The following is a 115,343-nucleotide window of genomic DNA, read 5'->3' on the forward strand; positions in this document are numbered from 1 at the left end:
TAGATAACGCAAGTAAAGACTCTACATGTAAAATCGTAAAAGAAACCAGACCAAACGCCATATTAATTCAAAATGATAGTAATATCGGCTTTGGCTGTGCAAATAATGTAGCTTTGGAAAAAATAGATACCGAATTTGCTCTACTTTTAAACCCCGATGCTATCTTGGAAAAAGATTCTATACAAAAACTGGTGCAGGCCGCAGAAAAATATGAGGAAGCCGCTATAATAGCACCTAATCTTTACAATGATGACGGTAGCCTTCAGCAAAGTTACAAAACCGCTTTTTATGTACGTGAAGAAACGAAGGCAAAATATATAGCTCCGTCCGGCGATTTATGTGCCGAATGTTTATCGGGTGCGGTTATGCTCCTTAGAATGAAGCATTTTAAGAAAATAGGATTTTTTGACCCGAAAATATTTTTATTCTATGAAGATGACGATTTATGCTTAAAGGCTATGAATGCCGGATATAGCCTTGTGTTAACACCCGATTCGGAAGTAACCCACATTATGGGAGCTTCAACCCCAAAATCCAACAAAATAATATTCTTTAAGAACAAGCATATGCTGTGGTCAAGGTTATATCTGGAGGAAAAATATTTTAATAAAGGACGGGCAAAATATGTGGCTTTTTGCTATTTATATTTTTATTTAGCAAAGTTTTTCTTAAAATTCTGTTCTTTTCAGTTCACAAGGTCTATGAAATCACTAGGCAGTTTAACAGGTTGCCTGTATTATCTTTTCGGTATTAAACCATAACTATTAAGGAGAAAATTATGTCTGCCGTTGCAAAAAAACTAGAAGAATTAAATATTATTATCCCTGAGGCTGCAAAACCTGCGGCTAACTATGTTCCGTACACAATAAGCGGAAATCAGATAATCATTTCAGGGCAGATACCATTTGTTAACGGCTCGGTTGAAGGTCAGGTCGGCAAACTTGGTGATAATTTTTCAATCGAACAGGGAAAAGCAGTAGCAAAAGTTTGTGCTATAAACATAATTTCCCAGCTTAAAGATGCGTCAAATGGCGATTTAAGCAAGGTAAAGTGCGTAAGGCTTGGCGTTTTTGTTAACTCCACCCCTGACTTTACGGAACACCCTGCCGTTGCGAACGGTGCATCGGATTTAATAGCCCAAGTATTCGGCAATAACGGCAAACACGCAAGAGCCGCCGTCGGAGTTTCAAGCCTGCCCTTTGGCGTAGCGGTTGAAGTTGAAGCTACTTTTGAGTTTATATAGTATTTTTACAATTACCATTCGCCGGCTTAGACCGGCGAATCTATTACTTTGAGTATGATATAAATTAAAAGTTGTCTTAAATTTATATTTATCTAATACGCCGGAATCAGTAAAAAGTAAGGTCTTTACTTTTTTAGATACAATGTGATAGGTTGCAAACAGCCTAATTTTTTATGGAGTTAATACGTGGCTAAACATACAATGAAACCATCAGTACTAATCGTAGAAGATGAAGATTCCATACTTGCCCTGCTTGAGTATAATCTGGAAAAAGAAGGTTATAAAGTACGGCACACCGCAGACGGCGAAGAAGCATTGATAATGATAGAAGAAAGTATGCCTGACTTGGTATTGCTTGATTGGATGCTTCCGGGTCTTTCGGGGATTGAAATATGCAGAAGGATTCGTAGTAACAGCAGAACAAAAAAGCTCCCTATAATAATGCTTTCGGCAAGAGGTGAAGAAGCTGACAAAATTGACGGTCTTGACGAAGGTGTTGATGATTACTTGGTAAAACCGTTTTCACCAAAAGAGCTAATCGCAAGAATAAACGCTGTTTTACGCAGAATACGACCGGCTTTTTCAAACGAAGCCCTTGAATATGGCGATGTAAAAATGGATATGACTACCCGTCAGGTGTTTTTCAAAGGAAAAGAAGTAAAGCTAGGACCTATTGAATATAGGCTATTACAAGCTTTAATGGAACACCCTAACAGGGTGCTTTCAAGGGAACAGGTTATCAGGAGAGTATGGGGATATGCCGACGATGTTGAACCACGCACTGTTGACGTGCATGTAAACCGACTTAGGAACGGTCTTGGTATGCTAAAAGATAAAGGCACGATTATAAAAACAATACGTGCTTCGGGTTATTGCATCAGGAACGTAGATGCATTAGAACCTTCAGAAGTTATGGACTCTGAAATAAAAGATTTGATAGGTGACTTTAACTCGAACGAAGAAAAAAAGTAGAGCCTTAGCTACCGCCCAGAAAAGTTGTCGGAGGAACATAAGCGTGGTTCAATTCATTAGCCACCGCCTCATTTGTTACCCTTCCACGACATAGGTTCATACCTTTTCTAAAGTTCGGATTATCTTTCAATGCAGACCTGTAACCGTTATTAGCCAAATCAACTATATACGGCAAAGTGGCACTCTCCAAAGATTTGGTTGCGGTTCTGGCGGCGGCACTAGGCATATTAGTAACACAATAATGTACGACACCATTAACTACAAAAGTAGGTGCATCATGAGTGGTCGGGCGGCTGGTTTCAAAGCACCCCCCCTGATCAATTGAAACATCAACCACAACAGAACCTTTTTGCATTTTTTCAATCAGACCGGCGGAAACTATTTTCGGTGCAGTAGCACCCGGTACTAAAACAGCACCGACGACAAGGTCGGATTTAACAAGATATTCCTCAACTGCATCAACAGTGGCATAAATACTTTTTATGTTTCTTGCCTGCAACCGCCATTCCAATTCACGTACTCTTTCTACCGAACGCTCTAAAATTGTAACATTAGCACCCATGCCTCCGGCTATTATAGCAGCATTAGTACCGACAACACCACCGCCTATAATCGTTACCTCGGCAGCTTCTACACCCGGAACGCCTGATAATAAAACACCTCTGCCGCCGTTACCTCTTTGCAAAAAATATGCACCCACCTGAATTGAAACACGCCCTGCAACTTCGCTCATGGGAGCGAGCAGCGGAAGATTACCCATTTTATCAGTCACCGTCTCATACGCTATGGCTATACAGCCTGAGTTTATCAGTGCCTCGGCAATCTTAGGCTCTGCCGCCAAATGGAGGTAGCAAAATAATATCTGACCCTCACTTAGCATCTGGCATTCTTCGGGCTGCGGCTCCTTCACCTTAACTATCATGTCGGAACGCTCAAATATTTCTTCTACGTTCTCAATCACTAAAGCACCGGCTTCCTGATATTGTATATCCTCAAATCCGATACCGTCACCTGCACCTTTTTGCACCATAACCTGATGACCGTGATAATTTAGCTCACGCACACCACGCGGAGAGATACTAACTCTGTATTCATGGTTCTTTATCTCTTTTGGAACGCCGATAAGCATAAAAACTCCTAAATCTAAATGATATATAAAAAATATATCGCATCTTTATTAATACATAGTAAATACACTAAGCAGAACTACAATTCTTAGTACGATTTTTTTGCATTGCAATATCTTTTTTCAGCTCTTTTTTCTCAAAACGCCTTAAAAGAAGCAGCATAAGCAGCCCCGGAACAGCAATTACAGTGCTTAAGATAAAGAAGTTAATCCAGCCGATGCTATCTACAAACCAGCCTGATGAGGCTGAAAGCCATGTTCTTCCCACCGATGCAAGAGAGCTAAATAACGCATACTGAGTCGCAGTGTAGCGTTTGTTACACAATGACGATATATATGCCACAAAGGCAGTTGTTCCCATGCCTCCGCTTAAGTTCTCAATAGCAATAACTGCCGCCAGAACCTCAATATTGTAGCCAACCTTTGCCTGCAACAAAAACATAAGGTTTGATAGCATCTGCAAAATACCACAAACCCACAGGCTTTTTATCATTCCCCATTTATTTACCAGAACACCGCCGATAAATGCCCCTGCCATAACTGCAATAAAACCGAATGTTTTAACTACGCTTGCTATCTCTACCTTACTAAAACCGATTTCTACCAAGAAAGGGTTGGTCATAACTCCGGCAAAAGCATCACCGAGTTTGTATAATACTATGAATAATAATATAATTTTCCACCCTTCCTTAGTAGTAAAATCTTCAAAAGGACCTTTAAAGAAAACTTTATGAACCCAGTAACTAGAAATCAAAAAAACAAATTGTAAAAAAACACTTGAAATAAATGAAGTAAAATAACCATATTTTTGCCTAAATAATGCCACTAAAACGGCGTATATGATTATATTAATTATGCTGACAATTATTCTTGATTGCTTTTTGTAGTAATAATATGGCTCACTAAAAAGTCTATGGCTAAATATAGTATATAATATAAGGCACAAATCAACTTTAGGAGGCTTACTACCTTGTGGTTCACCTGTCATCATAACAGTTAAAAAGCCTATCCCTATCAATGAAGCCATTGCGGCATATGCCATAAACCACCCCATGTAGTGTGCTATGAATAATGCCCCTGCACTTGATATCAACATGCCTATCCGATAACCGAACACTATCATTGCCGCCCCAGCACCCTGCTGTTTTTCTTCTAATATCTCAACACGATAAGCGTCAATTACAATATCTTGTGAGGCAGAGGAAACAGCAACTATGAAAGCACATAATGCCGTCAGCCACGCATTTTCCGAAGGGTTAGTAAGCCCAAGGGCTATAAGCGAGGCTGCAAGGCAAGCTTGCGTGAACACCATCCACCCCCTTCTTCTGCCTAGAAAACGGGTCAAAAACGGTATAGGCATCTGGTCAACCAGCGGAGACCACATAAACTTTATAGCGTAAGGAGTGGTTATAGCTGCGAATAATCCGATAGCGGTTTTAGATACCCCCTCCTCTGCCAACCATATTGACAAAGTAGACAAAACCAAAGCCAAAGGCAAACCGCTTGATATCCCAAGAAAGAATACCGCCAATACTTTTGGATTGGTATATAATCCTATCGTAGGATATTTTTTTAACATAACTTATGCAGCTTCCTTTATCAGTTCTGAAAGTTTGGATTCCGGTCTTGCACCCACCTGCTGAATAATCTCACTTGCGGCAAGATTAGCCAACTTACCGCATTGCTCGAAATTATATCCATGCGTATATCCGTATAAGAAACCACTGGCGTATAAATCCCCTGCCCCTGTTGTATCAACAACTTTTAAGCCTCTTGCGGGTTCTATTTTCTCTATATTGTTACCATGTATTACTATTGAGCCTTTAGCCCCCAGTGTAATCGCCACAATATCGGCATAATCTTTGATTTTTTTAACACATTCATCAAAATTATCGGTTTTAAAAAGACATTTTACTTCTGCCTCATTGGCAAATAAAATATCGACACCTTCTTTTATCAGAGCTAAAAACTCATCTTTGTGACGTTCAACGCAAAATGAGTCTGAAAGTGATAAAGCCACCTTTCTGTTATGTTTTCTTGCTATATCGACAGCACATCTCATAGCTTCCTTAGCGTTGGGTTCGTCCCAAAGATATCCTTCAAGGTAAGTTACCTTCCCTGCCGCTATAATTTCCTCACTGATATCATTTTTTGTTATTTCCTTAGTTGCCCCCAAAAAAGTGGACATTGTACGCTCTGCATCAGGTGTAATCGCAATAAGGCACTTTGCCGTTGCAGCACCTTTGGTAGAAGGCAACGTATCATAATACACACCGATAGAACGCAAATCATGCCTGAAAATCGCTCCCAGCTCATCATCTTTTACCTTACCGATAAACGCCGCACTGCCTCCGAATGAGGCTATGCCTGCAAGGGTGTTTGCCGCAGAACCGCCTGACTTTTCAACGGCAGGCGGCATATCGTCATATAACGTAAAAGCTTCCGTTTCATCTATCAATGCCATAGATGCCTTTGTAAGACCGTGTTTCTTTATAAAATCATCATCTACTTTTGCCAGAATATCAACAATGGCATTACCCACACCGACAACATCATACTTAATCATTACTTACCCCTGTTATGTTTATGTCACCCTGAATCCGTTTCAGGAGGTTTTTATATAATACACGAAGTATCGTATTTTAACTTTTCAAGAGTTACAATTGTCATCCCCGACTTGTTCGGGGATCTATATAAATTAAAATGAGATCCCCCTATAATTTTCTACGAAAATTCACAGGGATGACAGCATTGTTGAAAAGTTAATTTACTATACTGAAACAAATTCAGCATTACTCTTGGTTAAGAAATAACGTAAAAAACACAGAGGGTATAGTATTAATTTTTATAAAAGCTCAAAATGCACCAAATCCAAGAAATTTTCATCACCGCTATTCCAATTCATGTTCCAATCCCCTCCCCAACGGATTTTAACATTTTTACTATGGGCTATGCCGAATATAATCCCCGCTAAAAGCCTAAACCTTCCAAAATCGCTCCAATCAATGGGACAAGGTGCTATGTCAACAGCTTGAGAGGGGAATTTATTATGTTTACTATTTGGAAATTCTAATTTAGTTTTTCCTTGTATGAGAAGGTTATTTTGTTCTTCCTCGTCACGCTTTCCGCAAAGAACGGTAAAATCATATATTTTAATAGCTTCATGACAAATTTCTTGTAGACGGGCATCGCACGTTTCAAGCTTCTGTAATGAGTGTTTCGAGAAAAAAGGCATAAAACCTCCATTTACATTTTATTACTTTTTAAGCATTTCCTTCAAAGACTCCCAAAAAATATAAAGTACGGTAGGTATAGTTACCGTAATTAGCGAAGCCTTGATTTTTTGAGTAACCATTTCCGCCCCCTTTCGCATTTTTCTGATATAAATAAAATCAGCCTGCATTTCCTGAGGGCTATGTACCGATATACCGAGTCCGTTTAATGTTTCATGTACGGCTTCACGGACTATTTTTTTAATTTCCATTTCATTTTTAGTCATGTGCTTTTCCTCAATTAAAAAGTGGTACGGCATCTTTAAAGCAGCAAAATTTAACTACATCTTCAGGCGTTTGTTCGGACGGGTTCAGTTCATCAGGCACTATTCCCGCAACCTGCAATGCTTTTGTAACTAATTCAGAGCAAAATAATGACGCAAAATCAGGCTCGTTTTCTATACCTGTAATCATATCAAACAAATCCGCACCGGCTCCTATTGCCTGAAAAAAATCATAAGGAGTTCTTTCGTAGTGTTTCTTTCTAAGCCATGCCTGCATTTTATTCTTTTCAAAATTACTAAGCTCACTTTTTAAAGGAACCCACCATGCTTTTCCTTCATATGTTTCAAGCCTCCTTGAAAGGAAGTGTATCTGCACGCCTTTAATTATCTCATTGTGAACTGCATCAGGTGTATTTTTCAAAGAGGTCGATTCAATAAGCATAACTGCATGCCCTATCCCCCCTTGCATATTGGCATCAAGAATAATACCGACATGCGAAAACTCACTTCCGGTTTTCCATTTTATTATCTGTGACACCCTCCCCTTACCTGAAAAAGCTATAACGTCACCTGTTTTCATATTATTACGGTATTTTTGATACATAATCTTCTCCTTATGATATTGTAATTCCCCATTTATTCGATAAATAACTCTGCATTAGTGCAATATTCGCCGTGCTTAATGACTCGTCAAAAACCAGAATTTCAGCTATTTGACCGTCAAGGAAAAAGCTGCTTCCTGCAAAAGAGCCTATATATCCGGCATCTACGCCATTTTCGTCCGCACCAAAACTATTGGTAGATTCGGTCGAGTTGTTGTATGATATTGCTTGCGTTGTACCGCTTCTTCTCCCCATTAAGATACCGTAAGACGTATCGGCTATAGAGGTTTGGGAGATACCGCCGCCTGAACCGCTTCTGCTTTGGTAATAAATTGCACCCGCAGTTACAGGATATCTGATATCCGTTCTGGTTATGCCGGATTCGGATAATCCCAATATAACCTGCAAAGAGCTGTCATTATCGGTTTTACATACCGCAAATAAGGTGTTGGCTCCGTTAGATATGCTATATAATCCAGACGGTAACGCAAAAGTGTTAGCACTACCGTCAAAATCAAGTACCGCACGGCTATTTAGCTGATTATCAGTCCATGTAGGTCGTGCCGTGCTACTTGCTGACAGGTCATTACCGTTTAAACTCTTATCGCTCCATGTGCTAACAAGATTAGAACCGTCTTTTGTAATGGTTGTTATATCCGATGCGTCATACCATGCCTGTAATGAAGAAATATGATCGGGTGAAAAAAGACCGGACGCACCGTTCATCGCTTTAAAGTTCATCATGAGAAATTTACTCCACTTAAAAATCCATACCATATAGTGCCGCCGTCTACCGTTAAGAACGTCAAAACATCAACGGCATTTGCAGCAGTTGAAAGGGTTGGACTGACACCATTTGACCATTTTACGGAAGAAGGAAATGCAAAGGTTCTGCCACCTGTTGCATCTTGCTTTAAGATAAGTGTAAAAGAACCGCCGCTTCCGCTTGTAGGGGGGTTATTAAAATTGGTTACGGTAACATTTTCGGTCAAGGTGACTTCAAAAACATTCCCGTTTTCTAAATCTAATGTTAAAGTACCCGAAGATGAGCTAGGTGAAGTCTTGGTTTCACTGTAGTCTTTTAATTTCGCTCGGATAATCTCATTATCATTACAAGTGACATCACCTGAAAAATTAATATCCTGTTTGAAATCAATATTCCCGGATGAGTTTGTAACAACATATGACTGAAACCAAGCAGAACCATCGGCAGATACCTTTAATTGATAATGGTCATCTCCGATAAGTCCGAACTCAGCCCTGCCTGAAAAGCCGTTCTGAAACAGGTGTGAAGCCGTATCGCCCGATGCATTCTTATTTATCTTTACCTGAGAGTCAGTACCGTTATGGTTAAATAATACCGCCGAACTATTTACAGAAAGCTTATTGGTAGCATCAGATACCGTATTAACTCCTATTTGCGAAAGGCTATCTATTTTATTCTGGTTAACGAAGTTCGTGCCGTTATACTGCAAAACATCATTTGCGGTAACGGTCGTGATAGCTACGTCCGACAAATCGTCTAAAGAGTTAACAATAGAACTAACCCAAGCCGTGCCGTCCCAAGTGTACGATATATCCTCATCATTCACCCATAACGACATACCCTCATTAGGGCTTATAAATTTCCATGTGGTTTGGTAATATGCAATATCATCGGCATTTGATGCCCAATCGTCAGTAGGCGAGCTACCGACTATATAAAGGTCTCCGTCACTTGGCGACATGGGAGGAGTGTTTAGTCCTCTATCAATAGCTCCCGTGTTTAAAATAGCGTCTATAGTAGATATAGCGGCGTTTACGGTAACTTCCTTTTGCGCCTGATTAGACGCAACCAAAGGAATTGCGAGATTGGTAGTATTTGCCATTAGAAACTTCTCCTTGATTTGTTGGTTTTTGATTGTAATGCTGAATTTTTTCAGCAGATTTTTTAGATTAAATTAAGTGCATTAGCCTAAACGCATAAAAACTTGTTAATATGAACAAAATATGTTATAAAACAGCCACGCTATTTGAGAGGTGATATGGTACGAAACGCACAAATAATAAGGCATAAAACCAGTGCGGTTAACATCGGAGGTATTACCGTCGGAGGTAATAACCCTGTTGTTGTGCAATCAATGACCAACACCGATACCGCAGATATTGAATCAACTACCGAGCAGATTATTGAGCTTGCTAATGCAGGCTCTGAAATAATACGGATTACGGTTAATAATGATGAATCGGCAAAAGCAGTTCCACACATTAAAGAAAATCTGTTAAAAGCAGGCGTTAACGTCCCGTTGGTAGGCTGTTTCCATTATAACGGTCACTATTTACTGGAAACATACCCCGAATGTGCGAAAGCCTTGTCAAAATACCGTATCAACCCCGGAAATGTAGGCTTCGGTAACAAACATGACATTCAGTTTGAATCAATGATACAAACCGCCATAAAATACGATAAACCTGTCAGAATCGGCGTTAACTGGGGCAGTCTTGACAAGAATATCTCAAAAAAATTGATGGACGAAAACGCAAAGCTACCCAATCCCAAAGGCTCAGATGAGGTATTGAGGGAGGCATTAATATTATCGGCTATACAATCTGCCCAAAAAGCCGAAAAAATCGGGTTAAGTAAGAATAAAATAGTTATTTCATGTAAAGTCAGCAAGGTTCAGGATCTTATAAGTGTTTATACGGAGCTTGCAAACCGCTGTGATTACGCACTCCATTTAGGATTAACGGAAGCCGGAATAGGCTCTAAAGGCATTGTAGCCTCAACAGCGGCACTTTCCGTCTTATTGCAACAGGGCATAGGTGACACTATCCGTATATCCCTGACCCCAAAACCTTCCGAATCAAGGACTTCCGAGGTAATTGTAGCACAAGAGATACTCCAGACTATGGGGCTACGCTCGTTTACACCTCAGGTTACGTCTTGTCCCGGCTGTGGTAGAACAACAAGCAGCGTCTTTCAAAGCCTTGCCGATGAAATACAATCATACTTGCGCCAATCAATGCCGTTCTGGAAAGAACAATATACAGGCGTTGAAAATATGAATGTAGCAGTAATGGGTTGTATAGTTAACGGTCCGGGTGAAAGTAAACATGCCGATATAGGAATTAGTTTACCCGGAACAGGCGAAGAACCCTCTGCCCCTGTTTTTGTAAACGGCACAAAATTCACTACGCTAAAAGGCAAAAATATCGCTGAAGAATTCAAACAAATCGTAACAAATTACGTGCAACGACAATACGGCAAAAAAGATGCGGCATAAAAAAACACGTTGTAATTTTTTTGATTATTTGTAATTTCTATGATATAATATAAAATGTTAATTAATAAAAAAAATACTAAAATGATAAGATATTTTACCGCTTTCTTAATTTGTTTTTTTATAATACTCCCTTCGAATGATATTGAAGCCAAAGACAAAGTTAGCGGCAAAGAAATAGTTAACGAAGGATTTGATAACGCAAGCGAAATCTATGACCGAATGTCCCCCGAACAAAAAGAAGATGTATATAATAAAGCCATGTCAATGATGGACGAACTAAAAGAAATGAGTCCTGAAGAGATTCAAGAATTAAAGCGGCAACTTATTGATATACAAAATTCGATTGATCTAGATAGTATCAATGTTGAAGATATCGACACAAAGCAGGAATTGGATTTACAAAAAGTACAAAGTGAAATAAAAAAATACAATAAACAAAAGTAAAAAAGGGAAGTTTGATGAAAAAGATTATTTTAGTTATTGTTTTTGCAATTTTAGCATTACCTGTCGAGTCTTTTGCCAAGAACGAAAACAATGATAATGATATATTAAACCCGTTATCTCCTGAAAAGGTTGATAGAGTTCTTGATACAGTAGCTGAAGAGGCAAAAAAAAATGCACCTGGGGTAAAAGAATATTACGATCAATATATGGTTTCGCTAAAACGCTTTGCAAACGAAATGGCTGATGCGTTTAAAGACTTCTTTTAAAAAACAACACTAAATAACTCCTTCTCCGCTTGTTCCCCTGCCTAATATATGTGACATCTGATATATCCTAACATTAATTGAAGATTGAGCCGAACCAAAATCGGTTGTTTGTTCCGCAGCACTATAGCTTGCCGTAGCTGATGTCAAACCTGATATTGTCCTAACTACACTTCCTCCGTTCATTATATCGACTTCATAAGCTTCCTGTAGCTGTCCTAACGGCACATCTACATTATCCCTCCAGCCACCGTTAACACGGGTTCTTCTTATCCATGTTATAGTAAGATTTCCGCTTGCGTCCCTTGCCCCTTTTATATGCACGGGGGAGAAAGGCTTTAATGAATTAGCATTATATGTAAAAGAAACGCTACTTGTATCGGCTAGGCTTTTTCCTACGCTAACCGCCTTATATAAACGTGATAAACCTATAAATTCACTTGATAATGATTCTTTTGCAAGATTATTGTCTAGCAGTACGAATTCCTCACCCTCGCTATGCTCTGAGGTTGCCCACTGCGTCCCCAATCTTCCCCTTAATAAACCGCTAAGTATATATTTCCCCGTACTTACAAGACCTACATTCTTAAACTGTATAATTTCAGAGCCGACTTTTGCGAGGTTAGCACCATTTAATACGGCAAGTTCAGATGTTCCCGACAATTCTCCGTTACCTGTTATACTTACCGTGACGGTATTTTTTTCGTCAAAATAATCGGTAATTCCGTCAGGAAGTGAGGTTGTTGTAACCCCTATTACAGCAGCAGCGGGAAAACTTGCCACAAGCTGATAATTAGCCCCGTCATCGTCAGAACGGTATAAAACGGCTCCTTTCCAACCGCTTTCTAAACCCGTTACCGCATATCTTATGGTTCCGGCATCTTCATCATCGGTAGGGAATGCAGGAAGGTCAAGCAATGATAATACCGTATCACCCGTATCATTTACAACATCTAAACCACCGGTAATGTCCCCCGGACGACTATAAAAATCATAGGCAGAAATATCTTCGGCAACCGCAGATGCTTTCATCATACCGGGGTCGCCGAACTGTGTATTTATTATCCGCATCACATGGTTTTGGTTGTTTATCTGAATATTGATGATATCCGTAGGTTCTAAAGAAGCGTATCTGATAGGCAGTACGAAACTATATAAAGTCCTGCCTACCCAGCTATTATAAAGGCTGACATCGGCTATTACCTGTGCGTCCTGATCGCTCATAATTATCGGCAGGTTAATAGTTTCAGTACCTACGGCGTTAGTGACCTGACGCTCCGAATGCTGATTACCTATTTGATGGTTAGCATGTTCATTTATATAATTCACATCTATTTTTTTAGGTAATTCCAACTCCTGAATACGCTCAATAGAGAGAGTGTCACCGTTATTTACACCTGATATCAAGTTACTTTCACCGATAGTTTCGGTCGTAAGCCCTCCACGTGATACAAATTTGATAAGACCGTCAGATTCCACTGCATCAAAAAAATATGCCGCCCTAAGGCTGTCTATGGCAATTCTGGCATTAGTCTGACCGTTCAGTATAAACCCCCTTACCAGATTATTCAGGCGTGTAACGTCAATTTGCGATTCGCTAAGCCCTGTTCTTTTACATAGGTCGGAGACTATAGCACCAAGACCGGATAAGCCCAGCTTTCCTGTTACCCAGTGACCGGTTCTCCAAAGCCCTCCGTCAGCCCATATATTGGTAAGGTCGGGCCAATATGGATAAGGGCGTGCGTCCCATGTCCATAAAAACAGCTTTTCTATCATAGCAGAGCCGTTCCACTCTTCCAAAGTAGCTTTTATAGCGTTCCTTTGTGACCTAAAATCAACTTTCCCTTTTGAATAATACGGATAGGCACTCTCCGAACTGTCAGGGTCGATAAACACATTAGGCTGATTTGAAGCACCGTCTACCGATGGAAAACCAAACTCGGTGAACCATATCTTCTTCATTTGCGATGTCCATGCGGTAGTGGACATATCGGGATTAGTATGCGTATTATTCCACCACCACGCTATATTTTTCCATGCATATTCCTGTGATAACGCTGTTTGGGTAGTCCGTTCCTCATCGCTATAATACCAGTCATAGCCCTCACCTGATGTCCAGCCTTCTTGCAGCTCTTCTTGAGTAAAGCCGGTCAAAGGTTCAGGTTCATCGGTAAGAGGAAAATAAGCGTCAATGCCTACGAAATCTATGTCTGAAGATGCCCATAAAGGGTCAAGGTTATACCAGCCGTTTTCCTCATGGTGATATTCGCTCCAGTCTGCCGCATACGTAACCTTAACACCCGCTCCCACAGTTGATTTAACATTAGATGCAAGGCTTACCAACTCATCAACGGCAGGGAATGAATTATCAACGTCCTGTACCGATGTAAGCCCTATCATTTCCGAGCCTATCACAAATGCGTCAACATCATCTTTAACCAGTGCCGCATAATGGTTTACAAATGCGTTATAACCGTTTGTTTTAGTGAAGAAACTAGCTACATCTGCCGCACTGCCCGTTACCCTTCCCCGCCAAGGCTTGTTTTCCACGTCCATAAAGAACATCGGGTAGAACATAACATTATAGCCTCTGCTTTTTATTTCCCGAATATATCTAAGCAAGCTTGCATCTGACGGAGTACCGCCATATCTTGGAGTGTCGTTTATCAGTGTTATCTGCCTTGCCGTACTTCTGGTATAGCCGCCCACGCCCCACGAATCAGGCTCGGTAATAGCTCCCGTCTGATATTCCACACCGGGCTGTATTACACAAGTTCCTGCATCAAGATTATCCCCGAACCATGTAACTACAACCGCCACCCATTCAAGGTTAGGGCAGATGCCTTCTAGCCGGTCTAGTGAAACTAATGCATCACTCTTACCGTCTCTGTTATTTTGATTTATTCTGCTTCTATTACCTTGCTGAACCCACTGGCTGCCTATCAGCTCTCCGGGAATTTTACTTTGTACCGTATCATCATAAACAAATTCACCCGCTCCGGGTATTACACAAATATTTTTTATCAAATCCTCAACCGGAGTTTCTCCTGATGCCGTATTTAAGGCACTTTTTCTAACCTCAAATGTAAAGTTAGGTATCCTGTTGCCGAAGTCTGCCAATGGAATATTCTCCAGAACTATATAAGCTAATCCTCTATATGCAGGAGTGCTGCCCATACCTTCAATGCTTTCTATCAGGCTGTCCGGGTCTTGTGTTTGAGTGCCTTTATACAGTCTGTAAACGCCATCATTAGGGTTGATAGCTTTAGAATCCGCCCACACTCTTATTAACTCGTCTATTTCCCCTTCGCAGATAGCTATGGCAAGAGTGACCGAATATGTAAATGTAGTCGAAGTTGTGCTTACTTTACCGCTACCTCCGCCTTTTCCTCCGCCCGTACTACTGGTTGATGTGATAACATTTTCTTGTATGGGTTGTGACCATATTATATTACCCGCAACTCTGGCTGTTCCATAAATAATAGGTATCATTTGTCCATATGCAGAGCTTTGCACGGAAAGATTTTCAAGTCTTGGGCCGGTTTTGTTGATATATTTGGTATTATCTACGCCAAATAGCTTTTCATCAATAGCATTACCGACAAAACGCCCGATTGTAGCACCTATGTCACCTGACTTTTGAGCTACAATCGGATTACCGCCACTAGCCTTAGCCCCTGCAAATTGCCCGCCTAACCTTCCGGCAGCTTCAAATACAACTGTTGCCATAATTATCACCTTTTTGCTTGATTTTTATGAATAATTCTATAAGTAAACTTAAAGTTTAATAATTTTAAGGAAAAATATAATGTTAAAAAAGTCCATTTCACTTGTTACAGTCGCATCATTCGCACTTAGCGGCTGTGCCAGTATTATTAGTAAATCCAACTATCCGGTTAGTATTACTAGTTCTCCATCTGAAGCTAAATTTACTGTTACCGATCAAAAAGGCATAGTTGTGCATAAGGGCGAAACACCATCGACTATCACACTAAAATCAGGAAGCGGCTTTTTTAAAGGAGCGGACTACACTATTAAGATGGTTACGAGCCTAGTAGTGCATACATAACTCCATCAATTGACGGTTGGTATGTAGCTAATATTCTTTTTGGAGGATTAATCGGACTTTTGATAGTAGACCCACTTACGGGAGCTATGTATAAATTACCTGATGTAACCAACTCTAACCTTGAAGAAGCTTCAAAAACATCAATGAATCTTGACAAAAAAGAAATGAGAGTTGTTTCTATAAATGAACTAACGAACGAAGAAAAATCTAGGTTAATTCGTATTAACTAATAGTTTCCCCCCTATTTAAATTAAAATAGGGGGAATAACTATCTACCGATTATACGATATCTTTCATTCTTAAAGTCCACCACTATGTCCATTGTATTAAGGACTTTTTGCTCAAGCCTAACATCGACCGCTTCATTGTTTTGATTATAAATAACAGATGAACGAAATTCTCGTCCCTTAAAGGTGTTTATACCATGTTCTATCGGGGTTCCCACAAGCTCCCATAAACCTACGGTAATAACATTCATAACAACGTGTCCGCCGGCTCTAAGCAAACTTCCCTCATCGCCATATTCTTTAAACATATATACCGCCAGCTCGTTTCCATCACTCAGAACTGAAGTTTTAATGGGATTTCCTCTAACGCTCTCAATTGAATGTCTTTTTAACTTTACTACAGATGATTTATATGAACTTAACTCAATTTTAGTAGTGTTTATCCTATCCACACCGGTTGCCATAATAACCGAACATGACTGCAAGAATAAAACCGTTAAAATATACAAAATATGCTTTAAAAAAGTAGCAAAACTTATTGTGGCGTTAATTTTTTTACTCCTCTACCGCAGGTCGGCTTTCCGATATCCAAGGCGGAATATCACCTAAGGGTTTTATTTCTTCGACATCCACAACTTCCGCACTATCTTCAATTTCATTATTATAATTTGCTCGCCCCATATTACCCACCTTACTAACGGTTGAATGCCTCAAGTTAAGCCAGTTTGGAACCCATTTTGATTTTTTAAGTTTACTGTCTTTATAATGCTTCCACTTGCTATCTTCAGACAAGTTCCAAGGGATATTATACTCTTCGCTTTTTGCTTTTAACCAATCGATTCCGCCTTTAATATCAACCGTATCAGACATATCAGACAGCCCCTCCCCCACTTCTTGGGCTATCTGTCCCGTCCCTACAAGGGCTATAGTTCCGGTGTCAACCGCACCTTTTGATACTGCGGCTGTTTTATCAAAAGTATAGCCGACTCCTGTTTTGGTGAACTCCACATAAGTTTCAACATCTAAAGCCTTTTTAGCTACATCTATACTTTTCTCATATAGTTCTTTACGCTTTTCTTCTCGTGCATTCTTTTTTATACGCCTAATCTCTTTACGCTTTTCATCTTTGATTCTGTCTTCTTCTTCTTCAATAAAATCCCTATTTCCCTCAATTTCTCTATCATATGCCCAAGCTACCATTTGCTCTTTAGACTCCCACTTCTCAGGCTCCATCCAAACAATTATTTCCTCAGGATATTTTGTTGAAATATTACCGGTAGGGTCAAGCACAAAGCTGGAAGCTTCCTTTATAGCCGTCGGTATAAGCCTAGGCATTTTCACAGGAAACTGGTCGTATATACCTACAGAAACACGCTCACCGTCTATTGTAAGCAATTCTTCTTTCGTTTCACGCACTGTCATAGTTGTAGTTTTATGCCCTTTTTTCTTACAGACAACATGTAACGGCGAATGTCCGTCTTCAACAGGTACACTGGAAGGGGTTTTTCTTACACTCCAAGAACGCCCTCTGGCATCGGTTATGCTGCATTTAGCCCCTTCGGCATATGGAGTTTTGACTAATATAGTCTGGGTTCTGGCAAGCTTGGCAGCTTCAAACGCAGCACATCCGGCAACTAGAAATAGAACAATAATAAGCAAAAAAAATCTACGCATGCAACCTTTTTACAATCTATTATTTAAAAGTAAAAGTAATAATTTTACAATAACGTATAAAAAAAAGCCCTATCATATATAATAGGGCTTTTTACAATCCTAAGTAAAAAGATTTATTATTCGTCCCAAGGCTTTTTCTCTTCAGACTGTGTAAGATCTATTTCTACAATAGTTTCATATTTTTGTGCAGAGCCGCTAAAACCGTCTACCAGATAACCGATCGGTGCGGCAGGTCCTAAAGCCAGATTTCCGTAATTAGCTCCCGCAAGTTTTTCTTCTATTTGACCGACACCTTTTTCATAGCCTTCTTTGTGGCAAATGACCGTTATAGGTCCGTCCCCTCTTTTTACCAGAGCAGTGCCGGGAGTTTCCTCCACATACCAAACCCTGCCCGCACTATCGGTAAGGCTACAACTTGCCCCCTCAATGCCCGGAGTTAATACTGTTACGTTTTGACGACCTCCCGATACAACTGATGCACAGCCGGAAAGTACTGAAAGAATAAGAATAGAATATAGAATTTTCATAATTAAATACCTTTTATATCTCCTAAAGTTCCTACCTGAACTTTTCATACTTTATCATATTTTAAACCTGTGGTCAAGTTTTTGTTATGTTTTTCAATCTAAAAAAGCAAATGCCGTAACAATCCTGTTTTTCCAGTATTCATCAAGCCTATGCTCCACTACTCCCCTTGCCTGCATATAGCAATGTATCAGATTTATATATTTTTTTTCTTTTACTACAAATCCAACATGCTGAGGTTCCTTGTCAAATTTAAACATTAATATATCACCTGATTTTACATCTGCCGTATCTATTTCTTTTAAATATTTTTGAAAGGATAGCTTCAACCTGTCATTATCGGGAACTTTTGCATATTCCCTTTTGTCGTAATTATAATAGCTAATTCCGTTATGCGTTATCCCGACAGCCTCAGCAACACCAAGGATAAGACCTATACAGTCTACTCCCCCTTTATCATTAGATGATTTTTTTACCCTTCCCTGATGATGAAAACGCGTACCTATCCAGCTTCTAGCCTCAACGACTATATCATTGCGGTTAACCATAACCACCTCAAAGATAAATAAAAAAAGTTGAATAGTTTTCTTTTTACTAAAAAAACTACTCTCCCCTTGAGGGAGAGTTAAAAACACGAAGTGTTTTTGCGAGGGGTAAAAACTCGCAAGTGTTTGTTATACATGCATGTGTCACCACCCTCCCCATATACGGGAGAGGGGACAAAAAAACTCCAATTTGCAGAGATTCCTATATTTTCAAAAAGATTATTGTTTCCTTGAACGTGACGGACGTCTGCTATGTTTCTTACGTCCTATAGAATCGAACAAGCTAGATAGAGCTACTGAAAAGAAAGCTATTAACGCAAGATAAACCGCAACATGCTCATGACCGTTCGTTGCTAGATAAACACATGAAAGGATTACGGAAAGTAATAGAACAAAGCCGAAAAGCTGACCTATTCGTAGGCTTTTTTTGTAGAATCTCAGATATTCTTCTTCCCAGTCATGCCTTCTGTCCTGCTCGACTTCCGCCATTTCCAATATGCGGTCGGCAGCTCCTTCAGTTGCATATTCATATTCCTGCAAGATCGTAGGGGAAGGCAGAATAGACGCTTGGACAACAACATTACTATTAGAATTTGCAGCAGGTCTAACATTACCGTTATTATAACGGCGATTATTTCTTCTATTTTTGTTTTTAGAACTGCCTGAGTGTACTTTACGCATCGCCATCGCCATTTTTTTCTTCCGGTTTATAATTTTTAATTGCAAGGCTTATATCCTTTGCCACCCTTCTCCAGTCATCTTCCGTCACTTTCTGTGAAGAAACCAGCGGATAAGATGATTTTTTAGCACAGCCAAAAGAAAGCACCGAACCTAAACCTGCAAAAAATCCGCTCCAAACAAACATAAGACCTAAATAATTTAAAAAAATCCTTCTTAACCTGCAACTTATAATATGTTACAAAAAAAGGCAATTATTTTTTATTAATTATTCTTTGTACCGGCCGTCTCAAGCATTTTGTCAATACCTGGTACATGCGGTTCCCCTCTAAAATTAGCGGCATTGCTAAACTTTGAGATGCATGTGTTTAAGTTTTTATCGCATCCTGCTATTAAACTATAAGTGTCACTTACTACTATAGTGTAAGGTAACGGCAGGACAAGAGTTATTATTTTGTCTCTAAATTCTTTGACTTCCATTGAAAGACCGTTATTTAACCCGCTTGTAAACGTTATTTTACCGAAATCGAAATATGCATCATCTTCAGCTCTTGTCGAATCTGAAAATATCTGATTATTTGTCGCCGATGTTACACTACCTGTCACGGTATAACCGGTTAAATTAACTCCGCAACGCAAGTCACCAAGCTCCGCACGGCATGATGGCGAGTAAAGCTGACCGATTCCTTGCGTTAAGCTTTGCATCAGCCCCCTAACCTCTATTGCGAACCTATTCTTACTGAATTTCATTTCGCCTAGCCAGCCGGTTCTAAGATTTATATCTCCCTGAGTTAAGTCATTATAATTTACCATGAACACTTCTATTTGTGCATAATCATATAATCCGGCTTTTATATCTTCTTCTTTTATTGCAAAGCTATCTATCACCCCTTCGATATCCATATTATCTACGGCAAGTTCGGAATTATTTGCGACCGCTGAAGGAGTAAAGCCGCTTGAGGCAAGGTATGTCACGCTATTATATATTATATTTTCATTATGGTCTGTAAAGCCCATAATAGTACCGTCTCTTCTGCTAAGCTTCCAGCAGGTAGCCAGCGTCATTACTTCAGAAGAAATATGTGAAGCCAGATTACTTGATATAATTTTCATTTTTCACCTCTTTATCATATCCTGATTTCAACAATGGGAATATTGTTCCAGCTATTTACCCCATAGCTATCCAGCGATGCAGACAGGCGGTCGGTATCAAACCTTACAGGCACATCAAACTCAAAATCTGCGGTAACCACTTCATCTTGCACAGGGGGAGTAGTAAAAGTTACTATCCCCGTAGTGCTATCGACACTAACACCCGACATCTGCTCAACATCATCTATATAAACATTTACAGTACCTAAAACCGGTTTTTTAATACTCCTCGTTATTGTAGCAGGTGAACTTACATATTGCTTTACCAGTTGGAACTGTGTTGTAGAATCGTCCCCAATTCCTATTTGCTGCCCGGTGATATTGTAATCGCTCCAGTCTTTAAACCTGAAGCCATACGCCCTTCCCTGCCTTGCTCTAAAGAACGCTATAAGGCTATCTAACTGCCCTTGCGTCTTGATACCGTGGCTTACATTATAAACGGCTCTTGCGTCCGACCAGTTTACATTCCGTTGCTCATAGCCGCTATGGGTTATAATAACATCGGTTGAAAACTCCGGTCCTCCTGATGAGCCGTATGATATATCCGAAGGGAATTGTATTTCATGAAACCCCGACATAATTTCTCTCCTATAAAAATAAAAACGGAATGTCACCCTGAACTTGTTTCAGGGTCTATTTAAAGTAAAATGAGATGCTGAAATAAATTCAGCATGACAAAAACAAATAATTACAAAGATTCAACCATTAAGCGTGCAATTCCTAATAAAAAAAGCCCCCGAATGGAGGCTTAGAGCTATTTTGCAAATTGTTACCGATTATACACTTTCAACACAATATTCACTAACCATATTACAGACCTGATTTGCATGTATTTTCACTATTTTATGCAAATATTTAGCGAATTTATCTATACATTGCTCACCCTGACAATTATATATTTTTCCGATTTCTTCTTCAAAATGCATAAGGATATAGTCTTTATCCTGTTCAAAAAGAATTCTTATATAATAAAGGCTTTCTGCTACAGCGTCTATGTAAGGGTCTTTTTTAGACATAGCCTGTTGTTTTATTACGCTATAAATCTGCTTTACATATTCATGCGGTTCGAATAGCGGATTAGTTGCTTGAGAAAAAAGTATCTTCACATCATGGGGATAATTACCGTAAACATTTATGATATTAGCAAAACTGGCTGTAAGTGCCTCTACCGGATACTGCAATGTTTCCTGAGGAAAATCCGCATTACTGTAGTGATTAACGATATTTTCGCACCATTTATGCGAGTCGTAGAATCCTATTGGTATGATACATTCATTAGACTCTTTCATTACTTTTCCTTACCTAGTTGATATTTACCTAATGTTATCTTGTTCTATCCGGTTCATCAGGTGAGTTATTTTGTATCCCTTTTTTGTCCTGACCTTCTTCTCGTGTTGCACCCTTTAAATTCTCTGTTATTGCTTGTTGTATCTTCGGTTTAAACTGAACAACATTTGCTCTTTCCGAACTTTTAGCCTTCATAACATCTTGTTCTATTATTTTATTATCATTAATCGGTCTGTCGGGGCTTGGCTGCTGCAACATAGCAACATCTTTACCGCCGAATTGTATAGGATTTTTCACACGTACATCTGCACCTTTAGCTTGAATTTTTTCGCTTTTTTCAATTATATTATCCGGCGTTTCTTTGGTTACTGCTGACATATCTTTCTCCCCCGATTATTATATCATGAGTAACATTATATTACAAACAACCTTAATTTTTTATTAAAATCGAAAATTAATTACTCAGTCCTGCCGGCTATTATTTTCCTGAACTGATTAACATGAATTTTGGTAATATCGCTAATTACTTCCGCAAGTTCTTCATAGCCCGCTTCCATTACTTCTTCGGGGAACTTGTTATTATAAAAGCTGCGGTCTTTTTGGAACAAAAGCCTTATATTCAGCAGCCCGTCGGCATATTTGACTAATAGCGGTCTATTTTCTTTTATACCAGCGTCATATAATACATTATAAACTTTTTCTTGATATTCTTCAGGCTCAAATAGGGGATCAATTGTTTGTCCGAGTGCTTTATATACGATTTCAGGAAAATCCCCGTATATTTCCACCACATCATACATTGATTCTGTGAGCAAAGATATCGGCAGCTGCATTACTTCAACAGCCAGCCTGCCCTGTTTCTCGCCATAATGGCTTATAATGCTATCAAGCCACCCGTCTTTTTTATAGTACCCCTGAGGAAAAGGTATTTTTAATATATCTACCACGTTTTCACAAAAATTGTTATTAACATAATAAATAATAATACACGATTAATATCAGAATATCAATTTACTTAATGAAAGTTATTGTGCAGTGATCTTTTACTTATCCCCTCTCCCTTTCATATTAGAACAGCTTACATTATTACACAGCACTCCGCCTGATTATTTTGCACTTGCCGTCTTGCATTTTCTGCTTGTGCAAATCCGGTCGGTTGCCTTACAGGCTCTTGTTCTCTATCTCTGTTTGGTCTTTCGATGGGGATTTGTTTTGCTTGTTGATAAATTTCTTTTAACATGGTTTTAGGGGCTATAGCCATACCCTGCAAATCAGGCATTTCTGCCCCGATGAAAAATAGATCTCTTATCTTATCTGTGTCAGTTACACCTCTTTGCTCAATAGTATCTGTCAGCATTCTGTTAAGCTTAGGTAAGCATTGCTCTGAATTACCAAGCTCACCACCAGCTTTTTTAATTTGAACGGCAGCATCAATTTGTTCTTGAAAAACCGCAAAACTGAGAGGGGTGTATCCTTTATTATCTTTAGCATTTAAATTAGCACCTTGTGTAGCTAATGCGTTTATTGCGTCAGCACTGTTAACCATCGCCGCCTCATGCAGGGGAGTGGTTCCCTCAAGTTTTTCACCGTTATTTAAAGTTACAGTCCTGCCTATATTTAAATTAGCACCTTGTGTAGCTAATGCGTTTATTGCGTCAATTTTGTTATTTTTTGCCGCCTCATGCAGGGGAGTGGTTCCCTCAATTTTTTTGCAGTTATTTTCAGTTTTAGTAATACCAGCATGTAAATTGGCACCTTGTGCAGCTAATGCATTTATTGCGTCAGCACTGTTATTCATTGCCGCCCCATGCAGGGGAGTAATTCCTTCAATTTTTTCGCCTTTACTAAAAATAGTCTCACCTATGTTTAAATTAGCACCTTGTGCAGCTAATGCGTTTATTGCGTTAACCTTATTATTTTGTGCTGCCTCATGCAGAGGAGTAGTTCCCTCACGTTTTTCGCCGTTAATGAAAGTTGCAGTCCTGCCGGCATGTAAATTAGCACCTTGTGCAGCTAATGCGTTTATTGCGTCAGCACTGTTATGAATTGCTGCCAAATGCAGGGGAGTGATTCCCTCAAACTTTGTGCCGTCATTTCTAGTTCTAGTACTGCCCACATGTAAATTAGCCCCGTTTTTTAATAACAATTCTATTGCCTCAGCATTATTATTTCTGGCAGCCCCATGCAAAGGCGTTAAATCAGATTCTGAATAAGTTTCATAATCACGATAAAAACGCTTATTTACATTCACGCCACTTTTTAAAAAGCCCTTAATTCCCTCAAGGTCATTATTTTCAGCGGCTTCATATAAATCTTTTGATTTTGGTTTGTCTTTTTTTGCCGGCAACATAACAGGAGGCTCTAGCGGAACTTGCAGATTCTGATTTGCGGCAGGTTTTGCCGAAATCTCATCTTCTGCCGGAGGTGCTGATGCAAATTCAACACCAAACGCTCTTTGTATAGGCTCATTTCTCCTCGCAAGCTCGGCTTCGTGTGCTTTTAACTTTCCTGTGCTATTAATATATTTATTGATAACAGCTCTTATTTCCGAAGGGTTCACATTATTCATTCTGAATTTCTCGGCAGGATTTTCATCTGTATATATATCCCTTAAGGCTTTTACCGATTCAAATATATTATTTGACTTCATCTCACTTTGCAGCTCTTTAGTCTCATACGCCTGCCTGTCAGATACGGCTTTAAACGCCGCCATAGACAAGCCCTTACTGCCCGAATTAACAGCAATGTCATCAACCCACGCATCAATAGAATTTTCAACAACTGACGACTGATATAATGTTATATCTTGATATGTATTTGCCCTGCTTGGCAATTGATTTTGTCTTTGCATATATAAACTTTCTTAATAAATTTCATTCTTTTAATTTTATATAAATATATTTTTTTAAGAAGTCAAATTTTTATAAAAAGACTCGGCATTCCTCACTAAGTATAGATAAGTCATAGTTTGAAGAAGAGTTTTTCTAAATTTGCAAAGAAAACGTTCTCTTCTGCTAGGGTTTAATGTCACCCCGTTTTTATAACGGGGTGACAAAACAAAAACTAAAATCTATACTTAGTTAGGAATGCCAAAGACTCGGGAGTGTTCATTATAGATAGATTTTGTCATGCTGAATTTATTTCAGCATCTCATTCTACTTTAAAAAGACCCTGAAACAAGTTCAGGGTGACAAATCAACCATTAAACGTACAATTTCGTTATTAAAAATTAGAAATACTATAGTTTTACGTCATTACCCGAATTTTGTGTAACAAAATTATAGGGTAATCCTGTTCAAATTGCCGCAGATTCCTCTATAATTTACATACGCATTTCAGGAAACGACATGATATATATTTATAGAATACCGCAAAGCCAATTAAATATTGACGAAGTGGTTAAGAAATTTTTCGACTCCCACTATCCGACGACTTATTAACAAAAGTTGGGGCTGATCCTTGTTTTTTGTTTGATATACCTTTACCCACCTCCTTTTCTCGAGCCACTGCCTTAACACTAGCAGTTTCTTCACTCAGGTTACCGTTTGTCTCACGAGGAACTTTAGCGGTTCCTTCTACTTTTTGAGTTTTGCCAGCCTCTTCAACTTTATTAGCTTCATTTTCTAACCGTTTTTGAGAAACTTTTTCATTTATTTTGCCTCTAGTTTCTTCATCAAATCCCGACATATCATATATATTCTTAAGCACATCTTCAGGGGTATTAGCCATAATAGCTATAATTGCAGGATCTTGACTCCGCACTCTGTCTATAACATCCTGATTACCTTTTTCCACCATTTGCAAAAGCTTAGACGGAGTTGTAACTTCACTACCACTTCCACCTACAGAAAACGGAGGACTACCTGTTGGAGCATCGCTTTTAAATCCAAATCCGTCCCCTCCAGTATTTTTTCCGGCATTCTCATGTTCACGGAAAACACCATCTCCTCCCGAATCATACTCAAGCTTATTCTTGTTTTTACCCCTCGCCTTATTATACAAGCTTCTGGCAGCTTTCCCGGTGGCACCGGCAGCAGATGTCGCACCTTTTCCTACGGTATAAGCACCTTTCCCTACAGCTTTTCCCGTTGCTACAACATTATCTTTTGCAGCTCCGGCAGCTTTGCCCAAAGACTCTGCGGTTTTACCGGCTGATTTAGCTGCACCTTCTATAGCACCTCCTGCAACTTCGGCAGCCCCCAAGACACCACTAAGACCTTGAAAACTTCCCTTTGCAAGAAATCCTGCTGCCGCAAGGGTAAGCGGTATTCCCAGCGGCGGAATAAGAGCCGCTAGCAAAAGCGTAGAAACACCAATCCCTAAATTAATTCCCGAACTACCAAGATTTTGTGCAACATCGGTAGCATCCGGTTTTCCTGCCTTTTCCAGTTGCTCCTGTCCTTTCTTAGCATTAGCTTTTTTTAACAAAAGACTCTCAATATCCGCCTCTTCTTTTGCAATAAGTTTTTGTGACTGTAATTTTGCAAGCCTTTCTGCATCAGAATCAACCGTAACAGGAGCGGCGACCTTAGCGGCAGTCGGTGCCTTCGAACCACCCAAAAAGCCACCTGACAAACCCTCAGCAGGTTTGTCCTTAGCTATTATCGAATCATTTTTTATCCACATACCAAGCTCTCCTAGAACTAAAACTTATATTTATTATTGACCGCCTTCCGACCACTGCTTCATCTTGTTTTGCATTTGTTCGGTTGCTTTTCTTGCCTCGGCAGCTTCGGGCGAATTATCATTTTCAAACTCGTTATAAACAACTATATAATCCTTATACACTTGTGAATTATTAACCTCTCTTGATGCCTTGGCTACGGTTATATAATAATCCTTTCTTGCAGCATATTTAGGGTCTTGTGCCACTCCTTCGAGGTATTGTGCGTATTTTTCCAGCCCCTGTGTGGGGTCATCTTTCATCATCTCGCCCATATACCGAGCCAATATAACCCTTTCTTTTTCAGGAACTTCAGGGTCGCCGATTATTTCCATTAATCCCATCATCTCATCTGACATTGCCATTTCCTGTGATGCATTAAGCATTTTTACACCGCTTTCACACAGAGCCATTTTTTCCTGCATGTTTTTAACTTCCGCCTCAATATCATCACTATGTTTGGCCATATTTTCTACGATTGACATAATATTAGTACCCCGTTATTAGAATTTTCATTAAGAGATTAACATAACTATATTAACATTATATTACAAGTTACTCTTAAACCGAAGTGAAAAAAACACATTCCAAGAATGTGGTATTATACAATATCACGCCCCGTTTGTAAAGTTAATATAACCGTCGCTTTCAAGAACAACTGCAAAATCTTCTTGCGTTCCAAGCCGTCCCTTTCTTTCATAACTTGATACTACAAAGGCACATGAAATATAATCCCCGTTACCGAAATGCAGTTCATAATTATTGCTAGAACCTGAAAACGCATACCCACGCATCAACTCTTCTGATGAACTGTCTGTAAAATAACCGTTTCCCTTGACAACAAGGCTTTTTACACCGGTTTGACCGTTAATTTTACGATATTGACCGGATATAAGGTTATTTGCTTCAATTATTTTATTATTTAATATAAAGTCGGTATTAATCATGCCACCAATTTCAGTAAAAACTTCAGTCGGGGTTGCTCCGTTTCCAACTTTTAAAATAACATCATCGCCTTTTTGAGCCGTCATAAGTTCCTCTTTGTATTAATCTTCTTGCACTAAAAAATCAAAAACTATATTGCCTTTCCATGTTAAGCCGTCAGTCATTAGTTCGGAATTACTAAAAACATACCTGCCGCTTATCATGGTGCAGCCTGTCATTGCTAGTGTAGCTCCGTCTAAAACCTGCTTTATCTGTGCTAATATATCATTGGTTTCTTTATTCCCCCGTTCCATTGAATAGGTTTCTAAAGCTAAACGGGCTTTTATTCCGGTAGTTGTTTTTGTAGACCGGTCAACCGCCTCCGATATATTAATCTTTATATACGGATATGATGTACCCTGCACAACATGGCTATAAACACCGTTAACAATACCGGATATCGTAACATCGTTATCTAAAGCCGTATAAACCGCTTTTTGTAATTCCCATAAACAATCGACCGTCATACCGTAACTCCCTCCTCAGCGAATATCTGCAACATTTCATTTCTTTCATTCACATTAATAACGCTTCTGATATTAAAAACACGGCTATCGAACAAAACTCTCATATCCGTAGTAACTCCGCTTATGTAGCGTATGGTTATCCTGTAGGAGCGTGTATTTTTTAACTGTCCTGAAAAGGTCTTTTCCGCACCTAAATTGCGACCGCCCGATTTAGATATATCCTCAATTTTAGCCCAAACAGACATAAAATCAGTCCAGCCGATGGTATTTCCCCCTGCGTTATCCGCAGTTAACACTTGGCTTTGGAATGTAATTACGTGCCTCATTTGCGATGCTATATCACCATTATTTTTTGTCATATTTCCCCCCTAAATACTTAGCAATTTATAAGGTGTGTAAAGGGTTTGTGATTGTGGAGGAATAACATTTGCTCCGGCTCTGCCGTCATATATTGCAAGTATGTGTGAGAGCATTCCCTGTTTAATAGGGTTAGGCACATCGGAGGCTAAATCCCCATAACCTGCAACATATATTATCTCGACTCTATGGCTTACGACATTAGCATCAAAAATAAGCTTATGATTTCCGGCACTTAAATAATACGCATTTGTACTTATAACCGATGTTGCCTCGTCCCTTTGCACTGCGGTTACCGATGTAATTGACTGTACAGGTCCCATAGCAAGCTTAACAACTGAAGGACAGTATTTATCATAGGAAATTTTCCGGCTTTGGCTAATCAGTGACACTTTCAAGAATTTCTCAGTTGCCTGTCTTACCGCAATTATAAGATTAGTTATTAAAGCATCATCATCGCTTGTATTCACCTTCAAATAAGTCTTTACTTCCGTTAGGGTAAGGGGTTCTATTGCCGGAGCCGTATGCAGCTCCAATACCGGTTTATTACTCATGTTATTCTCCGAAATTATATGATTATTGACTAACTTTTTCAGCGTATCCCGCTGCAAAAAACGTTCTGGCAAGATTTTCCCTTACCCTGTAAACAGTACCGGCATAAAACTGCTTTACTACAAAGCCGTCTTCAGTACCCTTTCGTGTTTGAAGCATTCTTATCAAGACCATGCGAATAACCTCCTGATTATTAGCCGTTACGGCTCTGACTTTTAGCAAGAGCCTTAGCCATATCTAAAAAGCGTTGTGCCGATGACGGATTGAAATCTCTTGAAGGACTTGCCGAGCTATTGTTTGTATTTGTTATATTCGGCAATATCGCATCAGCCAGAATTGAGCCGAATATAGTTCCGTTGAAATCTTTATTTATGATATCCTGAAATTCATTTGAAGAATTTTTTAATATGTCCTGACTTTTACTCATTACCGCTTTGGATAGTATATTTTTCAATCCTTCCAAATCATTTGTTAATATTTTATCAAAATCTTTTAGCAATTGCTCCTTTACTTCATTTCCGATTTCTTCAAACTGCTTTTTTATTTCATTAGCAAATTCATCAATCTTATTTTCTACGATTGTCCTATTTGCGGACATAGCATACCTCATCTAAAATATTAAAAATATAAAATAAACTATTTAATTTAATAAACATTACTTAACCAACCCTTGGGTTGAAAAAACCATTTAGACTGTGCCAAAATGGAATTTTTTAGTGACACATGTTATTTTTTGTGATACATTAGTTACATGTAGATTGAAAATTAGTATGGGGATTATTGGAATGTACGAAAACATTCAAGACAGTAATAATATATTCAGATTTACTCAAAAAAGCTACAATGAGGCTTTATCTCTTTTAGTATATTCACGTGATTATTTTAATACTAGGGGCAGAGTTGACAAGCTCAACCTATCGAGCGAAGACAGCATTTTATACACTATAGCAATGTCAAAGATTACTACACAGCTTACCGGAGTTCTTAGCTGGCTTTTAATGTGCAAAGCTATTGAAAGCGGCGAAATAAAAATGCAGGAACTAAGCAAGCGGGATTTTTGTATTCCGGGTAATGACTCAAGCTTTGAAATTGACGATTTAAACTTTTTTCATTTAAACAGCACGATAAAAGAACTCTTGAAAAAGAGCAACAACATGTATCAAAGAATAAAACGCCTTGAAAAATCTTTCCATACAATGATGGACGAAGAAGTGGAACTTGTTCACTAAAGGCGTTAAACGAAAAAGGTAGAGGCATAATACATCCCCTAACCAAAAAAGCCTCTACCTTTATATTAATACAGCCCTCTATCCCTTAATTTATCAGTAATAAAATCAAAAATATATCCCAAACCGAGATATCCGCCTCCTTGAATATCGTCCGCTTCGTCTAATTTTATTTTATGCACCTCCAAATCTGCCATAGATACCGCTTTGGCTTCTTTTAATATCTTTTCCAGATTAATGGTTTTTTTATGCTCACTATCTATTTTATTTAATGTTTCCTGTTCGGTCGGACAGAATTTTCCGTCCTTATGAAAAAGTACACGAGTTAAGTTTATCAGATATGCTCTATCTCTTACTTCGGTGATTTGCTTATATACGGAATCAAAATCTTTGTTTTGCGTTTCTATATCTTGTTTTAGTATTTCCTTTTGCTCATCGGTCAATAACTCATACCTGTGAATACCGTCTAGGAACTCTTTTTCCTGTTGTGAAAAATGCCCGTCGATATTTGCCATTATTATCAAGCCTCGCCACACCGCAAACTTACTGTCACTGATATTATCCATATATAACGTCCGTTTTATAAAATAAATATAATTTATACTTATTCTATAAAGACATTCAACCTATAAATGAAGGGAGAAGCAAATAATGCCCCCCCTTCATAAAACACCACTACATTACAGGCATATCACCTGCATCAGATTTTACTGAAACGGCAGAAATAGTACCGCCGCTTGTAGTGCTTGCTGAAACTATAGACAGCCTTACATATCGTTTATTTCCGATATATCCGATCTTTTTTACCGCATTATCCTCGGTAGCTATAAATGCGGCATCAGCCTCAGTGCCAAGAAGGTCAGCATCGCCAACAGCCGTAGCATCACTTAAATTTGACTCATCGCCTTCTTGTATCAAGGGGGTGTAAGTTCCATCGGTTAATGTTCCCGACTGGATAACAAACTCAATAGAACCGAAGCCCTGCATATCTATTATATTACCGTTTGTAGTAGTATCCGAAGAAATGGCTGAAGTATTAAATGCCGTTTCCGCTTTTATATTATTATGTAAATCTCTCATGAGAATCTCCGTTTTTTAATTAATTTCTCAATAGCCCCCTCTCCCTATGGGAGAGGGTTGGGGTGATGGTAAGAGTAAGGGCTTGTTTAATAAATTCGCCAAAAAACTAAGAACCCAACTTCATCAACTTGATAGCCTCGAAATTGACTACATCACCGCCCACACGTTTTGTAGAGTAAAACTTTACAAACGGTTTATCGGTGAACGGGTCACGCAAGACACGTACTCCGCTACGGTCAACTATCTGATAGGCAGCTTTAAAATCCCCCACGGCAATTGATAGGCTGTCTGCGGCAGGCACAGGCATATCCGCAGCCTGATGCACAGGAACGCCCATTAGTGTATCAGGTGCGCCGACTGCCAATCCCGGGTTCCACAAATACTGATTAGTAGTATCTTTTAACTGGCGGACATCTTCAACCGTAGCCCTGTTCATCAAAAATGATGCGTTAACGGCATAATCCTCTTTTAAAGAGTAATATAGCTCGATGATTTTATCAGCAGTTACAGCACCACTTGAGCCTGAAGCTACCTGTTCAATTTCTCCCCATTGTGTGCCGTTGCTATAAGTAAGGATACCTCTTGGTTTGCCCACGCCGTCACCGCTTATAAAAGCCGTATTTTCCTTTTTGGCAAATATCGCAGATATCTTTTCGGCAAGCCATGCTTCGATATTTATAGCCGAATCGTCGATTAGTTTCTGGGTTGCTTTTGGCTGTGCGTAAAGCTCATGGACGGGAATTGATTTTTTAGCCAATGTCGGAGTATCGGTATCAGATACCGCCCCTGATTCGGTAGTCCAACCGGCAACAGCCTCCGACTTGTCTTCTAAAATTTCCAGTGAATCGCTTGAGATAACTTCAACACCGGCTATTTTTCTCATTGGCGAAGTTTCAAATACGGTTTTTATTATCATATCTGAAATTTGCGGTGAAACCAGATAACCGCCATCAGGATCAGACGCAACCGAAAGTGCTTTTGTCTCCAGATTGCACAAGTCACCCTCAACACCTTTTCTAAGATAGTTACAAAAAGCGTTTTTATGGGCAAGGGATATCTCGTCCGTAAATCTCGCACCCTCAACACTACCGTAAGCAGGTCTGTTAAAAGCGGCTTCCATTCTGGACACCCTTTCCTTATATTCATCTAACTTACCGCTTATGCGGGAAAGATGCTGTTCTGTCAACGGGTCGCTTGAACCTTTATTTTCAATTTCTTTCAAACGACGGTCATTAACTTTTTTAAATTGTTCCCATGCAGAACCCAATTGGTCAACACGAGCTTTTACTTCGGTTATAGACATATAACTCTCCTTTTGATTTTTTTAAATAATTATTGAAATAAGCCCGCATCCCACGGGAGAATTGATTATTAAAACAACGCCTCGATAGCCCTATCAATAGAAGCCTCAAGTGATTTAATTTCCTCAGCCCTAAACCCATATAACGCAAGTTCCTTAGCCTCCGAGCGTGAATATCCGCTTTGCCTCAGGAACTTCTCATACTCTCTTAATGTAGAAGCAGTTGCGGATTTTACAGAGGTGATAGTAGCGTTTTCATTAGCCGGAAAAGTGACAAGGCTTATTTCAAATAAGTCCACATCTTCGATGATACGCACCCCGTTATCTTCATAATAACTGGCAGAAACTACAGAATATCCTATGCTCATTCCATTGATAGCACCCGACTTTAACAAAGAATAGGCCTCCTTAGCCCGCTTAATATCAAGCAACAGCCGCCCCTTTACAAATAGTCCGTGAGAATCTTCATATAGATTTTCAAAAACACCTATAGGTTCATCAAGTTTATGCTGCCATAAAAGTTTTATGCTATCTTTTTTCTGCTCAAGACATCGTTTAAAAGCACCGTTTGCTATGATATCATTCTGACTATCAACCACATTAAAGACCGATGCATAGCCTGAAAAAGCCCCATCTTCTTCAACAGCCTTAATATCAAGTTTACAATTTATATGTTTTGTTTGTTTTTTAGTCATTTCAACCCCACCATTTTCTTTTTTTCTTCATTACTTAAAAAGTCTGCGTCTTTCACTCGGTTCCATGCAGCTTCCCTTCTTGGAGCTAACGCACTAATCCTATCAAGATCCACCGACAATTTCAGGTCATTACCGAAGATTGGAAGTAAGCGGCTATTAAGGCTATCGGTAATATTATCCACCATGGGCAATATTGTTTGTTCCCAAAGGGAAAGCCTCGCCTCTGCCATGTTGTTATATGTTGCATCTCCGGGAATGCCGAGCAATTGCGGCGGAACACCAAATGCAAGGGCAATATCCCTTGCCGCACTATGTTTGGTATTGATAAAATCCATATCCTTAGGTGAAATGCTCATTTCTTTCCATTCAAGCCCGCCTTCCAATAATAAAGGTCTTCCCGCATTTACCGAGCCGCTATGCGTTTCGTCCATTTGGCTCTTAATTCTTATATATTGCTCTTCGCTTAAGTAGCCGCCTTCCCCGTTATCTCCTGTTTTAACAATTAAAGCCCCGCTTGGTCTTGCTCCGTTTTGTAGTAACGCCTGATTCCAAGCAGATGCTTCATTATGCTGGTCTATTGAATATGCGGCAGCTTCTATAGAAGAAAGCCCGTACCAGTCATTGAGCGGGTGGAATTTTTTAAGGTGCAGAATATCAGATTGCCCCGTAAGCCTGTCAACCATGAAGTCTTTAACCTTATTTCCCACTTCATATCTATAACCTTGAGGCATACAGTCATGATTTGCGATAACACTTACCCTATCGGGTCTGAGGGCAAAAAGTTCCCTTACCGAGTTGCCGCTATCCTTTACCGTATGAATATAAGCGTTACCGCCTATTAACATATGGCTATAGATTTTTTCAAAAAACTCCGCCCCTCCAAAGCATGGATTCGGTCTTTTTAATAATTTCAGCACCCCATGCTCCGACACTTCCTGCCTGACCGAGCCTGTAAGCCTGCTCAATTTCCACGGAACGCCTGCTGCACCGCTTGCTATCATTGAAATGCATCTGTGTGCTATAACATTCTTAATATATCCTTCATCTGCGAATTTCACATATTCCCTTCCGCTCCACACGGCTTTTCCGGGCGTGTTTAAATAGCTGTTATAATAAGTTGAAGAATAAGGAAAATTATTCCCCGACTTAACCTGCCGTTTATTTCTAACAAACTTTAACGCCATTTGTTTTAGTGATGATTTCTTTTTGTTTATTCGGTTTTGTTTTTTCATTTTAACATCCCATAAATTGAAAAAATTACAGTGTTTTATAAATAAGTTTATTCTCGCAACTTGACCCTAACAAGTTGAGGTAGTAATATGCCGTGCGGTTCACACAAAAAAATAATCGGAGTGATTGTGAAAAAAGTTATATCTGCTTTAGTGTTTTTTTTATTATCATACGGCAACTCTTATGCGTACAAATCCGAAATGACCGCAACTGAGCTTGTTCAATACTGCGAAGAAGTCAACAAAGGCTCCACAGGGAACGAGTTTGACAAAGAACTCGCCCTTATATGCAAGGGATACATGTCGTCATTTTTTGACAGCATGGTAATTATAGAGAACGTTACAGGCAGCCCCCCGTTTTGCATACCCAACTCCCTACCTAAAACGCAAAATAATTTAATTTTACAGTCGTGGGTTAATAAAAACCAGAAAATCGCGTCTCAAACTACGGCAGCAGTAGCACTTTATGCGGCGTTTAGAACTGCGTTCCCGTGTCAGTGACACTTTTCTCATCCTATATTTACAATATAACCTTATTTTTAACGGTTATGTAATATCTATAACAAAAACTTTTTTTATTCTGTACAACCCTGTAAACTCTGGCTAAAATTAGTATGTCAATAGGTACAATAAAAAAATAATTATAAAATGGAACAAATTCGCCTTGGTGTTAACATCGATCATATAGCCACTATAAGAAATGCCCGTGGGGGAATTCACCCTGCTCCCGTATCTTCTTTAAAAATAATAGAGCAGGCAGGGGCAAACGGTATAACTGTTCACTTGCGTGAAGACAGGAGGCATATAAAAGATGATGATGTTTTTAAGATTAAAGAAAACACATCACTACCGCTTAATCTTGAGATAGCTGCAACTGAAGAAATGCGTACAATAGCACTTGAGGTGCGTCCCAACGCATGTTGCATAGTTCCCGAAAAAAGGGAAGAGATAACCACCGAAGGCGGTCTTGATGTTGCATCTGCATTAAATGAGTTAAAAAAATTCGTTGCTCCGCTCAAAGATAGCGGCATAAGAGTATCGCTGTTTATTGATGCCGATGAGAGGCAGATATTAGCCTCAAAAGAGGTTGGAGCCGATATCGTTGAATTACATACCGGCTCATATTGCAATGCCGACCAAAACAATGTTGAAAAAGAATTAAGAAGAATTCAGCATGGCGCTAAAATAGCTAAAGAGGCCGGCATAGAGTGTCATGCAGGTCACGGTTTAAATTATAATAACGTACAACCTATTGCAAAAATAAATAATATTGTTGAACTAAATATCGGGCATTTTATAATAGGCGAATCAATTTTTTGCGGACTAGAAAAAAGCGTAAAACAAATGCTTTATCTTATGAATGACGCAAGAAAATAACCTTTTAACAAGCAGCGCAACATGATATTAGGCTTAGGTAGTGATATAATTCATATTAACCGTATTGAAGAGCTTATTAACCGATTTGGTGAACGTTTTATAAACAGGGCGTTCACTAAAGATGAAATTGAGTATTCAAAAAAATTCGGTGCTAATAACAATATTGGAAAATCATCATATTTTGCCAAACGATTTGCTGCAAAAGAAGCATTTGCCAAAGCTATCGGCACAGGTTTCCGAAACGGTCTGCGTCTTGCTCAAATAGGTATAGTAAATGATGAATTCGGCAAGCCTCATCTAATTTTAACCGGCAAAGCACTTGATATGCTTCAGGATATGACAACGGACAACAAGCTACCGACCCCTCATGTATCTTTATGTGATGACTACCCTATAGCACAAGCAACAGTTATAATATCGTTAGACTAATATAAATAGCTGAAAACATTTTTCCATCAAAGCCTATATTAGCTAATTAACATTGTCAGTATCTTTAGCACTCGCAGCGTTACTATTAAAATCATCGACAATATTATTAAAACTACGGACGGATGCCTTAACTAATGTAAGTAAGTGCCTTTCATTGACCGGCTTTTCAATATAGAACTGTGCTCCAAGTTCGATAGCATTCTTATGCTTCCCTTCCCCCCTATCGACAGTTTGAATGATAACCGGTATTTTATTTAGATATGCATGTCCGCGTATTTTATGTAACAGCTCCATACCGGCTATATTCGGCAGGGTCTTGGCAAGGATTATAACACATACTTCCTTATAACCGTCTTGCAAGAAACTCCAAGCCTTTGCACCGTCATCAAATGACTTTATATTATACTGTTTGTTTGCTAAAGCCTCTCGGACAACCTTCAGATCGTCCATAGCATCTTCGACTATAACTACATATTTATCTTTTACAGTACCACTATTCATAATTTTTTAGACAGCCTCAGCGTAGCAATTCGGTGTTTCAAAGACCTTAATCTTAACACACTCAACCTCAGAATCAAAGAACAACTCTTTACACACCGTATTTAAAAGATAATCCGCAATATTTTCAGCCGTAGGATTAGTAGGAAGGTAAAAAACTTTTTGATCGGTTTGTTTTTCTATAACATCACCCAATGACTTATCTTTTTCCCATAAAATAATATTATGATCCCAGTTATCGTCCACCCATTTTCCGAGCTTTTCTTTTATAACGCCAAAATCGACTATTCTTCCTAAATCATCTAGTTCTTTTGCTGCAAATGTAGCGTCCACAACATATCTGTGACCATGTACATATTTACACTTACTTTCATGATTAACGATTCTGTGAGCTGAATCAAAATGCAGCTTACGAGTACAACTGATCATTATATTCTCTCGATATTAACTTCAATCGGAGGAGTTTTTCCGACTTCTCTTTTCATAACTCTACGCACTGCCGATCTGGTAACATTCCTGATTCTGTCGTCAGATTGTTGTTTTTTAGTTCCTTGACCGTTTTGTTTTAAGACATCATCAATTTCATACATTATATCTTCAAAAATATCCTCATCTTCTTTTGCGTCCAACGCACCGGGAGCCGAGATTATAGGATTTATTACAAAAGAATTATTTTGATTAAGTATAAGCGTTACTATTATTATGCCGTCCCTTTGCATTTTACGACGCATCTTCATGATATTGCAATCAGGGGCAAGCAGGAAATTGCCGTCTATGCCCAACTCTCCGGCATTAACCATTGTTACTTTTTCGGCACTGTCAGGGCCCAATTTCACCACATCGCCATTTTCAACTTCTATGGTTTGCTTTATTCCCCATGATTTAGCTAGCCTTGCATGTTCTTTTATATGCACACCCTCACCATGTACCGGAATGGAAATTTGCGGTTTTATCATATCATACATACGCTTCATATCATCAACATTAGGGTGTCCCGATACATGTACGAAATGGTCTTTTTCAGTTAGAACATCTACGCCTAATTTAGTAAGACTATTAAACAACCTGAATATACGCTTGTCATTTCCGGGTATTATTTTTGATGAAAAAATAACCGAATCACCCGGTCTTAAAGCAATATCCCTATGAGTTCCGCTTGTAATCTTGTTTGTAGCTGCCATAGGTTCGCCCTGACAACCTGTAGATATTACCAACAATTTCTCTCTTGGGTGCTTGCTAATCTGGTCTGTATCCAAAAATTCAGGCGCATCATGCAAATAGCCCGAATCTTTAGCCGCCTGAACGATTCTCCAAAGCGAACGCCCTGCCAAAATAACTTTACGCCCGTTCTTTTTAGCCGCCACTGCAATGCTTTCTATCCTTGCCACGTTCGATGCAAAGGTAGTTACCATAACCATTTTTTTACACTCACCCACCAGATTCGTCAGACTTTCCCTCAAGTCACCTTCCGAACCTGAAGTGCCGGGACTAAAGACATTTGTAGAGTCGCTAATCATAGCAAGGACACCTTCCTTACCTATTTTTTTTAGCTTTTCTATGTCAGACTTATCGCCAAGCATAGGGTTAGGGTCAAGCTTCCAATCACCCGAATGGAATATATTTCCATGTTTAGTCCTTATAAATATAGCATTCATTTCAGGAACCGAGTGCGTAATCTGCACAAGCTCAAGGTCAAAAGGCCCCAGCTTGAAGCTGCTTCCCTGCTCTACCTCGTGAATCTCTACGCCTTTTGCTCCCCTGTTATCGCTTAGCTTTGCTTTTAAAAATGCCGCAGTAAAAGGAGTTGCATAAACCGGAACTTCAAGCTCGTTCCACAAATAAGGTATAGCCCCTAAGTGGTCTTCATGTGCGTGTGTTAGCACGATTCCGACAATATCATCTTTATATTTTTGTATAAAACTTATGTCAGGAACTATCATATCCACACCGGGTAAATATTCCTCTGCGAATCCCGCACCAAAATCGGCTATCAGCCACTTTCCGTCAAGATAGTAAAGGTTCATGTTCATGCCTATTTCGCCTGAGCCGCCCAGAGGCAAAAACAACAAATCGTTTTTATGCTTTTTTAAGTTTAGAGTCATTATTCACACTATTTTTTTTATAAATTAAATTTAAACCTTCAATTGTAAGGTCGGGTTCTAAAAATTCTATTTTGTCGATTACGTCATAAAACAAAGGAGCAAGACCTCCTGTACAGATAACTTTCATCGGTTTTGCGTATTCTTTTTCAATACGGGTGACAATTCCTTCAATCAACCCGACATATCCCCAATATATCCCTGACTGCATTGCCGATTCGGTAGAATCCCCTATAACTTTTTTCGGTCTGGAAATATCTATTGAAGGTAGTTTTGCGGCGGCATTATGCAATGCCTCAATGGAAAGATTTATACCGGGTGATATAGCACCTCCCAAATATTCCCCACCAGAACCGACAACATCAAAAGTAGTCGCCGTGCCGAAATCTATTATTACCAGATTACCGCCGAATTTCTCATAAGCCGCAATACTGTTAACCAACCTGTCAGCACCGACTTCGCTCGGCTTATCCAGTTTTATATCTATGCCGAGGAATACTTCATCCTCCCCTATAATCAAAGGTTCGGTATTTAAATGCTTCCTTGATAAGGTCTTTAATGAGAAAATATTTTGAGGAACAACACTTGATATAATAACATCATTTATATCATTTTTAGAAAACCCGTTAGAGTCCAGAAACCTGTCCAGAAATAGAAAATATTCATCACCTGTCCGCTTATTATTGGCGGATATTCGCCATTGGCACATTAACGCCCCATCACGGAAAACCGCCAGAACAGTATTTGTATTTCCTGCATCTATTGCTAACAACATTGTCTTATCAAATTATTAAAAGAAAACCTCACCGCTGGTTATTAAAAGTTTTTTATCATCGACAATTACTTCCAATTCACCGTTTTGGCTGATTCCTTCAAATATTCCTTTAAAAGTTTTATCAGGCAAATTAACCGTAATCTCTTTACCTAAATTATACGCATCATTTAACCAAGCTGACCTTATACACGAAAAACCCTGATTTTTCCAGACATTTTCTTGATTGTTGAAGTTTATGAGAAATTTATCAAAAAATTCAGTGACCGACACCCTTACGCCACATTCGGCAAAAATACTAACAGCTTTAATATCAGCATCTTGCGGCACACTATTAAGATTAACTCCCGTACCGATTATCACTCGGACAGAACCATTAATATCTTTTAATGACTCAAGTAAAATTCCCGATACCTTTTTTTTATTTAATAAAACGTCATTGGGCCATTTATATTTCACTTCAGCCTCGTCATTAACGAACTCTTTAATTGTTTCGCCCACGGATATTGCTGTTAAAAATGAATATTTAGCGGCTTCAGATAGCGAAACATCTACTTTTTTAACAATCGAACAAAAAAGGTTGCCGCTATCGGATATCCATTTATTTCCGCTTCTGCCTTTTCCTGATAATTGGACATCTGCTTTTATTACAGTGTTATCAAAGATTTCACCTGCATTGATGCAACGCTTTGCTTCTTCGTTGGTGCTGTCGATTGACTCAAATTCTAAAACAACCATGCCGCAGCATTTAAAGTATAGTTTAACAGGAATGAAAAGCCCAAAAACATTAATGCGTTAAACATAGCAGATACGAATGCTATATGCTTTATATGACCGGTATCATTATTTTCAAGCGGAACAACCGATTCATCAAGATACATTATTTTTATTATTCGCAAGTAATAAAAAGCAGCTATCACACTTGACAACACTCCTATTACGGCAAGTACATATAGCTCCGATTCAATAGCCGCTTTAAAGATGAAAAACTTGCCGAAGAACCCGGCAAACGGAGGAATCCCAGCCATTGACAGAATTAATATCGCAATAAATAAAGCCAGATAAGGCTTGCTTTTGGCAAGACCGGATAGTGAGTATATGTCTTCTGATTGCCCCTCTTTTCTTTTTATCATCATAATACAGGCAAATATGCCCACACTCAAAGTCATATATATAATTAAATAGAACAATATGGACATAACGCCTTCTCTGCTTGCAGCTGCAAGACCGACCAGTATATATCCGATATGACCTATTGAGCTGTATGCGATTAGCCTTTTTATATTTTGCTGACCTATTGCTCCTAACGCACCTACTATCATGGAGGCTGCCGATATAAATATTATGATTTGTTGCCACTGGCTTACGGCATCGGCAAAAGGGTCTAGCAACAGCCTTGTGAAAACGGAAACGGCGGCAATTTTAGGTGCTACGGCAAAGAATGCCGTAACAGGCATTGGCGAGCCTTCATAAACATCAGGTGTCCACATGTGAAAAGGAACAGCGGAAATTTTAAAGCAGATTCCGGTAATCACGAATATCATTCCCACTAAAACGCCAATCGACACTTCCTTTTGTTCTGAATATAATTCTCTTAAATTATCAAAATTTTCAGTACCTGAGAAGCCGTATATCAATGAACAACCGTAAAGTATAATACCGGAAGACACCGCGCCAAGAATAAAGTATTTCAACCCTGCCTCAGAAGACTTTTCATCATTACGGTTTATTGCAGCAAGTATGTATAACGCAAGGCTTTGAAGCTCAAGCCCCATATAGAATGAGAGCAAACCGTTTGCGGATATCATCAGGAACATACCCGCAATTGATAGTAATATCAGTACGGGGAACTCACATATTTTATTTTTGTCATCTTTGTAAAAACCGCTTGCAAGAAACAAGGTCATTAAACCACCGATTAAAACAAGATATTTACACAAGTTTGTATATCCGTTCGTAACAAACATGTTATTAAAGTTTACATTATTTTCATTTGGAACCATAACAATCGCTATAGCCACAAATGCCAGTATAAATTTGGATAGACCGATTTGTTTTAACGCAAACGAATTACCGTTAAATACCCCTATAAGCAACAATCCCAAAGATGAAAGTAATATAAGAATCTCAGGTAATATATTGATTATATTATAATTAGTTAATGATAACATAATTTTCTCTTAGTTTAACGTTCCAAGGTTTATCTGCTTCACCAGATGAATGACCGATTCACTCATAAGATCCGTTATTACGGCAGGATATACACCTAATATTATTACTAAAACTGCGATGGAAACATACATTATGCCCTCACGAACACCTATATCTTTCATTTTATCGACATCTTTATTTGTTATTTCGCCAAAAACCACCCTTGCATATAGCCATAGCATATATGCCGCTCCCAATATAACCCCTGTTGCAGCCAGAGCCGTTACAATTTTATTTACCTGAAAAACACCGACAAGGGACAACAATTCACCTACGAATCCGCTTGTTCCGGGCAGTCCGATAGATGCCATTGTGAACAGCATGAACAGCATGGCAAATCGTGGCATTCTTTCAACAACACCGCCATATTTTTTGATTTCCTTGGTATGGACACGGTCATATAAACTTCCTACACACAGGAATAACGCGGCCGAAACAAGCCCGTGACTTATCATAACGACCAAACTCCCTTCAATACCCTGCCTGTTTAGGGCAAACGTACCTAATGTCACAAATCCCATATGTGCAACCGATGAATATGCTATCAGCTTTTTCATGTCTGTTTGCACCAAAGCCACCAGCGAAGTATAAATTATCGCAACAACACTTAGGAAAAATACAAAGTCTGCGTAATAAACACTCGCATCAGGCAATAACGGCAATGAAAGACGCAAGAACCCGTAACCGCCCAACTTAAGCAATATACCTGCAAGAATTACAGAGCCTGCCGTCGGAGCCTGAACGTGTGCATCAGGCAGCCATGTATGCACAGGCCACATAGGCACTTTTACCGCAAAAGACGCAAATAAAGCCAACCACAACCATTTTTGAATATATAACGGCAGATGCGGAATTTGCTCCATTAAAACAGGTATTTCCGATGTTCCGGTAATATTATACATATACAATATTGCAATCAGCAGAAGAACCGAGCCTGTCAATGTATAAAGGAAGAATTTAAATGAAGCGTATATTCTTTGTTCGCCTCCCCAAACTCCTATTATCAGGAACATAGGTATAAGAACCGCCTCAAAGAATATATAGAACAGTATTAAATCCAATGCACAGAACACCCCGATTATCATGGTTTCCAGCAATAGGAATGCTATCATATACTCACGCACACGTTTAGTGATGGTGTTCCACCCTGCTAATATGCATATCGGCATTAAGAAGGTCGTAAGTAATACAAAAAACAGGGATATTCCGTCAATTCCCAGATAATAATAAATATTATAACCCTGTATCCACGCTATTTTGTGAACGAATTGAAACTCATGAGTAGTGCTGTCAAACCCTAGCCACAATGACAATGAGAACACGAATGTACCTATAGTAACCCACAAGGCGGTATTCTTGGCATTATTGATAGCATTTTTATCATCACCCCTAACAAAAAAGGCAATGAATAATGCACCTATTAACGGCAAGAAAATCAATATCGAAAGGATTGGAAATTCACTCATATTTATACTTTTTTACCTAAACACCAAATATATTCTTAACAACAAACCAACTTATCAGTCCGAACAAACCAAGTATCATTATTAACGCGTAGTGATAAACAAGACCTGATTGTATCTTCCCGACAGTACCCGACAATTTCCTGACTATCCACGCAGCACCGTTTGGCCCTCCTCCGTCAACAATAATAGTATCACCGACCTTCCATAATGAAGAGCCTATCTTTTTCGCAGGAGTTACAAACAGAAAGTTGTACAGCTCGTCAATATACCACTTATTTAACAAAAACTTATATACGGGACTTAAAGCTTCAGATAAAGATGCTGCAATAACAGGATTAAACATATAAATAAAATAAGCCAGCCCTATTCCAAGCAGTCCTGCAATAGCAGGCATAAGTTTTATATACAAAGGTACATGATGTGCATCTTCCAGAGGGTTATTATGTTCAAAAACAGTTATTGCACCGTTCCAAAAAGCAAGGTCATGGTCAACAATTCCTAATATATAATACCCCAAGGCTCCGGAGAACATAGCCCCTATTGCCAACACGTACAGAGGTATTAACATAACACTCGGTGATTCATGCACATGGCTCATAACTTCCTTAGAAGCTCTTGGCTTGCCGTGGAATGCCATTATAATCAGCCGCCATGAATAAAATGCGGTTAAAAACGCTGCCGCAATACCGACCCAATAGGCATAACCGCCCATTCCTCCTGACGCATAAGCCGATTCTAAAATCATATCTTTTGAATAAAACCCTGCAAATGGGAAAACACCTGCAAGTGCTAACGAACCTATCCACATCAAAGTATATGTTTTAGGTATTTTTTTCCATATGCCGCCCATTTTTCTCAAGTCCTGTTCATTTGACAATGCATGTATAACACTACCTGCACCCAAGAATAACAATGCCTTAAAGAATCCATGCGTTAACAAGTGGAAAACTCCTGCCGAATAAGCGGAAACACCACATGCAAAAAACATATATCCAAGCTGTGAGCATGTTGAATAAGCGATAACACGCTTTATATCATTTTGCGTAATGGCAATTGTGGCGGCAAATATGGCAGTGGCAGCACCTACTATTGTAACTACATCTCTTGCAAAATCTGAATATTCAAACAATGGAGAACATCTGGCAACTAAGAACACTCCGGCGGTAACCATTGTGGCGGCGTGGATTAAAGCCGATACCGGAGTCGGTCCTTCCATTGCATCGGGCAACCATGTATGCAAACCTAGTTGGGCTGACTTGCCCATAGCACCGATGAACAGCAATAAGCATATAACTGTAATTGCATTATATTGCTCACCGAAGATATTTATCACGCTATCGGAATAACCGTCCGTTTTTGCAAATACTTCGCTAAAATTCAGGCTTCCGAATATCATGTAAATTGCAAATATTCCCAATATCAGCCCAAAATCCCCTACCCTGTTCACAATAAATGCTTTCATTGCGGCATCTTTTGCGGACTGTTTTTTATACCAGAATCCTATCAGAAGGTATGAACTCAGCCCCACACCTTCCCAGCCGAAGAATAATTGCAGGAAGTTATCACTTGTTACCAGCATTAACATGAAAAAAGTAAATAAAGACAGGTAAGCCATGAATCTTGGAAGGTGAGCATCATGACTCATATACCCTACGGAATAAATATGAACAATAGATGAAACCCACGTTACCAAAACGAGCATTACGGCAGTCAGGCTATCAACCCTAAGCGACCACGAAACACTGAATGTCCCCGAATCAATCCATCTTGTAATGTCGCTAACCTGTGCCTGCCCCATTATAGCAACGTCATAGAACAATATCGTCGATAAAAAAGCCGATGTCAGCAAGCCGCCACAAGTTATCAGCTGTGCAGACTTATTAGATATCGTCCTTGACATCATTCCCACATAAAAAGCCGTTAATAACGGTATGAAAACTATTGCTGCAATCACTTGATTAGCCCTTCATCATGTTTACATCTTCTACGGAAATACTTCCGCGATTTCTATAATAAATAACCAGTATAGCCAGACCTATAGCCGCCTCTGCGGCTGCCACGGTCAGTATAAATATTGTAAATATCTGCCCTACAAGATCGTCCAGATAATAAGAAAATGCCACAAAATTAATGTTCACAGCCAGAAGCATTAATTCCAGTGACATCAACAAAGTTATTATATTTTTTCTGTTAATGAACACACCGCTTATTCCTATAACAAATAAGCAAGCTGCCAATATCAGATAATGGGTTAAACCGACTTCAGGCATTTACACCCCCTTCTTTGACTGTACTTTAACAAGCTCTACCCCGTCTTTACGGCTTCTGGATACCTGCTTGGATATATTCTGTTTTTTCACACCAGGACGTGTCCTGTGTGTAAGGACGATAGCTCCTATCATAGCTACAAGTAAAATTATTCCCGATAATTGGAACGGATAAATATAATCGGTATATAATATCCTCCCTATAGCTTCGGTATTTGTAATGTCGGAAGGAATTTTAGACGATACTACGGATTTTACCGATGCAAACTCCGACGATACCTGTATAACCATTATTAACTCTGCCAGCATTACCGCAGAAACTAAAAGCAATATCGGCAAGTGCCTGACAAATCCCCGACTCATCGCCTCAAAATCAATATCCAGCATCATAACCACAAAAAGGAATAAAACTGCAACCGCACCTACATAGACTATTATAATTAACATCGATATAAATTCCGCACCCAACATAAGGAACAGACCGGCAGAATTAAAAAATGCCAGTATTAAAAACAACACCGAATGAACCGGATTTTTTACAGTTATCACAACTATTGCTGAAAAAATCAGCACAAATGATAATATATAAAATAATAAATTGGCAATTAACATAATTTACTTCCGAATTTTACCTGTAAGGGGCATCAAGTTCCAGCCTCATAGCCAGCTCTTGTTCCCACTTATCGCCATTTTCAAGTAGCTTTTCTTTGTTATAATATAATTCTTCACGTGTTTCAGTAGCATATTCAAAGTTAGGCCCTTCAACAATAGCATCTACAGGGCACGCCTCTTCACACAGACCGCAATAAATGCACTTTATCATGTCTATATCATATTTTGTCGTGCGACGGCTGCCGTCCTCCCTCTCCTCTGCTTCAATAGTTATAGCCTGAGCAGGGCAAACTGCCTCACATAATTTACACGCAATACAACGTTCTTCCCCGTTAGCATAGCGACGAAGGGCATGTTCTCCCCTGAACCTTGGGGAAAGAGGGCCTTTTTCAAAAGGATAATTAATAGTGACCTTAGGCTTAAACATATATTTAAGCGTAAGCAGCATACCACTTAATATTTCTTTCAAAAAAACAGACTGAGCTGATTTATCACTTATCATTTAACAACTTCTAATTAGTAGTAAAAAAAACAACATAAGCCGATACCAACACTACCCAAACAAGGGTAATCGGTAAAAATACTTTCCAACCAAGCCTCATTAACTGATCGTACCTATATCTTGGTAATGCTGCACGCACCCATATAAACACGAAAAGTAAAAAAGCAACTTTGGCGGCAAACCATACAAAACCCGGTATAAATTGCAATGCAGAAATTCCAAAAGGAGGCAACCACCCGCCTAAAAATAATATCGTGGTTATTCCACTCATTAATATCATGTTTGCGTATTCACCAAGGAAGAATAACGCAAATGTCATTGATGAATATTCAACGTTATATCCGGCAACTATTTCCGCTTCAGCTTCAGGCAAATCAAAAGGGTGTCTGTTAGTTTCCGCCAAAGTAGATATAAAAAATATTATAAACATCGGGAATAAAAGGATATCTTCAAAGAGAGTCCTTTTGTAAAGCACTATCTCGGTAAGGTTTAAAGACCCCACAATAAGAAGCACTGTAATAATAGCAAAACCTATTGAAACCTCATACGAAACCATCTGTGCCGCAGAGCGTATCGCTCCCAAAAATGCGTATTTAGAGTTACTAGCCCAACCGGCTATAATAACCCCGTAAACCCCCAGTGACGAGATGGCAAGAAGGTACAAAACACCGACATTTATATCCGCCAAAACAAGCCCTTCACCAAACGGAATGACAGCCCAGCCTATCATAGCCAACACAAAAGTTATCATCGGGGCAAGCACAAATAAAAACTTATTTGACTTCGCAGGAACAATAACCTCCTTAAGCATAAGTTTTACGCCATCGGCAATCGGTTGCAATAGACCGAAAGGTCCTACGACATTCGGCCCTTTTCTAAGCTGCATAGCTGCTATAACCTTACGCTCCGCCAGCGTTAGATATGCAACGGCACCTAATAACGGTAGTATGATTACTAATATTTTTATTAGTATCCATGCAAAAGGTACGAAATAATCCACCATGAACGGAGTTTGAAAAAACGGACTTTGTAATATTTCCTCCATTACGCAGCCTCCTTCTCTTCAGATTTGCCTTTACAGCCACAGCCTTTATTTATTTCGGACGAACACGCCGCCATCGTTTTAGAAGCACGGCTTATAGGGTCACTCATGTAGAAGTTCTTTACGGAATTTCTGAACGGCTCATCAGACGATACACCTTTTTTACCGACATTATTCCATTTTTCCGAAACGATATCCTCATTTGCAAAAACAGGATAGTTCCTTTCTAAAGATTCCCTTAACTCATCTATATTGTTAAAGTTAAGGCTAATACCCGAAGCCATAGCCAATTCTTTTATAATTAGCCAGTCCTCTTTAGCTTCGCCAAGCGGATAAATAGCGGGACTAGTTCTTTGCACTCTACCTTCGGTATTAACATATGTGCCTGACTTTTCAGTATATGCCGCTCCCGGCAATATAACATCGGCTCTATGTGCTCCTGAATCACCATGATGCCCTTGATAGACAACAAAAGCTTTGCCTAGCTTAGACATGTCTATTTCGTCAGCACCAAGTAGATATAGGAACTCTATTTTATTTTCTTCACATTCTTTTAGTATTTTCTTTGTCGGCACACCCTCACCTGACGGCAAGAAGCCCATATCCAGACCACCCACACGGCTGGCGGCTTTATGTAATACGTTAAACCCGTTCCAATCCTCCCTTACCATATTATACTTAACGGCAATAGAACTCACCAAATACATTATATGCTCGGCATCGTCCCTGCATAACGCAGATGAGCCGATTATTATCATAGGATTTTTTGCAGCTTCCAAAGTCTTACAAAAATCTGACTTACCGTCCGCAATCGCTTGTAAATCTTTAGGGCTATTGCCTAATTTTTCTACAGGATAAGTAAAACTTGAACAACCGCCTATTGAAGCTATTTTCAGACCGTTATTAACGTTAGCCTTCCTTATTCTGGAATTAATAATAGCAGCTTCACGCCTTGGATTAGTTCCCACTAACAAACATAAATCGGCGTTTTCAATGCCTTGTATCGTAGTATTAAATATATATGACGACCTGCCCTCATTACCGATTTCCATACCGTCTTGACGGCAATCTATATTATTTACGCCACGCTTGGTCATAAGTTTTTTCAATGCATACATTGATTCGCAATCGGCAAGATCGCCCGCAATCGCCGCAATGCTATTTGAACTTATATCTCTCATCTTATCGCTGATAACCTTATAAGCCTCATTCCAACTTGCAGGCTTTAATTTGCCGTCAACTCTTACATAAGGTTTGTCCAGCCTTTGAACTTTCAGCCCGTCATAGGCAAATCTGGTTTTATCGCTTATCCACTCTTCGTTTATATCCTCATTCAGGCGAGGTAAAATCCTTACGACTTCTTTTCCTCTTGAATCGACTCTTATATTAGAACCCACGGCATCTAAAACATCAATAGATTCGGTTTTATTTAACTCCCAAGGACGGGCTTTAAAAGCATAAGGTTTTGATGTCAAAGCACCTACAGGGCATAAATCGATAATATTGCCCGACATTTCCGATGTAAGGCTTTTTTCAACATATGTAGTAACTTCCATATGCTCACCACGGTTTACCGCTCCAAGCTCGCATACTCCTGCAACATCTTCTAGGAAACGGATACATCTTGTACACTGGATACAACGAGTCATGTGGGTTTTAACCAAAGGGCCCATATATTTATCTTTTACGGCACGTTTATCTTCTTCAAAACGGCTGTCACCCCTGCCATACGCCATAGCCTGATCTTGCAAATCGCACTCACCGCCCTGATCGCAAATAGGACAATCAAGAGGGTGATTCATAAGCAAAAATTCCATCACACCTTCACGGGCTTTTTTTACCATAGGTGAGTTAGTATGAACAACCATACCGTCACCGGCAGGCATAGCACAGGAAGCGGCAGGCTTAGGAGGACCTCCCTCAACCTGAACAAGGCACATACGGCAATTTCCGGCAATTTTTAACCTTTCATGATAACAAAATCTTGGGATTTCCTCACCTGCAAGCTCACATGCCTGCAACACGGTCATTCCCTGCTCAAATTCTATCTGATTTCCGTTTACTGTTATCTTTGGCATAATATCCCTGTGTAAAATACTTACGCTGCTTTTTTATAATTATTAATTCTGTCCTCGATAACGCTCCTAAAGTGCCTTACCAACCCCTGTATAGGCCATGCCGCCGCATCACCCAACGCACAAATAGTATGCCCTTCGACTTGCTTGGTTATCTCAAGCAGTTTATCTATTTCGGCAATTTCCGCCTCACCTTTTACCAGACGCTTCATAATTCTCCACATCCAGCCCGTACCTTCACGGCATGGGGTACACTGACCGCATGATTCATGCATATAAAAATGTGACAATCGCTCTATGGCGGCTATTAAATCGGTAGATTTATCCATAACAATAATACCTGCCGTACCAAGTCCTGACTGAGCGGCTCTTAGCGAATCAAAATCCATTCTTATGGTATCGCAGATAGATTTCGGCAGCATAGGCACTGAAGAGCCACCGGGAATTATTGCCAGAAGATTATTCCACCCGCCACGCACACCGCCTGCATGTTTTTCAATAAGCTCTTTTAACGGAATGCCCATTTCTTCTTCAACGTTGCAAGGGTTATTGACATGACCTGATATACAGAAAACTTTCGTACCCGTATTATTTTCACGCCCAAGACCTGCAAACCAGCTTCCGCCCTTACGTAAGATAGTAGGCACTACGGCTATTGTTTCAATATTATTTATTGTTGTCGGGCAGCCATATAGCCCCACTCCCGCAGGGAATGGCGGCTTCAAACGAGGCTGTCCTTTTTTACCTTCCAAGCTTTCAAGCTGTGCGGTTTCTTCTCCGCAAATATACGCTCCGGCTCCTCTGTGCAGAAATACATCGAAATCATATCCGCTACCACAGGCGTTTTTTCCAATAAGACCGTCTTTATAAGCCTCGTCAATTGCATGTTGCAGGGCAACCGCTTCATTATAGAATTCACCACGAATATATATGTAAGCAGCCACCGCACGCATTGCGTAGCCTGCAAGCAAACACCCCTCAACTATTTTATGCGGGTCGTTCCTGATTATATCCCTGTCCTTACAGGTTCCGGGTTCCGACTCATCGGCATTTACTACCAGATACGAAGGCTTAGGGGATTCTTTGGGCATGAATGACCATTTAAGACCGGTGGGGAATCCTGCTCCGCCACGTCCTCTAAGACACGAGGTTTTTACTTCCTCAATTATCCAATCATGACCTTTTTTTATAAATTTTTTGGTATCTTTCCAGTCCCCGCGCTTTTTAGCAGCCGCAAGATTAGGGCTTTCATAACCGTATAAATTTGTAAAAATTCTATCTTCTTCTTTAAGCATACCAAATTTCCACTTTACTCCGCTTCAACAGGAGCAGAACACTGTCTTCCCGTTTGCGAACCGATTTTAACTTTTTTACCCGCTGCCAGATCATCAATTATTTTTTCCATTGATTCAGGCGATAAATCTTCAAAATAATCATCGTTTATCTGAACCATAGGGGCATTAACACAAGCACCCAGACACTCAACTTCAATTAGCGAGAACTGACCGTCATGCGTAATCTCGCCAAGCCCGATACCCAGCTTATCCTTACACAAATTAGTAATATCGTCAGCACCACGCAACCAGCAAGGTGTCGTTCTGCAAACCTGTATATGGTTTTTTCCTACAGGCTTCAGGTTATACATAGTATAGAATGTAGCTACCTCATAAACCTTAATAGGAGGAAGTTCAAGCATATCGGCGATATAATCCAAAGCATCTTGCGGTATCCAGTTATCGTTTTGCTTTTGAGCCAGCCACAAAAGAGGCATCAATGCACTACGCTGCCTTCCTTCGGGGTATTTAGCAATATATTCTTTAGCTTTTTTCAGGTTTTCTTTCGTAAACTCGAAACTCGCTTTTTGCTCAACTTTTTCTTTTTTCTTCGCCATAGTAACTATCTATCTATCTCACCAAATACAATATCCAAAGAGCCTATAACGGCTACAACGTCCGCTAACATATGACCTTTTGTCATAAAATCAAGCCCTTGCAAATGTGCAAAGCCCGGAGCCCTCACCCTGCATCTATAAGGACGGCTTGTTCCGTCTGCCACCAAATATACACCGAACTCGCCTTTAGGAGCCTCAACCGCCGCATAATATTCACCTGCCGGCACTTTATAACCTTCGGTATAAAGCTTAAAGTGATGTATTAAAGCCTCCATTGATTTTTTCATCTCGGCTCTAGGCGGAGGCGATATTTTTCTATCGTTGGTTTTTATAGGACCGCTAGGCATTTTTTCAATCACCTGCTTAATAATTTTTATAGACTGGTGCATTTCTTCAATTCTAACAAGATAGCGGTCATAACAGTCACCGTTTTTGCCCACAGGTATATCAAAATTCAGGTCGTTATATATTTCATAAGGCTGCGACTTCCTTAAATCCCAAGGAACACCCGAACCTCTTAACATAACTCCCGTAAAACCCCAATCCAGTGCTTCAGCCTTAGATACAACACCGATATCAACGGTACGTTGTTTGAATATTCTGTTTTCCGTTAGCAAGCCTTCCATGTCATCTATCATTTTAGGGAAGGTTTCTACAAATTTCGCTATATCCTCCAGCAATCCGGGCGGCAAATCTTTAGAAACTCCTCCGGGACGGAAGTAATTTGCGTGCAGCCTAGCACCACAAACACGCTCGTAAAATTCCATCATTTTTTCACGCTCTTCAAACATCCACAAAAGCGGAGTCATCGCACCAACATCAAGAGCTTGTGTCGTAATGTTCAACAAATGGCTTAACAATCTGGATATCTCTGCAAAAAGTACCCTGATATATTTAGCTCTTATAGGAATTTTACAATCCAGCAGCTTTTCAGTAACCAATGCAAAGGCATGTTCCTGCGACATCGGAGCAACATAATCAAGCCTGTCAAAGTAAGGAACTGCCTGAATATAATTTTTATGCTCGATTAATTTTTCCGTCCCTCTGTGCAGCAACCCTATATGGGAGTCAGCACGCTCTACAACCTCACCGTCCATTTCCAGAACAAGACGCAAAACCCCGTGTGCCGCAGGGTGTTGCGGGCCAAAGTTCAGGGTCATATTTTTTATATCTACTGCTTTACTACTAGCCACTTACGCCTCCGCCTTTTCATCACCGGGAAGGATATATTTAGTACCCTCCCACGGGCTTGCAAAATCAAAAGTCCTAAATTCCTGATCCAATTTAACAGGCTCGTACACAACACGCTTGCGATCTTCGTCATACTTAACCTGCACATAACCTGTCAGAGGAAAATCTTTTCTTTGAGGGTGTCCGCTAAAACCATAATCCGACAATATCCTACGTAAGTCAGGGTGATCGGCAAAGAAAACGCCGTACATATCCCAAACTTCACGCTCATACCAGTTTGCCGAGCTAAATACACCCGTAACAGTCGGAACCATGTCGTTTTCGGCAACACACACCTTAACAACGATACGGTTGTTATATCTTAAACTCAATAAGTTATATATAACTTCAAAACGTTCTTTTTTTTCAGGATAATCAACAGCGGTAAGGTCTATAAGCTGCTTGAACTGACATCTGGCATCGTCCCTTAAAAAGGTAAGCATTCTAACGATACTATCTGCTTTCACAGAAACAATAAGCATATCGTTTTTTATGCGGCACTTAACCTTGATGTCTTCTATAACACCCGATTCCAGATACTTGCCTAAGTCTGTAAGCTCATTTATCATAATTATGCTTTTTTGCGTTTAAGTATTGTGCCGGTGCGTTTAATTTTTTTCTGCAATTGCAGTATTCCATAAAGCAATGCTTCGGCAGTAGGAGGGCAACCCGGCACATAAACATCAACCGGAACTATCCTGTCACAGCCACGCACCACCGAATATGAATAATGGTAATAACCGCCCCCGTTAGCACAGGAACCCATTGAAATTACCCATCTTGGCTCTGCCATTTGGTCATATACCTTACGAAGTGCTGGAGCCATTTTATTTGTAAGAGTACCCGCAACTATCATAACGTCGGATTGTCTTGGGCTTGCCCTGAACACCAGCCCGAACCTGTCAAGGTCATAACGGCTGGCTGCCGTGTGCATCATTTCAACTGCACAACATGCAAGTCCGAATGTCATAGGCCAAAGTGAGCCTGTGCGTATCCAATTAGTAAGTTCGTCTAAATTAGCAAGAACGAACCCCTTATCGGATATTTCGTCAGACACCTGTTTGAGCAATGCGTCTTGCTCCGTGCCTTTCGGCAAAGGTTTTGACGGATCAATAATTAATTGTTTTTCTGCCATTATACTATTTTACCACCTTGCTTTACTATTCCCACTCAAGACCGCCTTTTTTCCACTCATAAATGAACCCGACGGTCAGAACGCCAAGAAATACCATCATTGACCAGAAACCGAACTCCCCTATTTCTCTTAAAGATATCGCCCAAGGGAATAAAAACGCTATCTCCAAATCAAAAATTATGAACAAAATGGCTACAAGATAGAATCTTACGTCAAACTTACCTCGTGAATCCGAGAAAGCTTCAAATCCGCACTCATACTGGGATAACTTTTCTTTATCCGGTCTGCGGAGAGCTACTATAAAAGGAATAACGACCATTACAAAGGAAAGACCGACCGCTACACCTAAAAATATTAATATAGGTAAATATTCGCTTAAATAACTTGGTAAAACCAACTTATAACCCCCTTTTAGGTTAGTAATATCACAGCCTTATATATTAAGAAATAAGTGAAGTACAGGCTATTTTATGTTTTTTTTATACAAATCAACAAAAAGCACATAACAACCGTTGAAAAACAAACACTTAAAATACAAACCTTCATAAAAAGAGAAAGCAGGGCAATCTCCCTGCTTTCAACCTTAAATCAGTTTTTTATTCTCCGAATAATGCGGTAGAAAGGTATCTTTCTGCGAAAGATGCCACGATCACAACTATCTTTTTCCCTTTATTTTCAGGACGGCTACCCACTTCCAAAGCCGCTGCAATAGTTGCACCCGAAGATATACCGACAGGAATACCGTCCGTTTCAGCCACTTTTCTGGCGGTAGCAAATGAAGTTTCGTTTCCGATAGTAATAACTTCATCTATTAAATTAGCATCAAGGACATCAGGCACAAATCCCGCACCTATTCCCTGAATTTTGTGAGGTCCGGGTTGTCCGCCCGATAGTACCGGACTATCTTCAGGCTCTACGGCTATTATTTTAACATCAGGTTTACGGTCTTTTAGCACCTGTGCCACACCTGTTATGGTTCCGCCCGTACCGACACCCGATATAAATATATCAATTTCGCCATTTGTATCGGCAAGAATTTCCTCTGCGGTTGTTGTTCTGTGTATAGCAGGGTTTGCAAGGTTTTGGAACTGTTGAAGGACTATAGCGTTGTTGTTTTCCTGAAGAAGTTCTTCGGCACGGTCAATTGCACCGCGCATACCCTTTGCAGCCAGAGTAAGCTCAAGCTGTGCTCCCAAGAGTTTTAACATCTTACGGCGTTCAATGGACATGCTCTCCGGCATAGTAAGTATAAGTTTATAGCCTTTTGCAGCACAGATAAACGCAAGTGCTATACCTGTGTTCCCTGAAGTAGGCTCAATAATAACGGTATTCTTATTAATCTTTCCGGCATTCTCAGCGGCTTCTATCATACCGAATGCAAGACGGTCTTTCACACTTGCCAACGGGTTAAAAAATTCCAGCTTTGCATAGATTTCAGCTACGCAGCCTGCATCTTGTGCTATTCTATTTAGTTTAACCAACGGAGTATCACCGATAGTTTCGGCAATATTTTGATACACCTTGCCTCGCCCTTTGGTATTTAGCGATGGTATGTAAACAGCTTCTTTTTTCATTACGGGATTGCTCATAATAATTTTCCTAAATAATATTGTTTTTTCTGCAATTACTGCATTTATCTAATATAACGAACCTTTTTTCAAGGGTAAATTGTATTTTCGATAGGGTTTGCGACACCGTATAGTAAATATCACTCTATCATAATGCTATTTTACCAAGCATTACACCGATAAATATTATCATTCCGTAATATCTGTTTGATGAGAACTTCGCCATACAATCACTGCGTATATTGAAATCTACCGTATTTGCCTGCCAGTATAAATGTATAAGTCCGATTATGAGGAAGAGATGGAATAAAATACCGCTGCCCGTCAATATACCCACTATCCAGAAAAGAATTGTTGTGGTCAAGTAAAAGAAGTAGATGTATTTTCTCGTATGCACCCCTAATTTTAATGCTGTCGATTTTATGCCTATTGCGGCATCATCGTTTTTGTCCTGATGGGCATATATAGTATCATAGCCTATAGTCCAGAATATACATGCCGTATATATTAATACCGCCGTCAGGTTAATGCTGTCTTTAACGGCAGCCCACCCCATTAACGCTCCCCAGTTAAAGGTCATTGCCAAAAATACCTGCGGCCAGTATGTTATACGTTTCATGAAAGGATAAACAAATATGGGTATTACTACTATCATTCCAAGTAGAATAACAGTGCTTGGCAGGGTAAATAATATCAAAGCTCCCAATGAAAGAAGCAGCATTAGCAAAAATATAGCCTCATATAGCTTCATATCGCCGTTTGCCAGAGGTCTGTTTTTAGTTCTTTCAACTTTTGCGTCGATTTTCCTGTCGATAATATCGTTTGTAATACAGCCTGCACTTCGCATTATGATGCAGCCGATTATAAATTTCAGCATCAGCATTACAGGAATAACTTCATCAGATGCAAAGCCTATACTTATCAAACACGGCCATAGCAAAAGGAATTTACCCGTTAAATTATCAAACCTCATTATCTTAAGATAAGGTCTGATATTTGAGATTTTGGGATTATCTATCCAACTCATTTTATATACTGCTACTTCACTTTAATTAACAAGAGCAAGGATTATCACAAAATTTACTGCATTTTCAAGGTTTATATTAAGGGTAACTCTAAGGCAGGTTCAAAGAAGGTAAAATACAAAGCCGTAATTTGCCCGATATAGCTTATGAAAGACCTATGCATTACGTCATCGCCTGAATTTGTGAAACAAATTATAGGGCGATCTCATGAGATTTTACCTTAGAATTTCTTGCAGAAATTCAGGCAATGACGAGTTTTTTTGCATTATTCAGAGGTCTCTATGATGTATTAAATCATTTTTAATGATTTCAATAGAAATATTGTGGGGTGATTACATAGAAACCGACGAGGAAACACCCGAGTTTATTAAAAATAGATATACGGCTATGGACGGTCTGTTTAGGGGTGTGTTGAACAAAAATAAAATTTATAGTGCGCCTTCAGAACATAAGCGCTCTTTGCGTGATAAACTATTTGCTGTTTTAACTTTTAAAGTGGAGAAAGCCACCATATCCAGCATTTATTTGATTGCATTATAAGGTATGCCTATGTATTTTTCAGACATATCTAAATATACATTTTAGGAAACGAATGGCTGAAATTGTTATAATATCCACTATATTACTACCTTTCCTACTTATTGCATTGCTTATATGGAAGATAAAAAGGCGAAGGAAGCAAGAAGCAATTGATATCGCATCGGGAGAACTCTACAAGTTGCCGCTCTGGAAGACCGTGAAAGAGTCGTATCGACTCGCATGGAAAAATCGTGCCGAATACTTCAAAATATCTTGGATTTGGTTGACTATATCGGCGGTGGTTACGTTCCTTTACAATTTGATTTTTTGGAAAGAAATAAGTGCCATATCCTGTATAAGCATATCTAAAGTAAAATTGGAGTTTAGTACTATATCCTCATCTTTTATTGTAAGTTTGGTAGTAGCTATGTGTGGTGCTTCAATAGCAGTGGCATGGCATAGGCTTATTTTACGTGGCGAACGAGTGGTATCGAGTCATTACCTAAGACTCGATAAGGTAGTTTGGAATTATTTTGCATTAGCGGCTTTAATATTATTTCTAGAAACAGCACCACAACTAATCAGTCCATCAATAAATAACAGCCCGGCGATTTCTTCTTCAGAATCATTAATGATACTGATAACATCTATAATATACCTTTTTATCATATGTTACTCGGTTCGTATTGTCGTAATGTTCCCTGCGATAGCCTTAGAATTGCCTGATGTTAGTATTAAAAAGGTTTTGCGAAAGACACGAAGAAATTTCTGGGGACTTTTATTTGCTCCTCTTTTTTGTAGTTTGCCTCTAATACCTTTTTCACTATTACATTGGTTTTTATTAAAGGGTTATGCGAGAGAAGTTTAGCCGGCTCATTATTGAATACTGCTAGTTTTGTACTTGGTATGATAGTTATGATGCCTGTTTACTTATCATTTTTATCGTTAGCTTATAAGTATTTCTTTGAGAAAGAAAAAAACTAATAATTCCAACTGCCATCCATGTGGCATCTCAGCCCAAAAAACGGTGACCCGTTTTTGACGTACTTCGAACTGAATATTGCAAGGATATTTTGTTTATGTTTAGCAGTGTTCCAGCGCAAATAAGCCGTAAAATATAGGATTTAGCCGTTAGTTCAAAAGTCGGTCGCCAGTTTGAATCCTTGTTTAGGATGGGTAATGTGTTGAGCGTTCGTGTAGCGTAGGTGGGCTGAAAGAAAGCGGCATTGCCGCAGGCACATTGCACGCATTTGAGATGCAAATCAAAGCCGCAGAAAATATGAAACGTCAGCAAAGTTGGGACTCTCTTTCTAAAAAGCAACAGGCATTTATCAATAAAACGCTGCTTACAAAAAATGATGTTTTAATCATTGATGAGGCAGGCATGGTCGGCACAAAGCAACTGGCAGCCATCATGGAGCGTGCTAATAAAGCAGGTGCAAAAATTATTCTGTGCGGCGATCATCAGCAGCTACAATCCATTGAGGCGGGAGCGGCTTTCCGTAATGTGATTGAACGCAGCGACTACGCTGAAATTTTGGAGGTACGCCGCCAGAAAACCGATTGGATGTGCAAGGCAACGGTGCAATTTGCCAAGGGTGATACAGCAGGTGCATTGCGTCAATATCAAGAGCAAGAAGCCTTGCATTATCTTAAGAACAAAGATACCGCCATCGCTAAATTAGTAGATGATTATATGCAGGGCGTATCAAAGCACCCCGATCATCACGCATGGTTTTAGCTTTCACCAGAAAAGATGTGAACGCCCTCAACAAGGCAATTAAGGCGGAGATGGTAAAGGTCGGCAAAGTATCAAAGAAAACTACCAATCTGACCATTACCACACAACAAGATGAACAGGAAATTCAAGGCTTTGCAAAGGGTGACCGCATCATGTTTTGTGAAAACAACACAAAAATGGGCGTGATGAACGGCACGCTTGCCACCATCACCAAAATCAACGCACATATCATAGATGTCCGTTTGGATAACGGGCAGGATTTGCGTTTTGATGCAAAAGAATACAAGAAATTCCAACCGGGCTATGCCGCCACCGTCCATAAATCACAAGGCGTAACGGTCGATAAAGCCTATGTTCTTGCCACAAAACATTTTGACCGCCACACCACCTATGTGGCGATGACCCGCCATAAACACAGTGTTCACCTTTATGCAGGGCAAGATGATTTTCGCAGTAAAACAAGCTTAATAAATTCTTTAAGCAAGGAAGGTCAAAAAAACAGCACGCTGGACTTTGCAAAGCACCACTTGGCAAAAAAGCTTTCGGCATACGTAAAGAACAGTTGCTACAACGTAAAAACGCCTTAACAAATCACCACCGTCAACAAAGAGAAGATTTACTCAAACAACAAAAACAACGCCGCATCGCCAATCAACAACAAAACCACCACCGCCTGCCCTCAGGCTTACGCACCATCTGGTCACGCATCACAGGGCAAAACGATAAAATCCGCACAGAAATAAGAGAAAACCTACAACAAGAAACCACCCGAAACCAAACCGAAAAACAAGCCCTAATCCAAAAACAACTCACCGAGAGAGGCAAACTACAAAAACAAATCAACACCTTCCGCCAAAACGCAAAACAAGAATTAACCCACCTGCGAAAAACAACCGCAAACGCTATAAAAACCGGACAAACGCCCGAACACTTACAAATCCCACAAAAAGCTATCGAGCATAACAACACCATGAAAATGTAAAAATACAGACCCCCCCTTAATTGGTTAAATAATTAACTATAAGCAACTGTTATATACAAATTGTCTTACAAATCCTCAACTAATAGATACATATATTTTGATTAGTTTGTATTTTTAATTGCCCTTTACTTTTGACCTGATATAGCTGAAACAAAAAGATTAAATAAATATTAATTTATCAGGTATAGGAAGGATGTAATGAAAAATGTATTTAGTGATAAAGAAGTGGCAAATAAAAATAATAAACAGTCATTTTTCTCAAGCAGAGGCTCGGTATCAAACTACATACTTCTTTTTGTTGTTTTAGTTTCAATAGTTGTTTTTGGTTATGAGAAACTAGAAGCCAATATGAAAGTTGAAGAGCCTAATAATGAGGCTTTTGTTTATGAAGTTGAAATGAATTTGGAAATTGACGGCAAGCCTGTTCGGTTAACAAGAAGAAGTGGGTGTAACGCTATAACTTATAGTAAGGCAGGCGGTGCTAAATTTTCGGAAATTTCTGCTACAGGTTATTCGATGAGTAAGCAGTTGCCTACAGGCGAATATGTTTTTGTCGGTTCTCCTAGTCCGTGCAGATTTTTTAAGAAAGTCGAAGATGAAAACGGCAATACTAAATACGAGATACCTGAATTAATGGAGGATTATTTACCGAAAATTCATATTGCAGATAAAGCCCCTGTGCCTGATGTGGTTGAGATTTATGATATGCCGAGAGTATTTGAGGCACCGGGTGCAAGAGTGAAATATATAAGCACGAAAGTTACTCCTATGCCGATTGGTACGGTTTTAGAAAAGAAAGAGCCTGACCCGTTTGAATTTTTCTTCGGAAAAGGCGATGGGCCTTTTTATTTTTCACTAATGCTAAGCGATTCAGCAATGATTCCTGAGTTACAAGAATTAATAAATAAACATACTCCAAATGCAACAGAACCAATTGCATTATATACTAAGCAATGGTTTTTAGATTTTTATCATGGAAAGAAAGAGCTAGGTAATATTGGTGTTATAAAAAGAAAAATTTCTGAAGCTAGTGCTAAGGATTTTATTACTTACCCTCTTTTATTTGATAAAGGGACGGATTTTCATGAAGATACTTATAATATGTCACCAAGTTATGAACTGTCATTTATTAAAGTATATTATAGGTTACCTTATGATGCTCTAAAACATAAGCACCATGAGTTGTTTAGTAAAAAAAATCTAAATATTAGCTTTCCGTCTGGAGAAATATACAAAATGAAGGCAAATGAAGCAAATGCTTTTACTCGCCATTTTGTTTATGATCCAAAGATAAAAGATCTGCACTTTATTGCAAATAGGTACATCGCAACCAAGGAATTAAAAGGAAATTTAAAAAAATATAATTATAAAGTAAGATAGAAAGGTTTTATTATGACAGTATTCGGATTAACAGACTTTGAATGGGCAATATTAGCCAACGATTCTTATCGAAGATATGAATTAAGAGGCGGACAACCGGAAGAAGGGTATGACTCAAATTTAACGCAAGCTGAAAATTGGAGACGTTATGTTGATTCTAACGGTAATATTGTTTTACCTGATAGTTGGCAGGAATTTTTATATGATGAAGATACAAATAGTTCAACCAATCCTCTTCGTATTTTAGATATTGAGAACGATATTTTCTTACAATTAAGACTTAACGCCAATAACAATCCTGACTATACAGGCTATGATTTTGCAGGAGAGGATGTTGAGTCATTTAGCGCCAAGGTTTATCAAAGTGACAACCCTAATGCTAACGAGATAATAGTATCATTTAGGGGTAGTGAAAGCTTTGAGGAAATATTCTCATCAATTAATGATTCTGCTTGGGATGACTGGCAGGGCAATATAGCCACTATACTTGCTGATGAAGTACACCCGCAAATCAATGTCGCTTACTATTTCACTCAAAGATTAAAAGAAATACTAGATGACCAGTTCGGCGTTGGTGGTTATGAGCTTGCTTTCACGGGGCACTCTCTAGGTGGGCTTATAGCATCCACAGTAGCAACGTTAGAAGGTGCGGAAGCGGTAGTAATGAACCCTGTTCCGGCTACTGACGTTATAAACAATATTTACAATAATGGGGCTTCGGGTTTATATGAAACTATCCCGGTTTATCCTTATGATGACCCGACTAATGATGAGTTTTTGTTGCATGTACCTGCAATACCCGCGGTTGATCCAAATTCAACACCCACCGATACAAATGTCAGAAATGTTTACATTCAAAATGATATGGCTCGCAATGGAGTTCAGTGGGATGAGATTACTCAGGACATAGAATCATTTGGTACGGATGTAGAAATTGCACAATTTGATTCGAGTATAGTAAACCCCGGAGGTAATATTCCTTCTGTAAATACAATGTATTTGCCCCAATCATTGTCAGAAGGTTTTATGGCTTTAATCGGTCAGGATTTTGCATTATCACGCCCTTCGCATTCTATTGATAACCAGTTGCTTATTATGGCAACTGAGCTTAACGGCTCTTATGAACTTGCACCATTAGTTTCTAAGATCCCCGGGTTTTTACTTGCAATGTCTCGTCCGGTTGGACAATTAGAGCAAGAAGATACGGATAATCAATTCCAAAATGGCTTCGTTATTCAAAGTTTGGCAACCGAATTGGTAAAACAGTCAAATGCAGTCGGTTATAGTAATAGTGTATTAAAACAAGTCGTTGACACCTTGAAAATAATAGATGATACCAATCTTATAAAAACAGATACTGATATTCAACGTCAGGCATATTATCAGGTGCAAGACGGCTTGGCTCACATGCTTGTTGAATATACGAAAAAATATTTTGAAGCGGGAGCTGTCGGAAACTATACACCGCCTATAGAACTCACCTCTAGCGGCGATGCTATAACATTAGTCGGTGATGATTTTTCAAATTATGAAAGTGCCTCGCTTGTTCTTCAAGCCTTAAAATCAGGACTTGATATTCCTAGCGTTGGAACTATTTTCCAAACTCTGTTTACTGAATTTCAAACATTGATCGGCAAGGAAGATACAAATTTTGATAAATATTTCATAACTACTCGCAATGCATCCGGTAACTCTTACAACGCAGATATTAGTACAACAAATGAGCGTGATATAGTTGTAGCAATGGAAGGTGATGATGATGTGCATGATAGTATTGGAGATGATGCTTATCTTGGCGGAAAGGGCGATGATACTTTTTATTTAGGTATAGGTTCCGGTAATGATTTTATACATGGCGGTTTTGGAACTGATTATCGTAACTTTGATAGTGATGGAACAGATGCTGTTGATTATAGTGATTCAACAGCTAATCGTATTGAAGTCAGAGCAAAAGAATTTACACTTATAGACTTGGTAGGTCAGCCTGATATAACACAGTCTTATTATGAAGTAATAAAAAGAGCTTCTGATAATAGTATCATCGGAACAGATTACTTAACATCAATTGAATCTATAAAAGGTACTAGTGGTAATGATGGTATTGAGGGTGATAGTAATAACAATATTATAAACGGCGGTGCTGGGGATGATATCTTAGTTGGAGGTAATGGTGCGGATAAATTCATAATCGCCCGTCAGTTGGGTGGGGCTACTACGGTTATTACTGATTTTGAGCCGACATTGGAAGATGAGAGGATTGATTTAAGGGCGTTTAGGTGCATTAGTCATTTTACAACTTCACATATATATCAGGTAGGTATATAAACAATTAAAAGTATTATAGTAAAAAGTGAGGACGTGATGACTTTAAAGAAAAAAATAGCGTTAGTTTTTTTTATACCGATTTTATTCCTATTAGTTTTTGTATCTAACTTTTCAGGTGTTTGCTGGACGGAATTTAAGAAATATTCAGAGGAGGAGTTGATAAAAAAATCAACTGGTGATGCTTATGACGAAAACCCATACTGTTGTTTAGTTGAGGGTAAATCAAAAAAACATAATAGTTTTTTTTCGAATTTATTAGGCAAATATTACTTTGTTATTATCAAATACGTAAAAAGAGATGAGCCAATTACTAATGATCAAAATTACCCATATAATTACGGGTGGTATCTAGTAGACCAATGTGGAAATAATCAAGAATGGTCATATTCAAAAACTCGGAAGTCGGAAGAAAGTTACAATTGGCATGTAAATAGAATAAAATCAAAAAAAGAGGGAAATACTAATGACAGATAAAATATATCAATGGCAAGACATAGATATTAATACTATAACAAACCTGTTTTTATATGGTACATTTGATACACCAGAAAGTTATACAAGTAGACTTCGTTCTTCAAGTGAAATTGATGCATTACCTACAGACATCTTTGGTTATAAATATCTTTCAGTTAAAGTAGAAATGCAAGATTACATTGAAAATGGTCCAGGTAGATATGCACATGCTTCGGAGGCAAAAGTAGTTCAAGACTTTTTTAACTATAATTTTGTTGTTATTCCACCTGATGGCTCATATACAAAAGACCAAATTCAAACAATGTTTGGTTATGACGATGACGACTTTGCTTTTACAATTCAGCACCTAGATATTGATAAAAATAGTTCTGACTATGCAATGCGTACTTATATTTATAACAATTCACGTTTTGAGATTTCGGATGATGTTATTTTTGTAGTTAATGGAACTGAACGCTATATTCAAAATATGGCTGTTCATGTGCGTGATGATGATTTTGACTTCAATTCAAAATGGTGGAATCAGCTAGGCGATGAGTTTTATCTAGAAGATGAAGTTGATCCATATGAAATTGGTGTAAAAGTTTGGATCGAATTTCAAAACAAAAATCTTGTTCCAACAGATATATACACCAGTACTGATTTTGATAATGACGAGGCAAACGTAGCACTTGAAGCAAGTGGTACTTTACTTGACGCATATAATGCTATGGCTGATATAGTTGTACCGCAATTAAAAGCTTCTGGCACAATTGAATATGAAACTCCTGATGGTGGTAAAGTTATCTATGGAGATAATTCAAATAATGCTATTAACGGCGTTGGTGCAATTGAAACTGTTGATGATACGACAGATTTTGCTGATATAATAATCGCAGGTGAAGGAAATGATTTTATTTCCGCCGAAGGGGGAGATGACGTATTATATGGCGGTTCGGGCAACGACACGTTAACAGGCGGATTCGATGCGGATAAGTTCATAATCGCTCGTCAGTTGGGCGGGGCTACTACGGTTATTACTGATTTTGAGCCGACATTGGCAGATGAGAGGATAGACCTTAGGGCGTTTTCGGATATCGGTTCTTTTGCAACTTCACATATATATCACAGGTATATAAAATATTAAAAGTAATTTATTAGAAAGTGAGGATAGTATGACTTTAAAAAAGAAAGTGGCTTTAGTTTTTTTAGCACCAATTTTATTTTTACTAATTTTTGTATCGAATTTTTCAGGAATTTGCTGGACGGAATTCAAGAAATATTCTGAAGAGGAGTTGATTCAAAAGGCTGCAAGCAAGGCTTATAGAGAAGACCCTTTCTGTTGCGATATAAAGTCAAAAGGAGGTTTTTTTAGTAAACTATTTGGTAGTTATTATTTTGCAATTACTCAATATACCAAGAGACCTGAACCCATTAATAATGATGAACATTATCCATATAATTATTCGTACTTTCTTGTTAATCAGTGCGGAAATTACAAAAAAGGGTCAAGCCTAGAAACAACTAAAACAGAAGAAATGTATAACGGACAAGTCAAAATAATAAAATCAAAAAGAGGATGGAATAACAATGACTAATACAATATATCAATGGCAGGATTTAACTATTGAAACAATAACAAATCTATATCTATATGGCACATTTGATACGCCAGAAGACTATACAGATAGACTTCGTTCATCTAGTACATACAATGCTTTGCCGACAGATAATAACGGTACTTTTATTAATATAAAAGTTGAGATGCAAGATTATATTACAAACGGTCCGGGACGCTATGCGCATGCGTCAATGGCTGAGGCTGTAGATGATTTTTTTAATCCGATAAATTCATAATCGCCCGTCAGTTGGGTGAGGCTACTACGGTTATTACTGATTTTGAGCCTACATTGGAAGATGAGAAGATAGACCTTAGGGCGTTTTCGGATATCGGTTCTTTTGCAACTTCACATATATATATCACAGGTATATAAAATATTAAAAGTAATTTATTAGAAAGTGAGGATAGTATGACTTTAAAAAAGAAAGTGGCTTTAGTTTTTTTAGCACCAATTTTATTTTTACTAATTTTTGTATCGAATTTTTCAGGAATTTGCTGGACAGAATTTAAGAAATACTCAGAAGAAGAGCTAATTAAGAAGGCAGCTAGTAAATCTTATGCTGAAAACCCTTCTTGTTGTGAAATTATAAGCCACAATTACTATGGTATTGATGATGAAATTCTAAATAAACTTTTTGGAAGGTATATATATGGTTTAAACGCATATTTTAAGACCGACCCAAGAGAGAATGATACTAATTACCCCTATAGAAATAAAGTTTATGCTATTAACCAATGCGGAGAACATATTGCTTTTTCTTATGGGGAGGGAATAAAAGAAAAAGAATACTTAAAAGAAATAAACAGAATAAAATCAAAAAAGAAGGAAATTAATAATGACTGATACAATATATCAATGGCAGGACTTAACAATTGAAACAATAACAAATTTATACTTATATGGCACATTTGATACACCAGAAAACTATACAGATAGACTTCGTTCATCTACTAAATATGCAGCTTTACCAACGGATGATAATGGAAGTTTCCTTCCTATTAAGGTAGAAATGCAAGATTATATAGTAAATGGTCCGGGGCGTTATGCACATGCATCAATGGCAGAAGCAGTAGATGATTTTTTTAATCCGATAAATCCATTTAATCCGTTTTTTGGACTTGCTGATGGCTCTTATACAAAAGATGATTTAGTAGCTCTAGGTGTACCTGCTGGTGATTTTAATTTTTCAATACAACACTTAGATATTGATAAAAATAGTTCTGATTACGCAATGCGTACTTATATTTACAACAACTCAGCTTTTGAAATTTCAGACAATGCCGTTTTTGTTGTAGATGGTGATAATAGATATATAGAAAATATGGCTGTTCATGCAAAGACTGATGATTTTGATTTTATTTCAAACAGTTGGTGGACTCAATTAGGTAATGACTTTGTTCTTGGAGATGAAATTGACCCTTATAATATTGGTGTTACCGTAGAAATCCAATATCAAAACAAATTCAACGTTCCTACAACAACATATACAAATACAGATTTTGTTAATGACCAGACCGCTGCATCTAATGAAAATGAAGGAACAATTTGGGATGCTTATAACGCAATGACTAATGAGGTTATACCTCAATTAAAATCCTCCGGTACAATTGAATATGAAACGCCAAATAGTGGTAAAGTTATCTATGGAGATAATTCAAATAATGCTATTAACGGCGTTGGTGCAATTGAAACTGTTGATGATACGACAGATTTTGCTGATATAATAATCGCAGGTGAAGGAAATGATTTTATTTCCGCCGAAGGGGGAGATGACGTATTATATGGCGGTTCCGGCAACGACACGTTAACAGGCGGATTCGATGCCGATAAGTTCATAATCGCCCGTCAGTTGGGCGGAGCTACTACGGTTATTACTGATTTTAGTGGGAATACAATTAAAGAGCAGATAGACTTGCGTGCTTTTTCACATATTACTTCGTTTGCCGATCTGCAAATTCAGGAGGTGAACGGTAATGTTGAAATTACGCTAAATGAAAATAGCGGAAATCTTCAAACTTTAGTTCTTAATAACATAAGCTCTACATCATTAAGTGCCGATGCTTTTATTCTGGCTCCATACTCGGAAGGTAGTAATTCACAGGCAAATACAACTTCTTTCAACCAGGCTCAGAAAAAACCGTCGATTGCCGGTTTTGATAACGGAAACTACGTTATAGTTTGGCAAAGTGAAGGTCAAGACGGTGACGGAAGCGGAATTTACGGTCAGATGTTCTCGGCGAACGGCAGTAAAATCGGCAATGAGTTTCTTGTAAATGTTACTACGGCAGGCGATCAGACAAATCCTTCAGTCGATGTTTTAAAAAACGGTGATTTCGTTGTTACTTGGGGAAATAATAACACTAACGAATTATATGCTAAAGTTATTTCACCTGCGGATGTTCATAATGGTAATGAATTACTGATTTCAGATAACTACAGAGTGTCGTCCACGTCCCCAAATGAATCGGTTATAGCTCTTGAAAACGGAAATTTTGTAACAGTATGGGTTGCAAACAACGGTACATACATTCGTGATGCTTATGCTAAAATATTATCTCCTGACGGAAGCACAGTTGTTCCTGAATTCCAGGTAAATAATGACGATAACGACGCCCAGAGTCTTTCTATAGAGGAATTATCCAATGGTAATTTTGTAATAACATGGGGTTTAGGTAATGTCTACGGACAGATATATTCCGCAAACGGTGCCACGGTAGGAGGTGTGTTTCCAGTAAATACCATTACAACAGGCTCTAATAATAGTCAATCTGTTGCAGCCATTAATGATAATGGTGATTTTGTAGTAGTATGGGGTAGAGTTAATGGTGGTAATCTGAGTGGTCTCAAGGGGCAGATATTTTCATCGGACGGGAGTAAAATCGGTAGTGAATTTTCTGTAACTAATTCCCCTAGTGCAAAATTTATTTCAGTAACAAGTGATACAAGCGGTGGTTTTATTGCTACATGGAATGCTAGTAACGGGTCGAGTGTTAGCGACGGTATTTTTGGAAAAAGATACGATTCAAACGGTAATGCCTTGGGCGATGAATTCTATGTAGATCGCGGCAGTTTAACTTCTGTTGCCAGCCTTAGTAACGGGGATTTTGTGATTGCCAGACAAGTATCTTCTTCATCCACAGATAGTGAAATTTATGCTACGACATACACACTAAACGATTCCACAGAGACCTATGGCACGCAGTTAGCCGATAATATTAACGGTACATTAAGTGCCGATACGATAGATGCGAGTGATGGGGATGATGTTATTTTCACCGGTGGCGGAAATGATGTTTTAACTTTAGGTTCGGGAGCGGATACCGTTGTTATTGCCGATAGTGATGACAGTACCGTTACAATTAATGATTGGGATTCAACTGACACGATAAATCTGGCATCGTTTGCGGATATCACATCAATTGACGACCTTACAATAACAGCAGGTTCGGCTATTATACATCTACCAGATGAGCAGTTTATACATATTTTAAATATTGAGCCTGATGATTTATCATCAAGTAATTTTATATTCTCGATTCCTACAAATAACGCACCTGTTGCAAATGCCGATACGGCTAGCGTATCGGAAGATACTTCGGTTAATATAGATGTGGTTGCTAACGATACGGATTTGGATAATGACAATTTGAATATCGTGTCAGTGGACGGTTCGCTTACAACCGGACTGGTTACAATTAATCCTAACGGGACGATAGATTATAAAGCCGAAGGGTTCTTTGAGACGTTGGGTGCGGGCGATACGGCTACAGATAGTTTTGCATATACTATCTCAGACGGAAAAGGCGGTATTGATACGGCAACGGTTAACTTAACCATAAACGGTGTAAATGATAACCCTATAGCCGCAAAAGACTCCGCCACGGTTAATGAAGATGATAGCAACGCTATAATCAACCTTCTGGGCGGTGCTACGGATATTGACGGGGATACGGTAGCCCTTGCCTCGTTAGACCTGACTTCCACCGTAGGCATAGTTACCGATAATCTTGACGGCACTGTCAGCTATGACGCTAACGGTCAGTTTGATTATCTGGACGCAGGACAGACGGCTACCGATAGCTTCGCATATACCGTAAGTGACGGTAATGGAGGAAGCGATACAAAAACGGTTACCGTTACGGTGCATGGCATAGACAGCCCGACAAACACCGCTCCTGTTGCGGTTGCCGATTCGGCTTCAGTTTCCGAGGACGGCTCAATCAATATTGATGTATTAGCAAATGATACCGATGCGGATAATGACACCCTAAGCGTTTCCTCGCTTGATGATTCATTGACCGTAGGCTCCGTTATTATAGATACCGACGGCACTATAAAATATGACACTGATAGCAAGTTTGAGTATTTAGCAGCAGGAGTTGACGCAACAGACACATTTACTTATACGGTATCGGACGGCAATGGCGGATTAGACACCCAAACCGTTACGGTGACTATTAACGGCGAAAATGATGCTCCGGATTCTATTTTCCTCGGCTATCCGTTAGTTGCCGAAAACAAATATGGCGAGGTTATAGGCGGCATTACTTTTAGTGATGTAGACATAGGTGACACGCATAGCTTCGGTGTATTTGATTTACAGGATAATCCGGACAGTAGATTTGTCATTGAAGATGTCGGGGGGCAGTTAAAGCTGAAATTACAAACAAATGTAGCTTTGGATTATGAAACCGAACAGGTAATAGACCTTAAACTTAAGGTAACGGATAATGGCGGTTTGAGCTTTGATAATAATGTAAAAATCTTTGTGACAGATGAAGCCAAGACTATTTTCGGTACGAACGGTGATGACACGATAAACGGAACAATCGGAAAAGATGTCATTTACGCAGGTGACGGAGATGATGTAATTAATTCTCAGGGTGGCTCGGATCTGATTTTTGCAGGCGGCGGTGAGGATACGGTTGATGCCGGAGCCGGTGTTGACTTTATCGTTGCAGGTGTGGGTAATGATACCGTTTACGGCTCATATGGTGCAGATTTTATATGGGGTAATGAAGGAGATGATACCCTCTATGGAGGCGGTGGAAACGATACTATTAACGGCGGTGAGGATAACGACACTATATATGGCGGAGCCGATTCAGACGCTATTGAAGGTGGAACCGGTATAGATACGGCAAGTTATCAATATTCCGATGCGGGAGTAAATATCGACCTGCTTAACGCTACGTTATCGGGAGGATTTGCAGGCGGTGATACGCTAAACGGAATTGAAAACCTTACAGGTAGTGATTATGATGACGACCTGTTAGGCGATCACGGTAATAATGAATTACGTGGTGGCGACGGCAATGATTATCTTCTTGGCAACGGCGGTAATGATATTGTTATCGGCGGAGAAGGTAACGATATAGTCCGCGGTAGTTCGGGTGATGATATTTTAGAAGGCGGTAACGGTAACGATCGTCTGTATGGCGATGCCGGAAACGATATCATCAAAAGCGGTCATGGTTCTGATTCCGTATGGGGTGGCAGCGGCAATGACATATTTGTTTTTGAAGCCGTTTCTGATTCTACGACCGTCGGCAATTTCTTCACCAGAATTAAAGACTTTGAAGACGGCATAGACCTGATAGACATTTCGGCACTTGTTGTAAATAACGATATTACAGGCTTTGGCGACCTTATTATTACAAATAACGGAACTAAAACCACTGTTTCGGCAAACGGTACGGATTTCCTGTTTGAGCTTGAGGGAGTGCATGCTTTAGACCAGTCTGACTTCGTAACATAGATAAAAAACGGCATGCTCAGGTAGAGTATGTTTCTATATTTCCAACTTCAGCCGGAGGGATTTTTAACAGGAGAGTGTCTCCCTTAAACGAGATGGTTTTGTAATACAAAACACAGCTTGCGGACGGCGGGAAATGAAACCAAAACCGAGACCAACCAAAAGCGAGAATAATTATTGCACATGTTGCGACAAATGCAAAAGCTGACTTTTTTAAAAACGGCATAAAAAAAGCGGCATGAAATGCACGCCGCTTTATGAGGGTGTTCAAAATTACAGCTTATCAAAACAGCGACATCTGCTCATCTTCGGGGTTGGGGATGCTGAATATTTCGCGGGCGTAGCTTATGGTTTTTGTGCCTTCGAAGATGGGTTTGGTGTTGTAGTGGTTGAAGCAGCAAGCGGAGTGGAACGAACGCGGTTAAGATGTGTATTTGTTTAATATCTGAATTTGTGGTATGTTGCTTCTCATTATTTTAAGTGATTGAACGATGTAGTGACGTAATGACCGAAAAAGCCAAGCCAGTATCATTTGCAAAGCATTTCAAACTTGATAAGGAAAAGCTATCTGAGCTTGGTACGTTCAACCCTGTACTTAATTTTGATACAAAACTGTTTGTCGAGCCGCTTTTATTAAAGAAAAGCTCCAGCCCCATTATTCAAGCCTCATTTAAAACCTATAACGAGTTTTTCCGAAAATTATTGATGCTTATTAAGGCTTCAAAAGAGCCAGATGATATATGCTGGCGACAAGCTAAAAGGCTTATCAGTTTTCCAGAATATAAATCAACCTGTATCGGTTATGGTTCCGACTCAATAAATGGTAGCGGCTCAGGCAGCAATTTAAACGAAAGAATCTTACAAAGCGCAAAAGACATTGTAGAAGCGGCACAAGATAACCCTGAAATTTTTCTGCTATTGCCATTGCTTGAGGAAGGTATAGGGGCGGATATTGTCAGCGATATGACGCAAACAATTATTGATGATGATATTTGCAAATACACCGTTGATGCTATGGAAAAGCTAGGGGTTAAAGGCACAAAGCCATACACCACCAAGCAACGCACAACATATATGCTTGCTTACAATCCGTATCATAAATGCCCTGTAAAGCTATTACCTTCGGATATTCTATCAAATTTACCTATGGCAGATGATTTTGACGATTGGATTACAAAAATAGCTGGTATTAATAGCGATTTAAGGGATGGTATTAATCAGCATATTGGTGAAACGTGGTTTAAGGAAAATAAAGTCAAAAAGAAAGAGGAGATACTAGAGCTTATAAAGAGCGATAAGGATTTCTTTTTTGTAGTTTTGAAGACGTTGCAAGAAACCAGCCTTGACCATTATGATATTGAACAGGATTGGCAGGGCTTGCGGAGGTGGCTTGAGGATAGCAAAAAATTCATTACTCCCGAGAATTTCAATAAAATACAATCAGTAGAGGAAAAGCAAGAGGCTTTATTTGAAGCAGTTGCGGAAGTTATCACTCAGTTTAAAGACCTTATTGAGTGTGAAGAGTTATGGCGCATATTCTGGACTCAGCAAGGCTCAGAACTAAAGCATGTAAATGAGTTATATTCCCAAATGCTATTCTACATGGTTAGTAACACTTGGCTAGCGGCGCAAGATAGCAATGTTAGCGTTGATAGGTATTTAAACAAAGAAACTCAGCAGATAAACTATATTTTTTCAATATCGAAGAAATGCAAAGTTGTCGTGCAAGTGAAGCATTCCGATAATTTTTCTGGATTAGAAAAAATCTATGACAAGCAACATAGCCTTTATAATGAGGGGAAGGCACCTCGTAGCTTTTACGTTGTAATGAATTTTGATGATAAGCAATCAAACCAGTTAACGCATATTCTTGAAAAAGAAGAGCCTGATTGCAAGGTTGTAGTTATCCATGCTTGTTCTGAGGATTCCCAGCAATCACTCTTTGACCATGATACAAAGCCAGATTGGTTTGATGGGCTAGAGTCGCCTGAAAGCGTTTATGCAGCGGAAAAACGCAAAAGCGGCGAGAACTCATATCAGGTTTACAAGCCTTTAAGGGATAAAGTTGAAGAACTTTGCAAAGCCGAACTTGCTATAAATCGTTATTCCTCAGCTAATCAATTGTGTAATAAAGTTGCAAACATTATAGAAGAAGAGCATCAAAGTTTATTAGACCCGTTCGAGCCATATCAAATCTGCGAATATGAAGGCAATGACTGGAAAAAACCTACTTTTTACGGGTGGTGTAATAAATATTACAAAGCACATAAGCCAGCAAAAGAAACCGAACTAGCATAATGTATAACCTCTAGTGGTCATATATTATCACTAGCGCATGGTTATACATACGTGACACCAATGGCGCATACTACATCTGATTTTGATTCAGATGTAAGTAATGACAGATTTAAAGAAATTTAATCAAACACTAAACCAGTATAGCCCTGATGAGCCATTGAGCCAGCAGGACACAAACGAGGCATTCCATAACCTCGCTGGCTTTATGTCGCTGCTTATCAAAGTCAATGAGCGCGAAAAGATAGTTTCTTTTGATGAAGTTGAAAGCGAGGGTAATCATGATTGATGCCTTATCGTTTTCTGATGCTGTTGATATAGCCCTCAAAGACAATGCAAACCATAACCAAGTTCTTGTTCTTGGAGACATTCCAGAAGTCTATTTATCCCTTGGTGTTCCAAATCTTAAACTAATCATGTTGCATGGAACGCTGTTAAAAATTATTGAAAAGCATAGCCTAACGATAAATTCGATAAAACGCCTTCCTGCATTGCTTAAAGAGCCAATAATGGTTTTTAGTTCAGCAACCGAAACAGGCTCATTAATTGCAATAGTTGATGAGTATGATTGCAGTGGAAATACTGTCATAGCAGTGATCAATCCAGATTGGCAGAACAAGCGTCACAAGGTCAATAAAATAGCTAGTGTTTATGGAAAAAGCCGCTTGCGTTGGTTTGCTGAACAAATTGAAGCTGGTCGATTGCTTTATTCAGACAAAGAAAAAGCCCTGCGCTGGTCACAATCTACACGGCTCCAATTGCCGAGAGAGGTGATAGCTGCAGAGCATGGGTTAATTATACCATCCAACCAGCCAAAAGTCAAAAACAACAATCATTCTAAACCCATTTTAACCCTTAAAAACAAAGGTAAGAACCATGAAAATTAGCGAAGTTAATATTGCACTGATAAAGCCAAAAAATGGACTTGTCGGTTTTGCATCCGTTGTTGTCGATGATGCCCTGTATTTAGGAAGCATAGCTATACACCAAAAACTTAATGGCGGATTCAGGCTAACCTACCCAACCAAAAATTCCGGAATGCACCAAGGTAATGTTTTCCATCCTATTAATGGCATGGCTGGAAAGGCTATTGAAAGTGCGATCTTTAAAAAACTGAACGATGTAATGAACAAGGTAAATAACAATGCTGGATACAATAGCAATATCACTGACTGATAAGGACTTTAGAATAAAACATCCTGAAAGGTTCAGTCCCCATGCCTCAATGGTACGTAATCCAGCATTTAGTGGTGGAAGGATGCTGAAAGCTACATATAACGCCACCAATGCAGAAAAAGCGACAGGGTATAAACCTCGCCTGACTCTATTTAAGCGGCCTTGTAGAGGAAGTTATAGTTCTATATGGCTTAAAATTGAGTTTTCAGCCCCAAAGATGGTGTTTGGTAATAACTTTGAGGAGCTAAGTAGCAGCGATGATTTAAAAGCCGTTGTAGAGGCGTTACACGAGGCACTGCAAAGCATGGGTATAGAAACCACTTATGACATTGTGTTGAATGCTAAAGTTAGCATGATCCATTACAGCAAAAATATATTGTTGGATAGATCAACGCCCTGTTTTCTTCTAATTCAGGCTTTAGAGAAACTGGATTTATCAAGCAAGCTGGATTTAACCCAGACTGATTTCAGGAATGGCGGACAGATGGTCAAATACCATGCCAGCACTTATGAAATAGCATTATATGACAAGGTTAAGGACTTGGAACAGGCTTCTAAATATGGGGAAAAGAGAGGTGTTGAAACCGATTATGGCAACATGCCTGATCTGTTTGCAGGGCATAAACAAAAACCTGAGGTTCTACGCCTTGAAATAAGACTAACCAGCAGGAAATTAAAGCCTATATTAAAAACCATTGGCCTTGAAACTGAATGCACTTTGAAAAACCTATTTAGTGCGGATATTTCAAGGTCAGTATTGCTGCATTACTGGAAGATTATAACGGACGGGCTTTATATGCTGAATATTGATACTAAGGATATTGAAAAGCTTGTTTATGCTATTCAGACAGCCTTTCCAAGAAAGCGTCCGAACAAAATTATGGAACTGATAGGCTTTATAGTTTGCTGTCAAAAGCTTGGTGTTAGAGGTGCAAGAATGGCTCTAAACCTTAAAAATCATCAATGGTATAGAATCAAAGCCGATGCAAAGGCGTTAGAAGGAAAAGATGTTTGCCCTCGCTTTTTAATTCTAAATGGGATAAAAAAAGACCTTCAAGAATTTATACCGCTGGTTAAAGCGGATATTGTTGTTGATGGATTGATATAATAAAGGTTTTAATAAAAAATAAAATAATAGTGAAGCAAACAATATGTCTAAAAAAAACCAATCAAAAAGATTAACTAATCAACATAAAGAGTCTAAAGGTGTAGTTGGCATATTTGGAGATGGAGCAAAGTTCCACGATAAAACGGTTGGAGAAATTTCACTTCTTGTAATTAAGCAGCTTGAAAAAGAATTTCCTCAGTTATCTTTTCAATACAAAACAAGCATAACTAAATACGAAATAAATAAATCTTTACAGAGAGTTAATGAAGAATTGGGGCAAACTCTTTTTGTGCCAAACTCAAGCATAAAACCTGATGGTGGAATAATTGAAGTAAAAGATGATAATGGTAATTGGAGAGTGGTATTAGTATCGGAAGCTAAACATCAAGGAAAAGACATTGAAAACATAAAAAAAGGGAAGCTAGTTGGTAAAAGTGATAATCAAGATTTAATGGCTGCTGGCAACGCGATAGAGAGATCGCATAAGAACATATCTGAAATTGCTAATTTCATGTTATCTGAATCTCATTTTCCATATGTATTATTTCTAGAAGGGTCTAATTTTTTAACAGAAACTATTTCAGTAAAAAGACCAGACGGCAGGGTGGTGGTGCTTAATTATAATTCTGGGATGCTAAATAGATTGGACAGATTGACATCTGCAAATTATGGGATGCCAATAAATACTAATTTATGTAAAAATAAATTTGTGAAGCATAACGATAAAACAATTATGCTCCAAGCAGCTTCAATATATACACAAGGGAATGGAGAAAAATGGGATGTGAAAGAAATGTTTGACATTATGGTTGAAGTCTCAAAATCCTCTCTTAAAATCTTGGGAAGTGAAGTATTTAACCAGATTACCAATAACAAATAAAAAGAGATGATGATGGCAAGAAAAGTGCAGCACTCTTTATTGAAGAAGGCGAAGAAAAACAAGAATGATGAGTTCTATACACAGCTCTCAGATATAGAAAGTGAATTGAAACATTATAAAGCTCATTTTAAAAACAAAGTGGTATTTTGCAATTGCGATGATGCTCAGATTAGTAATTTCTTTAATTATTTTGCATCAAACTTCAAGGAATTAGGTATTAAAAAGCTAATATCTGCTTGTTATAGAAAAAACGAAAAGGATTTGTTAAATGCCGAAGAATCTGAAGGCGGTTTTTTCTATGAATATACAGGTGAAGAAGGAGAAAAAATTAAACCAAGCTCAATTGATGTCACTTATTTTAAAGGGGATGGCGATTTTCGTAGTGCTGAAAGTATCGAATTATTAAAGCAATCCGATATTGTTGTAACTAATCCGCCATTTTCATTATTTAGGGAGTATGTGGCTCAATTGGTTGAGTACGATAAAAGATTCTTAATAATTGGCAATGTCAATGCGATCACCTATAAAGAAATATTTAAGTTAATTCAAGAAAACAAGGCATGGTTAGGAATAAACCTTGGCAGGGGTGTTTCAGGTTTTATTGTACCTGAACACTATGAACTTTATGGCACAGAGGCTAGGATTGATAGCTCTGGAAATAGGATAATTTCTCCCAACAATTGTTTTTGGTTAACTAATTTAGACACCTCTAAACGACACGAAGATATTACTCTTACAAAGAGGTATTTCGGAAACGAAATTGAATATCCACGATATGATAATTATGATGGTATTAATGTTAACAAAACTAAAGACATACCATTAGACTACAAAGGGTTTATGGGTGTTCCTATAACATTTCTACATAAATTTAACCCTGAACAGTTTGAAATAATTAAATTTAGAAAAGGAAATGATGAAAAAGATTTGTCAATAAATGGGAAGTGTCCATATTTTAGAATTCTAATCAGAAACAAGCGGTTGCAAGCTAAATCATCTGACAATGGAGAAGTGACCAGTAATCAGTTCATTCCGATCATGAGTAATACTAAGGTATCGGCCATTTAGAGGGCGCACTTTCTAGGTAATGCAGTTTTGTTATTACTCCTTGCAAGTTCGACTAAATTTTATTAAATTCGAACCAATATCTGAACGGAGTAATAATAATGAAAGCTGTAATCCTAGCCCGTGTTTCCAGTAAGGAACAAGAAGACGGACATTCCCTTGAAGCCCAGATTGCCAATCTTAAGCTATATGCAGAGCGCAAGGGCTTAAAGATCATCAAAGAATTTACGATTATTGAATCATCTACAAAAGGCGAAAGACCAGAATTTGGCAGAATGATTGATTTTGTAAAAGCTCAGAAAGAACGGATTGCCGTTGTCATTGATACGGTTGACAGGCTGCAACGCAGTTTTAAGGAAACTCCAGTATTAAACGATTTAATGGAGCGTGATTGTTTAGAGCTTCATTTTGTTAAAGAAGGCAATGTATTATCCAAGGATGCAAACAGCACTCAAAAGCTAATGTGGAATATGGGCGTTGTGATGGCTCAATCCTATACTGACCAGCTTTCAGACAACGTTAAACGCAGTATAAAGCACAAAATTAATAATGGGGAATGGAGCGGCCCTGCACATCTTGGCTATCTAAATTCTGTTGACCCTGATACTGGACGCAAAACCATTATCCCTGATCCAGAACGAGCTTTTTTAATAAAGCGACTATTTGAAGAGTTTGCAACGGGAGTATACTCACAATCAGAGTTGATTAATAAAGCCCATGGATGGGGGTTGTTAACCAAGAAAGGGAATAGAGTAAGTAAGCAAGCTTTTAATGTAATACTCCAAAATCCCTTCTATTACGGATATATGAGATCAAAAGGGCAGTTAGTGCCTCATATTTATAGCCCATTAATAAGAAAAGATGTTTTTGATAAGTGTCAGGATATAATCGGTGGGCGGAAAACAAAAAGAGATGTAACGGAAACTAAAGAGCCGTTTCTATTCAGGAGTCTTATTAAATGTGCTACTACAGGCCGAACCTCTACTTGTGACCTTAAAAAAGGGAAATATACCTATTTGATATGTTTTGACCCTTCTAACCCTAAAAAGAAAATATGGGTTAATGAGAAAGTAGTTATAGAGCAAGTAGAAGCTGCTTTGAAATCGATTCAGGTTCCAAGCGATGTTTGGGCTGATATTATTGGCCATTTAAAAAGATCGCATGAGTCAGAAAAAGATTTTTACCATCAATCTATAAAAAGCCTTCATAAAGAAAGTGAAGATGTAGCCAGAAAGCAGGACAGGCTAACAGACCTATTAATTGATGAGAGTATTACTAAGGACATATATAACAAAAAGCTATCTCAATTGATAAATAGACAGCAGGAAATTAACCAGTTGTTAGAACAGCACCATAAAGGAAACGAACAATTCAAAATTGCCCTAAGCTCTTTGGTTTCTCTGGCTTCCCATGCTTATGACATTTTTGCCAGTTCGACAATCGATGAAAAAAGGCAATTACTAGGATATGTGTTTTCGAACTTAGAATTAGAAGGCTCAAAGCTAGTCTATACCTTGCAAAAACCCTTCAACTTGTTTGCTGATTTAGGCACTTGTCAAGAATGGCGACCCCGAGTGGATTCGAACCACCGACCTACAGATTAGGAATCTGTTGCTCTATCCTGCTGAGCTACGGAGTCATTGTCTTTATATATCAGTTAGTTATCTTCAATTCTAATATAAGGCCAACCAACTAAAACACCTTATACTATTTTCGACCTATCGTAGTACAGAGTAGAACGAGTCCTAATATTAGGAAACCGCCGCTCTATCCTGCTGAGCTACGAGACCATTGTCTTTATATATCAGTTAGTTATCTTCAATTCTAATATAAGGCTAACCAACTAAAACACCTTATACCATTTCCTGCCCATCGTAGTACAGAGTAGAACGAGTCCTAATATTAGGAATCTGTTGCTCTATCCTGCTGAGCTACGGAGTCTTATGAGTTTGCGGTTATAGCACGTTGTAGTTAATTTTTTCAACAGTTAACTTGCATTAATAATTATTTTATTTTGCAGATATTTTTGCTAGAAATAATAGGTTAAATAAAATTATCAGGTAGTGTGTATGAAAAATTTTCTTAGACTGGCGACTATAAGGGCGAGATTTGAAAAAAGTTTGTCCCAAATGTTCTCTAATGAAGTCAATGCGTATTCCAAGACGCTTCCGATTGTCAGGGAGCTTAACTTAGAATATCGGCGGGAACGTAACATAGTGACAGATGAGCCGTTGGCAGAAGAACATCATGGTGCAATCAGAGTGGCATCAAAGCAGGAATTTCGTCAAATAGTAGACCTGTTTAATGTAATTGGTATGAAACCGGTGGGATATTATAACTTACACGAAGCTGCAAAACTGCCGATACACTCAACCGCCTTTCGTGATGTTAGCGAAGACGGGCTAAAAGAAAACAGGTTCAGGGTCTTTGCCTCACTTTTAATTAAAGAGGCAGTGCCAAAAGAGCTATTGCCTATAGTTGATTCTGCTATTGCCAAGCGTGATATACTCTCCGATGGTGTAAAAAAGATGATAGATATAAATAAATCACAAGGAGGGTTAACCGATAAACAGGCGGATATCTTTGTAGCCGAAGCTATAAAAACCTTCCGCCGTGAGGAAGAAGCCGTTGTGTCTAAAAGTGATTACGAAAAATTGCTCAAAGCAAACAGCGTTATGGCAGATGCCGTTTCATTCCAAAAACCGCATTTAAACCATATGACCCTTAAAGTGCATGATATTGATATTCTGCATAAAAGATTGCAGGAAAATGGAATGGAAACGATTCCTGCCGTGCAAGGCCCTCCGAAAATGGACGTGCCTCCGTTTTTAAGGCAAGTTTCCATAGTAGCACAAGAGGAAAAATATAAATTTCCCGATGGCAAGGGGGGATATGAAGAAGGGTTGCATAGGGCGCGTTTCGGTGAATATGAAACAAAAGACGGAATTGCCTTAACTCCGAAAGGACGGGCATTATATGATGAAGCTTTACAGGCAACTATGAAAGAAGTTTCGGATAAAGATGCAAGATATCAGGAAGTGCTGCAAAGGAATTTCAGCAAGTTCCCTAAAACAGAAGAAGAATGCCAAAAGCAGGAACTGGCTTATTTTAAGTACTTCCTAAATAAAGATTATAAAGGCGAAAAGCCTAAAGACTGGAATGATGCAATAGCTAAAGGTGCTGTGGGATATAAAGGAGTTTTATATCAGGACTTTCTGCCTGTTAGTGCCGCAGGGATATTTAAGTCTAATGCAAAAGAAGGCGGCTTTATTGATTCTGAAGAACCCAAAGGCAGCAAGGAAAGTTTTGAGAAAGACATAGGTACAAAAGTATTTGACCCTTATGAGCTTTATGCAAAGGTGGAAATGGAATCTATACGGGAAACAACTGAAAATTTAGGAATAGAGCCTCCCGAGCAATTCAAAAATAAAATAAAAAACGACGGATTTGCCGGGCGTTCGGGCGATTTTAATCCTAACGCTAAATGGGAGCAGAAGTATAAAACAAAAGATACATCACCCACTCTTTTTAGAACATAGGCGGTTATTTTTTTATATTGCACCAAATTGTTGAAAAAAATAGATAATATCTTTTACAATAAGATAAAATACATTTTTTATTAACAGTTTTTTAATAGATTAAGCGTAATATTTTAGTTATGTTTAGTGGAAAAAAATGCTCAGGACTTACTTTAACCGAATTAATCACATGCATTGTGGTTATAGGTTTCCTTATCTCCGCTTTTTATTCCGGTTCAAGTTTATATAGCCGTGCAAAGCTAAATGCTGTTATTGAAGATTTTCACCGGTATGATTTTGCAGTAAGCACTTTCAGGCAAAAATATAATTATTATCCGGGTGATATGCCGGCAGCCACTCAGGTATGGCGTGAAAAAACTTCAAATGGGGACGGCAATTCAAAAATCGGGCATAATACGATTAATGAACCTGAAAGCTATCTTGCATTCCAGCATTTGTCGCTTGCAGGCTATATTGACGGAAGGTTCAGCGGCAGCGGTACAAGGGGAACAAAAATAGGTGTAAATACCCCCAAAAGCCCATACAGGAATTTAACAACATACTGGTTCTACACCGATAATCTATGGGGGAATTATCCTGAAAGCATAGGTATGTTCTTTTCCGGAATTGAATCGGAGGGCTATTCCGACCACAGGATAAAAGCCGTTGACGCATATTTCATAGATAAAAAAATAGATGACTACAGACCTTACACCGGCAAATTGATTACCTTTTCAACAAAAGACGGTGAATGCGTAACTTCAAATAAAAATTTTACTAATAAAATTGATAATCTAGATGAAGTAAAATATAAAGTTGATGACGAAGATGATCGTTGTTCGGTTTTTTATAGTTTAAAAAGAAATACCTTAGATAATTAGGCTTGCTTTTAAGATAAATAATCTATTTTACTATTTTATCACTTTACTATATAAGCCTTCTAATAATAATTAACTATATTATTAGGAAAAATGCAGGAAAAGATTCTAATTGTCGATTTTGGCTCACAGGTAACACAACTTATAGCACGCAGGGTTCGTGAGGCAAAAGTATATTGTGAGATTCATCCATATAAAAAAGCTACAAAAGAGTTCCTTACGGAGTTCTCCCCAAAGGCAATAATTTTGTCGGGAGGTCCTTCTTCGGTTACTGAAGGTCACTCTCCGAGAATCGGAAAAGAAATATTTGAATTTGGCGTTCCGATTTTAGGTATATGTTACGGTCAACAGTTAATATGCAACATGTTAGGCGGGAAGGTAACAGGTTCGGAACATAGAGAATTCGGACGAGCCTATGTGGAAATTGTAGAAGAGTCCGCATTATTCGAAGGTTGCTGGAAAAAAGGAGATAAATATCAGGTCTGGATGAGTCATGGTGATAGGGTAGATGCTTTGCCGGAAGGCTTTAGTGTTATCGGCAAATCCGAAGGTGCGCCATATGCGGCAATTGCGAACCATGATAAAAATATATATGCAGTGCAGTTCCATCCTGAGGTTACTCATACTCCGGACGGTAAAAAACTGTTAAGTAATTTCGTACATAAAATAGCAGGTTGCTCCGATAGTTGGAGCATGTCTTCATTTCTTGATATGGAAGTTGAGAAAATCCGTAAACAAGTCGGTGATAAAAAAGTTATATGCGGTGTTAGTGGCGGTGTTGATTCCAGTGTTGTTGCTGCTTTAATTCATAAAGCTATCGGCGAACAGCTAACCTGTATTTTTGTTGATTTAGGTATCTTGCGAAAAGATGAGCGTAAAGAAGTTGAGGACAGGTTTAAAAATAAATTTCATATCCCGATAAAGTCGGTTGACGCATCAGAGCTTTTGTATAATAGAATCAAAGGCGTTGATGACCCTGAGAAAAAAAGGAAAATAATAGGAAACACTTTTATTGATGTGTTTGAAGAAGAGGCTGCTAAGGTAGATGGTGCGGAATTTTTGGCACAAGGTACGTTATATCCTGATGTTATAGAGTCTGTTTCGGTGCATGGTGATGCTGCGGTTACTATAAAATCACATCATAATGTCGGCGGACTGCCTGACTATATGAAGCTGAAACTGGTTGAGCCTGTACGGGAGCTTTTCAAAGATGAGGTGAGGCAGCTTGGCTTAGAGCTTGGCATGGATAAAGAGCTGATAGGTCGTCACCCGTTCCCGGGACCCGGACTTGCGATAAGGATTCCCGGTGAAATAACACAGGAGAAAATAAAGATACTGCAAGAAGCAGATAAAATATATATTGACGCTATCAGGGAAGCCGGTCTTTACGATGAAATATGGCAGGCATTTGCCGTACTTCTTCCTGTAAAAACGGTAGGCGTTATGGGTGATGCCAGAACTTATGAGTATGTTTGTGCATTAAGGGCTGTTACGTCCACAGACGGTATGACGGCTGATTATTATGATTTTTCACATAAGTTTTTAGGCGAGGTAAGTACCCGTATCATCAACAGGGTTAAAGGGATTAACCGTGTCGTCTATGATATTACTTCAAAACCTCCCGGAACTATTGAGTGGGAATAATTTTACCTTTTGTTACGCCCGATTATAGAAAATATATTTGAGTAGTTGTCTGTCCATAATTCGGCATGATAATCCTTTGTGGTAATGCTCCTTGCTTCCCCACGCAGTTCTCTGTCCCATTTGCTATTTTTAGGTGTCAATATTATCCAGTCAGAAGAGTAGTCATATTCATTGTTAGAACCGGAGATAAAATTTAGATATCTGGTTTTTGACTCTATTTCTTCGGCAATGCGTGCTATAACCCCTCTGTAGTCAAGGTATCTGCTCGAAATATGTATAAATAGTATTCCATTTTCTCTATCCAGTTTTTGCAAATATATTTCTATGGCTTCTTTAGTTATTAAATGGGTAGGAATGGCATCGGACGAAAATGCATCAACTACAATAATGCTGTATTTTCCGTCGGGCTGCTTTTCCATCTGTATTCTTCCATCTCCCTCAATTATGTTTATGCGGGTATTGCAATCACGGGTGTATGTAAAATATTCAGGATTATTTGCTATCTTTATTACTATGGGGTCAATTTCAAAAAAATCAAGTTGCTGACCATTTTGCCCCAGACATGCAAATATTCCTCCGCCCAAGCCTATTAGACCAAATGGTTTTTCATGAAAAAAATCCGGTAGTATGTCTACTATATTAAAAACAGGTCTATAATATGTATATGCCGTATCTCTAATTCCGTTTTTTTCTTTTTGAAGACCATGTACGATATTACCGTGTTTGTAAACTATAAGGTCATTCTCGTTATCTTTGAAAATTTTAGATATTCCAAAAAAATTCCTTTCTTTAAACAGCAGCGTGTAGTCTTCTTCTTTTTGCTGTAAGTAAAGATATAATACGGTCGATAAACACGTTATGGTTATCATTACAAGCGGCAATACGCCTTTGAAAGGTACTTTTTTTAAGTATTTTTTTTTGTTTTTCTTTTTAAAGTCTAAAATAGCATATAAAGATAACAAAATTACCGGATAGTACTCTGCAATACTGTCAAAAATATATGGAGCAATGACATTTGATAAGCCGCCGAACGCTCCGCCTACCGCAAGCCATAAATAATATGATGTAAGATATTCGGGCTTCGGTTTTTCATCGGCTACCTTTCCGTGACAACTTAGGCATATAATGAATAAACCTATCAATAATAATGTTACTTTAGCCGTATGCCATTCATTATCATAAATCGTATATTTGAAAAATATTGAAATACTTATCATTAGAAAAAATGCAACAGGGTGTAGAAGCCGTGAGATATTAATAATAGCTTTCCCACGCTCAGTGAATGCAACTATAAAACTTACTAAATATATAAGAAGAGGAATAATCCACATTAAGGGAAAAGGTGTAATGTCTATAGAGATGAATAATGTGGTACTTAAGAAAAGAGAGGACGGGATAAAGCCTAGTATTACAATGTTAAATGCACTTTTTTTAGATAAACTTTTACCGGTTTTATGCTTTTTCACCGTGGTCTTTGATTTAAACACGTAAAAGTATGTGAGGAATGATAATATAGCAAATAGCTTGAATATGCCCCCCCACAATTCCATCTGTTTTTCTATTGTCAGCGTCCATTCAATCAAAAAAGGATAACTTAAAAGTCCCAATACGCTTCCCGTATTGCTAATTGCGAATAAATAATAAGGGGAACTGTTAAAGGTGCTGTGATACCATCTTTGTATTAAAGTTGAGTTAGAAGCTAATATAAAATAAGGCAGACCTACCGATAAGGATAATGTTATTATTACCCATAGTTCAGGCACAATATTTTCAATGCTCTGTGACGTAATCAGATTAACGGGTATTACGGTTGCAAGGCATACAACAACTAAAACAGCCTGAACGGCAGATTGTTCTTTTGAAGATAAGCAAGCACTGCCCATTGCAGAATATGCGTATCCTACCAAAAGCAAGCATTGAAATAATGCTACCGAACTAATCCAGACGGAGGGAGAGCCGCCGACTAAAGGCAAAATGCTCTTAGCCATCATAGGCTGTATAAGAAATAATAAAAAAGAACCGATAAAAACGGTTAATAAAAATATAGATTTGGTAAATTTTTCATACATAGAAAAAACAACAAATATTATTACACAAAACAACTAACTGTTATTTACTAAAAATAAAAATCAACAAAAGTACCGTTCAAAACAAATTTTTGTAATGCCGAGCCTACTTCGAACTCAATATTATCTTTACACGCATCTTCAAAGGCTTCTTCTAAGTTCTTGCCGTTTTTAAGGTATGTTAAAAATCTATATTCACCTTTTTCAAGTATAATAGTATTAATCTTATATTCGGGTCTTACAACTAAAATATCAACACCGCCAGACCTTATGTCTATATTTACTTCACCATCATAATTAGCTTGCGATACTTCCCATATTTTATAAATCGGGTATTCCGAAGATATCAGGTAAGATGAGGGGTGAAGTTTAAATTTTATTTTATCAAGATTATCCGGCGGTACTTTAGATAGCCTTTCCCTGTCAATAGGTTGTGAATCAGGGGCAAAATAAGAAGCATGTAATGCCCGTTCGAGCTTTGCTATGTCTTTTAAGTACGGGTAGTCCTTCAATTGCGGTATGTTTGATATAAAATCGGCAAAATTATGACCGTAATCGTCCAGATTGCCGCTATCGGGTTTATTGTCTTTTATATACTCGTTTGCAGCATACTTGAAAAACTGTTCACCCACCAACTTGCATATTGCCCCGTATCTGTTCTTTAAAGTGTCATGTAGCGTAATAAGGACGTTGTCTTGATATATTTTTATGCGGTCGGCATTGTCAATATGGCTATTTTTTATATTGCTAAATAGAGGCTCATTTTGATTTTCGTAAACTGCATTACTGAAAGATTCCTGTAATTTTTTAAGCGACGGCATTTTTTTCCTCGTATCTGTTCAGAATATCTTGAGCTTTTTTAGCCTCATTCAATAGTATGTCAAATTCGGGGATATTAGTGTCCCATTCAATTAAGGTAGGAACTATGCCTGATAATCCAATTGTCTGCTCATAAAGTTTCCATACATCATCGGACACTTTATCTCCATGAGTATCAATCAGGATAGGTTTATCTTTAATTTGTTTTTCTTCAAAGCCTGCAAGATGAATTTCACCAACCGCATCATAAGGAATGTTTTGAAGATATTCGTTCGCATCAAGATTGTGATTTTTGCATGTTACATATATATTATTGACATCAAGCAGAAGACCGCAACCGCTTTTCTCAATGGTTTTTTGGATAAACTCCCATTCGGTCATTGTCGAATCGTTATATTCGAGATATGAGGAAGGGTTTTCGACTAATATTTTTCGCCCAAGATAGTCCTGTGTATGATTTATATTGTCTACAAGCACAGATAGCGACTCATCGGTATAAGGCAGGGGAAGCAGGTCATTTAATGTGGTGCTGCCGATATTGCTCCATGAAATATGCTCGGACACTAAACAAGGCTTGAATCTATCAACTATATTCTTTAACTTCTTTAAATGCTCATCGCTCAAGCCGTCAGCAGAACCAAGAGATAAGCCCACACCATGAAAACTTACGGGATATTTTTCCCGCACCCTTTCCAATATATGAATTGCCATACCGCCTTGGGCAAAAAAATTTTCAGAATGAACTTCAAACCAGTTCACCTTTGGAGCATTTTCTAAAACCTCCTTATAATGCTTTCCGCGTAGTCCTATTCCTACGTTTTTTGGAATGCTAAGGTTTTTTAATTCTTTTTGCACAGTATATTACCTTATATTATTAAAGTATCTTTGTTTCTATTTTTATCGTATTTCCAAAATAACAATGTAATGAAATAAATTAAAGATTTCAATACCGATGCCGATGAATACTTCGCAATCTCAGTCTATAGCTTGCTTGAGCTATATTCAAGGGCATATAAAACTTTCAAAAATTCGGAAGTGGAACAGAAAAGACAACTGCTGAAGCTCCTATTTACTAATCTATAAATAACGAGCGGAAGGCTACAGTACGCACTGAATAGACCGTTTGACCTAATGCTTATTTTGACCAAAACGCAAAAATGGAGCGGGTGAAGAGATTCGAACTCTCGACATCAACCTTGGCAAGGTTGCACTCTACCCCTGAGTTACACCCGCTCATTAGTAGTTTTTGTGGGGAGAATAATACGCAAAATTATAGCAATTGCAAGAGGCTTTTTGCAATTTTATTTAACTTTTTGCTTTTTTATTGAGTTTACAATATCTTGCTTGTCTAGCAGCTCGGACATTATTATTCCATCAGGGTTAGAAGGACTGTAAATAATGTTGAAAGGTATCCCTGCCCTGTCATATTTTTTTAAGTAATCCGCTATTTCGCTATTTTTATTTGTCCAATCGCCACGCATTGCAATTACATTATATTCTTTAAAGAGTTTTATTATTTTTTCATCGTCCAGAACTAGGAACTTATTGACTTTACATGTTAAACACCAGTCTGCTGTTACATCTACAAAAACAATGTTTCCCTCATTGACTAAATTATCTATTTTATCTATTTGCAATTCCTGCCATATATCAGAATTTACAGAAGCTTCTTGTTTAGACTCAAATTTTATCGGAAATATAAAAGCCAGACTAATTAACAGCAGATATGTTATATATTTAGCCGACTGATTATTAAACTGTTTTATTTTTTCCTTAGAATGAAGAACTATCAGCAAGCTTATTATTACGGCAAGAAGTAATATAGCTGAAATTGTTCCAAGCTGCTTAGATAGCACCCACCCCAACCATACTGCCGTTAATGCTATAAAACAGCCCATTATATACTTAACTACAACCATCCAATATCCCGGTTTCGGCAACCCTGAAATAGCTTTAGGAAATATGCTTAAAATCAGGTAAGGGGCAGACATGCCCACTCCCATCATCAGGAAAACACCAAAGATATTTATCGCCGATCCACCCAAGGCAAAGCCTACCGCCGTTCCTAAAAACGGTGCGGTACATGGTGTTGCCAATATAGTTGCGAAAACTCCGGTAAAAAAATGTGCAGCAAGCCCCTCACCCTCACCTTTTTTGCTTATATTATCACTCAAGAATGACGGAAGCCGAAATTCATAGAACCCCCACATATTTGCGGCAAATAGTGATAATATTATAATTAAGGTTATTATAAATAACGGCTCTTGAAAGTGAAAGCCCCACCCTACATTTACCCCGATTGTTCTAAGGGTAAATACAAACAAGCCTAAAACAAGAAATGATGTAATAATACCGACTGCCGTTGTTAGCAAGCTTGACGATATATGAGCTTTTTCACCCCCTCCATGTTTTATAATGCTAATGAGTTTTATTGACAATACGGGCAGCACACAAGGCATTATGTTTAGAATCAGCCCCCCGATAAACGCAAATAAAAGTATTATAAGAGTTGAATATGCAGCTTGGCTTTTGCCGGATGGTGTAATTTCTTTTGCGACACCAAAATCGCTTGCATCAAATGTTTTTTCAACGGAATTAGTACCGCTAGCTATAGTTATGCGGTATTTACCCTTATTTATAGTTGCATCGCTACTAAGCGATTTATAGTTAATATTAAAGACTACATGTTTATTGTTAAGTATATTTGACTGCGGAGCAAATAAGGTTATATCCTCATCGCTTTCTATGAATATATCCGATTTATCAATATCGTGAGTACTACTATTAACGGAAACTTGTAAATAATTATTGCCCGACTTGTCCGCCCCCAAACCGGCACTTACTATATCAACGCCGTTATGCGGGCTTTGCTTAGGCACAAGCTCTTCGAACTTTTCAATTAACTTTAGATTTTCTTCCGATTTATGACCGACAGAGGCCGTTGTATTGATATCAACGTTTGCAGGGATACATATATCTTTGCAGATCGCATAATATATTTTTAAATTTATAGCGGAATCTTTTGAATTATCAGCAGCTTTAAAATACAAAGGGAATAACACCTCATCTTCATATTCATAACTTTCCGTAGTGATATTTTCCAATAATTTATATCGGGAACGCTTTGGAACAGACCACAACATATCCATTGAAGATATATTTTGCGAGGATTCCCAATCCACTTGAGGAGGAAAACCGGTATCTCCTGCCGTTCTCCAATATATTTTCCAACCTTTCTCTAATTTATAATGTAACCCCGCAATTATATTACCGTCGTCTTTATACTCGCCTATAATTAAACTGACAGTCGCCTCATCAGTTTTTATTGTTTGGGCAAATGAAGGTAGGTTGCTAAAGCATATTATGATTAATGCTGCAAATATATTGTAATATATACGGTTCATTAGCCTTATGTATTTATATTAAAAAACATAATACCATTTTACGGCTAAACGCTTAGGCTAGCAAGCTTTAACTATATCACGTATTTCCATGTTCGGTGATATAATAAAATCGGCTTCCGTTTTATCTTTTATTTCATTAACAGATGTATCCGAAGAATGCTCAACCAGAACAAGACCGTCATCATTTATATCAAAAACAGCAAGCTCGGTTATAATACGGTCAACTACGCCTTTTCCGGTTAACGGTAAGTTACATTTATTTAGTATCTTTGGCTCTCCGTTCTTATTTTCATGTGACATAAGAACTACAACCCTTTTAACTCCTGCTACCAAATCCATTGCTCCACCCGGACCTTTAACCATTTTACCGGGAACCATCCAGTTTGCCAAATCGCCGTTTTTTGCAACTTCCAACGCACCGAGTATAGAAAGGTCTATATGTCCGCCGCGTATCATGCCGAATGATGTGGCATTATCAAAGAAGCTACTACCTTTTAAAGCCGTAACTGTTTGTTTTCCTGCGTTTATCAGGTCGGGGTCAACTTCATCTTCGGTAGGGAACGGTCCCAGCCCCAGCAATCCGTTTTCGCTTTGCAATGTAACATTGATACCTTCCGGTATGTAGTTAGCAACCTTCGTTGGCATACCTATACCTAAATTAACGTAGAAGCCGTCTTCAAATTCTCTGGCGGCAATTTTACACATATCTTCTGATGTCCAAGGCATTTTATTCTCCTTTATAACTTATTTTTTCATTCGCTTTGCAGTATCTGCAAACTGTTCAACCATTGCTTTTAAAGCAGAGGCGAACTTTTCGTTTTTCAATGCTCCGTTATCGTCAAATTCTTGATTTGCAAACGGTATTGCCAATTGTTTAGGTATAACTATTGTTGCTATGTTCTCAAGCATCATACGCAAAGGTACTAAGGCACGCATTCCGCCAAACCCACCGGGAGATGCGGCGGAAATTGCAGCAACCTTTCCGTCATAGGCAAGTAAAGACTTTTCATTTTCCTCATGCGGTCTTGATATCCAGTCCAGACTGTTTTTTAATAATGGTGACAACGAGCTATTATATTCAGGGGAGGCTATAAAAAAACCGTCACATTTTGCAAATATGTTTTTTAACCTTTTAGCATTATCAGGCAAGCCTGAACTTACTTCTAAATCACCGTTATATAAAGGCATTTCATAGTCTTTTAGGTCGATAAACGAAGCTTCAACCCCATCAATGCCACCTGCAATGTCACAGGCAAGTTTTGCTAGCTTTTTATTGTATGATTCGCTCCTGATGCTGCCCGAAAGAAAAATAAGTTTTACCATTATGCCGCCTCTCTTACGGTACGTTGTTCAATGCGTTTTTGTAAGTTTTTAGCCTTGAATATCCTTTGCACGAAAATTCCGGGAGTATGAACGTTGTCAGGTTCAATTTCTCCTGCCTCCACTATTTCTTCCACTTCGGCGATAGTTATTTTAGCCGCCGTAGCCATGATAGGATTAAAATTACGTGCGGTTTTATTATATATAAGGTTACCGGCAGTGTCGGCTTTTTGTGCCTTAATAATTGCTATGTCGGCAAATAGAGAGTGTTCCATTATGTAATCTTCACCATGAAACTTCCTGACCTCTTTACCGTCGGCAACAACAGTACCCACGCCAGTTTTAGTATAGAAAGCAGGAATCCCCGCACCCCCTGCCCTAATACGTTCGGCAAGCGTCCCTTGTGGATTTAGCTCAAGCTCAAGGTCGCCATCAAGATATTGTTTCTCAAAAATTTTATTTTCACCGACATATGATGATACCATCTTTTTTATCTGTCTTGTCTGTAACATTATACCAAGACCAAAATCGTCCACACCGCAATTATTACTTATAACCGTAAGCCCCTTTACACCCGAATCCCTGACCGCTTCAATACAATTTTCAGGAATACCGCAAAGACCGAACCCCCCTGCCATTATAGTCATATGATCTTTTAAAAGACCTTCCAGTGCATTTTTTGCCGATTGATAAACTTTACTCAAAACGCTCTCCATCTATACATTATCAATGATTGTTATTTTTTATAATATCCAAATAGCTTAATTGCAATTACAAAAGAATTATTCTTAAATTAAAAAATAAAACAAAAAACTGCCATTAGTTAACTCTTTTTTAATAATTGTATAATATTATGCCTTGCAAATTACTTTTGTAACTTTAAAAAGACACAGTGACTATATGACTCTTATAGAAGACGTTGAATCATTAAAAAAGTCTCCGCTTCCGGAAGTAAGGGAGACCATCGCAAAAAAAATATGCGATTATTATAATAATTCTATTTTTGATGGCGAAGAAGAAAAAATTGCCTGCGATATAATTCGCTTGTTTGCAAAAGACGTTGAACTTAGAGTCAGAAAAGCACTCGCAGAAAGCTTAAAAAGAAATTCCAATATTCCGCATGATGTTGCAATTAGACTGGCTAATGACGAATTAGATGTAGCAATTCCTATATTGGAATTTTCAAAAGTGCTAACCGAAGGTGATTTACTTGAAATAATCGTCAGCACTGAGAATGTAGGAAAATTAGTTGCTATAACTAAACGTGATGATGTAACGAATAATATGTCTTCAGCCTTGGTTTTAAAGAGGAGTGAAGAAGTTTGCTCAAGCCTGTTTAAAAATAAAACCGCTCAAATCTCCGAAGAAACTCTTCTAATTGCCGTACAGGAATTTGCTACGAACGGTGATGTTGTTAATTCATTAATTAATAGAGGCAATTTGCCGATTGGAGTGGTTGAGAAGATGATATCATTTACTACGGACGAACTAAAAGCTAAAATAGAGAAACAATTGAAATATAATAGTGAACACTCAAACGATATTGCTGTTGAAACATATGAAAGAGCTACGCTCGGCTTATTAAGTGACGAACCTGTAATTGATAGCAGTCAAAAAGCTCGCACAGAGCAAAATGCGGCAAGCTCGACGACAAAGGCCGAGCAGCTTGCTAGGCATCTTTATAGCAACAAAAAACTTACAAGCTCAATTATTTTGAGGGCTATTTGTGAAGGCAATCTGGACTTTTTTGAGGCAAGCCTGTCGGCATGTTCAAGAATCCCCCTTGTTAATGTAAGGGCATTAGTAAGAAGTTCGGAAAAAAAGGCTATATGCTCTTTATTTCAAAGAGCCGACTTCCCTATCAGCGTTGCAGATTCAATCTGTGTTATTCTGGAATTCATAAAAAAGGAAAAGTACAAAGGCAAAGCTTTTGACCAAAACACCAAGCAAAAGCTTATAGAGTATATTGAAAGTAATAATTATGATAGCACAGTCCCCTTAATGCCGTATATTTTAGCTTTGATATCAAGCGACATAACACTAAGCAATATCACAAGCTAGTTACCCCTCGGTATTAGAAATATTTATTGAACACTTCCCGATAAAATATTTTTACAATGTATAAAATAATGGTATAAAAAGTCCTAAGTTTAAGTATTTTCGGTTTAACCTTAATTAAACATCTTTAATCTTATGGTGCAGGAATCAGGTATTGCAGAAGAAATTATAAAGCGTCCTGTTGTAGATATCGAAAACGAAGAAGATGCCGGATTATCGCCTATTAACGGTGATTCTTACGGCACGGAATACCAGATAGGTAAAAGTATTTTTTTGCGTATTAACTGTTCTGACAGAACAGATATCGTATTCGGACGTTACAAAATAAACACTAAACAACCGCTTAAAGAATTTGATACCGCTTTAGCAAAGGCATATGAAGTTACAGATATAATAGCCGATGATAGTACGAAATATTACGCATTAACTTTACATAGACACTATCCGGCAAGGATTATCGAGATAAACAAGCTTCTTGGAAAAAACATAAATAATTTTGCAAATATCATTGCCGCACAGGTTATAAAAACCTCTCTTGATAACGGCAGGTTTTTCACGGTGATTATAGAGAAACCCGAAGGTATAAAACTATCGGATTTTTTGGAAAAGAACGGCTCTATTAGTGAAGAAGCTGTTATTTCAAAAATTACAGCCCCGATATCAAAGGTCATAAATTTATTTGAAAAACTATCTATAACGCACGGAAGAGTAAACCTTGATAATGTTTATATAAATAAAAACGGCTCTGTTACTTTAGGCGAGTGTATCTCCGAGCCTTGCGGTTATAGCCAGCCGATGATTTATGAAAGTATTTCAAGAGCTTCCACCACTCCCATCGGTAAAGGTAAAGGTGTTCCGGGGTTACTGGATTTCCACGCCATTGGAGTTATGTCGGCTTTTTGCCTCAGGGGTAAGAACCCTTATTCAAAGACTTCGGATAAACTTATCTTAGATTTGAAATATTCAAAAAATACATACAGAATGGTTACTGACGGGATAGATATTACTCCTTATATGTCTGACTTTTTAAGGGGTTCTATTAACGAAAATATAAAGCAGACATGGAATGCCGAAAGAATGAGAGAGTGGCTTGGCGGGCGGCGTTATAACTTATTGCCTCCGACTGAAAACATTGATGCGGGGCGACCTATTCTTTTCAACAATAAAAGATTTTTAAGTAAAAAGCATTTAGCTTATGCAATGTATCAGGATTGGGACTTGGCAAAAAAATTCTTGAAAGACAGCACTTTGATTCGTTGGATTGAACGAAGCGTACAGGATGTAAAGCTATCTGAAAAAATGGAAATTCTCGGCAAGAGGTTTGGCTCCGAAGAAGCTGACAGTACATTTACAAGAGATGATGAAATGGTGGCGCAATATATTATGCTACTTGATTCTACAGGACCGATAAGGGTTAAACAGGTTTCCGTTAATATCGATGCTATAGGCTCTCTTCTTGCAGAGTCATTTTATAAATCTGATAATGATTGTATTAATGCAATTAGCAACATTATAAAACATAGCCTTGCCTCATACAAAGATTTTGACAAATCTGCCAGTAATCTCGAAAAAGAAGATATTATGGTTATGCAACGATGCTCTGAGCTGTTTAGGAAGAAATACGAAGGATTCGGCATCGAACGTATGCTATATGAGTTAAATTCCGAAATGCCTTGTCAGTCGGAGTTGTTGAAAAACTCTTATGCCTGTTCCATACCTGATTTATTTGAGGTATTGCAAGATAAGCCTCTTAACAATAATAACTTTGATTTGCATTTAACCTCTTTTATAGCTGCAAAGTTAGAGTTACCTGTAAAATTGCGTATAAAATCTCTTAGCAAATTCCCCGATATGGCTACTCATAAAGGCATTGAAAACCTTGCGATGCTATCGGTTGCCCAACAAACTTTTAAGGTAAAAAATCTTCCTAAATTATGTGCTAACATAGGTGAATTGGTAACAGATGCCGTAGAGACATTCCATAATAGGTTTATTCGTGACGAGATAATAAGCGAATTAGAGAAAATAACCAAAAAAGGTAATATAACTAATATTCTTTCTCTAATCACCGATAGAAAATATATATTAAAAGACAGGATAGGCTTTAGAAGAGCTGTTTTGAAGTACCGGAATAACACGATACAGATAAGCAAATTAAACAATAAACAAGCTGTAAATAATATGGGTTATCTGTACGGACTTCAATTATCCGTTATTCTAACTTTTTTTATGGCTACAATTGTAGTTATAATATTGATATTAAAAGTATTCTGATATGGCAAACGAAAAAAATTCAGCAACCTCCGAGGAAAATGCAAAGAAAAAAGTAAAATCAAGCAAACGAAGCGAGCTAAAGGGCATAGGTATCTTCGGCAAGATAGTCGGACTCGGCATAATATTATGGCTTATAAGCATATCATATTACGCATTTGCTTTTTTTGTACTGGGAATGTTGCCTTCAATATTATCTATGACTATTGACAGGGGGGCGGGAAGGTTTGCCTCAAAAACAGTTACGGCATGTAATTTCACTGCCGTAATACCTTACTTGTTCGAGATCGGTCTTACTTACGAAAAGGACATATACGCCAAGCATTTAATGACAGAGCCTTTGACATGGTTTGTTATATACGGATTTTCTGCTGTTGGCTGGATGCTGATATGGATATTGCCTAACCTGAGTTTAATAATCATAACCGCACGTGCCGACATGCAAACAAAAGTACTCAAAAATGAGCAAAAACAGTTGCTAAATGAGTGGGGAGAAGAAGTGATAACCGGCAAATCACGTATAGCTGCACAAAAAGAGGCGGCTAAGGCTAAAAAGTTAAAAGCTTGAGTGCTTTAAAAATCCTGCATATACAAAATCAAAGAAGGATTTGCCGATACTATATGGCTTTGACTTTAGAACCATTGTTCCCCTTATTATCATGGGGAAGTTTTTTTCACTATATAGATTATCATTTCCGGCAAATGCCGTGATTGTGTATATACCGCTTTGCGGTACTAATTCCTGCCTTCCCTCCTCCTGTTTTGTGGTAACCGCGATTTGTCCGCCATATATTGAAGCCAGATAAGGCTGCTCCATTCTTTCAATCCCAACCGAAGAAACATTATATATAGAGGCATCTACCGTTTTAAATGATATATCATCAGGGTAAAATGAAGCCTTTTCATTTGGTTCAAAATATCGAACCACATCTTCTTTTATATAACCTGTTACCACAAGTTCATCAGGCGACATAACGGACAAAACCTCCTGCCCTTTTTTGTATGACAGATCGCCTTCTATATAAAATGACGGAAAATATACAATGCCTGAGTGCGGAGCCTTAACAACCAACAAGTTTTTCTTTTGCTGAAAGCTTTTATATTCACTTTCCTTTTCGTCCAGTTCTTTCATAGTAGTTTGTAAAATAGACTTATACTCCTCTGATACCGAGGCAGCTTTATATTTCCATTTTAGAATGTGATATTCAAGCTCAAGCCTTTGCAGGTCATAATTTATGCTTGGCGAATCAAGTACAAGTAATATATCCCCTTCATTTACACTCTGTCCTTGTTTTGCATATATTTTTTTTATAACAGAATCCGAATCTGCGTATAATACGCTACTGTTTTTAAAATGCATAATGGCAGGAACTTCGATACTTGAACGCCACGGAAACAAAATAAACAACATAAAAAGACCGCCAAAAGCCCCTGTTCTTATTAACGTATTCCTCTTAAAGCTAGACATTTTTAGCGACTTTAAATATTTAATTTTTCTATATAAAGGTAAAATCAACGCAGATGAAATATATAGTACCATCATTGTAATTGCTAACAATTTAAACGCATAGTTATATATAAGCAGTAATATCACCGTTGTTAAAAATAACCTATATATAAATATCGCCAATCCGAATAACGCAAGTTTCGGTCTTGCCGATTTTTTAATATGTGACAAATCTTTTAATGTTTTTACACCGAATATATATTTGTCGATATAATAGTTAAGATAATGACCGGCAGCCTGATGTAAATTAGGAATTTTTACTATATCGGATAATACGAAATAACCGTCAAATCTCATGAACGGATTAGCATTTATAAATAAAGACGCTATCCATGCCGTGCCGGATAAGACGAATGCGATACTGCGAATAGTTCCGTCAGGAAGCAGCAGCCATAATATGCTGCAAATTGCAGCTACATATATTTCACTTATAACACCTGCCGAAGATATCAGGATTCTTTTTTTTCGGTTGTTCAATGACCATGTGTGGGTAGTATCTGTAAATAATACGGGCCAAAATACGAGTATGGCAACTCCCATTGACGACACTTTACACCCGTAATACTTTGATACCGTGGCATGTGCAAATTCGTGTACAATCTTAACAATTACAATCGCAAGTATCCAAAGACCTATCTCATTTATATTCAGAAAATATTTAAACGTTGATAGGTAGCTTTCAAAGTTCTTTATTATTCCGAATGCACCTATAAAAATTACAAACATCATTGCAATATTGAATTGTATTGTAAACATCCATTTACAATATGGAAGTATGGCATTTAATATTTTTTCAGGTCTTAGAAGATGTATGCGATAAAAGAAAAGCTTCTGAAACTTAGCTAAAAAAGGCAACTTGTTTTTTTTATCCGCTCCAAATGCGGTAGTAAAGTTGCTATGTTGCAGCAACCTTGCCATAACTAAAAATCGGAAGAACTCATCAAAATGTTCGGGAGTTATTGTCTTTTTATAGACAACTCTTAAAGCCTCGATAATCTTGTTTTTATCCGCAAGGTGCCACAAAGACAAGATTAAGTATTCAATGTAACCCACTTGATAAAAACGATGAACTATGCTGTCATATATAAGCCAACTTTGCGAACTGCCCCTTTCTCCGTCTTCAGGGTACACGCTTAAATTCTCTCTTAATTTAGGCAATTGTGTTTCTGACAATTTTAGAATCCGATTTTGCGTCTTAAATAAGATAATGGTTTTCTAAGCAGGTAATATACCAAAGGAACACTTTCGGCATATAGTTTAGCAGAGCCTCTTAAACCGATTCTCGGGCGTTCATCTTCGCTGACGTTATTAAAACCGGCTCTTATCTGGTAGGCTAATACACCGTCAGGCGTAACTTCCGCTTCATAAGATGAATATGTTATTTTAGCTTCTAACGGGTCTCTTGGTGCGGTATTGAGGAAAAATTTTACTATGCCGTCTTCCTTAAAGTTAATAGCATCATTGACAGGTAAGAAAATGTCTAACGCACTTTCCTTCTCATCGGATAGTAGCATTATATTTTCACCGGTTTTTACCGGACGACCTTCCAGCTTGTGAGTCTGGTCAAATATAATAAGTCCTGATTTTGGGGCATATATATCGGTCTTACCCAATAGGTATTTGTAATATTCCAGTTCCGCTATATTTTTTTCTATTTCTTTTTTGAAAACGGGTATTTTTTCTTTTTGCTTATTATCACTTAACCCCGACTTACTCGCAACCTTATGCTGGGTTATTACAAGAGCAAGCTTTTTCTCTAATATATTAAGCTGTGACTGAATATTTTCTTTGTTGAGTGAAAATAATTTAGTTCCTTTTTCCACAAAATTATTTGGTGGCACATGTATCTTTTCAATAACGCCGTCTATTTCACTTCTTATATATACCGGCTTACCGGAAACAACTTCCGCAGGTGCTAATACCGTCAACGGCACTTGCACAACAAATAAAATAAACAGTATTGCGGAAATAACTACGGCATAACTGGTTTTTGAGAAGAATTTATTTACAATTTTCTTCCAAAATGCCTGATGCAGTATATCCGGATTAAAGCACCCAAGGCATAATGCATAACAATATCTAAGGTTGTCCAGCAATACCATTTCACGTTTATGCCATAATTCACTACGTGATAGTATTAAAACACCTACAACCTGCTTATGTAATTCAAGCTCAACAATAATAGTATGCTTAAAAAGGTGGTCTTTAGCAGAATCGGCATAATGACCTTTTAAGTCGGTATGGGAAATTTTTTCAATCGGCTCGGTTCTTTTTCTTTTTACTATATGCTTTAAAAGCTCAATAACCGGAACATTTTTATTATCTAAGTCTACGTCGGTGAATTTGACAAATTCATTACCTGATTTTAGCCATAATACACCGAAATCATAGCTGACTATCTGTCTTGTTTTATGAATTATAAGGTTATAGAGTTCTTCGGGAGTTTTTTGTAAAGATGCCTCCTGCTCAAGCTTTACAAGAGCCGCCAGATCTTTAGTCGACTGTACGAGATTCGGTATTTGCTTGTCCATATTCTACTTTTCAAAAAAGGCCGTAACACTCATTCCGGGCTTCAATATTTTATCTTTATTGGAAATAGCACCTTTAATCTTAATAGATTGGCTAACAGGGTCAATCTTTGCACCGACGGTAGTAATCTGTGCTTTATATGATTTTCCCAACTCTGACACGTTAACGTTGAATTCCTTGTCTTTTTTAAGCCATGTTACCCACTGTGAAGGAACAAGTAACTCAATTTCAAGCACCGAATCATCAAGGATTTTTAAAACAGGCTCACCTTTTTTTACATATTCGTAATTCTGCCTTAAAACCTCTTCCACAACGCCTGAATATGGAGCTTTAATTTTACAATTTCTGACTCTTTCGGAAATTATAGAAACTTCCGCTGCCGATTCTTCCGCTTTATATACGGCAAGTTTATAATCAAGCTGGCTTATTGAAGATAGTTCGTCAAGTTTGGTATTGACCTTTACCCTTGTATCATCTGCATTTTTAGCGGCTTGTGCTTTTTTAAGCTCGGCACGTTCTATACTGCAATTAAATTCTACTAAGGTATCACCTTTTTTAAACGCATCACTATCAGATACGTTTATAGCGGTAATGCTAGCCGTTGTCTCACTGGATATTAAGGCGTATTTCACCGGCTGTAACTGACCTTTAATTCCGTCCGAAACATTAGCGACACTATCCTCTTTATCAAGAAGCCCGTTAGCATAATCGCTATACTCAAGCTCGGCAGCATAGGTTGCTACACTGCCGAGTGCCGATATTATAAAAACTAAGTTAGATAAAAGTTTCATTTAAAAATTTATCCGTACTAATATATACCGTTAACATCAGTCTGCTTAGGTCTTTCTTTTATGCTTGCTATAACCGAAGTCATTGTTTGACCGGATACGGCAGCAAATTGCTCCTTAAAGTGATCTGATAACAAATATATATTATGGTACTCACCGTCAATGTCAACTACATCATAACCGACAGAGAATAATAACCTGCCGAATGCATTCTGGAAATTTGCATATGACTGAAATTCCTGAAGTTTTGTAGATATAGCCGCAGCAGAAGTTTTAATACGCTCTAGCTCTATCTCAACTTCGTTCCTCGCAGAAATATCAACTAGCCTGCTAATCTGCTCGTCAATGTCACTTACCTTACGTGCTTGGTCAAGATTTTCCATTGAGTTTTCATAGTCTTTGTAAGATATGTTAACTTGTGAAAGAATCGCAACCTGTAAAGCCATACGCTTCTGAATAGCAAGATCTTCCTGAACTTCCGCAGCATTTATCCTTGTTTTATATGTAGCTATATCGACAAGGTTAGCCGTAACTTGAGCGCTGGCATTTTGCCACCACTGGTCAACTAGGAAGCTGTTACTATCGAAGTTTTCCGCAGCTTTCAACTCAAGCCCCGGAAGTAGTCTTAGCATTGCTTTTTTAGTCTCGGCATAGCTGATTTTGTGCCTGTAGATTTCTTCACGAAGCTCAGGACGTTCAACTAAAGCCATCTCAATAAGCTCTTCTTTACCGATATTAACTATAGGTATCTCTTCAAAATCCAACTCATCAAAAGAAAGTTCGTAACCTTTCTCCATAGGTATGTTCAAAAGTTGATATAGTTCTATTTCAGCTTTTTCAAGATCGTCTTTAACAGCTTTCATTTCTTGCAATATCTGCATTAATGAACGTTGGAAACGCAAAGACTCCAAAGGCGGTCTTAACTTTTGCTCCTCAACTTTTTCGGCTTTTCTTAAAGCGGCTTTAACCTGTACGATTATATTGTCAACCCTTTCCTTCAAAGCCTGTGATGCGGCAGCTTTCCAGTAAGCTTCCCTTACCCTTACTAAAAGCCCCTGCAACGCTTTACGTCTAAGCTCTTTAGCGATAAGCACTTTATTGGCTTCCTGTTTAGCCTGATAATAGCTCACACCAAAATCAATAACATTCCAAGAGAAAGTAAGGTCACCGTATGAACGATCCCTGTCCTCGGAAGTCGATGGCTCTAAAGACTGCAATCCCGTAGCAAGCGACTCGGAATTAGATACCCTTGCAGGGTTTCTGTGCGACGCACCTACTGTGGAATTCAGTTTCGGATACATATTGAATTTAGCTACGTCAAACTGCCCTTGTGCAACAGCTTGCTCTAATAGCTGAACCCTGTAATCCAGATTATTTACTAAGGCCATAGCCATAGCGTCATAGATTGTAACAGGCTTATCAACCGAAACTCTGTTTTCAGCTATAAATTTAGCGTCCTGTTTCACTACTTTTTTAATTTCATCTTCTGTCAAAGGTTCAATCTTTGTAGCACAAGATGTTAAAAATAATGCAGTAAATACCGTACAACCTGCCGATACAAACTTTTGATTAATCGAATTTAAATTAAACACTTTTAGTCCTCACTTTTTAAGCGGCGTACATGTTCTTGATAAGTTCAAGAGCACGACTATCCAACTCAGTTTTTAAATTATTATTTAATTGTTTAGAAAATGGAACAAATCCATCATTAAACTCATGCTTAGTAAACTCATTAAATTCTTTTAATAAAGCTTCAAAAGCGGCATCCACAGGTGTAGAATTTTCCGAGATATCTTCATCTTCCTCATTCTCACCGTTTTCTTCCTCCAAGAATGCAATATTATTTTCATCAAGTAATATTAGCGTGAATGTTGATTCGGCTTCATTGCCTTCATCGTCTTTAGCCGTAACTAAAATTTCGAAATTCTCATTCGGCAGATCAGGAGGTGATATTTTAAATTCACCTTTATCCGCATCAAACTCCATCCATGCAGGTAAGTCTGATCCGTCGGCCATTAATGCCTCGAATTTTATTTCTTTATCGTCCCTATGCTCAAAGCTTGCTCTTGGAATACCGAATGTTTGAGAGCCTTCAGACTTCTTAACCACATCAGGTAATTCAAATACAAGTCTTAACGCATAGTCGGAGTAATCAAAATTACTTATTTTTCCATAAGGGTCGTAACTACCTATATCACCAAGTTTTCCCGGATTTAATGAGTTATTTGATGTTTCAGGCGTTCCGTCGGAATCATCCTCATCATTTGTACCCGGACCGAAATCAGGCAATGTAAGCGGTTTTACCGTTACCGTAACAAGAGCAGGTAATGACGTATTATTGTCATTATCAATCACTCTGTAAGTAAAGGTATCCGTACCTGAAAATCCTCCGTTCGGGTTATAAACTATCGAACCGTTAGGATTAACGGTAATAGTACCGTGGCTAGGCTGATTTACAGGGATAACATCGACAATTGTTCCGTCAACATCATTATCATTGGCAAGTACGTTAATAGTTATTGACTGCCCCTGAACGGTTGTCGCCGAATCAGGTCTTGCAATCGGTGCTTCTTCTGAAGAAACAACCTCTACTGTAACCGTACCGGTATCAGTACCTCCATTGCCGTCAGAAACCACATAAGTAAATGTATCCGTGCCGGAGAATCCTTGGTTAGGAGTATAAACCGCTTCACCGTTTACTATGGCAACAGTACCGTTCGCACCATTAGTTACCGACTGTAAACTTAATGTATCACCTTCAATATCAGTGTCATTGTCAACAACATCAACCGATACTGCGGTATTTTCTGAAGTAAATGCCGAATCATCAACCGCTACAGGATTGTCATTAACAGGGAGAACCGTAACTTCAACATTAGCCTGAGCAAAACCGCCCTGTCCGTCAGTAATTACATAAGTAGTAAATGTATCCGTACCGAAGAAGTTAGGATTAGGAGTATATATCACTTCACCGTTTACAACTTGCGTAGTTCCGTTATTACCGTTTGTTACAAAGTCAATCTGAATAGTATCGCCGTCAACATCAAAATCATTGGCAAGCACATCTATCGTTACAGGAACGTCCTCATCGGTAATAGCAAAGTCATCAAGTGCAACAGGAGCATCATTTACAGGATTAACCGTTACGGTTACAGTGCCTGTATGAGTCTCGGTGCCGTCAGTGATAGTATATGTAAATGTATCTACACCGTTGAAATCCGCATTAGGAGTGTATTTAACCTGACCGTTTTCAATCACAACAGTGCCGTTTGAGCCGTCAGTTACCGAAACGATAGACAACGTATCACCGTCAACATCTTCATCATTGGCAAGAACGTCTATAACAACAGGAGTCTCCTCATCGGTTGTAGCCACATCATCAAGTGCAACAGGAGCATCATTTACAGGATTAACCGTTACGGTTACAGTGCCTGTATGAGTCTCGGTGCCGCCGTCTGATACTGCATAAGTGAATGTGTCTGTTCCTACAAAATCAGCATCAGGAGTATATACGGCTTTCCCGTTTACTATGGTTACCGTTCCATGTGAACCGTGAGAAACCGACTGTAGAGTCAAAGTGTCACCTTCTATATCAGTATCGTTTGCTAAAACATCTATTTCTACAGGAGTGTCTTCATCGGTTGTAACATTATCAGGATTAGCCACCGGAGCATCATTAATAGGTAGAACGTTTACCTTTACAGTTCCGGTAGATGTTTCACCGTTACCGTCGTCAATTGTATATGTGAAACTATCCTGACCGTAGAAATTAGCATTAGGAGTATATTTTACCTGACCGTTTTCGATTACTACGGTGCCGTTAGTGCCATTTGTTACCGAAGTGATAGTTAACGTATCACCGTCAGCATCAGTATCGTTATCAAGCACATCGATTAATATTGCAACATCTTCTAATGTTGTAGCATTATCTTTGTTGGCAACAGGAGCATCATTAGTGTTCTCTACATTAATAGTAACATTTGCCACATTGCTGGTTTGGTCGGCAACATTTACCAAGAATGTAAGGTCATTTGCGTCCCAATCCGAGTTAACATAAAGGTCTTCAAAAGTAACCTGTAACTTGCTTTGACCGTTTACATCAACTTTTCCGGTAACAACATGCTCAAGACCGTTAGGGTTTAATTCGGCAGCATTACTATGGAATACACCTTTATCTGCACCGGCATTAAAGTCAACCCAGTTATCGTTAGAGTCTTTATATTGAAGATTAAACTGGCTTTGTCCGGCTACTGCCCCATTGTAATTCGCAGGCTGACCGTTAGCATCAACAAATCTTATTTCCGAAGCATCATTTAATCCGGTATCACCACCGTCGGCAGCAAGGAAAAACCCTAAGAAATGCCCTTCAGCCAGATTTCCGATAACCGAATCAGGCTGAGAACCTGATATTTTTGACCAGATAACATCAGTTTCTACGATATTACCGTCACAATCATATATATAGTAGCCGAGAGTATTATTAAATCCGGCAGATTTGCTTACAAACGAAACAGATACCTCATGCTCACCCGGATCGGTAACTACAACAGCGTCCATTCCGTTACCGTTCGGAGAACCGAGAGTCGGAGTTTGGTAATCAGCTAAACTATCAAAAGCTTCATACGGTACATGAATTGAATATTGGAAATTATCAATACCGTCTACACCCTGATTAGGCACAAACCTGATTGTTGCATTAGTGCCAACCATGTCGCCGTTATTTAGCTGAGTCATATTCTGACCGTCAACCAAATAAAGAGTTCCGTTAGCAGGAGTAGATTCAATAATTACTTTTGCAGAAGCAGGAAGTAAGTGTACTCCCTCATCATTTTCCAATAGGTCGGATACTTGTATATCTAGCGGAGTGTCTTCCCCGGTTATTAGCTCGGAAGTCAGGTTATCACCGTCATTTGCGGTATAGCTGTCATCATGTGCTTGCAGATTGTCAGCTACTGGGCATACATGTACTGTAACCGTAGCAGTTGAAGTTCCGCCTTTGCCATCTGATATAGTATAAGTAAATGTATCTACACCGTTGAAATCGGCGTTAGGCGTATATTTTACCTGACCGTTTTCGATTACAACAGTACCGTTTGCACCGTCAGTTACATCTGTAATTGTTAATGCATCTGAATCAGCGTCAGTATCATTGATTAATACGTTTATAGCTACGGCAGTATCTTCATATGTGGCAACAACATCATCAAGTGCAACAGGTGCATCATTTAAAGAATCCACGTTAACGGTTACAGTAGCCGTATCCGTGCCGCCATTACCGTCAGATACCGTATAAGTAAATGTGTCCGTACCGTTAAAGTTATTATTAGGAGTATATTTTATCTGCCCGTTAACTATCTGTGCGATTCCGCTTGCAGGATTTGACACTGAAGTGATTGTTAATGCATCACCATCAACATCGTCATCATTTGATAACACATCAATAGTTATCGGAGTATCTTCATCCGTAGTTACAGTATCATCTTCAGCTAAAGGTGCATCATTTATCGGATTAACAGTAACATTAACCGTACCGGTGCTTGTCTCGCCATTGCCGTCAGTTATAGTATAAGTGAACGAATCGTTACCGTTGAAATCAGCATTAGGTGTGTATTTTACCTGACCGCTTTCTATTACAACAGTGCCGTTTTGACCGTCTGTTACCGAAACGATAGTTAACGTATCACCGTCAACATCATCATCATTGGCAAGAACGTCTATAACTACAGGAGTGTCCTCATTTGTAGTAACATTATCCGTATTAGCAACAGGAGCGTCATTTACCGGAGTAACTTCTACAGTTACAGTAGCCGTATCGGTTCCGCCGTTTCCGTCTTCAACAGTATATGTGAATGTGTCGGTTCCTACAAAATCGGCATAAGGTGTATATTTCACCTGACCGTTTTCTATTACAACAGTGCCGTTTTGACCGTCTGTTACCGAAACGATAGTTAACGTATCACCGTCAATATCATCATCGTTATTAAGAACATCAATTAATACAGGTGTGTCTTCAGCAGTTGTAATCGAATCATCACCGGCAACAGGAGCATCATTTACAGGGCATACTTCAATCGTTACAGTAGCGGTAGAAGTTGAAGGGTTTGAATCCAACAATTTGACGTTATCTATTAAACCGCCGTAAGTATCATCGGTTCCATCTGCCCTGAACTCTAATCTTGCAGTATCCTTACCGACTGTTGAAACATTGTAGCTGTATGTCTTCCACCCGCTCGCAGCGGCAGTTATAGTATCTAGCAATTCACCGTCCCAGTAAACTTCTATAACACTGCTTGCAGCAGTATCGCCATAATTACGAGCCGAATAGTCGAACTGAAGAAGCAACTCATCATTGGCATTACTTACATCAACATCTTGGTACATATTACTGTTAGTATCATCGGCAAAATGCGAGTCTAGCTCAACTTTTTGATTTCCGTCAGTAGCACCTATACCACCTGTATTTCCGGTCTGAATCTCAATTCCGGCACCTATATCGGTTTGCCATCCTGTTATTCCGTTAGGGTAAACTTCCCATGCACCGTTATGGTCGCTTACATTGTCAGCTTCAAAGCTGCCATTTATGATAAGGTTGTTAGAATAATTACCCTGACCGGTTGATATGGTATATGTAAATGTATCGGTTCCGTTAAAGTCAGGTTTAGGAGTATAAACTAAATTACCGTTAACGTCTTCGGTGATAGTACCGTTGGAAGGCTGCGTAAAGCTTACTATTGAGCCGTTTCCATCATCATTAGCCAATAGGTCGTCAGGATTTATCGTTAAAGGCGTATCTTCAAATGCCTTTAAAGTGTCATCATTTGCTGCAACAGAGCTATTGATTATTGCATCAATATAATTGATGTCCACGTGCTTAAAGCCTTCTCCGGGAATCTCTCTGAATGCACATGCAACTATAGTTTCATTTGTTGAATCATTTGAAGATGATGTAAACTTTAATGTTTGTAGTGCGGCAAGTATGTCATCACCCTTACCTTTGAACCATAGTGAGTTAGTTCCGTTAGCACCCTTGTGAATAACTACGGAGCCATTATCCAATAAGCTTTGGTCTATAGAAACATTATGCGGCGAACCAATAGTTTCAAGGTCAACACCAATCAGATAGTTTTCATCCGATTTGAAGTCTTCAGTAGAAAATAGCGGATCGTCAGAGGCAAAAACAAAATCCTCACCCAGACCTATTGTGAATGCATCGGAGAAATGCATATCAGGATTAGGGCAAACATCAACAGTTACCGTAGCAGTGTCAGTTCCTCCATTACCATCATTTACCGTATATGTGAATGTGTCAGTACCTGAAAAACCTTGATTCGGAGTGTAAAGAACCAGTCCGTTTACTATCTCGGCAGTTCCGTTATTACCGTTGGTTACCGATGCTATAGTTAAAGAATCGCCATCACCGTCAGTATCATTAGCAAGTACGTTTATAGAAACGGGAACATTCTCATACGCATCAACATTATCATTCTGAGCGTCAGGATTTACATTAACATGTGTTACGGTAACAGTTACTTTTGCAGTATCGGTGCCGCCATTTCCATCATTTATCGTGTAATGGAAGGTATCCGTACCGCTAAAGTTATTGTTAGGAGTATAAACTATTTTACCGTTTACTATCTGCACGTTTCCGTTAGAACCTTGAGTGGTCGGTTCAATAGTTAAAGTATCGCCGTCAATATCGGTATCGTTAGAAAGTACGTTTATTGTTTTAGCGTTATTCTTATTGGTAGTAGCTGTGTCGTTCTTCGCATCGGGAGCGTCATTTATAGGTTTTACACACACTGTTACGGTAGCCGTATCCTTACCGCCTTTACCGTCGCTTATAGTGTATTTAAACGTATCATTTCCATGGTAATCAGGATTCGGTGTGTAAACTATCTTACCGTTTACTATCTGCGTAGAACCATGCTGACCATAAGTAACCGACTCAATTATAATATTATCACCGTCAGGATCGGAATCGTTAGCAAGTACGTTTATCGTTTTCGAACTATCCTCATCAACATTAATGCTGTCATTTTTAGCTATAGGGTCTGAATTTTTACCGCCTTGTCCCTCTGCTACTTCAACATATATCTTGCCATACTTACTTTTAGCTCCATCGGCATCGGTAGCTACATATTTAGCTTTAGCCTTTCCGTCAAAATTAGCGGCAGGGTCAAATATTATATCATCTCTGTCATCATACGATATTTCATCACCTAGTTGTATCGTAGTACCGTTTAATAGGAATTTACCCTCATTAGAATCAGGCAACTCAATAAATGAGAAAGTTAACTGACTTTCATCTTTATCATCAATACCTTCAAGCGTAATTGATATATTTGTATCAGAAGAGGTCTTAACTTTAATATCCTCTACCTCGGGAGCTTTGTTCTTGCTGCCACCGTCTTTACTTTTGCCTTTTAGGTCAACATCAATATCAGCATTTGAATCGATTATCAGACCGGAATCCACATCACCTATAAAATACTCCAACGTCCAATCACCGGACTTTCCTGTTACATCATCAGATGACGCAATATCCGTGCCGGTAATTTGCGAAATACGCTCTACAAAGTGAACACCGTCTATACCGGAGGCTACATCGCAACCATATATCATTATGTCCGCCGTGTCGGTAAAGCTTTTAGCCCAGTTTTGCAGCTCCTGATAATACTGATCGATTGTGGAGTTATCTAATATGGCATTACCGAGGTGCAACTCACCTTCATCACCATGCGATATTATATCTAAAGTTTCGACGGTTTGGTATTGCTCAAGTATAGACGAGATTTCTTTAACGCCGTCCTGATCCGCCTTAATAGTATGTACAATAACATTATTTTGCTCTAAGTAATTACGGATTTCGCTGTCTGGATCCGACCTTTCATCAACTATAACAACTCGGTTATTTGCTAAAGGAGCTACGCCGTTTACAATACTATCCAGCGGATGTGGATTAGCATTGTTATCATTCGTATCACTGTTTGAGTAATCATTTACGTTATGATTATCATCATTTAAGTTATCAGTTGCAACTGCCAAAGCTGCCGCATCTAATACAATTCTATCTTCCAATGGAAAAAATACTTTTTTATTCGTACTCAAGATACTAACCCCAACATTATAGTTAATTTTTTAAAGTTTGGATGGTTTATACACAAAAAACATACAAATAGCAAGGATAAAATACAAAATCAGGCAAATTTTGTATCACTTTAGTATCAGGTGTATTGTTTCGGGATTTAACGGGATTAAATTTAACTAATAATATCAAGAACTATTTTCAATTTTAAATTGCAGTATATTATATGCATTTTTTAAATAAAATTATCAATAATTCTACCAAAGGTAATATATAAGAACGCTGATTACAATTTAGCTTAATCCACCCCATCTTTTTACAAGGTTATTTTCAATTTGAAAAATATCCAACAGCCTCCCTACGCTATGATCCACTATTTCTTCAACGGTCTCCGGCTTAGGATAAAAAGCAGGTAGGGGCGGAACTATAATAGCTCCCATTTCAGTTAACGCGGTCATTGTACGCAGATGCCCTAAATGGAACGGCGTTTCCCTAACGGCAAGGATAAGCTTACGTCTTTCTTTTAATATTACATCGGCAGCCCTGCTTATCAGGTTGGAAGTAACTCCGGTACATATCTCCGACATAGTTTTTATTGAGCAGGGTGCAACAATCATACCCATAGTATTAAATGAACCGCTGGATATGGCAGCACCTATATCTTCTATATTATAATTCTTATCGGCAAGCTTCTCAATATCGGACACTTTGTATTTAGTTTCCTGACTTATAGTAATTCTCGCTGCTTTACTTATTATAAGATGAGTTTCTATATTAATTTCCTTTAGTACTTCAAGTAGCCTTATTCCGTAAATAGCACCTGATGCACCACTTATAGCAATTATAATTTTTTTTTCTTTCACAATAGATCCACTTTAATAGAAATAACGAATATTAAATACATGTAATTTATATTTTTTTTAGGAAAATAGTGTCATTTATTATTTTAATCCACAAAAAATTGTGTTACCATTTATATCCGTTAGTTAATCAATTAACAAACCTAAGGAGGTATAAATGTCTATAACTACTCACATTAAGACACTAAACGAAAAACATAAGCAATTAGAAGAGGAATTACACAACGCTTATATACATCACCTACCGACAACGGAAATATCAAGAATAAAAAAGCAGAAGTTATTGCTCAAAGATGAAATCAAGCTACTTCGAAGCAATGTAGGTGATTTTAAGAAAGCTGCGTGAGCATTTTCTGTAATCTACGAATGTTAATTTAAGGGGGAGTTAAAAACTCCCCTTTTTTTATTATGCCGCCTGCTCTTGTGAAGCAACCTCTTTTGGTGCCGGATCTTCGTCCAACTCAGGAAGCATACCCAAAGCACGCTTATAGGTGTCTAGTAAATATTCCTGTTCTTCCAGTTCATTTGCCTCGATTTTTCTTATTTTCAGAATTTGACGTATTATTTTTACATCAAAACCCGCACCTTTAGCTTCAGCAAAAACTTCTTTTAAATCCTCCGCAATATTCTTTTTCTCTTCTTCCAAACGTTCAAGACGCTCAACAAACTGTTTAAGATGTTCAGCCGATAGACCTCCATAGAAAGATGACATACATGACTCCTTATATATTTAATTTTAATAACCAAAAGAAGATAAACATTTTAAACGCATTGTAAAACTAAAATAAGTTATTAGCATACAAATAATTCTTCATATTGCTCTTCTTCATCAGAATAATCATTACTGCAAGATGCTATAAGGTGCATACTATCTTCAAGGCGTTTTCTAGCCATTCCTGAAAGTTCACCCACATTGTCGGCAATTTCGACCATTTCCTCCATGCTCCCGTTACAGTGCAACACTGCATCACAACCGGCATTTATAGATTCCCTTGTTCTGGAAGCGAAACTTCCCTGTAAAGCCTCCATTGATAAATCGTCAGATATCAAAAAGCCTTTAAACCCTATTTCATTTCGAATAATACTAATTAAATTATGGGACAAGGTGGCGGGCTTCTTATCATCAATGGCTTTATATAATATATGTGCTGTCATTGCCCAAGGCATATTGCACAGATTTTTAAACACCTTAAAATCAGATTCATACAACTCTTCAACCGTTGCATCTACTATCGGAAGCTCAAGGTGGCTATCGGACAACGCTCTTCCATGCCCCGGAATATGTTTTATTACAGGCAAAATGCCGCTATCTAAAAACCCCTGTGCGGACTTTCTTGCAAGCCTTGTTACAATTTCAACATCGGAGCCGAAGCTCCTATCACCTATAATATTATGGGCATCATCAAATAACAGGTCACATACGGGCGCACAATCAACATTAATTCCCAGATCGAATAATTCCTTACCTATAATGCGTGAGTTTAGATAAGAAGCTTGCTCCGCTTTTTTTATGTCCGTTGCGGCTAGTTGGGCAAAAACGCTCATAGGCGGAGAATTTCTCCAGTGCGGAGGCTTAAGTCTGGATACCCTCCCCCCCTCTTGGTCTATCAGTACCGGACAATCCCAACCGACAACAGATTTTAAATCCTGAACTAATTCTTTTACCTGTTCGGGATTATCAATATTCCGGGCAAATAATATAAAACCTATCGGTTTTACATCTTTAAAAAAATCTTTCTCCCTAGAAGAAACTTCCTTTCCTTCTATTCCGAATATAACAGCATTACTTTTTAACAACGAAACACCCCTGCTTTTGTTCTATTAGTTTTTTACATAATGTTCTGGCATCAGACTCATTACTAAGACTTCCGACTCTTAAACGATAGAAAATACCTTTATCACCCAAATCTGCCTTTTGTGTATTTAACTGTAGCTCACCTAAAAGTGAACCGTGTTTTTTCTTTATGATTTGCCAGTTCTTTTCAACATCACCCTCTGTTCTGAAAGAACCCAACTGTACAATAACACCGTTATTTGATTTTTTCGGCTCCACAACACCCCTTGACCTGATAGAAGGTGTCGGCACATTTTTTATATCATCAACCGTAATTGATTCTGAATCGTTTTTTACCTGTTCAACAGGCTCTTTTATGTCAGATGCAACCACATTAACATCAGAAGATAAAAGCTCTTGTTTTTTTATGACTTCAGGAATTTCACGATTTTCATTTTTAGCAACAACGGTTTCCTGAACCGTTTCCTCTGGTTTCTGCTCAACTATTATTGACGGTAAGCTGGCAAACAGTTCCTCTGCTTTTTCGGCTATATCCTCACGCTCAATAGGCTCTTCATGTCTTGGCAGTATTTTTACCACCTTTGGCAAAGAGTTATCGTCTTTATCTGAAATAGTCTCATATATCAGCTTATCACGGTTAGCAATATACATACCGCCGGGTTCTTCCGGTTTTACCCTTATAGGGGTTGTGTCCGCCTTGATTACGACAGCCTCTCCATTCCACGTCGAATCGAAGGATAGCTTTCCGCTTTTCCAAGCATATACACCGCCTACAATACCGATTATAACCGCTAAAGGTAGTAATATTTTTATAGGTATTCCCGGCTCGGATTCCAAATCGATTTCAGGTCTTTTTTCCATAGAAACTTGCTGCTTTGGTGTATCGTCAAAGTTTTTTAATAGCTCGGTTTTTAACTTATCTCTATTAAATTCCATAATTACATTTCTCTAACCGGTTCAATGTTAAAAATAAACAAACCCGAACTTATTACATTAATCATAGATTTTAATAAAATCAATCTTGCAGCCGTAATTTCAGGATTATTTTTTAAAATAAATCTCAAAACCTCATCGTCTTTACCTTTATTCCACAATGCATGGAAATGTGACGCCAGTTCCTGTAGGTAAAAAGCTACTCTATGCGGCTCATTTGCAGATGCCGCCGCCTCAACAATCCTCGGCCACTGTGCCATTATTCTTATTAAAGCTATTTCTTCTTGTGAATCAAGTTTTGCAAGCATATCTCTATTTATTCCCTTTGCCATCTCAACGGCTTCAGGACATTCCTCAGTTGCATTCCTGATAACCGAGTTAGCTCTTGCACATGCATACTGCACATAGAAAACAGGGTTATCTTTAGATTGTTCTTTAACAAGTTTTAAATCAAAATCCAATACGGCATCATTTTTACGTGTAAGCATTATAAAACGTATTACGTCTTTTCCCACTTCATCTAGCACATCACGCACGGTAGTAAACGTGCCTGCTCTCTTAGACATTTTAACAGGCTTGCCGTCATCCATAAAATTAACAAGCTGTGATATTTTAACATCAATTTCCGCATTGCCGTCACTAATTGCTTTCACAACTGATTTTAGCCTCTTTACATAACCGCCATGGTCTGCACCAAGCACTATTACCATTTTGTTGAAACCACGTTCATACTTATCCAGATGATAGGCAATATCAGCGGCAAAATAAGTATAGCTACCGTCAGATTTCTTTATTGCCCTGTCAATATCATCACCGAACTGCGTTGATTTGAACAATGTCTGCTCTCTAGGCTCCCAGTCGTCAGGCTGCTTACCTTTAGGAGCTTCAAGGATACCTTTATATATAAGCCCTCTTTCTTCTAATAGTTTTAAACCTTTTTCAACTTTGCCGCTATCCTGTATGTCTTTTTCAGAAGTAAATACATCGTGGGTTATACCAAGTGCAGCCAGATCGTTTTTAATAAGGGATATCATTGTATATACCGCAAATTCTCTAACTATAGGCAACCATTTATCTTCTTTTTTACCAATCAGGTCTTTTTCATATTCCTGAGCTAATGACTCGCCTACAACTTTCAGATATTCACCCGGATACAAACCTTCCGGAATTTCACCGATATTCTCACCCAAAGCTTCCCTGTACCTTAAATATGCAGATTTTGCCAATACATCTATTTGCGAACCTGCGTCATTTATGTAATATTCTTTTGTAACATTATATCCGGCTTTAAATAACAACAAAGCAAGTGCATCACCATAAACGGCACCTCTGCAGTGCCCTATATGCATAGGTCCCGTCGGATTGGCCGAAACATATTCAATGTTAACTTTCTCGTTCTTTCCCATATTAGAATTGCCGTAGCCGATACCTTCTTCAATAATACCAAGAAGTACGTCCTGCCAAATATAAGGCTTTAATTTAATATTTATAAATCCTGGACCTGCGGTACTTACCGAATCGACCATATTTACATGTTCAAGTTTTTTAGAAATAACATCTGCCAGTTCAAAAGGTTTTTTTTTCGCAGCTTTGGAAATTACCATAGCCGCATTCGTAGCAACATCGCCATGACTTGCATCACGCGGAGGCTCAGCGGTAACTGCCGAAAAAGAAATGCCTGAAGGAATAACACCTTCTAAAACCAACTGATGTAAAATCTCCTCTATTTCAACATGCAATATCTTGAATATATTCACTAAACAAACCTTTTTAATTTAATTTTACGCCTCTATTGCCGCACCTAAACTACCCGAATAAATTCAGCACGACAAAAATTATCAGCCTAACCACATTTTATGAAGTCATTCATTTTAAATTTAATATACTTAATTATTTATAAAAACAAACAATTATTGATTGTTTCAGGTAGTGTTCACCATATATTTATTACAAATTGTATTATAGAAGCCTCTGCAAAAGTCAAAAAAACTACTCTCCCCTTGAGGGAGAGTTAAAAACACGAAGTGTTTTGTGAGGGGTAGAAACTAGCAAGCGTTTGTTATAGCTGTATGTATCGTCCCCTCCAAGAGAGGGTTGGGGTAAAGGATTTTTCAACATATGCTTTAATTGCAATATACTGTTTTTGTTGAAACTCCCCCCTCTTCCTAACCTTCTACTAAAGGGAGAGGGGACTAAGATTTCAACTTTACAACCATTTTGCAGAAGCTTCTGTAGAAATTATTGTGCTT

Annotated in this window: 112 protein-coding genes and 2 tRNA genes (2 of these 114 running past the window's edge); 39 read left to right on the forward strand and 75 right to left on the reverse strand. The window is 38.5% G+C overall.

Annotated elements, in window-relative coordinates; translation table 11 throughout:
* From O2942_00720 to phoB, 3 genes are all read left to right on the forward strand, one after another.
* On the forward strand, positions 1 to 761 hold the 3' portion of the coding sequence (locus tag O2942_00720; GenBank protein ID MDA0780770.1) for a glycosyltransferase family 2 protein. Its footprint begins 115 nt before the window's first position; 761 of the gene's 876 nt are visible here — the last part of the coding sequence; its start codon lies off the left edge, out of view; its stop codon occupies positions 759 to 761.
* A gap of 17 nt (positions 762 to 778) precedes the next feature.
* Positions 779 to 1,243, forward strand: coding sequence for a RidA family protein (locus O2942_00725; protein ID MDA0780771.1), 465 nt, complete (start codon positions 779 to 781; stop codon positions 1,241 to 1,243).
* Between the two features lie 201 nt (positions 1,244 to 1,444).
* On the forward strand, positions 1,445 to 2,215 hold the full coding sequence (gene phoB / locus O2942_00730; GenBank protein MDA0780772.1) for a phosphate regulon transcriptional regulator PhoB: 771 nt from the start codon (positions 1,445 to 1,447) through the stop codon (positions 2,213 to 2,215).
* A gap of 4 nt (positions 2,216 to 2,219) precedes the next feature.
* On the opposite strand, the gene ald is transcribed toward phoB, so the two are convergent.
* From ald to O2942_00770, 8 genes are all read right to left on the reverse strand, one after another.
* Positions 2,220 to 3,344, reverse strand: coding sequence for an alanine dehydrogenase (ald, locus tag O2942_00735; protein MDA0780773.1), 1,125 nt, complete (start codon positions 3,342 to 3,344; stop codon positions 2,220 to 2,222).
* A 67-nt stretch (positions 3,345 to 3,411) separates the two neighbouring features.
* Positions 3,412 to 4,920 carry an AmpG family muropeptide MFS transporter gene (locus O2942_00740; protein ID MDA0780774.1) on the reverse strand — a complete coding sequence of 503 codons (1,509 nt, stop codon included), beginning with the start codon at positions 4,918 to 4,920 and terminating at the stop codon, positions 3,412 to 3,414.
* 3 nt (positions 4,921 to 4,923) lie between these two features.
* Positions 4,924 to 5,907, reverse strand: coding sequence for an adenosine kinase (locus tag O2942_00745; GenBank protein MDA0780775.1), 984 nt, complete (start codon positions 5,905 to 5,907; stop codon positions 4,924 to 4,926).
* A gap of 279 nt (positions 5,908 to 6,186) precedes the next feature.
* Positions 6,187 to 6,576 (reverse strand): M15 family metallopeptidase, encoded by a 390-nt coding sequence (locus O2942_00750; GenBank protein MDA0780776.1) that lies wholly within the window; start codon positions 6,574 to 6,576, stop codon positions 6,187 to 6,189.
* Between the two features lie 21 nt (positions 6,577 to 6,597).
* The gene (locus O2942_00755) at positions 6,598 to 6,840 is read right to left on the reverse strand and encodes a hypothetical protein (protein MDA0780777.1); all 243 of its coding nucleotides are present in this window, start codon (positions 6,838 to 6,840) and stop codon (positions 6,598 to 6,600) included.
* 10 nt (positions 6,841 to 6,850) lie between these two features.
* Positions 6,851 to 7,441, reverse strand: coding sequence for a hypothetical protein (locus tag O2942_00760; GenBank protein MDA0780778.1), 591 nt, complete (start codon positions 7,439 to 7,441; stop codon positions 6,851 to 6,853).
* Positions 7,442 to 7,451: 10 nt separating this feature from the next.
* Positions 7,452 to 8,183 carry a hypothetical protein gene (locus O2942_00765; protein MDA0780779.1) on the reverse strand — a complete coding sequence of 244 codons (732 nt, stop codon included), beginning with the start codon at positions 8,181 to 8,183 and terminating at the stop codon, positions 7,452 to 7,454.
* On the reverse strand, positions 8,180 to 9,307 hold the full coding sequence (locus O2942_00770; protein ID MDA0780780.1) for a DUF2793 domain-containing protein: 1,128 nt from the start codon (positions 9,305 to 9,307) through the stop codon (positions 8,180 to 8,182). Before O2942_00770 ends, O2942_00765 begins: the two co-directional genes overlap by 4 nt.
* Before the next feature lie 156 nt (positions 9,308 to 9,463).
* Between O2942_00770 and ispG the strand changes: the two genes are divergently transcribed.
* From ispG to O2942_00785, 3 genes are all read left to right on the forward strand, one after another.
* Positions 9,464 to 10,702, forward strand: coding sequence for a flavodoxin-dependent (E)-4-hydroxy-3-methylbut-2-enyl-diphosphate synthase (gene ispG / locus O2942_00775; protein MDA0780781.1), 1,239 nt, complete (start codon positions 9,464 to 9,466; stop codon positions 10,700 to 10,702).
* A gap of 81 nt (positions 10,703 to 10,783) precedes the next feature.
* Positions 10,784 to 11,146, forward strand: a complete 363-nt coding sequence (locus O2942_00780; GenBank protein MDA0780782.1) for a hypothetical protein — start codon at positions 10,784 to 10,786, stop codon at positions 11,144 to 11,146.
* A 14-nt stretch (positions 11,147 to 11,160) separates the two neighbouring features.
* Positions 11,161 to 11,412 (forward strand): hypothetical protein, encoded by a 252-nt coding sequence (locus O2942_00785; protein ID MDA0780783.1) that lies wholly within the window; start codon positions 11,161 to 11,163, stop codon positions 11,410 to 11,412.
* Positions 11,413 to 11,421: 9 nt separating this feature from the next.
* Here O2942_00785 and O2942_00790 read toward each other — a convergent pair whose 3' ends face one another.
* Entirely contained in the window at positions 11,422 to 15,138 is a 3,717-nt protein-coding gene (locus tag O2942_00790; protein MDA0780784.1) for a glycoside hydrolase TIM-barrel-like domain-containing protein, read from the reverse strand.
* 79 nt (positions 15,139 to 15,217) lie between these two features.
* Here O2942_00790 and O2942_00795 point away from each other — a divergent pair, with 79 nt between their 5' ends.
* The gene (locus O2942_00795) at positions 15,218 to 15,478 is read left to right on the forward strand and encodes a hypothetical protein (GenBank protein MDA0780785.1); all 261 of its coding nucleotides are present in this window, start codon (positions 15,218 to 15,220) and stop codon (positions 15,476 to 15,478) included.
* Positions 15,479 to 15,537: 59 nt separating this feature from the next.
* The gene (locus O2942_00800) at positions 15,538 to 15,708 is read left to right on the forward strand and encodes a hypothetical protein (protein ID MDA0780786.1); all 171 of its coding nucleotides are present in this window, start codon (positions 15,538 to 15,540) and stop codon (positions 15,706 to 15,708) included.
* Positions 15,709 to 15,746: 38 nt separating this feature from the next.
* On the opposite strand, the gene O2942_00805 is transcribed toward O2942_00800, so the two are convergent.
* The 20 genes from O2942_00805 to O2942_00900 all read right to left on the reverse strand — a co-directional run bounded on the left by O2942_00805 (position 15,747) and on the right by O2942_00900 (position 29,187).
* On the reverse strand, positions 15,747 to 16,190 hold the full coding sequence (locus O2942_00805) for a hypothetical protein (protein MDA0780787.1): 444 nt from the start codon (positions 16,188 to 16,190) through the stop codon (positions 15,747 to 15,749).
* Positions 16,191 to 16,260: 70 nt separating this feature from the next.
* Positions 16,261 to 17,379 carry a hypothetical protein gene (locus O2942_00810; protein MDA0780788.1) on the reverse strand — a complete coding sequence of 373 codons (1,119 nt, stop codon included), beginning with the start codon at positions 17,377 to 17,379 and terminating at the stop codon, positions 16,261 to 16,263.
* Positions 17,380 to 17,495: 116 nt separating this feature from the next.
* Positions 17,496 to 17,906 (reverse strand): hypothetical protein, encoded by a 411-nt coding sequence (locus O2942_00815; GenBank protein MDA0780789.1) that lies wholly within the window; start codon positions 17,904 to 17,906, stop codon positions 17,496 to 17,498.
* A 93-nt stretch (positions 17,907 to 17,999) separates the two neighbouring features.
* Positions 18,000 to 18,452, reverse strand: a complete 453-nt coding sequence (locus O2942_00820; protein ID MDA0780790.1) for an NlpC/P60 family protein — start codon at positions 18,450 to 18,452, stop codon at positions 18,000 to 18,002.
* Between the two features lie 216 nt (positions 18,453 to 18,668).
* Positions 18,669 to 19,130 carry a DUF2335 domain-containing protein gene (locus O2942_00825; protein ID MDA0780791.1) on the reverse strand — a complete coding sequence of 154 codons (462 nt, stop codon included), beginning with the start codon at positions 19,128 to 19,130 and terminating at the stop codon, positions 18,669 to 18,671.
* On the reverse strand, positions 19,123 to 19,314 hold the full coding sequence (locus O2942_00830) for a hypothetical protein (GenBank protein ID MDA0780792.1): 192 nt from the start codon (positions 19,312 to 19,314) through the stop codon (positions 19,123 to 19,125). The genes O2942_00825 and O2942_00830 overlap by 8 nt, the downstream gene beginning before the upstream one ends.
* Positions 19,315 to 19,391: 77 nt before the next feature.
* Positions 19,392 to 20,240: a DUF2163 domain-containing protein gene (locus tag O2942_00835; GenBank protein ID MDA0780793.1), complete on the reverse strand. Its 849-nt coding sequence runs from the start codon at positions 20,238 to 20,240 to the stop codon at positions 19,392 to 19,394.
* Between the two features lie 14 nt (positions 20,241 to 20,254).
* The gene (locus O2942_00840) at positions 20,255 to 20,857 is read right to left on the reverse strand and encodes a DUF2460 domain-containing protein (protein MDA0780794.1); all 603 of its coding nucleotides are present in this window, start codon (positions 20,855 to 20,857) and stop codon (positions 20,255 to 20,257) included.
* A 198-nt stretch (positions 20,858 to 21,055) separates the two neighbouring features.
* Entirely contained in the window at positions 21,056 to 21,568 is a 513-nt protein-coding gene (locus tag O2942_00845) for a hypothetical protein (protein MDA0780795.1), read from the reverse strand.
* Positions 21,569 to 21,602: 34 nt separating this feature from the next.
* Positions 21,603 to 21,944, reverse strand: coding sequence for a hypothetical protein (locus O2942_00850; GenBank protein ID MDA0780796.1), 342 nt, complete (start codon positions 21,942 to 21,944; stop codon positions 21,603 to 21,605).
* 80 nt (positions 21,945 to 22,024) lie between these two features.
* Entirely contained in the window at positions 22,025 to 22,513 is a 489-nt protein-coding gene (locus O2942_00855; GenBank protein ID MDA0780797.1) for a hypothetical protein, read from the reverse strand.
* Positions 22,514 to 22,644: 131 nt separating this feature from the next.
* On the reverse strand, positions 22,645 to 24,417 hold the full coding sequence (locus O2942_00860; GenBank protein MDA0780798.1) for an ankyrin repeat domain-containing protein: 1,773 nt from the start codon (positions 24,415 to 24,417) through the stop codon (positions 22,645 to 22,647).
* A gap of 548 nt (positions 24,418 to 24,965) precedes the next feature.
* Entirely contained in the window at positions 24,966 to 26,192 is a 1,227-nt protein-coding gene (locus tag O2942_00865) for a hypothetical protein (GenBank protein ID MDA0780799.1), read from the reverse strand.
* Positions 26,193 to 26,225: 33 nt separating this feature from the next.
* On the reverse strand, positions 26,226 to 26,714 hold the full coding sequence (locus O2942_00870) for a hypothetical protein (protein ID MDA0780800.1): 489 nt from the start codon (positions 26,712 to 26,714) through the stop codon (positions 26,226 to 26,228).
* A 126-nt stretch (positions 26,715 to 26,840) separates the two neighbouring features.
* Entirely contained in the window at positions 26,841 to 27,260 is a 420-nt protein-coding gene (locus O2942_00875; GenBank protein ID MDA0780801.1) for a phage tail tube protein, read from the reverse strand.
* 15 nt (positions 27,261 to 27,275) lie between these two features.
* Positions 27,276 to 27,680 carry a DUF3168 domain-containing protein gene (locus O2942_00880; protein ID MDA0780802.1) on the reverse strand — a complete coding sequence of 135 codons (405 nt, stop codon included), beginning with the start codon at positions 27,678 to 27,680 and terminating at the stop codon, positions 27,276 to 27,278.
* Positions 27,677 to 28,039, reverse strand: coding sequence for a phage head closure protein (locus O2942_00885; GenBank protein MDA0780803.1), 363 nt, complete (start codon positions 28,037 to 28,039; stop codon positions 27,677 to 27,679). The genes O2942_00880 and O2942_00885 overlap by 4 nt, the downstream gene beginning before the upstream one ends.
* A 9-nt stretch (positions 28,040 to 28,048) precedes the next feature.
* Complete coding sequence (locus O2942_00890; protein ID MDA0780804.1) at positions 28,049 to 28,591, reverse strand: head-tail connector protein; 543 nt, start codon at positions 28,589 to 28,591, stop codon at positions 28,049 to 28,051.
* A gap of 22 nt (positions 28,592 to 28,613) precedes the next feature.
* A complete protein-coding gene (locus tag O2942_00895) occupies positions 28,614 to 28,811 on the reverse strand; it encodes a hypothetical protein (protein MDA0780805.1) in 198 nt (65 codons plus the stop codon).
* Complete coding sequence (locus tag O2942_00900) at positions 28,783 to 29,187, reverse strand: hypothetical protein (protein MDA0780806.1); 405 nt, start codon at positions 29,185 to 29,187, stop codon at positions 28,783 to 28,785. Before O2942_00900 ends, O2942_00895 begins: the two co-directional genes overlap by 29 nt.
* Before the next feature lie 187 nt (positions 29,188 to 29,374).
* On the opposite strand from O2942_00900, the gene O2942_00905 reads away from it, so the two are divergent.
* Positions 29,375 to 29,818: a DUF1465 family protein gene (locus O2942_00905; GenBank protein ID MDA0780807.1), complete on the forward strand. Its 444-nt coding sequence runs from the start codon at positions 29,375 to 29,377 to the stop codon at positions 29,816 to 29,818.
* 65 nt (positions 29,819 to 29,883) lie between these two features.
* Here O2942_00905 and O2942_00910 read toward each other — a convergent pair whose 3' ends face one another.
* The 5 genes from O2942_00910 to O2942_00930 all read right to left on the reverse strand — a co-directional run bounded on the left by O2942_00910 (position 29,884) and on the right by O2942_00930 (position 34,122).
* Positions 29,884 to 30,381: a hypothetical protein gene (locus tag O2942_00910; GenBank protein ID MDA0780808.1), complete on the reverse strand. Its 498-nt coding sequence runs from the start codon at positions 30,379 to 30,381 to the stop codon at positions 29,884 to 29,886.
* 109 nt (positions 30,382 to 30,490) lie between these two features.
* Positions 30,491 to 30,895 (reverse strand): hypothetical protein, encoded by a 405-nt coding sequence (locus O2942_00915; GenBank protein ID MDA0780809.1) that lies wholly within the window; start codon positions 30,893 to 30,895, stop codon positions 30,491 to 30,493.
* 106 nt (positions 30,896 to 31,001) lie between these two features.
* Positions 31,002 to 32,198, reverse strand: coding sequence for a phage major capsid protein (locus tag O2942_00920; GenBank protein MDA0780810.1), 1,197 nt, complete (start codon positions 32,196 to 32,198; stop codon positions 31,002 to 31,004).
* 68 nt (positions 32,199 to 32,266) lie between these two features.
* Positions 32,267 to 32,890 (reverse strand): HK97 family phage prohead protease, encoded by a 624-nt coding sequence (locus O2942_00925; protein MDA0780811.1) that lies wholly within the window; start codon positions 32,888 to 32,890, stop codon positions 32,267 to 32,269.
* A complete protein-coding gene (locus O2942_00930) occupies positions 32,887 to 34,122 on the reverse strand; it encodes a phage portal protein (GenBank protein MDA0780812.1) in 1,236 nt (411 codons plus the stop codon). The genes O2942_00925 and O2942_00930 overlap by 4 nt, the downstream gene beginning before the upstream one ends.
* Positions 34,123 to 34,248: 126 nt before the next feature.
* Between O2942_00930 and O2942_00935 the strand changes: the two genes are divergently transcribed.
* The 3 genes from O2942_00935 to acpS all read left to right on the forward strand — a co-directional run bounded on the left by O2942_00935 (position 34,249) and on the right by acpS (position 35,925).
* Entirely contained in the window at positions 34,249 to 34,620 is a 372-nt protein-coding gene (locus O2942_00935; GenBank protein MDA0780813.1) for a Rap1a/Tai family immunity protein, read from the forward strand.
* 147 nt (positions 34,621 to 34,767) lie between these two features.
* The gene (locus tag O2942_00940; protein MDA0780814.1) at positions 34,768 to 35,496 is read left to right on the forward strand and encodes a pyridoxine 5'-phosphate synthase; all 729 of its coding nucleotides are present in this window, start codon (positions 34,768 to 34,770) and stop codon (positions 35,494 to 35,496) included.
* A gap of 21 nt (positions 35,497 to 35,517) precedes the next feature.
* On the forward strand, positions 35,518 to 35,925 hold the full coding sequence (gene acpS / locus O2942_00945; GenBank protein MDA0780815.1) for a holo-ACP synthase: 408 nt from the start codon (positions 35,518 to 35,520) through the stop codon (positions 35,923 to 35,925).
* A 42-nt stretch (positions 35,926 to 35,967) separates the two neighbouring features.
* Here acpS and O2942_00950 read toward each other — a convergent pair whose 3' ends face one another.
* The 21 genes from O2942_00950 to ubiA form a co-directional block, all read right to left on the reverse strand.
* Positions 35,968 to 36,426: a response regulator gene (locus O2942_00950; GenBank protein ID MDA0780816.1), complete on the reverse strand. Its 459-nt coding sequence runs from the start codon at positions 36,424 to 36,426 to the stop codon at positions 35,968 to 35,970.
* 6 nt (positions 36,427 to 36,432) lie between these two features.
* Positions 36,433 to 36,852 carry a 6-carboxytetrahydropterin synthase gene (locus O2942_00955; protein MDA0780817.1) on the reverse strand — a complete coding sequence of 140 codons (420 nt, stop codon included), beginning with the start codon at positions 36,850 to 36,852 and terminating at the stop codon, positions 36,433 to 36,435.
* Complete coding sequence (locus tag O2942_00960) at positions 36,852 to 38,528, reverse strand: ribonuclease J (GenBank protein ID MDA0780818.1); 1,677 nt, start codon at positions 38,526 to 38,528, stop codon at positions 36,852 to 36,854. Before O2942_00960 ends, O2942_00955 begins: the two co-directional genes overlap by 1 nt.
* Positions 38,500 to 39,297, reverse strand: a complete 798-nt coding sequence (locus O2942_00965) for a type III pantothenate kinase (GenBank protein MDA0780819.1) — start codon at positions 39,295 to 39,297, stop codon at positions 38,500 to 38,502. Before O2942_00965 ends, O2942_00960 begins: the two co-directional genes overlap by 29 nt.
* A 15-nt stretch (positions 39,298 to 39,312) precedes the next feature.
* Positions 39,313 to 40,032 (reverse strand): biotin--[acetyl-CoA-carboxylase] ligase, encoded by a 720-nt coding sequence (locus O2942_00970; GenBank protein MDA0780820.1) that lies wholly within the window; start codon positions 40,030 to 40,032, stop codon positions 39,313 to 39,315.
* Entirely contained in the window at positions 40,020 to 41,465 is a 1,446-nt protein-coding gene (nuoN, locus tag O2942_00975) for an NADH-quinone oxidoreductase subunit NuoN (GenBank protein ID MDA0780821.1), read from the reverse strand. Before nuoN ends, O2942_00970 begins: the two co-directional genes overlap by 13 nt.
* Before the next feature lie 9 nt (positions 41,466 to 41,474).
* Complete coding sequence (locus tag O2942_00980) at positions 41,475 to 42,971, reverse strand: NADH-quinone oxidoreductase subunit M (GenBank protein MDA0780822.1); 1,497 nt, start codon at positions 42,969 to 42,971, stop codon at positions 41,475 to 41,477.
* A 16-nt stretch (positions 42,972 to 42,987) separates the two neighbouring features.
* On the reverse strand, positions 42,988 to 44,925 hold the full coding sequence (nuoL, locus tag O2942_00985; protein MDA0780823.1) for an NADH-quinone oxidoreductase subunit L: 1,938 nt from the start codon (positions 44,923 to 44,925) through the stop codon (positions 42,988 to 42,990).
* A 4-nt stretch (positions 44,926 to 44,929) separates the two neighbouring features.
* On the reverse strand, positions 44,930 to 45,241 hold the full coding sequence (nuoK, locus tag O2942_00990) for an NADH-quinone oxidoreductase subunit NuoK (protein ID MDA0780824.1): 312 nt from the start codon (positions 45,239 to 45,241) through the stop codon (positions 44,930 to 44,932).
* Complete coding sequence (locus tag O2942_00995; protein MDA0780825.1) at positions 45,242 to 45,850, reverse strand: NADH-quinone oxidoreductase subunit J; 609 nt, start codon at positions 45,848 to 45,850, stop codon at positions 45,242 to 45,244.
* A 16-nt stretch (positions 45,851 to 45,866) separates the two neighbouring features.
* Positions 45,867 to 46,352 (reverse strand): NADH-quinone oxidoreductase subunit NuoI, encoded by a 486-nt coding sequence (gene nuoI / locus O2942_01000; protein ID MDA0780826.1) that lies wholly within the window; start codon positions 46,350 to 46,352, stop codon positions 45,867 to 45,869.
* A 10-nt stretch (positions 46,353 to 46,362) separates the two neighbouring features.
* The gene (gene nuoH, locus O2942_01005; protein MDA0780827.1) at positions 46,363 to 47,355 is read right to left on the reverse strand and encodes an NADH-quinone oxidoreductase subunit NuoH; all 993 of its coding nucleotides are present in this window, start codon (positions 47,353 to 47,355) and stop codon (positions 46,363 to 46,365) included.
* A 41-nt stretch (positions 47,356 to 47,396) separates the two neighbouring features.
* Positions 47,397 to 49,472 carry an NADH-quinone oxidoreductase subunit NuoG gene (nuoG, locus tag O2942_01010; GenBank protein ID MDA0780828.1) on the reverse strand — a complete coding sequence of 692 codons (2,076 nt, stop codon included), beginning with the start codon at positions 49,470 to 49,472 and terminating at the stop codon, positions 47,397 to 47,399.
* Positions 49,473 to 49,492: 20 nt separating this feature from the next.
* Positions 49,493 to 50,764, reverse strand: coding sequence for an NADH-quinone oxidoreductase subunit NuoF (gene nuoF / locus O2942_01015; GenBank protein MDA0780829.1), 1,272 nt, complete (start codon positions 50,762 to 50,764; stop codon positions 49,493 to 49,495).
* A 14-nt stretch (positions 50,765 to 50,778) separates the two neighbouring features.
* Positions 50,779 to 51,360 carry an NADH-quinone oxidoreductase subunit NuoE gene (gene nuoE / locus O2942_01020; GenBank protein MDA0780830.1) on the reverse strand — a complete coding sequence of 194 codons (582 nt, stop codon included), beginning with the start codon at positions 51,358 to 51,360 and terminating at the stop codon, positions 50,779 to 50,781.
* Positions 51,361 to 51,365: 5 nt separating this feature from the next.
* Entirely contained in the window at positions 51,366 to 52,520 is a 1,155-nt protein-coding gene (locus tag O2942_01025; protein MDA0780831.1) for an NADH-quinone oxidoreductase subunit D, read from the reverse strand.
* Between the two features lie 33 nt (positions 52,521 to 52,553).
* The gene (locus tag O2942_01030) at positions 52,554 to 53,159 is read right to left on the reverse strand and encodes an NADH-quinone oxidoreductase subunit C (GenBank protein MDA0780832.1); all 606 of its coding nucleotides are present in this window, start codon (positions 53,157 to 53,159) and stop codon (positions 52,554 to 52,556) included.
* Positions 53,160 to 53,161: 2 nt separating this feature from the next.
* Positions 53,162 to 53,725, reverse strand: coding sequence for an NADH-quinone oxidoreductase subunit B (locus O2942_01035; GenBank protein ID MDA0780833.1), 564 nt, complete (start codon positions 53,723 to 53,725; stop codon positions 53,162 to 53,164).
* Between the two features lie 25 nt (positions 53,726 to 53,750).
* On the reverse strand, positions 53,751 to 54,122 hold the full coding sequence (locus tag O2942_01040) for an NADH-quinone oxidoreductase subunit A (protein ID MDA0780834.1): 372 nt from the start codon (positions 54,120 to 54,122) through the stop codon (positions 53,751 to 53,753).
* 199 nt (positions 54,123 to 54,321) lie between these two features.
* Positions 54,322 to 55,314: a cysteine synthase A gene (cysK, locus tag O2942_01045; GenBank protein MDA0780835.1), complete on the reverse strand. Its 993-nt coding sequence runs from the start codon at positions 55,312 to 55,314 to the stop codon at positions 54,322 to 54,324.
* Positions 55,315 to 55,441: 127 nt separating this feature from the next.
* The gene (gene ubiA, locus O2942_01050; protein MDA0780836.1) at positions 55,442 to 56,320 is read right to left on the reverse strand and encodes a 4-hydroxybenzoate octaprenyltransferase; all 879 of its coding nucleotides are present in this window, start codon (positions 56,318 to 56,320) and stop codon (positions 55,442 to 55,444) included.
* A gap of 590 nt (positions 56,321 to 56,910) precedes the next feature.
* On the opposite strand from ubiA, the gene O2942_01055 reads away from it, so the two are divergent.
* The 20 genes from O2942_01055 (at position 56,911) to O2942_01150 (ending at position 77,622) form a co-directional block, all read left to right on the forward strand.
* Complete coding sequence (locus O2942_01055) at positions 56,911 to 57,705, forward strand: hypothetical protein (GenBank protein ID MDA0780837.1); 795 nt, start codon at positions 56,911 to 56,913, stop codon at positions 57,703 to 57,705.
* Positions 57,706 to 58,062: 357 nt separating this feature from the next.
* On the forward strand, positions 58,063 to 58,578 hold the full coding sequence (locus tag O2942_01060) for an AAA family ATPase (GenBank protein MDA0780838.1): 516 nt from the start codon (positions 58,063 to 58,065) through the stop codon (positions 58,576 to 58,578).
* Positions 58,569 to 59,165: a hypothetical protein gene (locus O2942_01065; protein MDA0780839.1), complete on the forward strand. Its 597-nt coding sequence runs from the start codon at positions 58,569 to 58,571 to the stop codon at positions 59,163 to 59,165. The genes O2942_01060 and O2942_01065 overlap by 10 nt, the downstream gene beginning before the upstream one ends.
* Positions 59,141 to 59,560, forward strand: coding sequence for a hypothetical protein (locus tag O2942_01070; GenBank protein MDA0780840.1), 420 nt, complete (start codon positions 59,141 to 59,143; stop codon positions 59,558 to 59,560). Before O2942_01065 ends, O2942_01070 begins: the two co-directional genes overlap by 25 nt.
* Before the next feature lie 198 nt (positions 59,561 to 59,758).
* Positions 59,759 to 60,940, forward strand: coding sequence for a hypothetical protein (locus O2942_01075; protein MDA0780841.1), 1,182 nt, complete (start codon positions 59,759 to 59,761; stop codon positions 60,938 to 60,940).
* A gap of 12 nt (positions 60,941 to 60,952) precedes the next feature.
* On the forward strand, positions 60,953 to 63,265 hold the full coding sequence (locus tag O2942_01080; GenBank protein ID MDA0780842.1) for a hypothetical protein: 2,313 nt from the start codon (positions 60,953 to 60,955) through the stop codon (positions 63,263 to 63,265).
* Positions 63,266 to 63,301: 36 nt separating this feature from the next.
* Positions 63,302 to 63,739, forward strand: coding sequence for a hypothetical protein (locus O2942_01085; protein MDA0780843.1), 438 nt, complete (start codon positions 63,302 to 63,304; stop codon positions 63,737 to 63,739).
* Positions 63,740 to 63,905: 166 nt separating this feature from the next.
* The gene (locus tag O2942_01090; GenBank protein ID MDA0780844.1) at positions 63,906 to 64,865 is read left to right on the forward strand and encodes a hypothetical protein; all 960 of its coding nucleotides are present in this window, start codon (positions 63,906 to 63,908) and stop codon (positions 64,863 to 64,865) included.
* Between the two features lie 28 nt (positions 64,866 to 64,893).
* On the forward strand, positions 64,894 to 65,316 hold the full coding sequence (locus tag O2942_01095; protein MDA0780845.1) for a hypothetical protein: 423 nt from the start codon (positions 64,894 to 64,896) through the stop codon (positions 65,314 to 65,316).
* Positions 65,309 to 65,575 (forward strand): hypothetical protein, encoded by a 267-nt coding sequence (locus O2942_01100; protein ID MDA0780846.1) that lies wholly within the window; start codon positions 65,309 to 65,311, stop codon positions 65,573 to 65,575. Before O2942_01095 ends, O2942_01100 begins: the two co-directional genes overlap by 8 nt.
* 11 nt (positions 65,576 to 65,586) lie before the next feature.
* Entirely contained in the window at positions 65,587 to 65,712 is a 126-nt protein-coding gene (locus tag O2942_01105; protein MDA0780847.1) for a hypothetical protein, read from the forward strand.
* Between the two features lie 36 nt (positions 65,713 to 65,748).
* Positions 65,749 to 66,183, forward strand: a complete 435-nt coding sequence (locus O2942_01110; protein ID MDA0780848.1) for a hypothetical protein — start codon at positions 65,749 to 65,751, stop codon at positions 66,181 to 66,183.
* On the forward strand, positions 66,176 to 71,098 hold the full coding sequence (locus O2942_01115) for an Ig-like domain-containing protein (protein ID MDA0780849.1): 4,923 nt from the start codon (positions 66,176 to 66,178) through the stop codon (positions 71,096 to 71,098). The genes O2942_01110 and O2942_01115 overlap by 8 nt, the downstream gene beginning before the upstream one ends.
* Positions 71,099 to 71,599: 501 nt before the next feature.
* Positions 71,600 to 73,393: a hypothetical protein gene (locus O2942_01120; protein MDA0780850.1), complete on the forward strand. Its 1,794-nt coding sequence runs from the start codon at positions 71,600 to 71,602 to the stop codon at positions 73,391 to 73,393.
* 100 nt (positions 73,394 to 73,493) lie between these two features.
* Complete coding sequence (locus tag O2942_01125; GenBank protein ID MDA0780851.1) at positions 73,494 to 73,679, forward strand: hypothetical protein; 186 nt, start codon at positions 73,494 to 73,496, stop codon at positions 73,677 to 73,679.
* A complete protein-coding gene (locus tag O2942_01130; protein MDA0780852.1) occupies positions 73,672 to 74,277 on the forward strand; it encodes a hypothetical protein in 606 nt (201 codons plus the stop codon). Before O2942_01125 ends, O2942_01130 begins: the two co-directional genes overlap by 8 nt.
* The gene (locus O2942_01135) at positions 74,267 to 74,566 is read left to right on the forward strand and encodes a septation protein SpoVG family protein (protein ID MDA0780853.1); all 300 of its coding nucleotides are present in this window, start codon (positions 74,267 to 74,269) and stop codon (positions 74,564 to 74,566) included. The genes O2942_01130 and O2942_01135 overlap by 11 nt, the downstream gene beginning before the upstream one ends.
* Positions 74,535 to 75,674: a hypothetical protein gene (locus O2942_01140; GenBank protein ID MDA0780854.1), complete on the forward strand. Its 1,140-nt coding sequence runs from the start codon at positions 74,535 to 74,537 to the stop codon at positions 75,672 to 75,674. Before O2942_01135 ends, O2942_01140 begins: the two co-directional genes overlap by 32 nt.
* A gap of 43 nt (positions 75,675 to 75,717) precedes the next feature.
* On the forward strand, positions 75,718 to 76,554 hold the full coding sequence (locus tag O2942_01145) for a restriction endonuclease (protein ID MDA0780855.1): 837 nt from the start codon (positions 75,718 to 75,720) through the stop codon (positions 76,552 to 76,554).
* A 12-nt stretch (positions 76,555 to 76,566) separates the two neighbouring features.
* Positions 76,567 to 77,622 (forward strand): adenine-specific methyltransferase EcoRI family protein, encoded by a 1,056-nt coding sequence (locus O2942_01150; GenBank protein ID MDA0780856.1) that lies wholly within the window; start codon positions 76,567 to 76,569, stop codon positions 77,620 to 77,622.
* A gap of 1,559 nt (positions 77,623 to 79,181) precedes the next feature.
* On the opposite strand, the gene O2942_01155 is transcribed toward O2942_01150, so the two are convergent.
* A tRNA-Arg gene (locus O2942_01155) sits at positions 79,182 to 79,258 on the reverse strand.
* Positions 79,259 to 79,688: 430 nt separating this feature from the next.
* Here O2942_01155 and O2942_01160 point away from each other — a divergent pair.
* The 3 genes from O2942_01160 to guaA all read left to right on the forward strand — a co-directional run bounded on the left by O2942_01160 (position 79,689) and on the right by guaA (position 83,659).
* Positions 79,689 to 81,158, forward strand: coding sequence for a DUF1338 family protein (locus O2942_01160; protein MDA0780857.1), 1,470 nt, complete (start codon positions 79,689 to 79,691; stop codon positions 81,156 to 81,158).
* A 119-nt stretch (positions 81,159 to 81,277) separates the two neighbouring features.
* On the forward strand, positions 81,278 to 82,018 hold the full coding sequence (locus O2942_01165) for a hypothetical protein (GenBank protein MDA0780858.1): 741 nt from the start codon (positions 81,278 to 81,280) through the stop codon (positions 82,016 to 82,018).
* A gap of 90 nt (positions 82,019 to 82,108) precedes the next feature.
* Positions 82,109 to 83,659, forward strand: a complete 1,551-nt coding sequence (gene guaA, locus O2942_01170) for a glutamine-hydrolyzing GMP synthase (protein MDA0780859.1) — start codon at positions 82,109 to 82,111, stop codon at positions 83,657 to 83,659.
* A gap of 2 nt (positions 83,660 to 83,661) precedes the next feature.
* Here guaA and O2942_01175 read toward each other — a convergent pair whose 3' ends face one another.
* From O2942_01175 to O2942_01210, 8 genes are all read right to left on the reverse strand, one after another.
* On the reverse strand, positions 83,662 to 85,728 hold the full coding sequence (locus O2942_01175; GenBank protein ID MDA0780860.1) for a fused MFS/spermidine synthase: 2,067 nt from the start codon (positions 85,726 to 85,728) through the stop codon (positions 83,662 to 83,664).
* Positions 85,729 to 85,775: 47 nt separating this feature from the next.
* Entirely contained in the window at positions 85,776 to 86,546 is a 771-nt protein-coding gene (locus O2942_01180) for a DNA-binding domain-containing protein (GenBank protein ID MDA0780861.1), read from the reverse strand.
* Positions 86,533 to 87,399 carry a DUF692 domain-containing protein gene (locus O2942_01185; protein MDA0780862.1) on the reverse strand — a complete coding sequence of 289 codons (867 nt, stop codon included), beginning with the start codon at positions 87,397 to 87,399 and terminating at the stop codon, positions 86,533 to 86,535. The genes O2942_01180 and O2942_01185 overlap by 14 nt, the downstream gene beginning before the upstream one ends.
* Before the next feature lie 303 nt (positions 87,400 to 87,702).
* A tRNA-Gly gene (locus O2942_01190) sits at positions 87,703 to 87,777 on the reverse strand.
* 68 nt (positions 87,778 to 87,845) lie between these two features.
* Complete coding sequence (locus tag O2942_01195) at positions 87,846 to 89,948, reverse strand: protein-disulfide reductase DsbD family protein (GenBank protein ID MDA0780863.1); 2,103 nt, start codon at positions 89,946 to 89,948, stop codon at positions 87,846 to 87,848.
* Between the two features lie 57 nt (positions 89,949 to 90,005).
* Complete coding sequence (locus O2942_01200; GenBank protein ID MDA0780864.1) at positions 90,006 to 90,674, reverse strand: CoA transferase subunit B; 669 nt, start codon at positions 90,672 to 90,674, stop codon at positions 90,006 to 90,008.
* A gap of 18 nt (positions 90,675 to 90,692) precedes the next feature.
* Positions 90,693 to 91,271, reverse strand: a complete 579-nt coding sequence (locus O2942_01205; protein ID MDA0780865.1) for an NAD(P)H-dependent oxidoreductase — start codon at positions 91,269 to 91,271, stop codon at positions 90,693 to 90,695.
* Positions 91,271 to 91,972 (reverse strand): CoA transferase subunit A, encoded by a 702-nt coding sequence (locus O2942_01210; protein ID MDA0780866.1) that lies wholly within the window; start codon positions 91,970 to 91,972, stop codon positions 91,271 to 91,273. The genes O2942_01205 and O2942_01210 overlap by 1 nt, the downstream gene beginning before the upstream one ends.
* 196 nt (positions 91,973 to 92,168) lie before the next feature.
* On the opposite strand from O2942_01210, the gene O2942_01215 reads away from it, so the two are divergent.
* The 3 genes from O2942_01215 (at position 92,169) to O2942_01225 (ending at position 96,165) form a co-directional block, all read left to right on the forward strand.
* A complete protein-coding gene (locus tag O2942_01215) occupies positions 92,169 to 93,329 on the forward strand; it encodes a DUF2336 domain-containing protein (protein MDA0780867.1) in 1,161 nt (386 codons plus the stop codon).
* Positions 93,330 to 93,461: 132 nt separating this feature from the next.
* Positions 93,462 to 95,600, forward strand: coding sequence for a hypothetical protein (locus tag O2942_01220; GenBank protein ID MDA0780868.1), 2,139 nt, complete (start codon positions 93,462 to 93,464; stop codon positions 95,598 to 95,600).
* Position 95,601: 1 nt separating this feature from the next.
* Complete coding sequence (locus O2942_01225) at positions 95,602 to 96,165, forward strand: hypothetical protein (GenBank protein ID MDA0780869.1); 564 nt, start codon at positions 95,602 to 95,604, stop codon at positions 96,163 to 96,165.
* On the opposite strand, the gene O2942_01230 is transcribed toward O2942_01225, so the two are convergent.
* The 6 genes from O2942_01230 to O2942_01255 form a co-directional block, all read right to left on the reverse strand.
* Positions 96,154 to 98,277 carry a biotin/lipoyl-binding protein gene (locus O2942_01230; GenBank protein ID MDA0780870.1) on the reverse strand — a complete coding sequence of 708 codons (2,124 nt, stop codon included), beginning with the start codon at positions 98,275 to 98,277 and terminating at the stop codon, positions 96,154 to 96,156. The genes O2942_01225 and O2942_01230 overlap by 12 nt on opposite strands.
* A 2-nt stretch (positions 98,278 to 98,279) precedes the next feature.
* A complete protein-coding gene (locus tag O2942_01235; GenBank protein ID MDA0780871.1) occupies positions 98,280 to 99,635 on the reverse strand; it encodes a biotin/lipoyl-binding protein in 1,356 nt (451 codons plus the stop codon).
* A 3-nt stretch (positions 99,636 to 99,638) separates the two neighbouring features.
* The gene (locus tag O2942_01240; GenBank protein ID MDA0780872.1) at positions 99,639 to 100,424 is read right to left on the reverse strand and encodes an efflux RND transporter periplasmic adaptor subunit; all 786 of its coding nucleotides are present in this window, start codon (positions 100,422 to 100,424) and stop codon (positions 99,639 to 99,641) included.
* A 17-nt stretch (positions 100,425 to 100,441) separates the two neighbouring features.
* Positions 100,442 to 102,013: a TolC family protein gene (locus O2942_01245; GenBank protein ID MDA0780873.1), complete on the reverse strand. Its 1,572-nt coding sequence runs from the start codon at positions 102,011 to 102,013 to the stop codon at positions 100,442 to 100,444.
* Between the two features lie 16 nt (positions 102,014 to 102,029).
* Positions 102,030 to 109,499: an Ig-like domain-containing protein gene (locus tag O2942_01250; GenBank protein ID MDA0780874.1), complete on the reverse strand. Its 7,470-nt coding sequence runs from the start codon at positions 109,497 to 109,499 to the stop codon at positions 102,030 to 102,032.
* Positions 109,500 to 109,799: 300 nt separating this feature from the next.
* Entirely contained in the window at positions 109,800 to 110,369 is a 570-nt protein-coding gene (locus O2942_01255; GenBank protein ID MDA0780875.1) for a UbiX family flavin prenyltransferase, read from the reverse strand.
* Between the two features lie 154 nt (positions 110,370 to 110,523).
* On the opposite strand from O2942_01255, the gene O2942_01260 reads away from it, so the two are divergent.
* Positions 110,524 to 110,712, forward strand: a complete 189-nt coding sequence (locus O2942_01260; protein ID MDA0780876.1) for a YdcH family protein — start codon at positions 110,524 to 110,526, stop codon at positions 110,710 to 110,712.
* A 60-nt stretch (positions 110,713 to 110,772) separates the two neighbouring features.
* Here the strand turns inward: O2942_01260 and O2942_01265 are convergent, their stop codons facing one another.
* The 5 genes from O2942_01265 to O2942_01285 form a co-directional block, all read right to left on the reverse strand.
* A complete protein-coding gene (locus O2942_01265) occupies positions 110,773 to 111,078 on the reverse strand; it encodes a DUF2312 domain-containing protein (GenBank protein MDA0780877.1) in 306 nt (101 codons plus the stop codon).
* An 80-nt stretch (positions 111,079 to 111,158) separates the two neighbouring features.
* Positions 111,159 to 112,163, reverse strand: a complete 1,005-nt coding sequence (gene nagZ / locus O2942_01270) for a beta-N-acetylhexosaminidase (protein ID MDA0780878.1) — start codon at positions 112,161 to 112,163, stop codon at positions 111,159 to 111,161.
* Positions 112,150 to 113,097 (reverse strand): SPOR domain-containing protein, encoded by a 948-nt coding sequence (locus tag O2942_01275; protein MDA0780879.1) that lies wholly within the window; start codon positions 113,095 to 113,097, stop codon positions 112,150 to 112,152. Before O2942_01275 ends, nagZ begins: the two co-directional genes overlap by 14 nt.
* Before the next feature lie 2 nt (positions 113,098 to 113,099).
* A complete protein-coding gene (argS, locus tag O2942_01280; protein MDA0780880.1) occupies positions 113,100 to 114,851 on the reverse strand; it encodes an arginine--tRNA ligase in 1,752 nt (583 codons plus the stop codon).
* A 481-nt stretch (positions 114,852 to 115,332) separates the two neighbouring features.
* Positions 115,333 to 115,343, reverse strand: the final stretch of a protein-coding gene (locus tag O2942_01285) for an SDR family NAD(P)-dependent oxidoreductase (protein ID MDA0780881.1). It continues 697 nt past the right edge of the window; only the last 11 of its 708 coding nucleotides appear in the window; its start codon lies beyond the right edge, outside the window — the gene reads right to left on this strand; the stop codon is at positions 115,333 to 115,335.

The sequence above is a fragment of the Pseudomonadota bacterium genome, assembly GCA_027620075.1.
In the GTDB taxonomy this organism is placed as follows: domain Bacteria; phylum Pseudomonadota; class Alphaproteobacteria; order Rickettsiales; family UBA6187; genus 1-14-0-20-39-49.

What these genes read in the sequence shown, in the direction of transcription:
- O2942_01025 (MDA0780831.1), bottom strand. Translation starts at nt 52,520, where the DNA reads ATGACCCTGAACTTTGGCCCGCAACACCCTGCGGCACACGGGGTTTTG.
- O2942_01080 (MDA0780842.1), top strand. Translation starts at nt 60,953, where the DNA reads ATGACAGTATTCGGATTAACAGACTTTGAATGGGCAATATTAGCCAAC.
- acpS (MDA0780815.1), top strand. Translation starts at nt 35,518, where the DNA reads ATGATATTAGGCTTAGGTAGTGATATAATTCATATTAACCGTATTGAA.
- O2942_01220 (MDA0780868.1), top strand. Translation starts at nt 93,462, where the DNA reads ATGGTGCAGGAATCAGGTATTGCAGAAGAAATTATAAAGCGTCCTGTT.
- O2942_00910 (MDA0780808.1), bottom strand. Translation starts at nt 30,381, where the DNA reads ATGGATAATATCAGTGACAGTAAGTTTGCGGTGTGGCGAGGCTTGATA.
- O2942_01140 (MDA0780854.1), top strand. Translation starts at nt 74,535, where the DNA reads ATGCTGGATACAATAGCAATATCACTGACTGATAAGGACTTTAGAATA.
- O2942_01205 (MDA0780865.1), bottom strand. Translation starts at nt 91,271, where the DNA reads ATGGTAAAACTTATTTTTCTTTCGGGCAGCATCAGGAGCGAATCATAC.
- O2942_01075 (MDA0780841.1), top strand. Translation starts at nt 59,759, where the DNA reads ATGAAAAATGTATTTAGTGATAAAGAAGTGGCAAATAAAAATAATAAA.
- O2942_00880 (MDA0780802.1), bottom strand. Translation starts at nt 27,680, where the DNA reads ATGACGGTCGATTGTTTATGGGAATTACAAAAAGCGGTTTATACGGCT.
- O2942_00915 (MDA0780809.1), bottom strand. Translation starts at nt 30,895, where the DNA reads ATGAGAGATTTACATAATAATATAAAAGCGGAAACGGCATTTAATACT.
- O2942_01160 (MDA0780857.1), top strand. Translation starts at nt 79,689, where the DNA reads ATGAAAAATTTTCTTAGACTGGCGACTATAAGGGCGAGATTTGAAAAA.
- O2942_00970 (MDA0780820.1), bottom strand. Translation starts at nt 40,032, where the DNA reads ATGGTTGTTTTAGAATTTGAGTCAATCGACAGCACCAACGAAGAAGCA.
- O2942_00780 (MDA0780782.1), top strand. Translation starts at nt 10,784, where the DNA reads ATGATAAGATATTTTACCGCTTTCTTAATTTGTTTTTTTATAATACTC.
- O2942_00905 (MDA0780807.1), top strand. Translation starts at nt 29,375, where the DNA reads ATGTACGAAAACATTCAAGACAGTAATAATATATTCAGATTTACTCAA.
- O2942_01135 (MDA0780853.1), top strand. Translation starts at nt 74,267, where the DNA reads ATGAAAATTAGCGAAGTTAATATTGCACTGATAAAGCCAAAAAATGGA.
- O2942_00725 (MDA0780771.1), top strand. Translation starts at nt 779, where the DNA reads ATGTCTGCCGTTGCAAAAAAACTAGAAGAATTAAATATTATTATCCCT.
- O2942_00740 (MDA0780774.1), bottom strand. Translation starts at nt 4,920, where the DNA reads ATGTTAAAAAAATATCCTACGATAGGATTATATACCAATCCAAAAGTA.
- O2942_01065 (MDA0780839.1), top strand. Translation starts at nt 58,569, where the DNA reads ATGGTTTTAGCTTTCACCAGAAAAGATGTGAACGCCCTCAACAAGGCA.
- O2942_00865 (MDA0780799.1), bottom strand. Translation starts at nt 26,192, where the DNA reads ATGTGGATAAAAAATGATTCGATAATAGCTAAGGACAAACCTGCTGAG.
- O2942_00755 (MDA0780777.1), bottom strand. Translation starts at nt 6,840, where the DNA reads ATGACTAAAAATGAAATGGAAATTAAAAAAATAGTCCGTGAAGCCGTA.
- O2942_01055 (MDA0780837.1), top strand. Translation starts at nt 56,911, where the DNA reads ATGGCTGAAATTGTTATAATATCCACTATATTACTACCTTTCCTACTT.
- O2942_01180 (MDA0780861.1), bottom strand. Translation starts at nt 86,546, where the DNA reads ATGCCGTCGCTTAAAAAATTACAGGAATCTTTCAGTAATGCAGTTTAC.
- O2942_00835 (MDA0780793.1), bottom strand. Translation starts at nt 20,240, where the DNA reads ATGAAAATTATATCAAGTAATCTGGCTTCACATATTTCTTCTGAAGTA.
- cysK (MDA0780835.1), bottom strand. Translation starts at nt 55,314, where the DNA reads ATGAGCAATCCCGTAATGAAAAAAGAAGCTGTTTACATACCATCGCTA.
- ald (MDA0780773.1), bottom strand. Translation starts at nt 3,344, where the DNA reads ATGCTTATCGGCGTTCCAAAAGAGATAAAGAACCATGAATACAGAGTT.
- O2942_00850 (MDA0780796.1), bottom strand. Translation starts at nt 21,944, where the DNA reads ATGTCAGCAGTAACCAAAGAAACGCCGGATAATATAATTGAAAAAAGC.
- O2942_01235 (MDA0780871.1), bottom strand. Translation starts at nt 99,635, where the DNA reads ATGGACAAGCAAATACCGAATCTCGTACAGTCGACTAAAGATCTGGCG.
- O2942_00825 (MDA0780791.1), bottom strand. Translation starts at nt 19,130, where the DNA reads ATGCGTAAAGTACACTCAGGCAGTTCTAAAAACAAAAATAGAAGAAAT.
- phoB (MDA0780772.1), top strand. Translation starts at nt 1,445, where the DNA reads ATGAAACCATCAGTACTAATCGTAGAAGATGAAGATTCCATACTTGCC.
- O2942_01240 (MDA0780872.1), bottom strand. Translation starts at nt 100,424, where the DNA reads ATGAAACTTTTATCTAACTTAGTTTTTATAATATCGGCACTCGGCAGT.
- O2942_00900 (MDA0780806.1), bottom strand. Translation starts at nt 29,187, where the DNA reads ATGTCCGCAAATAGGACAATCGTAGAAAATAAGATTGATGAATTTGCT.
- O2942_01215 (MDA0780867.1), top strand. Translation starts at nt 92,169, where the DNA reads ATGACTCTTATAGAAGACGTTGAATCATTAAAAAAGTCTCCGCTTCCG.
- O2942_01275 (MDA0780879.1), bottom strand. Translation starts at nt 113,097, where the DNA reads ATGGAATTTAATAGAGATAAGTTAAAAACCGAGCTATTAAAAAACTTT.
- O2942_01260 (MDA0780876.1), top strand. Translation starts at nt 110,524, where the DNA reads ATGTCTATAACTACTCACATTAAGACACTAAACGAAAAACATAAGCAA.
- nuoE (MDA0780830.1), bottom strand. Translation starts at nt 51,360, where the DNA reads ATGGCGAAGAAAAAAGAAAAAGTTGAGCAAAAAGCGAGTTTCGAGTTT.
- O2942_00980 (MDA0780822.1), bottom strand. Translation starts at nt 42,971, where the DNA reads ATGAGTGAATTTCCAATCCTTTCGATATTGATTTTCTTGCCGTTAATA.
- O2942_01225 (MDA0780869.1), top strand. Translation starts at nt 95,602, where the DNA reads ATGGCAAACGAAAAAAATTCAGCAACCTCCGAGGAAAATGCAAAGAAA.
- O2942_00745 (MDA0780775.1), bottom strand. Translation starts at nt 5,907, where the DNA reads ATGATTAAGTATGATGTTGTCGGTGTGGGTAATGCCATTGTTGATATT.
- O2942_00810 (MDA0780788.1), bottom strand. Translation starts at nt 17,379, where the DNA reads ATGCGTAGATTTTTTTTGCTTATTATTGTTCTATTTCTAGTTGCCGGA.
- O2942_01030 (MDA0780832.1), bottom strand. Translation starts at nt 53,159, where the DNA reads ATGATAAATGAGCTTACAGACTTAGGCAAGTATCTGGAATCGGGTGTT.
- O2942_00955 (MDA0780817.1), bottom strand. Translation starts at nt 36,852, where the DNA reads ATGATCAGTTGTACTCGTAAGCTGCATTTTGATTCAGCTCACAGAATC.
- O2942_00840 (MDA0780794.1), bottom strand. Translation starts at nt 20,857, where the DNA reads ATGTCGGGGTTTCATGAAATACAATTCCCTTCGGATATATCATACGGC.
- O2942_00845 (MDA0780795.1), bottom strand. Translation starts at nt 21,568, where the DNA reads ATGAAAGAGTCTAATGAATGTATCATACCAATAGGATTCTACGACTCG.
- O2942_01085 (MDA0780843.1), top strand. Translation starts at nt 63,302, where the DNA reads ATGACTTTAAAGAAAAAAATAGCGTTAGTTTTTTTTATACCGATTTTA.
- nuoK (MDA0780824.1), bottom strand. Translation starts at nt 45,241, where the DNA reads ATGCCTGAAGTCGGTTTAACCCATTATCTGATATTGGCAGCTTGCTTA.
- O2942_00815 (MDA0780789.1), bottom strand. Translation starts at nt 17,906, where the DNA reads ATGAAAATTCTATATTCTATTCTTATTCTTTCAGTACTTTCCGGCTGT.
- O2942_01110 (MDA0780848.1), top strand. Translation starts at nt 65,749, where the DNA reads ATGACTTTAAAAAAGAAAGTGGCTTTAGTTTTTTTAGCACCAATTTTA.
- O2942_01115 (MDA0780849.1), top strand. Translation starts at nt 66,176, where the DNA reads ATGACTGATACAATATATCAATGGCAGGACTTAACAATTGAAACAATA.
- O2942_01120 (MDA0780850.1), top strand. Translation starts at nt 71,600, where the DNA reads ATGACCGAAAAAGCCAAGCCAGTATCATTTGCAAAGCATTTCAAACTT.
- O2942_01165 (MDA0780858.1), top strand. Translation starts at nt 81,278, where the DNA reads ATGTTTAGTGGAAAAAAATGCTCAGGACTTACTTTAACCGAATTAATC.
- O2942_01265 (MDA0780877.1), bottom strand. Translation starts at nt 111,078, where the DNA reads ATGTCATCTTTCTATGGAGGTCTATCGGCTGAACATCTTAAACAGTTT.
- O2942_00760 (MDA0780778.1), bottom strand. Translation starts at nt 7,441, where the DNA reads ATGTATCAAAAATACCGTAATAATATGAAAACAGGTGACGTTATAGCT.
- O2942_00765 (MDA0780779.1), bottom strand. Translation starts at nt 8,183, where the DNA reads ATGATGAACTTTAAAGCGATGAACGGTGCGTCCGGTCTTTTTTCACCC.
- O2942_00795 (MDA0780785.1), top strand. Translation starts at nt 15,218, where the DNA reads ATGTTAAAAAAGTCCATTTCACTTGTTACAGTCGCATCATTCGCACTT.
- O2942_01150 (MDA0780856.1), top strand. Translation starts at nt 76,567, where the DNA reads ATGGCAAGAAAAGTGCAGCACTCTTTATTGAAGAAGGCGAAGAAAAAC.
- O2942_01130 (MDA0780852.1), top strand. Translation starts at nt 73,672, where the DNA reads ATGATTGATGCCTTATCGTTTTCTGATGCTGTTGATATAGCCCTCAAA.
- nuoH (MDA0780827.1), bottom strand. Translation starts at nt 47,355, where the DNA reads ATGGTGGATTATTTCGTACCTTTTGCATGGATACTAATAAAAATATTA.
- O2942_01195 (MDA0780863.1), bottom strand. Translation starts at nt 89,948, where the DNA reads ATGAACCGTATATATTACAATATATTTGCAGCATTAATCATAATATGC.
- O2942_00930 (MDA0780812.1), bottom strand. Translation starts at nt 34,122, where the DNA reads ATGAAAAAACAAAACCGAATAAACAAAAAGAAATCATCACTAAAACAA.
- O2942_00770 (MDA0780780.1), bottom strand. Translation starts at nt 9,307, where the DNA reads ATGGCAAATACTACCAATCTCGCAATTCCTTTGGTTGCGTCTAATCAG.
- O2942_00950 (MDA0780816.1), bottom strand. Translation starts at nt 36,426, where the DNA reads ATGAATAGTGGTACTGTAAAAGATAAATATGTAGTTATAGTCGAAGAT.
- O2942_00870 (MDA0780800.1), bottom strand. Translation starts at nt 26,714, where the DNA reads ATGTCAATCGTAGAAAATATGGCCAAACATAGTGATGATATTGAGGCG.
- O2942_00920 (MDA0780810.1), bottom strand. Translation starts at nt 32,198, where the DNA reads ATGTCTATAACCGAAGTAAAAGCTCGTGTTGACCAATTGGGTTCTGCA.
- O2942_00875 (MDA0780801.1), bottom strand. Translation starts at nt 27,260, where the DNA reads ATGACGGCTCAAAAAGGCGATGATGTTATTTTAAAAGTTGGAAACGGA.
- O2942_01035 (MDA0780833.1), bottom strand. Translation starts at nt 53,725, where the DNA reads ATGGCAGAAAAACAATTAATTATTGATCCGTCAAAACCTTTGCCGAAA.
- O2942_00790 (MDA0780784.1), bottom strand. Translation starts at nt 15,138, where the DNA reads ATGGCAACAGTTGTATTTGAAGCTGCCGGAAGGTTAGGCGGGCAATTT.
- nuoF (MDA0780829.1), bottom strand. Translation starts at nt 50,764, where the DNA reads ATGCTTAAAGAAGAAGATAGAATTTTTACAAATTTATACGGTTATGAA.
- O2942_00750 (MDA0780776.1), bottom strand. Translation starts at nt 6,576, where the DNA reads ATGCCTTTTTTCTCGAAACACTCATTACAGAAGCTTGAAACGTGCGAT.
- O2942_00785 (MDA0780783.1), top strand. Translation starts at nt 11,161, where the DNA reads ATGAAAAAGATTATTTTAGTTATTGTTTTTGCAATTTTAGCATTACCT.
- ispG (MDA0780781.1), top strand. Translation starts at nt 9,464, where the DNA reads ATGGTACGAAACGCACAAATAATAAGGCATAAAACCAGTGCGGTTAAC.
- ubiA (MDA0780836.1), bottom strand. Translation starts at nt 56,320, where the DNA reads ATGAGTTGGATAGATAATCCCAAAATCTCAAATATCAGACCTTATCTT.
- O2942_00940 (MDA0780814.1), top strand. Translation starts at nt 34,768, where the DNA reads ATGGAACAAATTCGCCTTGGTGTTAACATCGATCATATAGCCACTATA.
- O2942_00830 (MDA0780792.1), bottom strand. Translation starts at nt 19,314, where the DNA reads ATGTTTGTTTGGAGCGGATTTTTTGCAGGTTTAGGTTCGGTGCTTTCT.
- O2942_00995 (MDA0780825.1), bottom strand. Translation starts at nt 45,850, where the DNA reads ATGTTAATTGCCAATTTATTATTTTATATATTATCATTTGTGCTGATT.
- nuoN (MDA0780821.1), bottom strand. Translation starts at nt 41,465, where the DNA reads ATGTTATCATTAACTAATTATAATATAATCAATATATTACCTGAGATT.
- O2942_01200 (MDA0780864.1), bottom strand. Translation starts at nt 90,674, where the DNA reads ATGCCTTGGACATCAGAAGATATGTGTAAAATTGCCGCCAGAGAATTT.
- O2942_00890 (MDA0780804.1), bottom strand. Translation starts at nt 28,591, where the DNA reads ATGAGTAATAAACCGGTATTGGAGCTGCATACGGCTCCGGCAATAGAA.
- O2942_00860 (MDA0780798.1), bottom strand. Translation starts at nt 24,417, where the DNA reads ATGCAAAGACAAAATCAATTGCCAAGCAGGGCAAATACATATCAAGAT.
- O2942_00885 (MDA0780803.1), bottom strand. Translation starts at nt 28,039, where the DNA reads ATGACAAAAAATAATGGTGATATAGCATCGCAAATGAGGCACGTAATT.
- O2942_00925 (MDA0780811.1), bottom strand. Translation starts at nt 32,890, where the DNA reads ATGACTAAAAAACAAACAAAACATATAAATTGTAAACTTGATATTAAG.
- O2942_00965 (MDA0780819.1), bottom strand. Translation starts at nt 39,297, where the DNA reads ATGTTGTTAGCAATAGATGCAGGAAATACAAATACTGTTCTGGCGGTT.
- O2942_01145 (MDA0780855.1), top strand. Translation starts at nt 75,718, where the DNA reads ATGTCTAAAAAAAACCAATCAAAAAGATTAACTAATCAACATAAAGAG.
- O2942_00820 (MDA0780790.1), bottom strand. Translation starts at nt 18,452, where the DNA reads ATGGTTAACCGCAATGATATAGTCGTTGAGGCTAGAAGCTGGATAGGT.
- O2942_01175 (MDA0780860.1), bottom strand. Translation starts at nt 85,728, where the DNA reads ATGTATGAAAAATTTACCAAATCTATATTTTTATTAACCGTTTTTATC.
- O2942_01100 (MDA0780846.1), top strand. Translation starts at nt 65,309, where the DNA reads ATGACTAATACAATATATCAATGGCAGGATTTAACTATTGAAACAATA.
- O2942_01125 (MDA0780851.1), top strand. Translation starts at nt 73,494, where the DNA reads ATGACAGATTTAAAGAAATTTAATCAAACACTAAACCAGTATAGCCCT.
- guaA (MDA0780859.1), top strand. Translation starts at nt 82,109, where the DNA reads ATGCAGGAAAAGATTCTAATTGTCGATTTTGGCTCACAGGTAACACAA.
- O2942_01090 (MDA0780844.1), top strand. Translation starts at nt 63,906, where the DNA reads ATGCAAGATTACATTGAAAATGGTCCAGGTAGATATGCACATGCTTCG.
- O2942_01095 (MDA0780845.1), top strand. Translation starts at nt 64,894, where the DNA reads ATGACTTTAAAAAAGAAAGTGGCTTTAGTTTTTTTAGCACCAATTTTA.
- nuoI (MDA0780826.1), bottom strand. Translation starts at nt 46,352, where the DNA reads ATGATAAGTGATAAATCAGCTCAGTCTGTTTTTTTGAAAGAAATATTA.
- nuoG (MDA0780828.1), bottom strand. Translation starts at nt 49,472, where the DNA reads ATGCCAAAGATAACAGTAAACGGAAATCAGATAGAATTTGAGCAGGGA.